General features: G+C 63.9%; 83 protein-coding genes, 1 tRNA gene and 1 pseudogene (1 of these 85 cut by a window edge). 37 read left to right on the top strand and 48 right to left on the bottom strand.

Going from position 1 to position 115,343, the window contains the following annotated elements; genetic code table 11:
• From JEY66_RS41680 to JEY66_RS41670, 3 genes are all read left to right on the top strand, one after another.
• A protein-coding gene (locus JEY66_RS41680) for a response regulator transcription factor (RefSeq protein ID WP_018269422.1) crosses the window boundary here: on the top strand, positions 1-491 show its 3' portion. 142 nt of this gene lie to the left of the window's left edge; 491 of the gene's 633 nt are visible here — the last part of the coding sequence; its start codon lies off the left edge, out of view; it ends in the stop codon at positions 489-491.
• Between the two features lie 182 nt (positions 492-673).
• Entirely contained in the window at positions 674-2,413 is a 1,740-nt protein-coding gene (araD, locus tag JEY66_RS41675) for an L-arabinonate dehydratase (RefSeq protein WP_016845497.1), read from the top strand.
• Positions 2,414-2,525: 112 nt separating this feature from the next.
• Positions 2,526-3,245, top strand: a complete 720-nt coding sequence (locus JEY66_RS41670) for a ribonuclease activity regulator RraA (RefSeq protein WP_016845496.1) — start codon at positions 2,526-2,528, stop codon at positions 3,243-3,245.
• 251 nt (positions 3,246-3,496) lie between these two features.
• Here JEY66_RS41670 and JEY66_RS41665 read toward each other — a convergent pair whose 3' ends face one another.
• The 8 genes from JEY66_RS41665 to JEY66_RS41630 all read right to left on the bottom strand — a co-directional run bounded on the left by JEY66_RS41665 (position 3,497) and on the right by JEY66_RS41630 (position 15,335).
• Complete coding sequence (locus JEY66_RS41665) at positions 3,497-5,605, bottom strand: S9 family peptidase (protein WP_016845495.1); 2,109 nt, start codon at positions 5,603-5,605, stop codon at positions 3,497-3,499.
• 97 nt (positions 5,606-5,702) lie between these two features.
• Entirely contained in the window at positions 5,703-7,424 is a 1,722-nt protein-coding gene (locus JEY66_RS41660) for an ABC transporter permease (protein WP_016845494.1), read from the bottom strand.
• A gap of 125 nt (positions 7,425-7,549) precedes the next feature.
• Complete coding sequence (locus tag JEY66_RS41655) at positions 7,550-8,614, bottom strand: substrate-binding domain-containing protein (protein ID WP_016845493.1); 1,065 nt, start codon at positions 8,612-8,614, stop codon at positions 7,550-7,552.
• Positions 8,615-8,636: 22 nt separating this feature from the next.
• Complete coding sequence (locus tag JEY66_RS41650) at positions 8,637-9,689, bottom strand: ABC transporter ATP-binding protein (RefSeq protein ID WP_240536759.1); 1,053 nt, start codon at positions 9,687-9,689, stop codon at positions 8,637-8,639.
• A 315-nt stretch (positions 9,690-10,004) separates the two neighbouring features.
• Positions 10,005-11,189: a pyridoxal-phosphate-dependent aminotransferase family protein gene (locus JEY66_RS41645; RefSeq protein WP_018269423.1), complete on the bottom strand. Its 1,185-nt coding sequence runs from the start codon at positions 11,187-11,189 to the stop codon at positions 10,005-10,007.
• Between the two features lie 131 nt (positions 11,190-11,320).
• The gene (locus JEY66_RS41640) at positions 11,321-12,154 is read right to left on the bottom strand and encodes an LssY C-terminal domain-containing protein (RefSeq protein WP_016845490.1); all 834 of its coding nucleotides are present in this window, start codon (positions 12,152-12,154) and stop codon (positions 11,321-11,323) included.
• Between the two features lie 184 nt (positions 12,155-12,338).
• The gene (locus tag JEY66_RS41635; protein WP_016845489.1) at positions 12,339-13,064 is read right to left on the bottom strand and encodes a thermonuclease family protein; all 726 of its coding nucleotides are present in this window, start codon (positions 13,062-13,064) and stop codon (positions 12,339-12,341) included.
• Positions 13,065-13,607: 543 nt separating this feature from the next.
• Complete coding sequence (locus JEY66_RS41630) at positions 13,608-15,335, bottom strand: hypothetical protein (protein WP_018269424.1); 1,728 nt, start codon at positions 15,333-15,335, stop codon at positions 13,608-13,610.
• 372 nt (positions 15,336-15,707) lie between these two features.
• Between JEY66_RS41630 and JEY66_RS41625 the strand changes: the two genes are divergently transcribed.
• Entirely contained in the window at positions 15,708-16,559 is an 852-nt protein-coding gene (locus JEY66_RS41625) for a caspase family protein (RefSeq protein WP_018269425.1), read from the top strand.
• A 169-nt stretch (positions 16,560-16,728) separates the two neighbouring features.
• Here the strand turns inward: JEY66_RS41625 and JEY66_RS41620 are convergent, their stop codons facing one another.
• The 6 genes from JEY66_RS41620 to JEY66_RS41595 all read right to left on the bottom strand — a co-directional run bounded on the left by JEY66_RS41620 (position 16,729) and on the right by JEY66_RS41595 (position 25,203).
• Positions 16,729-17,607: an efflux RND transporter periplasmic adaptor subunit gene (locus tag JEY66_RS41620; RefSeq protein ID WP_018269426.1), complete on the bottom strand. Its 879-nt coding sequence runs from the start codon at positions 17,605-17,607 to the stop codon at positions 16,729-16,731.
• 70 nt (positions 17,608-17,677) lie between these two features.
• A complete protein-coding gene (locus tag JEY66_RS41615; RefSeq protein ID WP_162136720.1) occupies positions 17,678-18,583 on the bottom strand; it encodes an alpha/beta fold hydrolase in 906 nt (301 codons plus the stop codon).
• A 954-nt stretch (positions 18,584-19,537) separates the two neighbouring features.
• The gene (locus JEY66_RS41610; RefSeq protein WP_038378389.1) at positions 19,538-19,783 is read right to left on the bottom strand and encodes a hypothetical protein; all 246 of its coding nucleotides are present in this window, start codon (positions 19,781-19,783) and stop codon (positions 19,538-19,540) included.
• A gap of 155 nt (positions 19,784-19,938) precedes the next feature.
• Positions 19,939-20,148, bottom strand: coding sequence for a cold-shock protein (locus JEY66_RS41605; RefSeq protein WP_018269429.1), 210 nt, complete (start codon positions 20,146-20,148; stop codon positions 19,939-19,941).
• Positions 20,149-20,563: 415 nt separating this feature from the next.
• A complete protein-coding gene (locus JEY66_RS41600; RefSeq protein WP_018269430.1) occupies positions 20,564-23,011 on the bottom strand; it encodes an adenylate/guanylate cyclase domain-containing protein in 2,448 nt (815 codons plus the stop codon).
• A gap of 134 nt (positions 23,012-23,145) precedes the next feature.
• Positions 23,146-25,203 (bottom strand): AsmA family protein, encoded by a 2,058-nt coding sequence (locus JEY66_RS41595; protein WP_026192107.1) that lies wholly within the window; start codon positions 25,201-25,203, stop codon positions 23,146-23,148.
• 214 nt (positions 25,204-25,417) lie between these two features.
• On the opposite strand from JEY66_RS41595, the gene JEY66_RS41590 reads away from it, so the two are divergent.
• Entirely contained in the window at positions 25,418-26,092 is a 675-nt protein-coding gene (locus tag JEY66_RS41590) for a Crp/Fnr family transcriptional regulator (protein WP_016845951.1), read from the top strand.
• Positions 26,093-26,338: 246 nt separating this feature from the next.
• On the opposite strand, the gene JEY66_RS41585 is transcribed toward JEY66_RS41590, so the two are convergent.
• Positions 26,339-27,199: an AraC family transcriptional regulator gene (locus JEY66_RS41585; RefSeq protein WP_016845952.1), complete on the bottom strand. Its 861-nt coding sequence runs from the start codon at positions 27,197-27,199 to the stop codon at positions 26,339-26,341.
• Between the two features lie 185 nt (positions 27,200-27,384).
• Here JEY66_RS41585 and JEY66_RS41580 point away from each other — a divergent pair, with 185 nt between their 5' ends.
• From JEY66_RS41580 to JEY66_RS41555, 6 genes are all read left to right on the top strand, one after another.
• On the top strand, positions 27,385-28,962 hold the full coding sequence (locus JEY66_RS41580; protein ID WP_016845953.1) for an ABC transporter substrate-binding protein: 1,578 nt from the start codon (positions 27,385-27,387) through the stop codon (positions 28,960-28,962).
• On the top strand, positions 28,959-29,960 hold the full coding sequence (locus JEY66_RS41575) for an ABC transporter permease (protein ID WP_016845954.1): 1,002 nt from the start codon (positions 28,959-28,961) through the stop codon (positions 29,958-29,960). Before JEY66_RS41580 ends, JEY66_RS41575 begins: the two co-directional genes overlap by 4 nt.
• Positions 29,960-30,793, top strand: a complete 834-nt coding sequence (locus tag JEY66_RS41570; RefSeq protein ID WP_018269431.1) for an ABC transporter permease — start codon at positions 29,960-29,962, stop codon at positions 30,791-30,793. The genes JEY66_RS41575 and JEY66_RS41570 overlap by 1 nt, the downstream gene beginning before the upstream one ends.
• Positions 30,790-32,478 (top strand): dipeptide ABC transporter ATP-binding protein, encoded by a 1,689-nt coding sequence (locus JEY66_RS41565; RefSeq protein WP_018269432.1) that lies wholly within the window; start codon positions 30,790-30,792, stop codon positions 32,476-32,478. Before JEY66_RS41570 ends, JEY66_RS41565 begins: the two co-directional genes overlap by 4 nt.
• Positions 32,475-33,776, top strand: a complete 1,302-nt coding sequence (locus tag JEY66_RS41560; RefSeq protein ID WP_018269433.1) for an ArgE/DapE family deacylase — start codon at positions 32,475-32,477, stop codon at positions 33,774-33,776. The genes JEY66_RS41565 and JEY66_RS41560 overlap by 4 nt, the downstream gene beginning before the upstream one ends.
• A gap of 75 nt (positions 33,777-33,851) precedes the next feature.
• Positions 33,852-34,487: a pyridoxamine 5'-phosphate oxidase family protein gene (locus JEY66_RS41555; protein WP_016845958.1), complete on the top strand. Its 636-nt coding sequence runs from the start codon at positions 33,852-33,854 to the stop codon at positions 34,485-34,487.
• 188 nt (positions 34,488-34,675) lie between these two features.
• Here the strand turns inward: JEY66_RS41555 and JEY66_RS41550 are convergent, their stop codons facing one another.
• The 5 genes from JEY66_RS41550 to JEY66_RS41530 all read right to left on the bottom strand — a co-directional run bounded on the left by JEY66_RS41550 (position 34,676) and on the right by JEY66_RS41530 (position 43,038).
• Positions 34,676-35,965 (bottom strand): IS4 family transposase, encoded by a 1,290-nt coding sequence (locus JEY66_RS41550; RefSeq protein WP_209910253.1) that lies wholly within the window; start codon positions 35,963-35,965, stop codon positions 34,676-34,678.
• A gap of 392 nt (positions 35,966-36,357) precedes the next feature.
• On the bottom strand, positions 36,358-39,510 hold the full coding sequence (locus tag JEY66_RS41545) for an efflux RND transporter permease subunit (protein WP_018269434.1): 3,153 nt from the start codon (positions 39,508-39,510) through the stop codon (positions 36,358-36,360).
• 13 nt (positions 39,511-39,523) lie between these two features.
• Positions 39,524-40,441, bottom strand: coding sequence for an efflux RND transporter periplasmic adaptor subunit (locus tag JEY66_RS41540; RefSeq protein ID WP_018269435.1), 918 nt, complete (start codon positions 40,439-40,441; stop codon positions 39,524-39,526).
• A gap of 245 nt (positions 40,442-40,686) precedes the next feature.
• Positions 40,687-41,337: an OmpA family protein gene (locus tag JEY66_RS41535; RefSeq protein ID WP_016843239.1), complete on the bottom strand. Its 651-nt coding sequence runs from the start codon at positions 41,335-41,337 to the stop codon at positions 40,687-40,689.
• Between the two features lie 141 nt (positions 41,338-41,478).
• Positions 41,479-43,038 carry a caspase family protein gene (locus JEY66_RS41530; protein WP_018269436.1) on the bottom strand — a complete coding sequence of 520 codons (1,560 nt, stop codon included), beginning with the start codon at positions 43,036-43,038 and terminating at the stop codon, positions 41,479-41,481.
• 389 nt (positions 43,039-43,427) lie between these two features.
• On the opposite strand from JEY66_RS41530, the gene JEY66_RS41525 reads away from it, so the two are divergent.
• Both JEY66_RS41525 and JEY66_RS41520 read left to right on the top strand, forming a co-directional pair.
• Positions 43,428-44,234: an N-acyl homoserine lactonase family protein gene (locus JEY66_RS41525; RefSeq protein WP_016843242.1), complete on the top strand. Its 807-nt coding sequence runs from the start codon at positions 43,428-43,430 to the stop codon at positions 44,232-44,234.
• 24 nt (positions 44,235-44,258) lie between these two features.
• Positions 44,259-45,176, top strand: a complete 918-nt coding sequence (locus tag JEY66_RS41520) for an NAD(P)-dependent oxidoreductase (RefSeq protein WP_259171312.1) — start codon at positions 44,259-44,261, stop codon at positions 45,174-45,176.
• 236 nt (positions 45,177-45,412) lie between these two features.
• Here JEY66_RS41520 and JEY66_RS41515 read toward each other — a convergent pair whose 3' ends face one another.
• Positions 45,413-45,973, bottom strand: a complete 561-nt coding sequence (locus JEY66_RS41515) for a MarR family winged helix-turn-helix transcriptional regulator (protein WP_026192109.1) — start codon at positions 45,971-45,973, stop codon at positions 45,413-45,415.
• 168 nt (positions 45,974-46,141) lie between these two features.
• Here JEY66_RS41515 and JEY66_RS41510 point away from each other — a divergent pair, with 168 nt between their 5' ends.
• The 5 genes from JEY66_RS41510 to fahA all read left to right on the top strand — a co-directional run bounded on the left by JEY66_RS41510 (position 46,142) and on the right by fahA (position 51,840).
• Positions 46,142-47,770, top strand: coding sequence for an FAD-dependent oxidoreductase (locus JEY66_RS41510; protein ID WP_016843245.1), 1,629 nt, complete (start codon positions 46,142-46,144; stop codon positions 47,768-47,770).
• Positions 47,771-47,779: 9 nt separating this feature from the next.
• Positions 47,780-48,019, top strand: coding sequence for a DUF2783 domain-containing protein (locus JEY66_RS41505; RefSeq protein WP_016843246.1), 240 nt, complete (start codon positions 47,780-47,782; stop codon positions 48,017-48,019).
• A 34-nt stretch (positions 48,020-48,053) separates the two neighbouring features.
• Entirely contained in the window at positions 48,054-49,007 is a 954-nt protein-coding gene (locus tag JEY66_RS41500; RefSeq protein ID WP_016843247.1) for an MBL fold metallo-hydrolase, read from the top strand.
• Between the two features lie 2 nt (positions 49,008-49,009).
• Positions 49,010-50,356: a homogentisate 1,2-dioxygenase gene (gene hmgA / locus JEY66_RS41495; RefSeq protein WP_016843248.1), complete on the top strand. Its 1,347-nt coding sequence runs from the start codon at positions 49,010-49,012 to the stop codon at positions 50,354-50,356.
• Positions 50,357-50,568: 212 nt separating this feature from the next.
• A complete protein-coding gene (gene fahA / locus JEY66_RS41490) occupies positions 50,569-51,840 on the top strand; it encodes a fumarylacetoacetase (protein ID WP_026192110.1) in 1,272 nt (423 codons plus the stop codon).
• A gap of 154 nt (positions 51,841-51,994) precedes the next feature.
• Here fahA and JEY66_RS41485 read toward each other — a convergent pair whose 3' ends face one another.
• Positions 51,995-52,306: a DUF1272 domain-containing protein gene (locus JEY66_RS41485; RefSeq protein ID WP_016843251.1), complete on the bottom strand. Its 312-nt coding sequence runs from the start codon at positions 52,304-52,306 to the stop codon at positions 51,995-51,997.
• A gap of 81 nt (positions 52,307-52,387) precedes the next feature.
• On the bottom strand, positions 52,388-52,864 hold the full coding sequence (locus JEY66_RS41480; RefSeq protein ID WP_026192111.1) for an Lrp/AsnC family transcriptional regulator: 477 nt from the start codon (positions 52,862-52,864) through the stop codon (positions 52,388-52,390).
• Between the two features lie 123 nt (positions 52,865-52,987).
• Between JEY66_RS41480 and hppD the strand changes: the two genes are divergently transcribed.
• Entirely contained in the window at positions 52,988-54,106 is a 1,119-nt protein-coding gene (gene hppD / locus JEY66_RS41475; protein WP_016843253.1) for a 4-hydroxyphenylpyruvate dioxygenase, read from the top strand.
• A gap of 174 nt (positions 54,107-54,280) precedes the next feature.
• Here hppD and JEY66_RS41470 read toward each other — a convergent pair whose 3' ends face one another.
• The 4 genes from JEY66_RS41470 to JEY66_RS41455 all read right to left on the bottom strand — a co-directional run bounded on the left by JEY66_RS41470 (position 54,281) and on the right by JEY66_RS41455 (position 59,352).
• The gene (locus JEY66_RS41470) at positions 54,281-55,393 is read right to left on the bottom strand and encodes a CaiB/BaiF CoA transferase family protein (protein ID WP_016843254.1); all 1,113 of its coding nucleotides are present in this window, start codon (positions 55,391-55,393) and stop codon (positions 54,281-54,283) included.
• 233 nt (positions 55,394-55,626) lie between these two features.
• Positions 55,627-56,427 carry an FAD binding domain-containing protein gene (locus tag JEY66_RS41465; RefSeq protein ID WP_016843255.1) on the bottom strand — a complete coding sequence of 267 codons (801 nt, stop codon included), beginning with the start codon at positions 56,425-56,427 and terminating at the stop codon, positions 55,627-55,629.
• Between the two features lie 13 nt (positions 56,428-56,440).
• A complete protein-coding gene (locus JEY66_RS41460; protein WP_026192112.1) occupies positions 56,441-58,780 on the bottom strand; it encodes a xanthine dehydrogenase family protein molybdopterin-binding subunit in 2,340 nt (779 codons plus the stop codon).
• A gap of 86 nt (positions 58,781-58,866) precedes the next feature.
• Positions 58,867-59,352, bottom strand: coding sequence for a (2Fe-2S)-binding protein (locus JEY66_RS41455; protein ID WP_026192113.1), 486 nt, complete (start codon positions 59,350-59,352; stop codon positions 58,867-58,869).
• 404 nt (positions 59,353-59,756) lie between these two features.
• On the opposite strand from JEY66_RS41455, the gene JEY66_RS41450 reads away from it, so the two are divergent.
• The 4 genes from JEY66_RS41450 to JEY66_RS41435 all read left to right on the top strand — a co-directional run bounded on the left by JEY66_RS41450 (position 59,757) and on the right by JEY66_RS41435 (position 64,552).
• Positions 59,757-61,472 (top strand): PQQ-dependent methanol/ethanol family dehydrogenase, encoded by a 1,716-nt coding sequence (locus JEY66_RS41450; RefSeq protein ID WP_026192114.1) that lies wholly within the window; start codon positions 59,757-59,759, stop codon positions 61,470-61,472.
• Between the two features lie 27 nt (positions 61,473-61,499).
• Complete coding sequence (locus JEY66_RS41445) at positions 61,500-62,714, top strand: c-type cytochrome (RefSeq protein ID WP_240536757.1); 1,215 nt, start codon at positions 61,500-61,502, stop codon at positions 62,712-62,714.
• A 138-nt stretch (positions 62,715-62,852) separates the two neighbouring features.
• Positions 62,853-63,533: a response regulator gene (locus tag JEY66_RS41440; protein ID WP_016843264.1), complete on the top strand. Its 681-nt coding sequence runs from the start codon at positions 62,853-62,855 to the stop codon at positions 63,531-63,533.
• A gap of 278 nt (positions 63,534-63,811) precedes the next feature.
• Positions 63,812-64,552 (top strand): LuxR C-terminal-related transcriptional regulator, encoded by a 741-nt coding sequence (locus tag JEY66_RS41435; protein ID WP_018269439.1) that lies wholly within the window; start codon positions 63,812-63,814, stop codon positions 64,550-64,552.
• A 203-nt stretch (positions 64,553-64,755) separates the two neighbouring features.
• Here the strand turns inward: JEY66_RS41435 and JEY66_RS41430 are convergent, their stop codons facing one another.
• Together JEY66_RS41430 and JEY66_RS41425 are read right to left on the bottom strand one after the other, a co-directional pair.
• Complete coding sequence (locus JEY66_RS41430; protein WP_018269440.1) at positions 64,756-66,129, bottom strand: ATP-binding response regulator; 1,374 nt, start codon at positions 66,127-66,129, stop codon at positions 64,756-64,758.
• Positions 66,126-67,298 carry an FIST N-terminal domain-containing protein gene (locus JEY66_RS41425; protein ID WP_016847119.1) on the bottom strand — a complete coding sequence of 391 codons (1,173 nt, stop codon included), beginning with the start codon at positions 67,296-67,298 and terminating at the stop codon, positions 66,126-66,128. Before JEY66_RS41425 ends, JEY66_RS41430 begins: the two co-directional genes overlap by 4 nt.
• 463 nt (positions 67,299-67,761) lie before the next feature.
• On the opposite strand from JEY66_RS41425, the gene JEY66_RS41420 reads away from it, so the two are divergent.
• A complete protein-coding gene (locus JEY66_RS41420) occupies positions 67,762-69,795 on the top strand; it encodes a methyl-accepting chemotaxis protein (RefSeq protein WP_018269441.1) in 2,034 nt (677 codons plus the stop codon).
• A 193-nt stretch (positions 69,796-69,988) separates the two neighbouring features.
• On the opposite strand, the gene JEY66_RS41415 is transcribed toward JEY66_RS41420, so the two are convergent.
• The gene (locus tag JEY66_RS41415) at positions 69,989-70,357 is read right to left on the bottom strand and encodes a DUF3175 domain-containing protein (protein ID WP_016847122.1); all 369 of its coding nucleotides are present in this window, start codon (positions 70,355-70,357) and stop codon (positions 69,989-69,991) included.
• Positions 70,358-70,541: 184 nt separating this feature from the next.
• On the opposite strand from JEY66_RS41415, the gene JEY66_RS41410 reads away from it, so the two are divergent.
• The 8 genes from JEY66_RS41410 to JEY66_RS41375 all read left to right on the top strand — a co-directional run bounded on the left by JEY66_RS41410 (position 70,542) and on the right by JEY66_RS41375 (position 80,705).
• Complete coding sequence (locus JEY66_RS41410) at positions 70,542-72,032, top strand: MFS transporter (RefSeq protein ID WP_026192115.1); 1,491 nt, start codon at positions 70,542-70,544, stop codon at positions 72,030-72,032.
• Positions 72,033-72,035: 3 nt separating this feature from the next.
• Entirely contained in the window at positions 72,036-72,869 is an 834-nt protein-coding gene (gene otsB, locus JEY66_RS41405; RefSeq protein WP_016847124.1) for a trehalose-phosphatase, read from the top strand.
• Positions 72,870-73,071: 202 nt separating this feature from the next.
• Positions 73,072-74,526 carry a trehalose-6-phosphate synthase gene (locus tag JEY66_RS41400; RefSeq protein ID WP_026192116.1) on the top strand — a complete coding sequence of 485 codons (1,455 nt, stop codon included), beginning with the start codon at positions 73,072-73,074 and terminating at the stop codon, positions 74,524-74,526.
• Positions 74,527-74,942: 416 nt separating this feature from the next.
• Positions 74,943-75,032, top strand: a tRNA-Ser gene (locus JEY66_RS41395).
• A 414-nt stretch (positions 75,033-75,446) separates the two neighbouring features.
• Entirely contained in the window at positions 75,447-76,451 is a 1,005-nt protein-coding gene (locus JEY66_RS41390) for a TAXI family TRAP transporter solute-binding subunit (RefSeq protein ID WP_016847126.1), read from the top strand.
• A 32-nt stretch (positions 76,452-76,483) separates the two neighbouring features.
• Entirely contained in the window at positions 76,484-77,077 is a 594-nt protein-coding gene (locus JEY66_RS41385) for a hypothetical protein (RefSeq protein WP_240536756.1), read from the top strand.
• A gap of 37 nt (positions 77,078-77,114) precedes the next feature.
• Positions 77,115-77,729, top strand: a complete 615-nt coding sequence (locus tag JEY66_RS41380; RefSeq protein ID WP_016847127.1) for a DsrE family protein — start codon at positions 77,115-77,117, stop codon at positions 77,727-77,729.
• Between the two features lie 123 nt (positions 77,730-77,852).
• On the top strand, positions 77,853-80,705 hold the full coding sequence (locus JEY66_RS41375; RefSeq protein ID WP_018269444.1) for a coiled-coil domain-containing protein: 2,853 nt from the start codon (positions 77,853-77,855) through the stop codon (positions 80,703-80,705).
• A 124-nt stretch (positions 80,706-80,829) separates the two neighbouring features.
• Here JEY66_RS41375 and JEY66_RS41370 read toward each other — a convergent pair whose 3' ends face one another.
• The 3 genes from JEY66_RS41370 to JEY66_RS41360 all read right to left on the bottom strand — a co-directional run bounded on the left by JEY66_RS41370 (position 80,830) and on the right by JEY66_RS41360 (position 86,899).
• The gene (locus tag JEY66_RS41370; protein WP_016847129.1) at positions 80,830-82,257 is read right to left on the bottom strand and encodes an HlyD family type I secretion periplasmic adaptor subunit; all 1,428 of its coding nucleotides are present in this window, start codon (positions 82,255-82,257) and stop codon (positions 80,830-80,832) included.
• Positions 82,244-84,886, bottom strand: a complete 2,643-nt coding sequence (locus JEY66_RS41365; RefSeq protein ID WP_018269445.1) for a type I secretion system permease/ATPase — start codon at positions 84,884-84,886, stop codon at positions 82,244-82,246. The genes JEY66_RS41370 and JEY66_RS41365 overlap by 14 nt, the downstream gene beginning before the upstream one ends.
• Before the next feature lie 576 nt (positions 84,887-85,462).
• The gene (locus tag JEY66_RS41360) at positions 85,463-86,899 is read right to left on the bottom strand and encodes a hypothetical protein (protein ID WP_016847131.1); all 1,437 of its coding nucleotides are present in this window, start codon (positions 86,897-86,899) and stop codon (positions 85,463-85,465) included.
• A gap of 683 nt (positions 86,900-87,582) precedes the next feature.
• Between JEY66_RS41360 and JEY66_RS41355 the strand changes: the two genes are divergently transcribed.
• Positions 87,583-88,320, top strand: a complete 738-nt coding sequence (locus tag JEY66_RS41355) for a class I SAM-dependent methyltransferase (RefSeq protein ID WP_016847132.1) — start codon at positions 87,583-87,585, stop codon at positions 88,318-88,320.
• Positions 88,296-88,518 (top strand): annotated as a pseudogene (locus JEY66_RS41350) (transposase); the annotation flags it as partial. The gene JEY66_RS41355 and the pseudogene JEY66_RS41350, both read left to right, overlap by 25 nt.
• Positions 88,519-88,651: 133 nt before the next feature.
• Here the strand turns inward: JEY66_RS41350 and JEY66_RS41345 are convergent.
• The 5 genes from JEY66_RS41345 to JEY66_RS41325 form a co-directional block, all read right to left on the bottom strand.
• Positions 88,652-89,575 carry a hypothetical protein gene (locus tag JEY66_RS41345; RefSeq protein ID WP_125459104.1) on the bottom strand — a complete coding sequence of 308 codons (924 nt, stop codon included), beginning with the start codon at positions 89,573-89,575 and terminating at the stop codon, positions 88,652-88,654.
• 56 nt (positions 89,576-89,631) lie between these two features.
• Positions 89,632-90,951 (bottom strand): O-antigen ligase family protein, encoded by a 1,320-nt coding sequence (locus tag JEY66_RS41340; protein WP_016847135.1) that lies wholly within the window; start codon positions 90,949-90,951, stop codon positions 89,632-89,634.
• A gap of 87 nt (positions 90,952-91,038) precedes the next feature.
• On the bottom strand, positions 91,039-92,220 hold the full coding sequence (locus JEY66_RS41335) for a glycosyltransferase family 4 protein (RefSeq protein WP_240536754.1): 1,182 nt from the start codon (positions 92,218-92,220) through the stop codon (positions 91,039-91,041).
• A gap of 17 nt (positions 92,221-92,237) precedes the next feature.
• A complete protein-coding gene (locus JEY66_RS41330) occupies positions 92,238-93,371 on the bottom strand; it encodes a radical SAM protein (protein WP_016847138.1) in 1,134 nt (377 codons plus the stop codon).
• A gap of 9 nt (positions 93,372-93,380) precedes the next feature.
• On the bottom strand, positions 93,381-94,601 hold the full coding sequence (locus JEY66_RS41325; protein ID WP_016847139.1) for a glycosyltransferase family 4 protein: 1,221 nt from the start codon (positions 94,599-94,601) through the stop codon (positions 93,381-93,383).
• A gap of 336 nt (positions 94,602-94,937) precedes the next feature.
• On the opposite strand from JEY66_RS41325, the gene JEY66_RS41320 reads away from it, so the two are divergent.
• A complete protein-coding gene (locus JEY66_RS41320; RefSeq protein ID WP_240536753.1) occupies positions 94,938-95,951 on the top strand; it encodes a polysaccharide deacetylase family protein in 1,014 nt (337 codons plus the stop codon).
• Between the two features lie 122 nt (positions 95,952-96,073).
• Here JEY66_RS41320 and JEY66_RS41315 read toward each other — a convergent pair whose 3' ends face one another.
• The 4 genes from JEY66_RS41315 to JEY66_RS41300 all read right to left on the bottom strand — a co-directional run bounded on the left by JEY66_RS41315 (position 96,074) and on the right by JEY66_RS41300 (position 101,705).
• Entirely contained in the window at positions 96,074-97,081 is a 1,008-nt protein-coding gene (locus JEY66_RS41315; RefSeq protein ID WP_240536752.1) for an FkbM family methyltransferase, read from the bottom strand.
• A 17-nt stretch (positions 97,082-97,098) separates the two neighbouring features.
• On the bottom strand, positions 97,099-98,523 hold the full coding sequence (locus tag JEY66_RS41310) for an oligosaccharide flippase family protein (protein WP_016847143.1): 1,425 nt from the start codon (positions 98,521-98,523) through the stop codon (positions 97,099-97,101).
• 388 nt (positions 98,524-98,911) lie between these two features.
• Entirely contained in the window at positions 98,912-100,039 is a 1,128-nt protein-coding gene (locus JEY66_RS41305; protein ID WP_016847144.1) for a GumC family protein, read from the bottom strand.
• A 166-nt stretch (positions 100,040-100,205) separates the two neighbouring features.
• Positions 100,206-101,705: an undecaprenyl-phosphate glucose phosphotransferase gene (locus JEY66_RS41300; protein ID WP_016847145.1), complete on the bottom strand. Its 1,500-nt coding sequence runs from the start codon at positions 101,703-101,705 to the stop codon at positions 100,206-100,208.
• A 180-nt stretch (positions 101,706-101,885) separates the two neighbouring features.
• On the opposite strand from JEY66_RS41300, the gene JEY66_RS41295 reads away from it, so the two are divergent.
• Both JEY66_RS41295 and asnB read left to right on the top strand, forming a co-directional pair.
• Positions 101,886-103,265: a polysaccharide biosynthesis/export family protein gene (locus JEY66_RS41295; RefSeq protein WP_016847146.1), complete on the top strand. Its 1,380-nt coding sequence runs from the start codon at positions 101,886-101,888 to the stop codon at positions 103,263-103,265.
• A 281-nt stretch (positions 103,266-103,546) separates the two neighbouring features.
• Entirely contained in the window at positions 103,547-105,286 is a 1,740-nt protein-coding gene (gene asnB / locus JEY66_RS41290) for an asparagine synthase B (RefSeq protein WP_016847147.1), read from the top strand.
• 196 nt (positions 105,287-105,482) lie between these two features.
• Here the strand turns inward: asnB and JEY66_RS41285 are convergent, their stop codons facing one another.
• The 6 genes from JEY66_RS41285 to JEY66_RS41260 form a co-directional block, all read right to left on the bottom strand.
• Complete coding sequence (locus JEY66_RS41285) at positions 105,483-106,652, bottom strand: acyl-CoA dehydrogenase family protein (RefSeq protein WP_240536750.1); 1,170 nt, start codon at positions 106,650-106,652, stop codon at positions 105,483-105,485.
• A 76-nt stretch (positions 106,653-106,728) separates the two neighbouring features.
• The gene (locus JEY66_RS41280; RefSeq protein ID WP_240536749.1) at positions 106,729-108,750 is read right to left on the bottom strand and encodes a non-ribosomal peptide synthetase; all 2,022 of its coding nucleotides are present in this window, start codon (positions 108,748-108,750) and stop codon (positions 106,729-106,731) included.
• 41 nt (positions 108,751-108,791) lie between these two features.
• Positions 108,792-109,823 (bottom strand): thioesterase domain-containing protein, encoded by a 1,032-nt coding sequence (locus tag JEY66_RS41275; RefSeq protein ID WP_240536748.1) that lies wholly within the window; start codon positions 109,821-109,823, stop codon positions 108,792-108,794.
• A 47-nt stretch (positions 109,824-109,870) separates the two neighbouring features.
• The gene (locus tag JEY66_RS41270; RefSeq protein ID WP_240536747.1) at positions 109,871-110,641 is read right to left on the bottom strand and encodes a 4'-phosphopantetheinyl transferase family protein; all 771 of its coding nucleotides are present in this window, start codon (positions 110,639-110,641) and stop codon (positions 109,871-109,873) included.
• 315 nt (positions 110,642-110,956) lie between these two features.
• A complete protein-coding gene (locus tag JEY66_RS41265; RefSeq protein WP_240536746.1) occupies positions 110,957-112,135 on the bottom strand; it encodes a GNAT family N-acetyltransferase in 1,179 nt (392 codons plus the stop codon).
• A 378-nt stretch (positions 112,136-112,513) separates the two neighbouring features.
• Positions 112,514-115,129 (bottom strand): AMP-binding protein, encoded by a 2,616-nt coding sequence (locus JEY66_RS41260; RefSeq protein WP_026192120.1) that lies wholly within the window; start codon positions 115,127-115,129, stop codon positions 112,514-112,516.
• Positions 115,130-115,343: the final 214 nt, after the last annotated feature.

The raw sequence follows: 115,343 nt of genomic DNA, 5'->3' as shown, positions 1-115,343 counted from the left end.
CGCGCAGCAGGACGCCGGCCTGCATCCTGCTCGACGTGCATATTCCCGGCAAATCCGGCCTCGATATCCTGAGAGAGCTGCATGGCGAGGATTATCCGGCGCCGATCTTCATGATCTCCGGTCAGGGCGACATCGCAATGGCGGTCAGCGCCATCAAGAACGGCGCGCTCGACTTCATCGAGAAGCCGTTCCGCGGCAACGAGATCGTGAGCCGTCTGAATGAGGCGATCGACGCCTATACCAGGCGCCAGGCCGAGACGTCGGCGTCGCGGATCGCCGCGCTGCACTTCCCGGGTCGCGAGCCGCTCACCCGCCGCGAGCGCGAGGTGCTCGAGCAGTTCACCGCGGGCGCCTCCAACAAGGAAGCCGGGCGCCACCTCGGCATCAGTCCGCGCACGATCGAGGATCACCGCGCCAACATCATGAAGAAGCTCGGCGCGCGCAACGCCGCCGATCTGGTCCGCATCGTGATGACGGCGCAGCAAAAATAAGCCAAAGCTGGTTTACGTTCCGATTGCCACATTGCGGAGCCCGTGCGGCGCACGTTTAGCGAACGGCACGTCTGCGCCGGGCGCGGGACGACATGTCTGAAAATCGAGTGTATGCCTGAGGCGGGCAAGCGTGCCGGGATCGCGCGCGTGCGAGCAATGTCGAGACATATGGCGCATCGAAGATGACGAAAAAGAACAAGACCCCGGATCAATTGCGCAGCGCGCGCTGGTTTGCGCCCGATGATCTGCGCGCCTTCGGCCACAGATCGCGCGCGATGCAGATGGGTTACGCGCCGGAGGAGTGGCGCGACCGGCCGGTGATCGCGATCATCAACACCTGGTCGGATGTGCAGCCCTGCCACATGCATTTCAAGAGCCGGGTCGACGACGTCAAGCGCGGCGTGCTGATGGCCGGCGGCTTTCCGCTCGAGCTGCCGGCGCTGTCGCTGTCGGAATCGCTGTTGAAGCCGACCACGATGCTCTACCGCAACATGCTGGCGATGGATGCCGAGGAACTCCTGCGCGGTCATCCGGTCGACGGCGTGGTGCTGATGGGCGGCTGCGACAAGACCACGCCCGGCCTGCTGCTCGGGGCCACCAGCATGAACCTGCCGGCAATCTACCTGCCCGCCGGACCGATGCTGCGCGGCAACTGGAAGGGCCGCACGCTGGGCTCCGGCTCGGACGCCTGGAAATACTGGGACGAGCGCCGTGCCGGCAAGATCTCCGACAAGGACTGGGTCGACATGGAGGCCGGCATCGCCCGCAGCTATGGCACCTGCATGACCATGGGCACGGCCTCGACGATGACCGCGATCGCCGAAGCCATCGGCATGACGCTGCCGGGCGCCTCGTCGATCCCCGCGGCCGACGCCAACCACATCCGCATGAGTTCGGAGGCCGGCCGCCGCATCGTCGAGATGGTGTGGGAGGATCTCACGCCGCAGAAGATCCAGACCCGCAAGGCCTTCGAGAACGCGATCACGGTCGCGATGGCGATGGGCTGCTCGACCAACGCCATCATTCACCTCATCGCGCAGGCGCGTCGCGCCGGCCAGGACATTTCGCTGGACGATTTCGAGAAAGCCAGCCGCAAGGTGCCGGTGATTGCCAATGTGCGGCCGAGCGGCGACCTCTATCTGATGGAGGATTTCTTCTATGCCGGCGGGCTGCCCGGCCTGATGAACCGGATCAGGCAACATTTGCATCTCGACTGCATCACCGTCACCGGCCAGACGCTCGGCGAGAACATCGCAGGCGCCGAGGTGCACAATGACGACGTGATCCGCACGGTCGACAACCCGATCTACAAGGAGGGCGCGCTCGCGGTGTTGAAGGGCAACCTCGCGCCCGCCGGCTGCGTCATCAAGCCAAGCGCCTGCGATCCGCGCTTCCTCAAGCATACTGGACCCGCGCTGGTGTTCGACGACTATCCGTCGATGAAGAAGGCGGTCGATGATCCCGATCTCGACGTCACGGCCGATCACGTGCTGATCCTGCGCAATGCCGGTCCGCAGGGCGGGCCGGGCATGCCGGAATGGGGCATGCTGCCGATCCCGACCAAGCTGGTGAAGCAGGGCGTGCGCGACATGGTGCGGCTGTCGGACGCGCGGATGAGCGGCACCAGCTACGGCGCCTGCATCCTGCACGTGTCGCCGGAATCCTTTATCGGCGGCCCGCTGGCGCTGGTGCGGAACGGCGACCGCATCACGCTCGATGTCGCCGCGCGCACCATCAATCTCGATGTGCCGGAGGCCGAGCTGGCCAGGCGCCGCGCCGAATGGAAGCAGCCCGAGCAGCGTTTCGAGCGCGGCTATGGCTGGATGTTCTCGAAGCACATCAAGCAGGCCAATGAGGGCTGCGACTTCGATTTCCTCGAGACCGGCTTTGGCAAGCCGGTCGGCGAGCCGTCGATTTACTGACCGTCGCTCCGGGCACGCGAAGCGTGAACCCGGAACCCATTTCTCCACAGCGCATGCGGCCCGATGGATTCCGGGCTCGCGCTTCGCGCCCCGGAATGACGAAGGGAGCACCATGTCAAAACTCAGCGACGCCACCCGCAACAAGCTGAAATCCGTCTCCACCGCGACGGTCGCGACCGCGCTGTTCAGGCGCGGCTTCCGCATCCAGATGATCCAGGATGTTCATCCGCTCGGTCCGGATCAGCCGACCATGGTCGGCGAGGCTTTCACGCTGCGCTACATGCCGGCGCGCGAGGACCTCAACAAGATCGAGGTGTTCCGCGATCGCGCGCATCCGCAGCGCAAGGCGATCGAGGATTGCCCCGTGGGCGCGGTGCTGGTGATGGACAGCCGCAAGGATGCGCGCGCGGCGTCGGCCGGCGCGATCCTGGTGACGCGGCTGATGAAGCGCGGCTGCGCCGGCGTCGTCACCGACGGCGGCTTCCGGGATTCGGCCGAGATCGCGCGGCTCGGCTTCCCGGCCTTTCATCATCGCCCGAGCGCGCCGACCAATCTGACGCTGCATCAGGCGATCGAGATCAACGTGCCGATCGGCTGCGGCGACGCGCCGGTGTTTCCCGGCGACGTCATCCTCGGCGACAGCGACGGCGTCATCGTGATCCCGGCGCATCTCGCCGACGAGATCGCCGACGAGACGTTCGAGATGACCGCGTTCGAGGATTTCGTCACCGAGCAGGTCCAGAACGGCCGCGGCATCTTCGGGCTTTATCCTGCGACCGACGAGCAGACGTTGAAGGATTTTGCAGCTTGGCGGAAGGCGAAGGGGCGGTAGCGTCTCACTCTCCGCCGGTCATCCTTGATAAGCGATCGCCATACATTCCGCCGTAGTCGTCGTTGATAGCGACCGCCACGCATTCCGCAGTCGTCCCGGCGAAGGCCGGGACCCATAACCACAGGGAGGAGTTTGGCGAAGATTGGCAGTGCCGTGGGACTGCGACTTCCTTCTCGATGGATCACGCGGTATGGGTCCCGGCCTTCGCCGGGACGACGATGGGGAGGGGGCCGCGCAAGCCAACCGGCACCCTACACCTCCGCCTTGTCAGCGATCCCGACCGCCCACAGCGCGAACGCATAGACGATCGCGACCTCGTCGAGGCGGTTGAAGCGGCCCGAGGCGCCGCCGTGGCCGGCGCCCATGTTGGTGCGCAGCAGCACCGGGCCGCCGCCGCGCATGGTGGCACGCAGCCGCGCGATCCATTTCGCCGGCTCCCAATAGGTGACGCGCGGATCGGTGAGCCCGCCCATCGCCAGGATCGCCGGATAGTCCCTGGCCGCGACATTGTCGTAGGGCGAATAGGACAGGATGGTGCGGAAATCCTTCTCGCTCTCGATCGGGTTGCCCCATTCCGGCCATTCCGGCGGCGTCAGCGGCAGCGTGTCGTCGAGCATGGTGTTGAGCACGTCGACGAACGGCACCTCGGCGACGATGCCGCCGAACAGCTCGCCGGCGCGGTTGGCGCTAGCTCCCATCAGCATGCCGCCCGCCGAGCCGCCATGGCCGACGATGCGTTTTTCACCGGTATATTTCGCCTCGATCAGCGCGTGGCCGGCAGCGGCGAAATCGTCGAACGTGTTGGTCTTCTTCTCGCGCTTGCCGTCGAGATACCAGCCCCAGCCCTTGTCGGCACCGCCGCGGATATGGGCGATCGCATAGACGAAGCCGCGGTCGACCAGCGACAGCCGGTTGGCGGCAAACGATGCCGGCATCGCCATGCCGTAGGAGCCGTAGCCATACAGCAGGAGCGGCGCCTTGCCGTCGCGAACGAAATCCTTGCGATGCAGGATCGAGACCGGCACCTGCGCGCCGTCATGCGAGGTCGCCATGATGCGGGTGGTGACGTAGTCGGCCGGGTTGTGGCCGGACGGAATCTCCTGGCGCTTGCGTAAGCTCCGCGTCCGCGTCGCCATGTCGTAGTCATAGACTTCCGACGGCGTCGTCATCGACGAATAGGCAAAACGCAAGTTGGTGGTGTCGAATTCGTAGCCGCCCATGGTGTCGAGCGAATAGGCCGCCTCGTCGAAGGCGATCGCGTGCTCCTCGCCGCTCCTGAGGTCGCGGATGATGATCGCCGGCAGCGCGTTGGCGCGCTCCAGCCGCACCATGTGGCCGGCATAGAGCTCGACGTCGAGCACATAGACGCCTTCGCGATACGGGATCAGGTCGCGCCAGTTGGCGCGCGCGGGCGCGGCGAGCGGCGCGGTGACGACCTTGAAGTCGATGGCATCGTCGGCATTGGTCAGGATGAACAGCTCGTCGCCGCGGTCGGCGATCGAATATTGCACGCCTTCCTCGCGTGCCGCGACCAGGCGCGGCGGCGCGTCGGGATTGGAAAGATCGATCAGCCGCTGCTCCGAGGTCTCATGGTCGCCGCCCGCGATCACGCAGAAGCGGCCGCTCGCGCTCTCGTGCAGGTGGGTGAACCAGCCGGGATCCTGCTCCTCATAGATCAGGATGTCGTCGGCCTGTTGGGTGCCGAGCTTGTGCCGCCACACCTGCATCGGCCGGTGATTGTCGTCGAGCTTGACGTAGAAGAAGCTCCTGGAATCCGCGGCCCAGACCACGCCGCCGTCGGTTTCCTCGACGAGGTCGTCGAGATCGCCGCCGGTGGCCCAGTCGCGCACCCGGATCGAGAAATATTCGGAGCCCTTGGTGTCGGCGCTCCAGGCATGCAGGCGGTGATCGTTGGAATGTCGGCTGCCGCCGAACTTGAAATAGTTGTGGTTCTTCGCCAGCGCGTCGCCGTCGAGCACGACATGGGCGTCGCCGCCGTCGCGCGGCGTACGACAGTACAGCTCGTGCTGGCCGCCCTCGCGAAACTTGCGGAAATAGGCGAACGGGCCGTCCGGCGACGGCACGCTGGAATCATCCTCCTTGATCCGCCCGCGCATCTCCTTGACCAGCCGCTTCTGCAAGCCGTCGGTGTGGCCGAGCAGGCTCTCGGTGTAGCCGTTCTCGGCTTCGAGATAGGTCCGGATATCGGGATCGAGGATCGAGGGATCGCGCAGCACCTCCTGCCATTTCGGATCCTTGATCCACGCATAATCGTCGGTCACCGTGATGCCGTGGGTGGTGAAGGAATGCGGCCGGCGCGGCGCGACCGGGGGCGATGTTGTGGTGGCGGGTTTGGTCACACGATCCTCATGGTGCGGGGTTCCGCTCTATATCGGGATGAATGTGGCGATTGCCAGATGGCGCACCTATTCGCGTGCCCGCACGCGGCAGAGCGAGCTACCCGTTCCGTAGCCTCGCCCCCGCATTGCCGCCGGACATCGGGATCCGGTTCACCGCCAGCACCACGGCGAAGGTGATCACCAGCATCGCGATGCCGAGCACTGCGATCGCGGCGAGGTCGCCGCCTTCGTTGAGGTCGTAGATCAGGACCGACAGCACCTTGGTCTGCGATGTGAACAGCACGATCGCGGCCGACAGTTCCCGCATCACCCCGATGAAGATGAAGCACCAGGTCGCGATCACGCCGGTGCGCAGCAGCGGCGCGGTGATCTGGCGCAGCGCCTGCAACCGCGTCGCGCCGAGGATGCGGCTCGCCTCCTCGAGCTCGGGATGGATGGTCGAGAACGCCGCCTGCAATTGCTGATAGGCCGAGGGCAGATTGATGGTGAGAAACGCCAGCAGCAGGATCCACAGCGTGCCGTAGAGCACGAAGGGCGGCCGCGTATAGCTCAGGAACAGGCCGACGCCGAGCACGATGCCGGGGACTGCGACCGGCGCGGTGGCGAGGAAGCCGAGCACGCGGTGGCCCGCGATCACCTTTCGCGTTGTGACATAGGCAATGACGAGCGCGAGGATGGTGCCGATCGTCGCGGTCGCGGTGCCGAGGATCACGGTGTTCTTGAGCGCGAGCTGGGTCGACGACAGCTCGGTGAACACGAAGACGATGTTGTGCAGCGTCGCCGTCGACGGCGTCACCAGCGTGGTCGCGTTCGGCGAGAATGCGGCGTTGAGCAGCGCGAGGTAAGGCAGGAACACCGGGTTGAGCAGCACCAGGAGGCAGAAGCCGAGCGCGGCCCAGCGCCAGCCGCGCAATTCGACCCGGCGCGGCGCGCCATATTTGCCGCCGATCACCGAATAGCCGCGGCGGCCGAGCAGCGCCTTCTGGCCCTGCAGCAGCAGGATGGTCAGCACCAGCAGCGGCACCGCGGCGGCCGCCGCGAGCTCGAGCTTCGGCGGATACTGGAACAGGCTCCAGATCTTGGTCGTCATGGTGTGGAAGCCGGCCGGCAGCGCCAGGATCGCCGGCGAGCCGAACAGCGTCATCGCCTGCAGGAACGCGATCAGGGCGCCTGCGACCAGCGCGGGCAGGGCGAGCGGGATCGTCACCCGCCGCGCGGTGGTCCAGGCATTGCCGCCGAGGATCGCGGAGGCATCTTCCAGCTCGCCCGGCATGGTGTCGAGCGCATTGGCCACCAGCACGAACACGAACGGGAACGTGTAGCAGGAGATCACGAAGATGATCCCGGTCATCGAATAGATGTTGAACAGCGCGTCGGCATCCTCGCCGGCGAACAGCCGGTAGAGCTGGTTGAGCAGCCCCGAATTCGGCGCCGCCAGCAGTTCCCAGGCGACCGCGCCGAGAAACGGCGGCGTCACGAACGAGGCCGTCACCAGTGCGCGAATGGTCTGCCGCCCCGGCATGTCGGTGCGCGACACCAGCCAGCTGATCGGCGCCGCGACGATGCAGCAGATCAGCGCCGACGTGGTCGCGATGATCGCGGTCGTCAGCAGCGGATCGAGGAAATCGGGATTGCTGAACAGCGTGACGAAGTTTTGCAGCGTCGGATGCCGGCTCTTGTCGGTGAAGGCGAACACCGCGAGCCACGACAGCGGCAGCAGGATCAAGAGGACGAGCACCGCCGCGAACAGCCACAGGACGGGACGCGTCCAGTCGATGCGGGGGCTTGGGGCCGGGGAGGTGGTGATGGTTGTGGTCATCTTATCCGCGCATCCATTCTATCCCCTCATCCTGAGGAGCGCGGAACGCGCGTCTCGAAGGACGAGGCCACCAGTGGGGCCGCATGGTTCGAGACGGCGCTTCGCACCTCCTCACCATGAGGGTCCTAGACTTTGAACAGCCGCGCATAGCGCGTCTTGATCTCTTCGGTCATCGCTTCCACTCCCGCCGGATCCTCCTTCATCAGCTTGATGTCGGAAAGCTTGCGCCGGCCGGCCTTCGGCTGCACCTGGGCGTGCAGCGAATATTGGCCGGTGAAGTCGACGAAGAACTGTTGGGTCTCGCGGGTGTGCAGCCAGGCCTGGAACAGTCTTGCGGCGTTCGGATGCGGCGCAGCGGCGAAGATGCCCGTGGGACCCGAGATCGTCGGCGTGCCTTCGGTCGGATAGACCGGCTCGACCGGTTGTCCGGCTTCCTTCAAGAGCACGATGCCATATTCATTGCCGTCGGCCATCACGGCGCGCTCGCCGAGCGAGAGCTTTTTCGGCGGATCGGTCGAGGACTGCACCTGCATCACGCGCTGTTTCGCAAGCTTCTCCAGATACGGCCAGCCGAGCTCGCGCACGATCTGGAACGTGGTGGTCATGATCGTGCCGCTATAGGCCGGATGGCCCTTCACCATCTTGCCTACCCACTTGGGATCGAGCAGGTCGGCAAAGCTCTTCGGCGCGTCCTCCGCCTTCACCAGGTTGGTGTTGTAGGCGATCGACGACAGCCACAGCCGCGTCGTCACGGCCATGCCGTCGGGGTCGCGATAGTTGTCGGGAAAATGCTTCGCGACGTCTTCGGGCACGAACGGCATCAGCCAGCCGCTCTTCTTCCAGGGGATGAAATGCGAGGCGTCGGCGCTGTTGACGACGTCGGCGGCGTGGATATTGGAATCGAATTCCTGCGCCACGCGCTGGAACAGCCGCTCCGAGCCGGAGCGCTCGATCTGCACGGTGATGCCGGGATAGGCGGCCTCGAACGCCTTGCCGAGCCTTTCGCCGACCGGCAGGTCCATCGACGAATAGAACACGAGCTTGCCTTCCTTGGTCGCGGCCGCGACGAGATCGGGCGTGATCGCGACCGGCTCGGGTGCGGCGGCGCGTGCCGGTGAAGCGAACACGGTGCCGACCGCAAGCGCCGCAGAGCCTTGCAGGACATCGCGTCTGGAAACCGGCTTCTGCATCGCATCGCTCCGTTGCTTGTTGTTATCGGCTCAGCGCCCGGCAGCGCGCGGGCGGCAAGGTCAGCCAGACCTCGCTGCCCCTCTCGACCGCGGTTTCGGTCGGCGTGGTCACCCGCAGCGATGTGCCGTCAGCGGTTTCCACCATGTAGTCGCGGTTCATGCCGAGATAGACCTGCCGTGTCACGATGGCTTTGAGTGTGTTCTGCTGCGCGATGGGTGCTTGCGTCGAGAGCTGGATCTCATGCTGGCGGATCGCCACCGGCGCGCTCTGGCCGGCCGTCAGCGCGGCGCCGACCACCTCGAGCGTTGCCCCGGCGAACTCCACGTGGTTCGCATCGCGCGCGGTGCCCTTGATCACATTGGCGGCGCCGATGAAGCGCGCGACGAATTCGGATTCCGGCCGCGCATAGATGTCCTCAGGGCTGCCGAGCTGGTCGATCTTGCCGGCATTCATCACCGCGATCAGGTCGGCTGTCGTCATCGCCTCGGACTGGTCGTGGGTGACGTAGACCGTGGTGTAGCGATATTCGTCGTGCAGGCGGCGGATCTCGAACCGCATCTCCTCGCGCAGATTGGCGTCGAGATTGGACAGCGGTTCGTCGAGCAGCAGCGTTTCGGGGCCGACGATCAGCGCGCGCGCCAGCGCGACGCGCTGCTGCTGGCCGCCGGAGAGCTCGCCCGGATAACGCTGTGCCAGCGGTTCCAGTTTGGTGGTCGCCAGGATCGCGGCGAGCTTCTTGGCGATGGTGTCGCGGTCCATTTTGCGCAAGCGCAGGCCGTAGACGATGTTCTCCGCCACCGTCATGTGCGGCCACAGCGCGTAGCTCTGGAAGATCATCGACATGTTGCGCTGCTCGGGCGGCAGCGTGCGCGCCTTCGACGACACCACGCGGTCGCCGACGCGGATCTCGCCATCGGATGGTTCGAGGAACCCGGCGATCAGCCGCAGCGTCGTGGTCTTGCCGCAGCCGGACGGCCCGAGCAGACAGACCAGCTGGCCATGATCGATCGTGAGCGAAACATCATCAACCGCGACAAACGATCCAAACCGCTTGACCAGGCCGCGCAATTCCACCGATGCCAAGCGGTCCCTCCATTTTGTTGTGTCGCAGGGATCCGTGCCCGGCTGTTGCCGGCAGTAAAGCGGAAAATGATGACGACGGAAAGTGTTCGGGCCTTCGCAAAAAGTCGTGGCAGCTCTTCGTTGCGTTATCCCCGACCACTCTTCCGTCATCCTGAGGAGCGCGAAGCGCGTCTCGAAGGATCGACGGCCCGGATCTCTCAGCGTGCTCCAATTCTCTCGCGGCGGCAACTCGACCGTCGATCCTTCGAGACGCCCGCCTTTGGCGGGCTCCTCAGGACGACGGGTTAAAGCCTCGGACCACCTCAGCTACGCCTTCACGTTCTCGCCGAGCCATTGGATGGCGGCGTCGGCGCCGGCCTTGCCGTGCGGGATGTTCAGCGCGGTCAGCGCGACCTCGACGACGGCGAGGGTGCCGAGGATCATCGGGGCGTTGACGTGGCCCATATGCGCGATGCGGAAGGCCTGGCCCTGCAAATCGCCGATGCCGGTGCCGAGCACCACGCCGCATTTCTCCTTGGCGTAGCGCTGGATCGCGGCGGGATCGGCGCCCTTCACGGTCACCGTCGTCACCGTGTTGGAGCGCTCGGCGGGCTCGGCGATGTTGAAGCCGAGCACCTGTCCTTCGCCCCAGACCGCGACCGCGCGGCGCACGGCTTCGCCGAGCAGCCGATGCCGCTCAAAGGCATTCTCCAGGCCTTCGGCGTGCAGCATGTTGATCGCCTCGCGCAGCGCGAACAGCAGATGTACCGGCGCGGTGCCGGCATATTTGCGGTAGTGCTCCGAGCCCTCGCGCTCGGTCCAGTCCCAATAGGGCGTGCGCAGATCGGCTTTCTTGTGGGCGTCCCAGGCGCGGTCGTTGGCGGCGACGAAGCCGAGGCCGGGCGGCGTCATCAGGCCCTTCTGCGAGCCAGACATCGCGACGTCGACATACCATTTGTCCATCTCGAACGGCATGCAGCCGAGCGAGGCCACGGTGTCGACCATGTATAATGCAGGATGGCCGGCGGCCTTGATCGCCTTGCCGATCGCCTCGATGTCGTTATAGGCGCCCGAGGCGGTGTCGACCTGCACCACCAGGATCGCCTTGATCGTGTGCTCCTTGTCGCGCCGCAGCCGCTCCTCGACCTCGGCCGGACGGATCGCGCGGCGCCAGTCGCCCTTCAGCACCTCGACCTCGGCGCCCATCGCGGCCGCGGCCTGGCCCCAGCCGATCGCGAAGCGCCCGCTCTCCAGCACCAGCACCTTGTCGCCGCGCGACAGCACGTTGGAGAGCGTCGCCTCCCAGGCGCCGTGGCCGTTGGAAATGTAGATGTAGGACTTGCCCTGGGTGGCGAACAGCCGTGACAGGTCGCGCAGCAGGCTGTCAGTCAGTTCGACCATCTCGTTGGAGTAGATATCGAGCGCCGGGCGGTGCATTGCCTGCAGCACCTGATCGGGCATCGTGGTGGGCCCGGGGATGGCCAGAAATTCCCGGCCCGCGCGAACGGTCATCGTCCTGTTCCTTTTGGATAAAGCGCGCAAATCATGCGTGTGAGGGGTCAGGTGCGGAGACTATTCCATCGCGGCTTCGATTGCGAGCAGGACGAAGCAATCCAGCGTTTCCAAAACCGCGGGACACGCTGCTACTTGCCGATCGCTTCGACGACCGCGCGCCAGACCTGGTCCTTGAACTCGGTCGCGGCGGGGCTCGGGAGCTGCTCGACGGTGCCGTTGTTCTTGCGGCAGGCCTCGACCAGCCGCAGCACCCAGATTTCGCCGTCGGTGTAATAGGGATCGCCGCCGCCATTGCGGCCGTTGAAGGTCGGGCCGATGCCGGTGACCTGATATTTCGCGGTGACCATGCCGGCGGACTCGAGGTCAGTGGCGAGCAGCGCACGTTCGGCGTCGAGGTCGGCCGCGATGTGGTGCGTCACCGCGCCTGTGTAGTGGCTGACGCCGACGCTGCGGTCGAGCGTCGCAGCGCCCAGCCACACCGGGCGCTTCTCCTCGCCCTGATCGAGCACCTTCCAGAACCGGACATGGTTGCGGCGGTCCGCGCTCGATCCGACCGGCCGCTCGAAGGCGAGATCCTCGCGGCGGTCGAGATAGAACAGGTTGCTCACCGGCGCATCCTTGTAGGGACGATCGAGCAGCACGCTGCCCACGATCTCGATCGAGGATTTCAGCGTCACCGGATCGGCCGGAAACCAGCCGGCCTCGTGCATCGCGCAGACCACGTCCCTCTTGTCGCCGATCAGCCCGACATTCATCGGATCGCCGGGAATGCCCTGCGCGGTGCGCGTCACCATCGGCAGATTGGCGAGGCCCTTCTGATGCTCGTAATGCGTCCACAGCGCCGGCAGCAGCAGATAGGCCGCGATCAGGTAGATCGCCAGGACGAACAGCAACAGGATCTGCGCCTGCCGGAGGCGGCTGCGCCGGCGTGGCTTCTGCTGATTGACCCCGGTATCGGTCATAGCATTCCCTTCACCTCTCCCGCTTGCAGGGGAGGTCGAATCGCATCGAGGATGCGATCCGGGTGGGGGCTATCTCCGGAATATGATTCGTGGCGAGACCCCCACCCCAGCCCTCCCCCGCAAGCAAGCGGGAGAGGGAGCAGACTGCCGTTGCGGCTGCACGTCAATCTCATTCCATCAGGTGTCAGCGCCGGGTCTCGCGGCAGCCCGCGGCCTCGGCCTCCTCGACCGAGCAGAACCAGCGCGTGCCCTTGCTGATCTTCATCTCGATCTTGGCGTACCAGCGGCTGGTCCGCTGGTGAAAGATGCATTCGCCGGAGCGGTTGACGTTGCCCTTGATGGTGCAGTCGGGCGAGGGCGCCACCGGGCCGGAGGCCGAGGCGAGCAGGATCGCGTTGGCGCCGTCCGGCGGCTTCACCGCGCCGAGCACGGTGGTCTTCTTGTTGCGCACCCGCCAGTCCCACGGCGCGATGAAGGCGCCCTGCCACATCCCGGCTTTTGCCTCACGCGCGGCCTTCTCGTCGGCTTCATAGTCATGCGAGGCGCGGGTGTAGGCCAGCGCCCAGCCGCTCGCGACCAGCCATTTCTGGATGTCCTCGCCGTCGACCTCGCAGCGCGCGATGGTGCGGCCGCGGCGATCGACCGAGCGGGCGTGGCAGGTCCAGCTCTTGCTGCCGGCATGCTTGATCAGCTCGTCGCGCGCCGCGACGCCGCAGGTCCAGCGCTCGCCCTTGGTGTTGAGGCAGAGCTGGTCGGTCGATGGCGCGTCGACGCCTGCGAGGCGGATGCGGACGCTGCCGATCATGAGCTGGTCGCCGTCACGGATCTTCGGCACGCCGGTGATGTCGGCGGCGACAGCGAGCGTCGGCAGCGAGAGCAGCAGGCCCGCGGTGAGCAGCGTCTTGAACATCGGCGTTCCCGGCCAGGTTCTTGTCGTTCAAATGGCTTTTGGCGTGCAGAGGTCAGTGCCCAACGATTGTGCGGGCAATTGGGCAACCGTGCCAGTGCTGTTGCGTTTCCGCCAGTTTCAACTTCGCGTCATCCGGCTCCGCGATGTCATCCTCCCCTGGAGGGGTCGAGACGAGCGAAGCTCGCTCTGGGATCGGTTCGCATGAAGCGTAGCGCGATGCGGACCGAGGTGGGGTGACAGTCTCTCCATAGAAGCGGTGCCCGTGTGGAGGCATCACCCCACCCCGTATCGCATCTTGCTTCGCGCGATGCGATACGACCCTCCCCCTCCAGGCAGGGCTATCGCATATGGGAGGAAATGGATTTGTCCGCACCGTCATGGCCGGGCTTGTCCCGGCCATCCACGTCTTTCTTCACCTGGAAACAAAGACGTGGATGCCCGGGACAAGCCCGGGCATGACGAGTTGGTGGAGCGACCGAGCTTATATGCGATAGCCCTCCCCCTCCAGGGGAGGGTGAACAAGGCGACTTCGCTCCATCCATCCTACACTGCGGCCATTCGCTTCCTCGCCAGCGCCAGGGCCATCAGCACGAAGGCCGAGGTCACCTCCGGCCCGCCGACCAGGATGCGGGTCGGCGTCTTCATCTTGTTCCACTCATAGGCCCGGTAGGGCCCCTTGCGGCCGCCCTCGCCGAGGCCCTGCACGATGCAGTGCAGCGCCGGCGTGAAGGTCGAGACCTCGGCGCCGAGATGCGCCAGCGCCATCAGCGCCAGCGCGGCGTCGAACGGGTTCATCTCGTGGGCGATCAGCTCGTGCGTGACATAGCCGAGCACGCGGGCGCGGATCAGCGCGAACACGTTGCCGGGATCGATGATGCGCTGCGCCGCCAGCGGCAGCGCGACGAAGGCGGCATAGCAGCGGCCGAAATAGGCCGAATAGAGCTCGGGCAGATAATAGATGTGCGAGCGCGGGTTTTTGAACGCGCCGCTTTCGACCAGATGTTTCTGGAAGGCGATGATGCGATGCACCGTCTCCAGCCGCTGCGGCGTCTCGATGATCTGCCAGCGGGCGAGGTTGCGGAACGAGACCTCGAGGATGTCGAGGTTCAGCGTCGGATCGAGGTCGTTGCCATAGGGCCGCTCGCCGGCGAGATTGTCGATCCAGGTGACGACGCCGCCATCGTAGTCAAGGTGATCGTTGAGCGGCACGGTGACACGCGGCTCGTTGGCGCCCGATCGCACCTGGTAGCCGCGGTAGAAGTCGAGCAGCGGCTGCTGCAGGATCGGATCGTCGGAGCCGGCCTGGGTCGCGGCCGAGAACGAGCACGCCGTGGTGTCGCAGTCCGGCACATAGATGCCGAAGCCGAGATCCTGCTTGATCTGGGCGAAGAAACGCGAGAAGCGCGGATGCCGGCCCGGCGCCAGCGCGGTGATGACCTTCACCGTCGAGCCGTCATGCGACGGCACCTCCTCGGCGCTGGTCTTCAGGCAAAAGTCCACCATGTCGGCGATCGCGCGCCGCGCGGTAACAGCTTCATCCGGCGCGGCAAGCCCGGTCTCGACGAAGCCGAGCAGCGCCTCGGTGAAGAAGGCGTCGTAATAGGCCGAGCGGTGGCGGATCTGCACCGGCTCCCACATCGGCTCGGCGATGCCGCGCCAGGCCGGGTTGATCAGCGCGCGCGCCGGCGAATGCGCGATGAAGATCCGCGCCAGATTGAACAGCAGGGTCGAGTTCTTGTAGCCGCGCGCGTTCAGCCCGGTCAGCGCCATCAGCAGTTCGCGCCCGCCGACGTCGGGGTCGCCGATCAAATTGAAGGCAGCATAGGTCGGGATGAAGCCGTTCCTGCCGAAGGAGCGCAGGAGATGCGCGCCGGTCAGGCGGATCACGCGGTCGATCTCGGCGATCTCCGGCGGGCGACCCGGTGCCGACGCGGCGGGCGGGGCCGGGTGGTGCACGCCGATACCGTCCATCAGTGCTGCGACGGGCGTGCCGATCGCGGCCCAGTCCGGCGCCGCGACGTCGCGCGCCGCGGTGAGCGCCGCACGCAGGCCGGCGAGGCGGTCGGGATCGTTGAGCGCGGGCAGGCCGGTGCGGCGGAGCAGCGCGCGCAGCGGCGGGTTGCCGAGCGCGGTCCGGTAGAATTTTCCGAGATGGGCATCGCCGCCGCGATAGGCCTGCAGCACGGGGTCGCAGACGTCGTACAGCGACGGGCCGTCCTTCCTGACGGTCAGCGACTGGCACACCGCGCCTGCGATCTCGTGAAGGCCCAAGAAGCTCAAAGAATCCCCTTTCCCGAGGAACCGGTTAACGCCGCCGCCCGACGGTGTTTCCAGTCGCTCTGCCCCAAACTCGCAAGCCTTTGGAAAGCTACATGAATCTCTACAAAACACAAATGTGACTGAGGTCACGTAACGGGATTTTAACGGCGTCAATGGCCTCTGCCGGGCGGCGGCATGCGGCAATTCAGGTTGCCCCGGGCGGCCGTCCGGGTTAAAGGAGCGTTTGTTGCAGCGCCGCAAATTGAGTTCAATTCAACGGCACACACAGCTCAACCCCATTAAACCTGAACGTCTTTGACGCGACTAACTGGCGCGATCTTCGCTTGAGCGCCATCGGGATAAGAATTGGGACTTAGGAACGCTATGGACCTTAGGCAGCTTCGCATTTCCCGCCGCACCATCGCCGTCTGCGTGGCGGTGGCCGGCACGGTGTCGCTGGCGATTGGCGCCCATGCCGCGCTCAACAAGCGCACCCTCGATGTCGCCAAGGGTGGCGACAAGGTCGTCGCCACCGAGCTGACCGGCAGCATTCCGACCGGCACCTCCCGCCTCGCGCTGATCATCGGCAACGGCCATTACCCGGACGCCGCAGCGCCGCTGGCCCAGCCGATCAACGATGCCCGCACCCTGTCGACGGCGCTGCGCCGCGAGGGCTTTGACGTCGACGTGGTCGAGGATGCGACCAAGGACGACATGTTCCGCGCGGTCGAGCGCATGAAGGCGAAAATTCGCCCCGACACCGTCGTGATGCTGTTCTTCGGCGGCTACGGTGTGCAGGTCGGCCGCGAGAGCTACATGATCCCGGTCGACGCCACGATCTGGAAGGAAGCCGACGTCAAGCGCACCGGCGTCAGCGTCGAGTCCGTGCTCGATGCGATGAAGGAGCGCGGCGCCAAGGCCAAGCTCGTCGTGCTCGATGCCTCGCGCCGCAATCCCTATGAGCGCCGCTTCCGCGCGTTCTCGCACGGTCTCGCGCCGATCAGCCCGCCGGAGAACACCATCGTGCTGAGCTCGGCGACGCCGGGCAAGGTCGCCGACGACAGCAAGGCGCCGAACAGCGTGCTGGTCTCCGAGCTGCTCAACAACCTCAACGCCCAGGCCGGCGCCGAAAGCGCGTTCAACAAGACCCGCGTCGCCATCTCGCGCGCCAGCGAAGGCGAGCAGGTGCCGAGCGTGTCCTCGTCGCTGCTGGAAGACATCAAGCTCGGCGGCTGAGGCACGCCGTCTCCTCAATGTCGTCCTGGCGAAAGCCAGGACCCATAACCACGACCGGTTATTGTGGCTCCGCGCTGTGGCCCCAGCGCAATCCTATTCGCGCATTCGTGGTTATGGGTCCCGGGTCGCGCTTCGCTTGCCCGGGACGACACTGTGGATGTAGCGCCGCCTACTTCGCATCCGCGCTCGCACCCACCGGCCGCACCGGATCGCCCTCGCGCAGCAGCGCGCCGGCGCGGGCGACGACGATGTCGCCTTCCTGGATGCCGTCGCGGATCTCGACCTGTCCCGCCGACATCAATCCGGTCTCGACCCGCCGCGTCTCGACGCGGCCGCCGCGCACCACCTGCACCACGGTGCCCGCGGTGGAATACAGGATTGCGGTCAGCGGCACCGCGACGCCGCAGCTCTGTCCGGTCTTGATCTGGGCGCGGCCGGACGAATTCACCAGCAGCCGCTTGTTCGCGCCGATGCCGATGAAGACCTGGCCGAGCTGGCTGTTCGGCTCGACCGTCGGCGCGATCCGCCGCACCTTGCCGTCGAGATCGCCGGCGCCGAGGATCTTGAGCTGCGCCGTCTGCTCGGTCTTCAGCTTGGCGATGTCGCGGGTCGGCACCATGCCGACCAGATCGTACTCGCTCTTGGCGATGATCGAGAACAGCGCGTCCTTGCCCGATGCCGGGCTGCCTATGATCGCCGACGACGCCGAGATCGTGCCCGCCACCGGCGCCGTGACGTTGACCGAGTTGGTGCCGTCGGTCAGCTTCGCCAGCACCTGGCCGGCGGTGACGGTGTCGCCGGGATCGGCCATCACCTCCGCCACCTTCAAGCCGAAACGGTCGGGCCGGATCTGCTGCTCGTCGCGTGGCAGCACGATGCCGGAGACCTCGACGATATTGCCGAAGCAGAACTTTGCGGCCTTCAGCACCGTCACCGCCGCGCCCTTCGGCACAGCGTCGGCCTCGCCCGCGGCAAGCGCGGGAGAGGTCGCGAGCACGAGCAGCGCGGAGGCGGTGAGGGCTGAGGCGCGCGTGCGAGGCAAAATCATCGGCAAACTATTCCCAAAATGCAGCGCGTTTTCGAGCGAAGTGGGCACCGGTTCGTGTGAAGAAAACGCGTCAACCAAGACTCCTCCTGAATACCAGATGCCGCCTGGCCGAGCCAGCCGGCTGCGCCGCGTCGGCCGGCCCCGCATCCGCCGTCAGCTCCAGCTTCGCCAGCTCCAAATTCGCCAGCTTCTGGGCGCGCCAGATGTGCCGCAGGATCTCCGGGTTGACCCGATCGGCATGCGTCACCGGCAGCATGTGGCCGGCGGCCGGCAGATGCCGCAGCTCGGCGTCATCGATCAGCGCGGCGAGTTTTGCGACAATGCGCTGCGTCACATAGGGCGACAGCCCGCCCGACATCAGCAGCGTCGGCACCTTCAAGGCACGCGCGGCTTCCGCCACCCCGGCAAGATCGAGCGCGGCGTTGAAATCGCAAGGCAGCTTGTCGGCCTGCTCGATCATCCGCAGCCGCCCGCTCGGCGAGAACTGTTCGCGCGGCCCGGAGCCGGCCCAGAACGCGGTGAACGCCTCGACCGCCTCCAGCACGGCGCCGTCGACAATATCCTTTGAGACGACCTGCGCGATCCGCGCGAAGCGGTCGTACAGCCGCGCATCGGCGGGCGTATCGCGAAGCAACGTCGGAAGCACCGGCTCGATCAGCGTCAGGCTGCGAACGTGCTGCGCATAAGGCGAGGCGGTCGCCAGCCGAAACGCGATCGCCCCGCCATAGGAATGCCCGATCAGATGGATCGGCCCGTCGGCCTTGGCGAGCCAGGGCTCGAGCCGCGCGATCTCGCCATCCAGCGTCCGCGGCCAGTCGCGCCCGCAGGCGGCAACGCCATAGCCGGAAATATCCGGCGCCATGAACCGGTCGCCGCCGAGCCCGGCCGCAAGCTTGGTCCATTGCCGTCCCGACCCCAGCGAGCAATGCAGCGCCACCACCGACGCCGCCGCGAGCGTCCCATCCAAACCCGTCATCAAACCCATCCTGCTTGTTCTTGTTGTCACAGGGCGCGCGTGCGAACGCGCCCGTCATGACGCGAGCGAGGTGGGGGATGGGTTATTCCTGGGGAGGCGCGGGAGGGCGGGATCGTGATTGGGGAGGCAACCAGATTCACTGGATGGTGATTTAAGGTTCGCGAAATTTCGCGGACATGAAAGCAAGCGCGGCTGTTGCCCCCAACTCACCTGTACAACTTCCCCCGTCCCGTCCGGCAAGAGGGGCGTATCGCGATCGTCACGAACGTGCGGCGGGATGCGGTGGACGCTGGCGGTGCGCGCGACGACGCGCGCTGATCGGCGGACGGCGAAGTCGTGTGGTTCTGGTGCCCCAGTGGCAGGTGCCTCGAGACACGAATGCGTTTTGCGAAGACGGTGACAAGAAAGCCCGGTCTCGCCGGGAAGAGCACGAATTAAGCCCTGACCCATTGCGCAGGGAAGGCCGGGTGTTTCGGCTTCACCTGTGGTCCTACCTCCCTGATTTTTGCTGCACGGGACCCATGGGTGCAATCGGCGCCCGGCCTTCCCTTCGCCCTCTCACGATCATTGAAGGTGAGCTGATCGCTTCCCTCGGGCGCAACGCGCCGCGAGAGCGCGAGCGCGTCCCTTCGGCTGTTTAACAATGTTGATCGGGGACTAACGCGGCTCCGTCACCCTGAGGAGCGCGCTCTTGCGCGTGTCTCGAAGGGTCGACGGCCCGGCTGGTGGCCGTGCATCCTTCGAAGCTCGCTGTGCTCGCACCTCCAGCGACAAAGGCGAAGCCTTTGCGCGGGGATGACGGAATTGCCATTGCGAGCAGCGATAGCGACGCGGCAATCCATGGTTCTGTGCATGCTGAAGCATGGATTGCGTCGCTTCGCTCGCAATGACGGGGGATGGAAGGCGGCTCATCGGCTGTAGCTGCAATCAAAACAGCTTCGCCACAGCGCAGCGTCAGCGCACGATGCGCTTGACCCGCTTGATAGTGCGCTTGGCGGCGGGCGCCGCCGCATCGGCTTCGGTCGCCGCTTCGGCCTCGCGTGCTTCGCGGAGCGCGCGGAGGCGTTCCATGTTCTTACGGATCGCGAGGGCGTCGCGCTCGACCTCGGCCATGGCGCGCGCGCCTTCCTCGGCCGCCAGTCGCTGGCGGTCGGCTCGCGCAAGGCTTTCGGGTGATGGGTCGGGCTTTCTCGCGGTCATCGGCATCCTCTCAAGATACGCAAAAACCCGCCCAATCCGATGCGGACCGGGCGGGTCGCGACGTCATTCCAGTACATCCGTGGAATGACGCGGGCACGATCCCTTGTGGCAAACGCGAAACGCGTTTGCGCGAAGATCATGCCCAGGCAAGAGCTTCAGACGATCTGAAGGTTCTCGGCGCTGGTCTTGCCGCGCATCTTGTCGGTCTTCAGCTCGAACGAAACCTTCTGGCCTTCAGCCAGGCCGGACAAACCGGCGCGCTCGACGGCGCTGATGTGAACGAACACATCCTTGCTGCCATCGCTCGGCTCGATGAAACCAAAGCCCTTCTGGCCGTTGAACCACTTCACAGTACCTGTCGGCATTCTCTTCTCCAAAACGCGCATATGCGCAGGCGTTGCGCAGGATTGCGCACCATCGATTGAACTCACGATGTCTTTGGAGGAGGGCCGTTCTGACCATTCAACAAGGCACAACGGCTAATCGAATGTTGCAAATATACACACTTTCCGCGCGAATGCAAGGTTTGGCGGTAGCGGGTTCCCGCTGGGAGACGGGGCGGACGGTCTCTCCTCCGCAATCAGGCTAGTCCTGCAGCGATGCTCTCAAGTCGTCACCCCCGCGCAAAGGCTTCGCCTTTGTCGCTGGAGGTGCGAGCGGAGCGAGCCTCGAAGGGTCAACGATCACCAGTCGGGCCGTGCATCCTTCGAGGCTCGCCGAAGAGGTTCGCACCTCAGGATGACGGGTTTGTCCTAGCACCCGGCGACGTGCGTGCGTCGTTCATTCCGCCGCCGCCTCCGCTGACGGCTCGCCCTTCCAGCGCAAAATCTCCGCGGCCAGGATGGGATGATTGAATCCCTTCAGCACGAGGTCGTCGATGGCGCGGCCTTCGACGTAGGCTTCGACCATGCCGTAGACGCGGCGGCTCACCACGATCTGGCCGGCCTTGGCCTCGCCGCACAGGCGGGAGGCGAGGTTGGTGACGCTGCCGATCGCGGCATATTCCAGCCGCTGCTCGAAGCCGACCTGGCCGAGCGTGGCATAGCCGAGCGCGATGCCGATGCCGAAGCCGAGGCTATGGCCGCGGTTGCGCCACTTCTCGGTCAGCGGGCCGACCGTGTCGCGCATCTCGACCGCCATCTTCACGGCGCGCGCGGTGTGGTCGGCGAGCTGGATCGGCGCGTTGAACAAGATCATCACGCCGTCGCCGGCATATTTGTCGAGCGTGCCTTCATACTTGAAGATCAGCTTGCCGAGCGCGGCATGATACTCGCGCAGCACGTTCATCGCCTCTTCCGGCTCGGTCGCCTCGGTGAAGGCGGTGAAGCCGCGCAGGTCGCAGAACACCACGGTGACCTCGCGGCGGTGGCTGTCGAGCAGGCCCTCGGGATTGTCGGACGAGGCGATCAGCTGCGCCACCTGCGGCGCCAGGAAGCGCTCGAGCCTTCGGATGCGCTCGATCTCGCCGAGCTGGGTCTCGACCCGCTGCTCCAGCGACTTGTTCCAGTCCTTGAGCGCTTCGGTCTGCTCGCGCAGCTTGTCGGCCTGCTCGCGCACGGTGGCGTTGGCCTCTTCCAGCGCGTGGCTCTTCTGGTCGACCTCGGTGAACAGCCGCGCGTTGCGCATCGCCAGCACCGCCTGGTGCGCAAAGGTCTTCATCAGGCCGATCAGGCTCGCCGGGAAATCGCCGGCCGCCTTGCGCAGCACCACCAGCGCGCCGAGCACGCCTTGCTGGTCGACCAGCGGCACGACAAGCACGGAGCGGAAGCCGGCGCCGGCCACGACATCGCGCAGCGGATGATCGGGCGGATAATCGGTACTTGCCGCGAGATCGGCGAACGCCAGCGGCTCACCCTTCGCGGCGGCCTCGCCGAGCGGGCTGTTCGCCGCATCGATCGCGCGATGACGGCCATCGGCCTTGCCGTCGATGCCGATCGCTTGCGTCAGGTTGAAGCTGCGCTGCGCGGCGTCATAGCCATAGATCAGCACGGCGTCGGCATGGGTGATCTCGAGCGCGCGGGCGCCGACCGTCGGCAGCACGGCGGCAAGATCGAGCGAGGACGCCACCGCGCGGCCGACCTCCTCCAGCACCTTCAGCTCGTTGATCGATTGCGCGAGGTCGCGGGTGCGCTCCGTCACCTTGGCCTCGAGGTCGGAATAGGTCTCGGCCAGCTGGCTGGCCATGCTGTTGAACTGGCCGGCGAGCTCCTCCAGCTCATCCGATGTCTTCACCTCGATGCGATGGCCGAAATCGCCGGCGCCTAACCGCCGCGCGCCGGTGCGCAGCGCCGTGATCGGCTCCAGCATGCGCCGCGCCAGGATCGTGCCGGCGATGATCGCGACCACGAGGCCGAGCGCGATCAAGAGCGCGATGCGCACCAGCTGGTCGCGGATCGGCGACAGCGCCTGCGCGGTCGGCTGCTCATAGAACACGTGCCAGCCGAGGTTCGGCGCGGCCGTTGCTGTCGTCAGCACCGCGCTGCCGTCGACATCCTTGCCGGAGGCGATCGGCCTGCCGCCCGGCGACAGCACGGCGGCGACCTGCGGCAGCGCGGCGAGGTCCTTGCCGACCTCGGGGCCCTTCGACGAGCTCGCCAGCACGCGGCCCTTGCCGTCGACGACATAGGCATGAGCGAGGCGGCCGACCTGGGAATCGCCGAAATAGTCATTGAGGAAGCGCAGGTCGATCTCGGCCAAGGTGACGCCGGCATTGAAGCCGGAATGCTGCTCGCCGATCGACATGAAGGGCCGCCCGTCGCGAAAATACGCCGGTGCGTAGGCGGTGCCGCGGGCGATGGTCTCGGTGAATCTGGTATCGCGGGAGAAGTCGGCGTTGGAATTGACGGTGGTGGTCTGGCGCGACAGCCGCAGCAGCTCGCGGCCCTGGCCGCTGATCAGGGTGAGCTGGCTCACCGCCGGCACCTGGCCGAGCAATTGCGCGTAGTCGGCGCGGCGCAGCTCGATCGTGTTGGAGGAGGCGCGGGTCACCCAGGAGATCTGGCGCTCGAGGTCGGAGATCGCCTGCTCGATGCGCTTGGCGGTGGCATCCGCCTTCTCGCTCATCGCGTCCGTCAGCGTGCCCTTGATGCCGCGGTAGCTGATCCAGGTCTCGAGCGCGCCGTTGACCGCGAGCACGAACACGACGAGGCCGACCAGCGCGAGGACATATTTGGCGAACAGGCCGCCGCGCAGGAACCAGTTCTTGCCCTCGTCCGTAGCCGCGTTCATCCAGCCTCGTCCGCCCCTCGCATCAATCGGGTGCGCCGCATGATCCGCCGCTGTTTAGCACGGATCGGCGAAGCGGGGCGGCCGCTCGGGCCGCATGGTTAGCCCTTCATATCGGCGGGGGAGATCCGGGAATATCAGCGATTGAACAGCTGACGCAGCACGTCCTTCATCGCCGGACTGTCGTGCGGCTCGGCGGTCTCGCCGGGCGGAGGGGGCGGCGGCGGAGCCGGATCGGCGCCCGGCGGCGCGTCCGCCTCGGGCTTGGCCAGGCTGCGGCTCGGCCGCGATGCGTTGCCCTGGTTGAGGGTGGAAAGGCCCTGCTGCAGCAAATTGCCGATGGTGTCGCCAAGCTGCCCGCCGAGCGGGTTGCTCTGGCCGGTGGCGCCGCCCGGTGGCTGACTTGTGCCGGGCTGCGCGCCGCCCTGCACGCCGTTGAGGAGATTGGTCAGCCCGTTGAGGCCTTCACTCAACCCCTGGCCGTTCGCCCCGAACAGGCCCTTGCCCATCTCCTTGAGCTTGGCATAGGCCGCCTGCGGATTGTCGAGGATGCCCTGCATCTCCGGATAGATCCGCGGCGATACCCAGGGCCCCTCGAGCATCACGGGGATTCCGAGGCCGACCGGATTGCCGGCGCGGCCCTGGCCTTCGGTGGTCATCACGAGCTGCGGCTCGACGCGGAACCCGATCTGGCGGGTGTTGAGGTCGATGGTGCCGACCCCGGTCATCTTCACCAGCGGGCCGATCAGATTGAGGTCGGTGGTGACGGCCTGCCCCTTGTCGACCTTGAACGACGCCGAGAGCTGGCTGAGATCGGTCGACAGCTCCTGGCTCGCCTGCCAGCCCGACAAGGTGCTAGTGGTGAGGCTCCGGATCATCTGCGCCACGTTGAGGCCGAGGATCTTGCCGTCCTGGAACACGACGAAGGCGGTGCCGGCGAGATTGCCGACGATGGCGCGCTCGCTGCCGCCTTGCGAGGTCAGCGCGATCTTGGCCTGCATCCTGCCGTCGAGCTTGTCGAACTCGGCGAGGCTCCTCAGCATCGGCAGCGCGCGCGCCCCGGCGAGGTCGAGCCGCAGCGCGTAGGTTGGCGTGGCGCCTCGCGCATCGATGGTGACGTCGCCATTGGCGGTGCCCTCATAGGCGCCGAGATTGGCGAGCCGGCCCTTCAGCACGCCGCTGTCGATGGACGCATCGATCGCCGCCTGCGCAAAGCGGCCGTCGCCGATCACAAGCTCTGTCGCCGAGATGCGCGCCTGCGCGTCGACATAGTTGAGCCCGGCAAGGTCGATCGACGCGTTGCTCCAGATATTGGTGCCGAGCGGCTGCGTGGAGCCGGACTGGCCCGGCGGCATCGCGATCGCAATGCGCTGGAAGTCGAGGTCGAGCTTCACCAGCGGCTTGTTGCTGGCGAAATCGACCGAGGCCCAGCCGGTGAAGCCGCCATCGCCGAGCGTGCCGGACACGCCGTTGAACATCACCACCGTGCCGTTCAACCGCGCGTCCGCATTCGCCTTGATCGCCGCGGGCAACAGGCCGGGCGCATCGATGCTGAATTCGGCCGGCACGCTCTGACGCTCCAGCGGCGCTTGCGGCGCGGTCGCGCGGATCTCGAACCTCAGCGGCTTGTCGCCGGCCTGTGCGTCACCCGTCACGACGATCTTGCGGTCGTCGCCGATCGTCGCGTCCGCGTTGAGCGTCTCGATCCGGTTCTCGACCCGGTCGCGCACATTGGAGAAGACAATGGTTCCGCCGCTGATGCTGACATGCCGGATCGTGATGCCGCTGGCATCGGAGGCGGAGGATTTCGCCGGCGGATTGTGGTCGCGGGTGCGCTCGCGCTGCAGCGGCAGGTTGATCACCGGCTTGACGATCGCGAGGTCGGTGATGTCGGGCTGGCCCGACCACAGGCTCGACAGCGTCATCTCGGCCTCGACGCTGCTGGCCGCGAACCGGTTGTTGACGTCGCGCCCCCGCGGGTCCTGCAGCACGACGTCGCTCAGCGTCAGATTGACCCTCGGCCAGAGGCCGATCTTGGCGCCGCCATTGATGGTGAGCTTGTAGCCGGTCTCGCGCTCGACCCGATCGGTGATCGCAGATGTGAGGAACGAGGACGGGATCCCGACCGCTGCGACCAGCGCGATGATCACGATCACGGCAGCGATGGCGGCCCCGGCGAATTTCAGTGCTCTCATGTCGTTGTTCCAGGCCGGGCAAGCGGAGTTCCGCCGCAGAAAGACACGGCCGATCACACGAGTTTATCCCGCAAACGGGATCTCGCTCCAATGACCGGAAAAATAATCCGTTACCGCATGAACTTATGTGACCTCTCACACACTCTAATGAGGGTGATTTTTGCTAACCGGGCATCAGGGGATCGCTCGGATGGATTTGGAAGGCAGCAGTACAATGAGCAAACAGGCCGAATTTGCGGTCATTCTGAAGATGAATCCCATGTTCGCCGATCTCGGTGCGGACGAATTGCAGCGGCTTTCCGGCCTCTGCCACACCCAGCAGCTCGCGACCGGCGAGGTGCTGTTCCAGAAAGGCGATCCCGGCGATGCCCTGTTTGGGGTCCGCCGCGGCCAGATCCGGATCGAGACCGGTGCCTCCGACGGCAGCCGGCTCACACTGAACTTCATGGGATCCGGCGACCTGTTCGGCGAGGTCGCCGTGCTCGACGGTCAGGACCGCACCGCGGATGCGACCGCGGGCGAGCCCAGCGAATTATTCGTGCTGCGGCGGCAGGATTTCCTCGGCTTCCTCGAGCGCGAGCCGAAGGTTGCGGTCAGGCTGATCGAATTGCTGTGCCAGCGCATCCGCTGGCAGAGCGAGCGGATGGAAGAATCCGTGCTGCAGCCATTGCCGGTCCGCCTCGCACGGCGGCTATGCGCGCTGGCCGAGGATTTCGGTTCCGAGGTGCACATCTCGCAGGAACAGCTCGGCATCTTCGTCGGCGCCGCGCGCGAAAGCGTCAACCGGCAGCTGCAGACCTGGCGCAGGGACGGCATCGTCGACCTGCAGCGCGGCCGGATCATGCTGCACAACATGACCAAGCTGACCGCGGTTGCGCGCAACGACTGAAGCGGACCGCATGCAACGCGCGCGCGAAGGTGAGATTTTCTCGCGCGCTTTGCCTGCGAATGTTGACGCACTCCTGCCTAAAAGACGTGCTTGCATGATGAGGCCGGTACCGCTTTCATCCGGCCGCCGGTCCTTGGGGTGACACCCAGCCTTGCTGGCCTCACGCCATCCACCTGCAAACCCCTGCGGTCTCTCCCGTTGACCGCAGGGGTTTTGCGTTCCGGCAGATGCGTGACGCGAATTCGCCTACCGCATCACCACTTCGGGATCGGCCCAGCGCAGATACTGGCGCGGCGCGGCGCCGAGCTCGCGCTTGAACATCGCGGCGAAGGCGCTCGGGCTTTCATAGCCGACGTCGAGCGCAACGCAGGTGACGGCCTCGCCGGCGCCGAGTCGCGCCAGCGCTTCGAGCAGCCGCACCCGCTGGCGCCAGGCCGCAAAACTCTGGCCGGTCTCGCGCCGGAACAGACGCGTCAACGTCCGCCGGCTGAGCTGGCAGCGATCGGCCCATTCGTCGAGCGTGAGATCGGAACTCGGATCGACCAGCACGGCCTCGCAGATCGCGGCGAGCCGCGGATCGGGCGGCACCTGCACATGCAGCGACACTTCCGGCATCCTGCCGATCTCGTCGAGCAGGAAATCGACCAGCCGGCCGTCGCGTCCTTCCGGATCGTAACGGGTTGGCATGTGCACCGCTTCTTCCATCAACGCTTCGACCAGCGCGGAGACCCTGATCAGGCGGCATGTCGCCGGAGCATTCCTGATGCGGTCAGGCGTGACATAGATGGTCTGGATCTCGACCTCGCCCCAGGCCCGCGACTGGTGCGCGACGCCGGCCGGAATCCACAGACCGTGGCCGGGCGGCACGACGAAATGGCCGCGCTCGGTCATCATCGAGGTGACGCCCGCGGTCTGCAGGATGAATTGATCGCGTCGGTGCGCGTGTCGTGCGCTGGTGCTCTCGTTCGGATAGGAGGCCGCCATCGCCGCGAGCGGCCGTTCGACCTGTTGCAGTTGTCCGGCATAGTGCGCGGCGGCTGCGGGACCCGATTGCTTGCGGCAGACGCGCAAGCCGGTGGTGTCATTTCGTCGCGCTGCGACTTTCAAGTGTCGTGAGCTCCTGATCGATCGTCGTTTTCGCAGGGTGCTCATGCATCTTCCGGGCCACTTGGCCCGATCGCGATGGTTGTTGTCCCTCTTCAGGTAGCGCGGGATATGGCGTTTGGCAACAATGCCTCACCCCGCGGCATTCGCCGAAATCGAATGTGAGAGCGCGGAGACGGAGAGGTCCGATGAACAGACGCGAATTCACCAAGGCAATGCTGGCCTGCGGTGCAGCCATCCCGTTCGGCATCACGCGGGCGGCGGGCCAGTCCCGCGGTGGAACGCTCAACATCATCATCCAGCCCGAGCCGCCGGTTCTGGTGACCGCGCTGAACCAGCAGCAGCCGACCTTGACGCTCGGCGGCAAGATTTACGAAGGCCTGCTGAAATACGGCGCCGATCTCAAGCCGATGCCTGGCATGGCGCAATCGTGGGAGGTCTCGCCCGACGGCCTGACCTATACGTTCAAGCTGTTTCCGGGCATCACCTTCCACGACGGCAAGCCGATGACCTCGGAGGACGTGGTCTTCAGCTGCATGAAGCTGCTGGTGGAGACGCACCCGCGCGCACGGCAAAACTTCGCCCGCGTGGCGTCGGCGGAGGCGCCCGATCCGCTCACCGTCGTGTTCAAATTGAAGCAGCCGTTCGCGCCCTTCATCGGCTGCTTCGATTGCACGTCCGCCCCGATCGTGCCCAAGCACATCTATGACGGCACCGACTACCGCAAGAATCCGGAGAACGACAAGGCGATCGGCACCGGCCCCTTCAAGCTGAAGGAGTGGGTGCGCGGCTCGCATGTTCATCTCGTCCGCCACGACGGCTACTATCAGAAGGACCAGCCCTATCTTGACGAGATCGTCTACCGCGTGATTCCGGATGCGGCCTCGCGCGCGCTGGCGCTCGAGAACGGCACGGTGCAGCTCGTGCAATGGTCCGACGTCGAATTCTATGACGTCCAGCGCTTCAAGGCGCAGAAGAATCTCGAATTCACCACCAAGGGCTACGAGTATTTCGCGCCGCATCAGTGGCTCGAAATGAACAACCGCATCGCGCCGATGAACGACAAGCGGTTCCGGCAGGCGGTGATGCACCTGATCGATCGCGAGGCGTTCAGCAAGCGGGTCTATTTCGGCAACGCCAAGGTGGCGACCGGACCGATCTCGTCGAAGACGCGGTTCTACGATCCGAACGTGAAGCGCTACGAGTTTTCGGTCGACAAGGCCAAGGCCCTGCTCGACGACATGGGATTGAAGCCTGGCGCCAACGGCAAGCGCGCCGAGATCAAGTATATCGTGCCGCCCTATGGCGAGTCCTATCAGCGGGCCGGCGAATTCTTCCGCCAGAGTTTTGCGCGGGTCGGCATCGATCTCGTGCTTGTCGGCACCGACATGGCCGGATGGGCCGAGAAGGTCGGCAACTGGGATTATGAGATGACCCAGAATCTGCTCTACCAGCTCGGCGATCCCGCGCTGGGCGTCGCCCGCACCTATATTTCGTCGAACATCAAGAAGGGCATCCTGTTCTCCAACACGCAGGGCTATTCGAATCCCGAGGTCGACAAACTGTTCGACGAGGCAGCGGTGACGCTCGATGAAGCCAAGCGCCAGGAGCTCTACAGCAAGGTGCAGCAGATCCTGGTCGAGGATGTGCCGGTGGCCTGGACGCTCGAGATCGAATATCCCATCATCTACGACAAGGCGTTCAAGAACATCGTGACGACGGGCATCGGCTCGCACGAAACCTTCGGGTCGGTCTACAAATCGTGACCCGGCTCGGCAGCGCCGCGGCGATCGGACTTCAGGCGGTCAGCCGCATCGCCCAGCTCGTCGCCGTGATCCTCGTCATCGCGACGTTCAACTTCGTGCTGGTGCGGGCCGCGCCCGGCGATCCGGCCCAGGTCATGGCCGGGCAATCCGGCGCGTCCGATCCAAAACTGCTCGACGACCTGCGCAAGGAATATGGCCTCGACAAGCCGTATTTCGTGCAGCTCGTGAGCCACCTCGGCCGTGTCGTCAGGCTCGACCTCGGCTATTCCTACCGCCAGCGCCGCCCGGTCGTCGATCTCATCCTCGAGCGGCTTCCGGCGACGCTTCTCTTGACCGTGACGGCCTTTTGCCTCGCGCTCCTGATCGGCACCGCGCTCGGCGCGCTGGCCGGGCTCGCGGCGGGCAGCGTGCTCGACACGGTGTTCACCGTGCTCTCGCTCGTGCTCTACGCGACGCCGGTGTTCTGGCTCGGCCTGATGCTCGTGCTGGTGTTCTCGGTGACGCTCGGCTGGCTGCCGCCGTTCGGCTACGAGACCATCAACGTCCAGCTCTCGCCGGTCGAGCATGCGCTTGACATCATGAAACACATGATCATGCCGGTCACGTCGCTGGCGGCGATCTATCTGGCGATCTATGCGCGGCTGATGCGATCCTCGATCATCGAGGTCGCGCAGCAGGATTTCATCAAGACCGCGCGCGCCAAGGGCCTGTCCGGAACGCGCATCGTGGTCGGCCATATGCTGCGCAACGCGCTGGTGCCGGTCGCCACCGTCGCCGGCATGCAGGCCGGCGCGCTGGTCGGCGGCGCCGTGGTAATCGAGACCGTGTTTGCCTGGCCGGGCCTCGGCCGCCTGACCTTCGAGGCACTGCTGCAGCGCGACTATCCGGTCCTGCTCGGCATCTTCCTGATCCTCTCGATCGTCGTGATCGCGCTCAACCTGCTTACCGACCTGGTCTACCGGCTGATCGATCCCCGCATGACCACGGGGGCGGCGTGATGGACACGGTGCGCGCCTTCCTGCGTCATCCGAGCGGAATGATCGGCCTCGTCCTGCTGCTCGTCGTCGTTGTCGTGGCGATCATCGCGCCGATCGCATTTCCGGTCTCGCCCTGGGAGATGGTCGGCGCGCCGTTCACGCCGCCCGGCGAGGACGGATTATGGCTCGGCGGCGATACGCTCGGCCGCGACGTCGCCGCCGGGGTCGCCTATGGCGCGCGCGTCTCGCTCCTGATCGGCATCGCCTCGGCGCTCGCGGCGATGGCGATCGGCGTCGTGATCGGCGCGATCTCCGGCTATTTCGGCGGCAAGATCGATCTGGTGCTGATGCGGATGACGGAATTGTTCCAGACCATTCCGGCCTTCGTGCTGGCCATCCTGCTGGTCGCGACCTTCAATCCGTCGCTGCTGACGATCATCCTGACCATCGGCGCGGTGAGCTGGCCGCCGCTGGCGCGGCTCACGCGCGCCGAATTCCTCCGTCTGCGGCACCGCGAATTCGTCGAGGCCGCGCTGTGCCAGGGTGAACGCACCTGGCGCATCGTGCTCGGCCATATCCTGCCGAACGCGATCTCGCCGATCCTGGTGGTGACGTCGCTGACGGTTGCCACCGCGATCCTGCTGGAAAGCGCGCTGTCCTTCATGGGGCTCGGCGATCCCAATCTGATGTCGTGGGGCTTCATGATCGGCGCGGGCCGCACCGTGATCCGGAATGCGTGGTGGATGAGCGTGTTTCCCGGCCTCGCCATCCTCGTCACCGTGCTGGCGATCAACCTGTTCGGCGAGGGACTGTCTGACGTCCTCAACCCGCGCGTTTCGAGGCGCCGGTCATGAGCGAAGCCATGCAGTCCGGCGCGCCTGTTCTTGCCGTCGAGGGCCTGTCGATCGCGCTCCCCAAGGGGGGCGACCGGCCCTTCGCGGTCGAGAATGTGTCGTTTGAAATCAGGCCAAACGAGGTGGTTTGCCTGGTCGGCGAATCCGGCTCCGGCAAGTCGATGATCGCGCATGCGGTGCTGTCGCTGTTGCCGCGGGGCGTCGACATCGCGTCCGGCGCCGTGACGGTCGCAGGGCAGGATCCGTCGAAGCTCGACGGCCGCGCCCTCCGCAAGCTGCGCGGCGGCAACGCCGCGATGATCTTTCAGGAGCCGTTGTCCTCGCTCAATCCGCTGAAGCGCGTCGGCAGGCAGATCGAGGAGATGATCCTGGCGCACCAGCGGCCTGCGCCCTCGGTGACCGAAGTCCGCGAGCGGGTGCTGACGCTGCTGACCCAGGTCGGGCTGCCGAATCCGCAGCTGCTGGAAAAGAGCTACCCGTTCGAGCTTTCCGGCGGCCAGCGCCAGCGCGTGATGATCGCGATGGCGATGGCCAACCGCCCCGCGCTCCTGATCGCGGACGAGCCGACCACCGCGCTCGATGTCACGACCCAGCGCCAGATCCTGCGCCTGATCGACGATCTCCGGCGCGAGCGCGGCATGGGCGTGCTGCTGATCACCCATGATTTCGGCGTCGTCGCCGACGTTGCCGACCGCGTCGTGGTGCTGCGCCATGGCAAGGTGGTCGAGCAGGGCACAGCCAGCGAGGTGCTTCGCAATCCGCAGGCCGCCTACACGCGCGAATTGATCGACGCGGTGCCGAAGGCGCGCCTCGCCGACATTCACGAGGCCATCGTGCGCCCCGAGCCGTTGCTTGAGGTCATCGGCCTGCAAAAGACCTTTCGGGTCAAGCGCGGCTGGCTGCAGCCGCCACGTGAGGTGATCGCCGCTGATGGCGTCTCGCTGACGCTGCACGAGGGTGAGACGCTTGCGGTGGTCGGCGAATCCGGCTCCGGCAAGTCGACGCTCGGGCGCATGATCATGCGGCTGACCGAACCTGACGCCGGCGCCATCCGCTTTGGCGGCGCGGATCTTCGGCAACTGCGCGGCGAGGCGTTGCGCCAGGCGCGGCGCCAGCTCCAGATCGTGTTCCAGGATCCGTTTGCCAGTCTCGATCCGCGCCAGAAGGTCGGCGATGCCATCGCGCGCGGCCCGATGGCCTATGGCGCGTCGCGGGCCGAGGCGATGGCGCAGGCGAACAAGCTCCTGGTGCGGGTCGGCCTGTCCGAGACCGCCGCCGATCGCTACCCGCACGAATTCTCGGGCGGCCAGCGCCAGCGCATCTGCATCGCGCGGGCGCTGGCGCTGAAGCCGCGGGTTCTGATCGCCGACGAGGCGGTGTCGGCGCTGGACGTCTCGGTGCAGGCCCAGGTGCTGGCGCTGCTCGCCGAGTTGCGCCAGGAGATGCGGCTTGCGATGATCTTCATCACGCACGATTTGCGGATTGCCGCCGAGATCGCCGACCGCGTCATCGTCCTGCAGAAGGGGCGTATCGTCGAGGAAGGCACCACCGCCGACGTGTTCACCGCGCCGCGCCAGGCCTACACTCGCGATCTGCTCGACGCGATTCCCGGGCGCGATTTCTTCGATCAGCCGGGCTTTGCGGCCGCGGCCGATGCACGTCCCACAGCAAGGATCAATTCATGACCGACAGCCGTTCAGTCCCCCTTCCGGCCGGCGCGCGCGAGCGCATCGAGGCGGCTGTCGACGCCGCCTTCGAGCAGCAGATCGCGACCACGATCGCCTTCTCGTCGATTCCCAGCACGCGCGGCCAGGAAGGTCCGTGCCAGGACATGTTCGCGAAGCTGCTGCGCGAGCGGGGCTATGAGGTCGACGACTGGGTCGTCAATCAGGACGAGCTGAAGACGCTGCCCGGCTACGGGCCGGTCGAGACCGATTTCTCCCGCGCGCGGACCGTCGTCGGCACCTATCGGCCGGCGCGCGAGGAGGGACGTTCGCTGATCCTTCAGGGGCATTGCGACGTGGTGCCGGTCGGGCCGCTCGACATGTGGGAGCGGCCGCCGTTCCAGCCGGTGGTCGAGGACGGCTGGCTCTATGGCCGCGGCACCGGCGACATGAAGTCGGGCACCATTGCCGCGCTCTACGCGCTCGATGCGGTGAAGGCCGCGGGCTTTGCGCCGAAGGGCCGCATCCATCTGCAATCCGTGATCGAGGAGGAGAGCACCGGTCTCGGCGCGCTCTCGACCCTGCAGCGCGGCTACCGTGCCGATGCCTGCCTGCTGCCGGAGCCGACCGAGGAACGGTTGATGCGCGCCCAGGTCGGCGTGATCTGGTTTCGCCTCAGGGTTCGCGGAATCCCGGTCCATGTCGCGCGCGCCGGCACCGGCTCCAACGCCATCCGCGCCGCTTATCATCTGATCGGCCATCTCGACGCGCTGGAGGCGGAGTGGAACGAGCGTGCCAAGTCGCATCGCTACTTCGGCGCGGTGCATCACCCGCTCAACTTCAATCCCGGCATCATCAAGGGCGGCGATTGGGCCTCCAGCGTGCCGGCGTGGTGCGACGTCGATTGCCGGATCGGCATCCTGCCGGGGTGGAAAATCGCCGACTGCCAGGCCGAGATCGTCGAGTGCGTGACCAAGGCCGCCCGGGCCCATCCGTTCCTCGCCAACAATCCGCCGGAGATCGTCTGGTCCGGCTTCCTGTCGCCGGGCTACGAGGCCACCGAGGTGCAGGAGAGCGAGGCCGTCCTCGGCTCGGTCTACGAGCATGTGTTCGGGCGCGAGCTGACGGATTTTCCCTCGACCGCGCTGACGGATGCGCGCTTCTATGGCCTGGACTATGGCGTTCCCGCATTCTGCTTCGGCGCCAGGATGGAGAACGCGCACGGCTTCAATGAACGGGTCCAGCTCGATTCGCTGAAAAAGGTCACCAAGGCCTACGCCCTCTTCGTCGCGAGCTGGTGCGGGATCGATAGAGCATGATCCGGAAAAGTGCGAAGCGGTTTTCCGACAAGATCATGCTCAACGAATTGAGACAAACCAAACGGGAGGTTCGCTATGGGTGACCAGAATGCAGGCGGCAAGCCGCCGGTCAAATCGCAGGAGGATCTTCGTGCGCATTTCGGGCAATTGAGCCCGCTCGCCGAGAAAAAGGTGCTCTACCATCTCGACAGGTTCTGCCGCGACTTCATCGCGCTGTCGCCGTTCCTTGTCATCGCCTCCAGCGACGGCAAGGGGCATGCCGACGCCAGCCCGCGCGGCGATGCACCGGGCTTCGTTTCCGTGCTCGACGACAAGACGCTGCTGATCCCGGATCGGCGCGGCAACAACCGGGTCGATACGTTCGGCAATATCATCGCTTCGCCCGGGATCGGGCTGATCTTCATGGTGCCCGGCATCAACGAGACGCTGCGCGTCAACGGGCGCGCCGAAATCTCGCAGGAGCCGGACCTGTTGACGCCGCTGACGGTGCAGAACGTCACGCCGATCATCGGCCTCAAGGTGCATGTCGACGAGACCTACTTCCACTGCGGCAAGGCGCTGATGCGCTCGAAGCTCTGGAATCCCGCCGCGCAAGTTGAGCGCCACAGCTTTCCGACGCTCGGCCGGATCATCGCCGAACAGACCACCGCGATCGAGGTCGAGGTCGCCGAGAAGGCGATGGAAGAGGCCTATCGGACGCGGCTGTATTAGAACTTGAGATCACCCGCATGCGCAGGCGATGACACCGCCTGGTGTGACGCCTTGAATCGATATCCTTCCTCACCGTCGTCCCTGCGAAAGCAGGGACCCATAACCACGACCGCCGATTGCTGGACGATGCTGAAACAACGAGTCCCTTTAACGAGGTCTGCCGCGGAGTATGGGTCCCTGCTTTCGCACTAGGGCATGCACATATCTCTGAGGCTCCATCCTGCTGCGACGGCCAGGAAGTATTCGAGGCCATTTTTGAAGGTGATGGGGCCTGGAGGTTTAGACGACGGGTAGCCGTCCCAACCGCCAAGGCGGCCGATGATCCAGGCTGCCCAGGTGAGGCTGTCGGGCGGATGTGGGTTTTTCAGTCGCTTGCTCCTGGCCTCGAGTTTCCGGTTGAGGGCGGCAAGCGCGTTGATCTCGTTGTCGTTGAAGGCAACGCGAATGGGCTGCTGACCGCCATCGCGCGCTTGCAGAAGCTGGATGGTGATGACGGCTGCCTTGGCGGCGATAGCGACCAGTTTGAGGAGACGATCGGCGGTTCCGATCTGGCTGTCTTCGAGCTTGAGGCCTTGCGTCTTCAGGACGCGGAAGAACTGCTCGATGATCCAGCGCTGCTTGTACCATTCGACGATACGCCAGGCGTCGTCGACGGTGGCGATCTCGTGAGAGGTGATCAGACGCCAGTGCAGCGGCTCTGCGCCGGGCCCGGCATTGATCTCGCACACGTCGACCACCGCCAGCGGCAAGCTTTTCGGCAAATGGCGCAGGAACTTGCTCTGCGGGCGGGCAAGCTCGATTGCGCCAAAGCGGAGTTCGAGATGGGCCTGACGTGCCGGTCGCGCCGCGCGCGCAGGCAGTTGGATCGCCCTCCGATCCACCACAGGCATGGCGTCGGTGGCCTCATACAGGCCGGTGCGGTCGGCAAGCTTGCGATCATGCATGCTGCGCGCGATGACATGGAAGTGCTGCTCGGCCGAGCTGGCATAAAGGGCAAAGATATCGCTCTCGCGATCACCGAGGACCGTCACCGTTCCGGCAGCGGTGAGCAGCGGCTTGGCCGCAATGGCGGTGGATATCCAGCGTTGCGATTCCTTGTCAGACAAGTCACGTGCGTCATGCGTCGTGGTGCGACGCCCCTGGCGCGTCCATACCTGCCCACTCAAAAGTCCAAGACAGCTGCCATCGTCGGCATCCACGGCCAGCAGCGGATGCAGCAGCACGCCGTGGTTATTGCCCTTGCCGATTTCGCCGAGCCCGCGCCGGCGTTGCGGCGTGGTGTTGAAGTGGATCTCGCTGGTGTCCTGGATCGCCAGCACATGGCGGCCCTCTACCGCGGCAACCGTGCTGTCGCCCCAGCTTTCGATGATCCGCTCCGCCGTCACCTTGTCGTGGCCGAGAAAGCGGTTGAACCGCACCTCCAGCGCACGATCACCCCTGGAAAGCCGCCGCAGGCAGACCGTCTTGCCCGCAACCATGCGTTCGACGAGCGCCGCCCCCCTTTATCGAGACGACGATCCCCGAACCGTCCTAACGTCCAGTCAATCCGTAACAACACCCGACACCCCCGTCCAACCTGGAGCGTCGCAATAGAAATCACACGGATCGCCGATTCTGGAATCCCCTGTCTCCATCCCGAGTCAATCCGCCGCACCAAATACGTGCATGCTCTAGTGCGAAAGCAGGGACGACGTGTTGGAGGACACACCATGATTTCGGAATAATGGAAAAATATCGCTGATTTGCCCGACGTGTCAAGTCGCCGTGTCGAATGCCGGCCGCCGTCGGCTCCTTTGCATGGGGTTGTTTTCGATATTTTGGAGTACGTCATCTCGTACGGGTCGCACCGCTGACGCGGCGCGGCCTCAGCTCATTCCGCGGCGGGCGAGATCATGTTTGGCGGACCGGGCGGCCGCTTGGTCTCGTCAGTCTGCTTCTCGTTCGGCGTCAGCTCGTGGTCGGCATGCGAGACCACGAACCGTTTGCCGAAGCGCCAGATCAGGCTGCCGATGTCGTCCATCACCATGAACATCGCCGGCACGAACACCAGCGACAGCGCGGTCGAGAAGATCAGGCCGCCGATCACCGCGAGCGCCATCGGCGAGCGGAATTCGCCGCCGGCGCCGAACGCGAGCGCTGACGGCGTCATGCCGGCGGCCATCGCGATCGTGGTCATTACGATCGGGCGGGCGCGCTTCATGCCGGCATCGATCATGGCTTCCTCGCGCGCCTTGCCGTCGCGGATCGCCTCGACCGCGAATTCCACCAGCATGATGGCGTTCTTGGTGACGATGCCCATCAGCATCAGGATGCCGATCCACACCGGCGTGGTGAGCTGCTTGCCGGTCAGCAGCAGCGCGCCGATCGCGCCGCCGATCGAGAGCGGCAGCGAGAACAGGATGGTGATCGGCTGCAGGAAGGTGCCGAACAGCAGCACCAGCACCGCATAGACCATCATCAGGCCGGCCGTGATCGCGGTGGCGAAGCCGTCGGACAGCTCGGCGAGGCTCTCGGCGTCGCCGGACGGGCTGACCTTCACGCCCTTCGGCAGGCTCTTCATGACCGGCAGGTCGTAGATCAGCTTGGTGGCGTCGCCGAGCGCGGCATTGCCGACGAGGTCGGCGGCGACAGTGGCCTGCCGCTCGCGGTCATAGCGGTTGATGCTGGTCGGGCCCTGGTCGAGCTGGATGTCGGCGACGACGGAGAGCGGCACGCCGCCGCGTTCGCCGCGCTGGCCGAGCGGCACCCGCAGCTGCTCCAGCATCTGCAGGTCGCTGCGCGCATTGTCCTCGAGCTGGACGCGGATCGGCACCTGGCGGTCGCCGGCGTCGAACTTCGCCAGCGCCGGACCGACGTCGCCGATGGTGGCGACGCGGATGGTCTGCGACAGGCTCTCGGTCGAGACGCCGAGCCGGGCCGCGAGCTCGGCGCGCGGGCGGATGCGCAGCTCGGGCCGGTCGAGCGCGGTCTCCGAGATCACGTTGGCGATGATCGGAATCCGCTTCATCTGCGTCGCCAGTTCGCTGGCGACGTTGTTGACGATGTTGCTGTCGGTGCCGGTGACGACCAGCGAGATCGCGCGCAAGCCGTTCTCGTCGAGGAACCAGAACCTGATATCCGGGACGTTATCGAGCTCCTTGCCGATCGACAGTTCGAGCTCGCGCTGGGTGATCTTGCGGTCGGCCTTCGGCGTGTAGTTGATGATCAGCGAGGCGCGGCGCACCTCCTGGAGGCCCGGCGGCACCCGGCCGCCGTCGACGAACACGCTTCGTACCTCGGGCCGCTTGCGCAGCCGCGCCACGATCTCCTCGGTGACCTTCTCGGTGTAAGCGAGCTGCGAGCCGGGCGGCAGCTCCATCGCGAGCAGCGAGCGCGCCGTGTCCTGCGCCGGCAGGAAGCCCTGCGGCAGCAGCGTGATGCTCCAGATCGACGCGGCGAAGATCGCAAAGCCGATCAGCACGGTGACGAAGTAATGCTTCACCGACCAGGTGACGAGGCTGTGATAGCCGCGCAGGATCGGGCCGGGCGGCGGATCGTCGTGGTCATGATGCTTGAGGAAATAGGCGGCCAGCATCGGCGTCACGAAGCGTGCGGCGAGCAGCGAGAAGAACACCTGCACCGACACGGTGATGCCGAACTGCTTGAAGAACTGCCCGGCAATGCCGGACATGAAGCTCGCCGGCGCGAAGATCGCGATGATGGTGAGCGAGATCGCGATCACCGCAAGGCCGATCTCGTCGGCGGCTTCGAGGGCGGCACGATAGGGCGTCTTGCCCATCCGCATGTGGCGGACGATGTTCTCGATCTCGACGATGGCATCGTCGACCAGGATGCCGGTCGAGAGCGTGATGGCGAGGAAGGAGACGAGGTTGAGCGAGAAGCCGAGCAGGTCCATCGCCCAGAATGCCGGGAAGATCGACAGCGGCAGCGAGACCGCCGCGATGATCGTGGCGCGGATGTCGCGCAGGAACAGCAGCACGATGATCACGGCGAGGATCGCGCCCTCGAACAAGGTCGAGATCGCGGCCTCGTAATTGCCCTTGGTGAACTCGACCGAGGTGTCGATCAGCTTGAGGTCGACGTCGGGATAGGCCACCTTCAGCGCGTCGATCCGCTTCTGCACCGCGGCCGCGACGACGACGTCGCTGGCGCCCTTGGAGCGCTTGATGCCGAGCGCGACCACCGGCTCGCCGTTGAAGCGGGCGAAGGTGCGGCGGTCGGCGATGGTGTCGGTGACGGTGCCGAGATCGTCGAGACGGATCTCGCCGCCGCCGAACAGCGGGATCATGGTGCTGGCGAGCTCGTTCAGCGTCTTGGCGCCGGCCAGCGTCCGGATCGCCTGGTCGTTCTTGCCGATCTCGGCGCGGCCGCCGGCGACGTCGACATTGGTGCCGCGCAGGATCTGGCTGACATTGACCGCGGTGAGCCCCACCGCCTGCAGCTTGTCGGGATCGAGCGAGACCAGGATCTCGCGCTCGACACCGCCGATGCGCTCGACCTGGGCGACGCCGCGCACGCCCTGCAGCGCGCGCTTGACCACGTCGTCGACGAAATAGGACAGCTGCTCCGGCGTCTTGCCGGGCGAGATCGCGGCATAGGTCACGATCGGCAGGCCGATCACGTCGACGCGCTGGATCAACGGCTCGGTGACGTTCTGCGGCAGGTTGGCGCGCACGCGCGTCACCGCGTCCTTGACGTCGTTGAGCGCGCGGTCGGTGTTGGTCTCCAGCGCGAACTGGATCGTGGTCACCGACAGGCCGTCGGTGATCGAGGAGGAGATGTGGCGCACGCCCTCGACGCCGGAGACGCCGTCTTCGATGGTCTTGGTGACCTGCGATTCAAGTTCCGACGGCGCGGCGCCGAATTGCGAGACCGCGACCGAGATCACCGGAATGTCGGCGCTCGGCAGCCGCGTCACCGCGAGCTTGGTGAAGGAGACCCAGCCCAGCACGAGCAGGATGATCGAGAAGACGATCGAGGGAAGCGGGTTCCGGATCGACCATGCGGAGATGTTCAAAGCCATTAGCGTGCCTGAATTACCGTGATCGCGTGCGATCGAGTTCGTCGGCGAACATGGTCTTGATCTGGTCGCCGTCATGCAGCGAGGTGCCAGCGTCGGCCACGACGATTTCGCCGACGTCGAGGCCTTCAAGGATTTCGGTCGAGGTATCGGAGGTCAGCCCGACGCGCACCCTGCGGGTCTCGACGGTGTTGCCCTTCACGACCTGCAGGGTCAGGCGGTCGATCGCGGTGCGCGGCACCGCGACCCCGCAGGAGCGCTTGGCGTCGATATTGGCGCGCGCGAACATGCCGACCTTCAGCGTCGGATTGTTGTTGATGGTGATGCGGACGTGGCCGAGCTGGGTGGTGCGGTCGATCTGCGGCGAGATCTGGCGGACCTTGCCGACCATGTCGGGCGCATCGTCGCGGCTGATCCGCACATTGGCGCCGGGATTGAGCTTCAGGAGCTGGAAGCCCGGCACTTCGGCGTCGAGCTCGATTTCGTTGTTGATGGAGATCTTGAACATCGGCGGCGCCTGCGGCGAGGCCGGCGCGCCGGGCGCGGTGCGCACTTCGGTGACGAGGCCGGCCGCCGGCGCCCGCAGCACGAGCGGCTTGGCATTGGCCTGTGCGGCCTGCTGCGGCGGCGGGGTCAGCCTTGCTAGTTCCTGGTTCTCGGTGACCGTGTCACCCTCGCGGACCAGCACGTCGGTGACCTTGGAGCCGTCCTGGTCGACATTCACCTGCGCCTCGCGGCGCGGTACGATGAAGCCGGTGACGCGGACCATGTCGGAGAAGCACGCATTGGTCGACTTCGTCACCACGACCAGCGCCTGGCCCGGCGTCTCCTTCTCCTCCGGATGGGAGCGGTGCTCGAACGTGTAATAGGCGATCGCGAGGGCGAGGAAAAACACCGTGCCGAGCGCAGGCTTGAGGTATTGGGAAAAATTCATCGCCTGATCAATCCAGAGCTTGGCGCATCACGGGTGTTGGTCGAAGTCTCATCACGCTCGCTATCGTACTGCTTGGGCATTCGGAAGGCCGGTGCCATTGTTCCGGATCATGCCCTGACGTCATGTGAGGCGGGTCACCTGTGGGCCGCTTTGGGTCTCGGCCCAACGGCATTGGCCCAAAAGCAATGCGCCCCGCCGGGGTGCGGGGCGCATTGTATCCTCAAAAACACAGTCCGCCACGCCCATCACTTGGCGGCGGTGGCCTTGTTTTCCACGTTCACGACCTGCACGCGCCGGTTCACCTCCGCCATCGGGTGGCTCGGGTCCTTCAGCTTGCTCTTGCCATAGCCGACGGTGACGAGATCGGTGCCGTTGATGCCGTATTTGTCGACGAGATAGCGCTTGATGGCATCGGCACGGCGCTCCGAGAGACCCTGGTTGTAGTCCTCGCCGCCCGCGGCGTCGGTGTGGCCGGCGACCACGAAGGTCGAGCCCTTCAGGTCCTGATTGGTCAAGGCGCGGCCGAGCGCCTGCACCGACGGCAGCGACTTGGCGCTGATGTCGGCGGAGTTGTAGTCGAAGTTGATCTCGAGATCGATCTTGGGCTTGTCCTGGACGATGGTCGCGATTTCCTCGCGTTCCGCCGAGGACAGCGAGCGGGTGGCGCGGCCGCGGACGCTCTGCACGAATTTGGCCTGGTCGGCATTCAGCTCGGGCGAGGTGGCCTGCGGGCCGGCCGAAAGGCCGCGGGTCAGCGGCTGCTTCTCGGGCGTCAGTGCCTTGATGATCTGATCATCGGTGACGTCGCCGGCGCAGGCGACGGCCATACCGAACGACAGCGCGGCGCCAACGGTCATGAATGAAACGATCGCGGCCTTTGCCGACGGCTTGAACATTTCGGTCCCTCCTGCGCAAGCTGGCGCGGTTCCAGGCAACTATTCACATCGATCGCCGGCGTTGCTGCCCGGCACGCACCCTCCGATTAGTCGCGCAATTCCATCCGCGGTTCGAGCCGCGGGCAGGTCTTCGTCGATCTGTCACTGCACGCCGTAGTCGGCGAATTCCTTGACGATGTTCGGGTCCATCGCCTTGGCGTTGGCGATGTCGAGATCGCCCTCCGCGACCGCGCCGTTGCGCTGCTTGGCGAGCCCGCGTCCGTACAGCGACGAGGTCAGCCGCGGGTTGATCTTCAGCGCGGCGTCGAAATCGGCGATCGCGTTCTTGTTCTGCCCGCCCTTCAGGTTCATCAGCCCGCGGCTGTCGAGTGCATCGACGAAGTTCGGACGCAGCCGCAGCGCCTCGTTGCAGTCCTTCAGCGCCGCCTGCAGGTCGCCGATCACGGTGCGGACCCAGCAGCGGTTGTTATAGGCCTCGACGTCCTTCGGGTTCAGCCGTAGCGAATTGGTGAAGTCCTTCACCGCAAGGTCGTAGGCCCCCTTGCTGGCATAGACCTGGCCACGGCGATACAGCGCCGCTGCGTCGTCGGGATTCTTGTCCAGCTTTTCGCTCAGGCTCTTGATCGTCGGATCATCGGCGAGCACTGGCGAATTGCTCGGCGCCGGCGTGGGCTGGATCACCACCGGCGGGGGAGCGGCGGGCGGCGGCAAGGCGATCTCGGGCGCCTTTGGCTGGGGTGGCGGTGCGGTCGGCGCTGCCGCAACCGGAGGCGTCGGCGGCGCTGGTGGTGGTGTCGGCGCTGTTGCCGTTGGTGGCGTCGGGGTTGCCGCGGGCGGTGTCGGCGTTGCTGCGGGCGGAGCCGGCGGAGGGGCGACCGGCGGTGCCGCTGCCACCTCGGGTGACGGCGACGCGGCGGGTGCCGGCGCAGCGTTCGACGGCCCGGCCGTGCCGGACGGAATGAACGAGAAATCCTCGGCCAGTGATGACGAGATCCACGGCACCTGTTCTTGCCGCGAGGCCCGGGTGACGCCGACGCGGGTGCGGTTCAGCGTTTCCTCGGCCATCAGGTCGGGGGTGCGGATCTCCTTCAGGAGTTCCCGCACGAACAGGCTGTGATCGCTGCCATTGTCGGAGACAACGGACGACAGCGCGGCCGAATACATCACCAATGTGCCGTTCGGCGCGATCACCGGGGCGAGCCCTGCCGAAAAGCTGCGGAAGCGCCGCTCGAACGGGTTGCGCCGCGAGGCGTCGATCAAGGCGATCTTCACCCCGGCGCCACGGCTGTTGATTTCGCCGAGCACGGTCTCGAGGCTGAAGCCGTCGCGGCGCACGTCGGCCTCGGCCCAGATCTGCGCATCGATCGGGATCATGTAGCTCTGCCGGTTCGACTGGATGCCGTAACCGGAGAAGAAGATCAGGGCGACCGAGCCCGGCTTGATCTTGCCGTAGAGGCGGTCGAAGGCGCGGCGCATGCCGTCGCCGGTCAGGTTCTCCCCGACCTCGACGGTGAAGCCATCGCGCTTGAGCTCTTCGGCGACATCACGTGCGTCGTTGGCCGGCTCCTTCAGCGGTGCATCGGCATCGGGATATTTGGCGTTGCCGATAACCAGCGCGAAACGGTCGCCGGCGGCGAAGGACAAAGTGGGCGCCGCGATTGAAAAAATCAGCGTGGCGAGCAAGGCAAGGCGGATTTTCATAATCGCAGCAAATCCAGATCGCGGCATTCCAATGAAACGGCGCCGCTTCCAGCCTGCGCCTCGGGAACCTTACTCTAGCGAAAATCCATTATCAAACCACGGCCAAACCCCCGTCAACGGCTCGCGGCAGCATCGTTTGTCGCGGTGATCCTGGTGAGACCGCAGTGCAACAGCACACGGTCATGGCGGCCATCGCCGTCACGGCATGGTGCTGGCTCCTGTGAGCCGATAATGTGCTTGCACTCACAACGGCTGTCGCCACCCTGTCATGCGCTCATCACGCGCCGCGCGGTTTGACCTTTGCGCGAGGCGATGGCTTTGTGTTCAGGACGGCAGGCCATGCAAAGACAAGCCGTTCAAGACAGGCCTTGCAAACAAGAGCGAAACCGATGGGAAACGCCTACGAGATCTACGCCCTGCGCTATGCGACGATGTCGCCGCGCACGCCCCACCTCAACTTCCTGGTGCCCGATCCGCACGATACCACCGCGCAAGACCTGGATTATTTCGTCTGGCTGATCCGTGGCCATGGCCGTGACATCCTGGTCGACACCGGCTTCAACGCCGAGGAGGCCAAGGCGCGCGCCCGCAAGCTGACGCTCAACCCGGTCGATGCGCTGGCCGGTTTCGGCGTCAGTGCCGATAGCATCAAGGACGTCGTCGTCACCCATCTGCACTACGACCATGCCGGCAATCTGGATCGCTTCCCGAACGCCAAATTCCATCTGCAGGAACGTGAGATGAGCTACGCGACCGGCCGCTGCATGTGCAACGGCATGCTGCGGCATCCGTTCTCCATCGAACACGTCACGCAGATGGTGCGCCACGTCTATGGCGAGCGCGTCACCTTCCACTCCGGCGACGGCGAGATCGCGCCCGGCGTCACCGTGCATCGCGTCGGCGGCCATTCCGACGGCCTGCAGGTGGTGCGCATCGAGACCGCGCGCGGCCCGGTCGTGCTGGCGTCCGACGCCGCGCATTATTATGCGAACCTGCACAAGCGTAGCCCGTTCCCGATCGTCTACAATGTCGGCGACATGGCGCAAGGCTGGGAGACCGTCGAGCGACTGGCCGGTCATCCCGATCGCTTCATTCCCGGTCACGACCCGATCGTCAGCGAGATCTATCCGCGCGCCAGCGACAAGGTCGATGCGTTCGCGCTGCATCTGGCGCCGTCGCGATCGTTCGCGAAATAGCTTCGCCGATTCGGCGAGGCGCGTCTGCAACACGTCAAGAAACGTCAAAGAAGAAGCGACATGACTGACAATAAACCTCTCGGGTTCATCGGCCTCGGCGTGATGGGTGAGCCGATTTGCCGCAACCTGGTCAAGAAGAGCGGCAAGCGCGTTGTCGTGTTCGACCTCTCGGCCGAACCGCTGCAGCGGTTGCGCGCCGACGGTGCCGAGGTTGCGGCGTCGGTCGCCGACGTCATCAAGCAGAGCGACGTGCTGTTCCTCTGCTTGCCGAGCGCCAGGCACGTGCGCGCGGTGTTCGAAGGCGACGGCATCTTGAAGAACACGAGAAGCGGCCAGATCGTGGTCGATCTCGGCACGTCTTCAGTCAGCCAGACCCGCGATTTCGCGGCGCAGTTGCAGGCCAAGGGCGCGGCGTGGGTCGACGCGCCGATCGCGCGCACGCGGCAGGCGGCGCAGGACGGCACGCTCAGCGTGATGGTCGGCGCGGTGCCCGCGCTCTATGCCGCGATCGAGCCCTTGATCCGCTGCTTTGCCACCGACGTCACCAATTGCGGCGACGTCGGCGCCGGGCAGGTGACCAAGATTCTCAACAACATGGTGCTGTTCGAGACCGTGAATGCGCTGGCCGAGGCCGTCGCGGTGGCGAAGCACAATGGCGTCGATCCAAAACTGCTGCTGGAGACCTTGTCGAAGGGCTCGGCCGACAGCTTTGCGCTGCGCAACCACGGCATGAAGGCGATCGTGCCCGGCGTGTTTCCCGAGCGCGCATTCTCGACCGAATATGCGCTGAAGGATCTGTCCTACGCGCTGGAACTCGCCGCCGATGCCGGCATCAAGATCCGCGGCGCGGAACTGATCGGCACGGTGCTGCAGGAAGCGATCGACAAGGGATCGAAGGACAATTACTTCCCTGTTATCGCCAAGCATATCGATCGGGCATAGCTCGCCCGTCGTCATTCCGGGGCTCGCGAAGCGCACGCCCCGGAATGACGGAGAGATCAAGCTGCGTAGGGCGAGGCGCGATGCCAACCCCGGCGTCGTCCTGACGAAAGCCAGGACCCATAACCACAAATGTCTTTTGTTGGGCTCGCTGCGACGACGAGTCCCGTTCACAACACCGGCCGCGGCGTATGGGTCCTGGCTTTCGCCAGGACGACAGCGGAGTGTGTGGCCGTGGCCTAATACGCGTCCTTGGCGTCGGCCTCTTCGCTGGTCTGCACCAGTTCGAGGCTGCTCTCGACCTTGCCGAGCAGGCGGCCGAGGTCGCGACGTTCCTGCGCGGAGAGGCAGGACAGGATCTCCTGTTCCTTGCGCAGCAGGCGCGGGATCAGCTCCTCGTAGAGCGCCTGGCCCGCTTTGGTCAGTCGCAGGCGGAATTCGCGGCGGTCGTCGGCGTTCTCGACGCGCTCGACGATCTCGCGCTCCATCAGCGCCGACACCGCGCGGCTGATGGTGGATTTATGGGTGCGTGTGCAGTGCGCGATGTATTGCGCGCTGCAGGGATCGCTGCGGAAGCCGAGCGTTGCGAGCACGCGCCACTCCGGAATGTCGAGGCCGTAGCGCGTTTGATACTCGCTCGACAGCGCCGAGGACACCTCGGCCGCCACCCGGTTCAGACGGAACGGCATGAAGTGGAAGAGATCGAGGCGCTTCTTCGTCGGTGCGGCGTTGTCGCGCTCATCCGCTTCCACGGCGCTGCGCGGCCGGACTGGAGGCTGGCTTGCTGAGGTCCTTGCCAAAAATCCCTCCAATTTGAGTTGACGGCGGCCGCGGCTAGGAGTTTAAGATAGTTGCAGATGAGACTAATTTAGCAAGGTCGCGCCCGGCTCGCAAGCTCGCCGTCGTAGGCCGGTCACATAAGACGCAGCCAAAGGCTGTCGGCACAAGGGAACACCCAGGGTCACGCAATGGCACACGCCAACACGGCACAGGCCAAAACCCAGTTCGGCTATCGCCGTCATCCCGACCAGGACCGCTCGGGCGCCAATGTCGCGGAGCATCCGGTCGTCGTGGTCGGCGCCGGGCCGGTCGGACTGTCGCTCGCGATCGACCTCGCGCAGCGCGGCCAGCGCGTGGTGCTGCTCGACGACGCCGACCGGATCGGCGAGGGCTCGCGCGCGATCTGCTTCTCGAAGCGCTCGCTGGAGTTCTGGGATCGCCTCGGCGTCGGTGACCGCATGGTCGAGAAGGGCGTGGTGTGGAGCGTCGGCAAGATCTTCCACGGCGCCTCGCAGCTTTACCAGTTCAATTTGCTTCCGGAGGAAGGCCACAAGCGGCCTGCCTTCATCAACCTGCAGCAGTTCTACGCCGAGGCGTATCTGGTCGACCGGGTCGGGCAACTGCCTGAAATCGACCTGCGCTGGCGCAACAAGGTGATCGCGCTGGAGAGCCGCAACGATGGCGTTGCGCTGACCATCGCAACTCCGGACGGCTCCTATCAGGTGCGCGCCTCCTTTGTCGTCGCCTGCGACGGCGCCCGCTCGTCGCTGCGGCAGATGGTCGGCGCGGAGTTTGCAGGCCAGGTGTTCGAGGACCAGTTCCTGATCGCCGACGTGAAGATGACGGCGGCGTTCCCGACCGAGCGCTGGTTCTGGTTCGATCCGCCGTTCCATGCCGGGCGCTCGGCGCTGCTGCACAAGCAGCCGGACGATATCTGGCGGATCGACCTGCAGCTCAACCCGGATGCCGATCCGGTGGCCGAGAAGCAGCCGGAGAACGTCCGGCCGCGGATCGAGCGCATGCTCGGCCACGACAAGTTCGAGTTCGAATGGATCTCGCTCTATAAGTTCCAGTGCCGCCGGATGGCCAAATTCATCCACGGCCGGGTGATCTTTGCCGGTGATTCCGCCCATCAGGTCTCGCCGTTCGGCGCGCGCGGCGCCAATTCCGGGCTCGAGGACGCCGAGAATCTGGCGTGGAAGCTCGACCGTGTGCTGCGCCGGCTGTCGCCGGAGGGCTTGCTGGAGAGCTATCACATCGAGCGCAGCGCGGCGGCGGATGAGAATATCCGCGAGTCGACCCGTTCGACCGACTTCATGGCGCCGGTGACGAAACAGGAAGCGCGGCTGCGCCAAGCCGTGCTGTCGCTCGCCAAGGACACCGAGTTCGGCAAGCGCATGGTCAATGGCGGGCGGCTCTCGGTGCCGTCGGTCTACGACACGCCGCTGTCGAGCGAAGATCGCGACGATTGGCGCGGCGGCCCGCGGCCGGGCGCCTCGATGCCGGATGCGCCGGTGACGGAGCAGGGCGGCGGTTCCACCTACCTGACCGACGTTTTCATCAAGCAGGGAACGCGTTTCACGCTGCTGGAGTTTGGCAATGGCGCGGTTGCCGATGTGCCGGACGGCGTCGGCAGCATCCGGGTCGGCGGCGAGGGTGGGCTGGTCGACGCGCAGGGCCTTGTCGGCAAGCGCTACGACGCCGAGCCCGGCACCGCCTATCTGCTGCGGCCGGACGGTTATGTCGCGGCACGCTTCCGCAACGCGGCGCGGCCCGCGCTCGATGCGGCGCTGGCGCGCGCAGCCGGCCTGAACTGAGGAGCAGTCATGGCGCTGTCGACCAGTTCGAACTTCGCAAAGCCCGATGACGCCTTTCGCGCCATCGTCGAGGCCCATCGCGGCCTCACCGAGGCGCAGAGCGCCGATCTCGATGCCGCGCTGGTTCTGGTGCTCGCCAACCATATCGGCGATCTCGACGTGCTGCGCGAGGCGATCGCGCTGGCGAAGCGGCGGATGCTGGACGCCAGCCAGCAGCAACAACAGCAACAGCAACAGCAACAGCAATAGCAATAGCACTGAGCAAACGGACAGGATTGAACTGATGGCCAAAGGTTTCGCATCGACCACGGATCTCGCGGAGAAGAAGGTCACCTTCTCCGAGATCGGCACCGATCTCTATGCCTTCACCGCCGAGGGCGATCCCAACACCGCCGTGATCGTCGGCGACGACGGCTGCCTGGTGTTCGACGCGCAGGCGACGCCGGCGATGGCCAACAAGGTGATCGAGCGGGTCAAGACCGTCACCGACAAGCCGATCAAGTATGTCGTGCTGTCGCATTATCATGCGGTGCGCGTGCTCGGCGCCTCCGCCTATCACGCGCAGGGCATCGTGGCCTCGCAGGAAACCTATCGCCTGATCGAGGAGCGCGGCCAGCAGGATTGGGATTCCGAATATGGCCGCTTCCCGCGCCTGTTCCAGGATGCGGCGAGCATCCCCGGCCTGACCTGGCCGACGCTGACCTTCGAAGGCGAGATGTCGATCTATCTCGGCAAGCGCGAGGTGCGGCTGATGCAGCTCGGCGCCGGCCATACCTCGGGCGACATCGTCGCTTGGGTGCCGGATGCCGAGGTGATGTTCTCCGGCGATCTGATCGAATATCACTCGGCCTGCTATTGCGGCGATGCGCATTTGCGCGAATGGCCGACGACCTTGAACGAGATCCGCGCCTTCAATCCGAAGGCGATCGCGCCGGGCCGCGGCGATGCGCTGAAGGGCCTCGCCACCGGGCGCGATGCGATCGCGATGACCCGCGATTTCGTCACCACGCTCTACGGCGCCGCCGAATCGTCCGTCGCCAAGGGCCGCAGCCTGAAGGAATCGATGGCGGCGACGCGCGAGGTGATGGATCCGAAGTTCTCGAGTTTTGCGATCTACGAACACTGCCTGCCGTTCAACGTTTCGCGCGCCTATGACGAGGCGTCCGGGATCGACGATCCCGTGATCTGGACCGACAAGCGCGACCAGGAAATGTGGGCCGCCCTGCAAGGAGGATAGCGATGAACATCAATACCTCGCCTGATCAGATCGTGCGCAGCTCGGGGCAAGTCACCCCGGGCTACATGTCCGGCTTCGGCAACAGCTTCGAGACCGAGGCCTTGCCCGGCGCGCTGCCGATGGGGCGCAATTCGCCGCAGCGCTGCGCCTACGGGCTTTATGCCGAGCAATTGTCCGGCTCGCCGTTCACGGCGCCGCGCGGCACCAATGAGCGCTCCTGGCTGTACCGCATCCGCCCGTCGGTGCGGCATTCCGGCCGCTTCGCCAAGGCAGATAGCGGGTTGTGGCGCACCGCGCCGTGCCACGAATACGACATGCCGATCGCACAGCTGCGCTGGGACCCCGCGCCGATCCCGAAGCAGGACATGACCTTCCTGCAGGGCGTGCAGACCATGACCACGGCGGGTGATGCCAACACCCAGGCCGGCATGGCGGCACACATCTATCTCATCACCAAATCGATGGTCGATCAGCATTTCTACAATGCCGATGGCGAGATGATGTTCGTGCTGCAGCAGGGCAATCTGCGCTTCGTCACCGAGTTCGGCCGCATCGACGCCGAGCCGGGCGAGATCGTCGTGATCCCGCGCGGCGTGAAATTCCGCGTCGAAATTCCCGGCGGCCCGGCGCGCGGCTATCTCTGCGAGAACTACGGCGGCGCGTTCACGTTGCCGGAGCGCGGCCCGATCGGCGCCAACTGCCTGGCCAATTCGCGCGACTTCCTGACGCCGGTGGCTGCTTACGAGGACCAGGACACGCCGACCGAGCTCTACGTCAAGTGGGGCGGCTCGCTGTTCAAGACCACGCTGCCGCATTCGCCGATCGACGTGGTTGCCTGGCACGGCAATTACGCGCCCTACAAATACGACTTGCGTACCTTCTCGCCGGTCGGCGCGATCGCCTTCGATCATCCCGATCCCTCGATCTTCACGGTGCTGACCTCGCCGTCGGAGACCGCGGGCACCGCGAACATCGACTTCGTGATCTTCCCGGAGCGCTGGATGGTGGCCGACAACACCTTCCGTCCGCCGTGGTACCACATGAACATCATGTCGGAGTTCATGGGCTTGATCTACGGTGTCTACGACGCCAAGCCGCAGGGCTTTGTGCCCGGCGGCATCAGCTTGCACAATTGCATGCTGCCGCACGGCCCCGACCGCGAAGCCTTCGAGCACGCCAGCAACAGCGAGCTGAAGCCGGTGAAGCTGACCGGCACGATGGCCTTCATGTTCGAGACCCGATTTCCGCAGCGCGTGACGCAGCACGCCGCGACCTCGTCGACGCTGCAGGACGATTACTCGGATTGCTGGAAGGGCCTCGAGAAGAAGTTCGACCCGAACAAGCCGTAATACAACTCCACCCTCCCCTGGAGGGGGAGGGTCGGTTCGCATGCAGCGAAGCGGAATGCGAAACGGGGTGGGGTGATCTCTCAATACGGGCGGTGTGTTCGCGGATAGACCGTCACCCCACCCCGCCGCTCATTTCATTCGCGTCGACCCTCCCCCTCCAGGGGAGGGTGAAGAAGATCAGCTGTTGCACCAGATTGCACATCGGAACCACCATGCCCCACCCCAACGACCCATCCCTCCGCTCCTTCATCGACGTCGCACCCACCTCCGACTTCCCGATCCAGAACCTGCCTTACGGTGTGTTCTCGTCGAAGGATGGCCTTGCCCCGCGCGTCGGCGTTGCGATCGGCGATTATGTGCTCGACCTCTGGGAGCTCGAGCAGGACTCGCGGCTCGATGTCGGGCCGCTCGGCGTGTTCTCGCAGCCATCGCTCAACGCCTTCATGGCGCTCGGGCCGAAAGTGTGGTCGGCGACGCGGGCACGGATCAGCGAGCTGTTGCGCTCCGATCATCCGGAGCTGCGCGACAACAGGGAATTGCGGGCGCGGGCGCTGGTCCCGATGGCCGACGTGAAGCTGCACATGCCGTTCGCCGTCTCCGGCTACACCGATTTCTATTCGTCGAAGGAGCACGCCACCAATGTCGGCGTCATGTTCCGCGGCAAGGACAATGCGCTGCAGCCGAACTGGCTGCATATGCCGATCGGCTACAATGGTCGCGCCTCGACTGTCGTCGTGTCGGGCACCAAGGTGCGGCGTCCGCGCGGCCAGCTGAAGCCGCCGACCGCGGAGGTGCCGAGCTTCGGGTCTTGCAAGCGGCTCGACTTCGAGCTCGAGATGGGCGTGGTGGTTGGCCAGGCCTCGCCGATGGGTGCGATGCTGACCGAGAAGCAGGCCGAGGAGATGATCTTCGGCTTCGTCATCCTCAACGACTGGAGCGCGCGCGACATCCAGCAGTGGGAATACGTGCCGCTCGGCCCGTTCCAGGCCAAGGCGTTCGCGACCTCGATCAGCCCTTGGGTGGTGACGCGCGAGGCGCTGGAGCCGTTCCGCATGCAAGGCCCGGCGCAGCAGCCCGAGCCGCTCGCGTACCTGAAGCAGACCCAGCCGAACAATTACGACATGCAGCTCGACGTCGCGCTGCGTGCCGGTGCGATGAACGAGGCGAAGACGATCTGCAGCACCAACTTCAAATACATGTACTGGTCGTCGGTGCAGCAGCTCGTGCACCATGCCTCCAGCGGCTGCGCGATGAATGTCGGCGATCTCTTAGGGAGCGGCACGATCTCCGGCCCCGAAAAGCATCAGCGCGGCAGTCTGCTCGAAATCAGCTGGAACGGCACCGAGCCGGTCGAGCTCGCCAGCGGCGTCACGCGCTCGTTCCTGGAGGACGGCGATTCGCTCGTCATGCGCGGCTGGTGCCAGGGCGACGGCTATCGCGTCGGGTTCGGCGAGGTCGAAGGCACCATCGTCGCGGCGGAGTAGCTCGCGTTGCTTCACCTCCCCTTGAAAAGGGGAGGTCGGTTTGCGCAGCAAACCGGGTGGGGATCTGCTCTCACCATGCGCGCCGGCGCCCCGCGGCTGACCCCCATCCCGCCTTCCCCCTTTCAGGGGGAAGGAGCCCGACGTCGTGCGAACCTCACCGCTCCTCCGGCCGGATATCTCTCAGCCGCGCCGTATTCGCCGCGACGTCCTCGAGGCTGTATTTCAGATGCACCCGCTTGTCCGACGGCGGCTGGTTCACGGTGCAGACGCCCGGCCGCCACGGCCTGGCGGGACGGATCGGCCGCGGCGCAAAACCGCCGCCGCAGTTCGGGCAGACATTGCCGAGCCTGGTCTCGGCGCAGTCCGCACAGAACGTGCATTCATAGGAGCAAATCCGCGCGTCGGTTGCGCTGGGTGGCAGGTCCTTGTCGCAATATTCGCAGTTCGGTCGCAGCTGCAGCGCCATGGTTCGTCTCTCTCGCCGTTGTCGGAATGATTGCAAGCCAAGCCACAAAAGCGAATGGCGGATTTCCCTCGATTTACGCCATCAGCTCTGCAACGCCTTCAGCGGCAGCTTCGTGCTCTCCTTCAGACGGTCGAGCACGATCGACGAGCGCACGTGGGCCACGCTCTGGTGCGGCATCAGCACGTTGTTGACGATGTCGGACAGGCTCTTGAGGTCGCGCAGCATCACCTTGAGCACATAGTCGGCATCCCCGGTCAGTGCGTAGGCCTCCTGGATATCGTCGACGCGGTTGACCAGCTCGCGAAACCGCTTGGCGTTGTCGGGCGAGTGGGTCGCAAGCGTGATGTGGATGAAGGCGATCAGGCCGAAGCCGAGCGCCTCGCCGGCGAGCTCGGCGTGGTAGCCAGCGATGAGCTTCTCCTCCTCCAGCCGCATCCGCCGCCGCGAGCATTGCGATGCCGACAGCCCGACGAAGTCGGCCAGCTGCTGGTTGGTCAGCCGGCCATCGTCCTGCAGCGCGGCGAGCATTTTCAGGTCGAAGGCATCGACGTCAGGCATGCGCGGAATGTCCATTTCATGCACGGATCGTGCGCGAGAATAGCAAAAAGGGACCCATTTTGCACGCACGTTGCGCAGCAGGTGACGGAAACTGATCTCCAGACAAATCAGGGAGTTACCGCCATGGGTCCGTTTCCGCACGATGCGCCGCCGGCCGAGATCAGCACTGAGAACCCGATGGGCACCGACGGCTTCGAATTCGTCGAATATGCCCATCCGAATCCTGGCGAGCTGCACGCCCTGTTCAAGCTGATGGGCTTTGTCGCGGTCGCCAGCCACCGCACCAAGGCCATCACGGTCTATCGTCAGGGCGACATCAACTATCTCGTCAATGAGGAGCCGGGTAGTCACGGCTTCGACTTCGTCGCCGCGCACGGCCCCTGCGCGCCGTCGATGGCGTTCCGCGTGGTCGACGCCAGGCACGCCTATGAGCGTGCGATCGCGCTCGGTGCGGAGCCGGCGGATGTCTCGCCCGCGGCGAAGACGCTCGATGTGCCCGCGATCAAGGGCATCGGCGGCAGCCTGCTCTATTTCGTCGACCGCTACGGCGCCAAGGGTTCGGCCTATGATGCCGAGTTCGAACGGCTCGGCGCGGCCAACCCGCGCCCCGCGGGCTCGGGCCTGTATTACATCGATCACCTCACCCACAACGTCCATCGCGGCCGGATGGATGTCTGGACCGGCTTCTATGCCAAGCTGTTCAACTTCCGCCAGATCCGCTTCTTCGACATCGAAGGCCGCGCGTCCGGCCTGTTCTCCCGCGCGCTGACCAGCCCGGACGGCAAGATCCGGATCCCGATCAACGAGGACGCCGGCGATTCCGGTCAGATCGAGGAATATCTCAACGTCTATCGCGGCGAGGGCATCCAGCACATCGCCTGCGGCGCGCGCGATATCCACGCGACGGTCGAGAGGTTGCGCGCCGATGGCCTGCCGTTCATGCCGTCGCCGCCCGACACTTATTTCGAGCGGATCGACGTCCGCCTGCCGCAGCATGGCGAGGACGTCGCGCGGCTCAAGACCAACGGCATCCTGATCGACGGCGAGGGCGTGGTCGAGGGCGGCCAGACCAAGGTGCTGCTGCAGATCTTCTCGGCGAACGCGATCGGGCCGATCTTCTTCGAATTCATCCAGCGCAAGGGCGACGACGGTTTTGGCGAAGGCAACTTCAAGGCGCTGTTCGAATCGATCGAGGAAGACCAGATCCGCCGCGGCGTGCTGAAGGTCGATCACGCGGCGTGAGCGCGTCGTAACGCTGCACTAGCGCAAAACCAACAGATGTCGTCCCGGCGAAAGCCGGGACCCATACCGCGGAATCTATCGAGTGTGTTGGTTCGTAGTCCCGCGGAACGATCGTGCGCTACAACGACGTTCCGGGGTTATGGGTCCCGGCTTTCGCCGGGACGACACCGAGATTTATTTCGTCGCTTTCCACTCGGCCGTCACGTCCCCGATGCTCGCCAGCTCCGGCTCGCGGATTGCCGATGGCGTACGCGAGAAGCGCGGCGCGGGGGCGGGCTGGGTGACGCCGTGGCGTTCGACGAACACCTGGCGCGCCGCCATGTGCGGATGCTTGGGCGCTTCCTCCATGGTCAGGATCGGCGCGAAGCAGATGTCGGTGCCTTCCATGATCGCGCACCAGTCCGCGCGTGATTTGCTCTTGAACACCCGGGTCAGCTTCTCCTTCAGCGCCGGCCAGGCCTTGCGGTCCATCTGCGCGTCGAAATCGGCGTCGGTCAGGTCGGCATGCTTGCGCAGCAGCGCGTAGAACTGCGGCTCGATCGAGCCGATCGAGATGAAGTTGCCGCAGGAGCATTCATAGACGCCGTAGAAATGCGCGCCGCCGTCCAGGAAATTCTGGTCGCGGCCGCCGCTCCAGCGGCCCTGCGCGGCCATGTCGTAGAACATCGACATCAGCGAGGCCGCGCCGTCGCACATCGCGGTATCGACCACCTGGCCCTTGCCGGACTTCTGCGCTTCCAGCAGCGCGGCGAGCACGCCGACCACGAGGTAGAGCGCGCCGCCGCCGAAATCGCCGACCAGGTTGAGCGGCGGTACCGGCTTCTCCTTGGTTCCGATCGCAGCCAGCGCGCCGGTGATCGAGATGTAGTTGATGTCGTGGCCGGCGGCATTCGCCAGCGGGCCTTCCTGGCCCCAGCCGGTCATGCGGCCATAGACAAGTTTTGGATTGCGCGCGAGCACCACGTCCGGGCCGAGGCCGAGGCGCTCCATCACGCCGGGACGAAAGCCCTCGATCAGCGCGTCGGCATGGCCGAGCAGGTCGAGCGCTTCGGCAACCGCCGCCTTGTTCTTGAGATCGAGCTCGATGACCTTGCGGCCGCGGGTTGCGACCGCCTTCAGATTCTTGCCCGCGCCGATCCGGTCGAGGGTGATGACCTCGGCGCCCATGTCGGCGAGCAGCATGCAGGCGAAAGGGCCGGGGCCGATGCCGGCGAATTCGACGATGCGGAAGCCGGCGAGCGGGCCCGAGGTGCGAGCGGCGGTCTGGGAGGCGGGTTTATCGAGCACGTTGTCATTCCGTTGGTTGCGGGGCGCGAGGCGGCTGAGATGTCACGGCTGGCTTGGTGCCGAACTTCATGCGTTCTCCCAGCCGTCCGTGGGACGGTATTTTTAATTAGCTGATTAGCTAAATTGTCTCGCCTAATGCGGAATGTGGCAAGCGTCTTTTGTCCTGTGCCGCCGGTAAAAACGCGAACGGCGCGCATCGCTGCGCGCCGTTCCGGACTTGTGTTTAGGCGCTATCAGCCAGCAGCGGTCACCGCGCGTTGCCCCATCACCTTGATCAGGTTCGCGCGATAGTCTGCCGACCCGTGGATGTCGGCGAGCAGGCCGCTCGCCGGGATCGTCACGCTGTCGAGCGCCGAGGCAGCCCAGTTCGCCTTCAGCGCCTGCTCGATCGGCGCAACCCGCATGACGCCGCTCTGCGACGCGCCGGTCGCGGCGACGCGGACGTCACCCGACTTGGTCTTGGCGACGAACACGCCGGTCAGCGCGAAGCGCGAGGCCGGGTTCGGAAACTTCGCATAGCCCGACTTGGCCGGAACGGGGAACGACACCGCGGTGATGATCTCGCCATCCTCGAGTGCCGTCGAGAACAGGCCCTTGAAGAAGTCCTCCGCCGCGATTGATCGCTTGTTGGTCTTGACCGTCGCGCCAAGCGCCAGCACCGCCGCCGGATAGTCCGCCGCCGGGTCGTTGTTGGCGAGTGAACCGCCGATCGTGCCGCGATAGCGCACGGCGGGATCGCCGATCTCCGACGCCAGATTGGCGAGCGCGGGGATCGCCTTCTTGACCGCATCGCTTTGCGCCACATCGTAATGCGGCGTAGCGGCCTTGATGGTGACGGTGTCGCCCGAAACCTCGATGCCGATCATCTCCTGCACCTTGGAGAGGTCGATCACGTCGGAAGGTGCGGCGAGGCGCTGCTTCATCACGGGAAGCAGGGTTTGACCGCCGGCGAGGAATTTTGATTCCGCGCCTTTGGCGAAGGTTGCGGCGGCGTCGGCGACCGAGGAAGCGCGGTGATAATTGGTCTCGTACATGGCTCTTCCTCCCTCAACCGTGAATGGCGTGCCAGACGCGATCGGGCGTCGCCGGCATTTCCAGCTTGTTGTTGCTGATGGCGTCCGTGATCGCGTTGATCACGGCAGCAGAGGCGCCGATCGCGCCGGCTTCGCCGCAGCCCTTGACGCCGAGCGGGTTGCCCGGACACAGCGTCGTGGTGTGGGAGAGCTGGAACGACGGCAGGTCGTCGGCGCGCGGCATGGTGTAATCCATGAAGGACGCGGTCACGAGCTGACCGGTGTCGTCATAGATCGCGCCTTCGAGCAGTGCCTGGCCGATGCCCTGCGCGAGGCCGCCATGGACCTGGCCCTCGACGATCATCGGGTTGATCAGCCGGCCGAAATCGTCCGCTGCCACGAAGTTGACGAAGGAGGTCTTGCCGGTGCCCGGATCGACCTCGAGCTCGCAGATATAGGCGCCGGCCGGGAAGGTGAAGTTGGTCGGGTCGTAGAACGCCGTCTCCTTCAGGCCGGGCTCCATGCCATCAGGCAGGTTGTGCGCGGTGTAGGCGGCGAGCGCGACCATCGGCAGCGCGATCGACTTGTCGGTGCCGGTGACCTTGAACTCGCCGTTCTCGATCACGATGTCGCTCTCGGATGCCTCGAGCGCATGCGCCGCGATCTTCTTGGCCTTGGCCTCGACCTTCTCCATCGCCTTCACGATCGCCGTACCGCCGACCGCGAGCGAGCGCGAGCCGTAGGTGCCCATGCCGAACTGCACCTTGTCGGTGTCGCCATGGACGATCGAGACCTGGCTGATCGGCACGCCGAGCCGCTCTGCGATGATCTGGCAGAACGTCGTTTCGTGGCCCTGGCCGTGGCTGTGCGAACCGGTGAGCACCTCGATGGTGCCGACCGGGTTGACGCGGATCTCAGCCGACTCCCACAGGCCGACGCCGGCGCCGAGACTGCCGACCGCCTTTGACGGCGCGATGCCGCAGGCCTCGATGTAGCAGGAGATGCCGATGCCGCGCAGCTTGCCGTCGGCCTTGGCCTTGGCCTTGCGGGCCGGGAAGCCGGCATAGTCGATCGCCTTCATCGCGGCATCGATCGAGGCGTGGAAGTCGCCGATGTCATACGCCATGATCACAGGCGTCTGATACGGGAACTGGGTGATGAAGTTCTTCTTGCGCAGCTCGGTCGGATCGACCTTCAACTGCCGCGCCGCCGTCTCCATCATGCGCTCGATCAGATAGCTCGCCTCGGGGCGGCCGGCGCCGCGGTAGGCGTCGACCGGCGTGGTGTTGGTGTAGACGCCGATCACCTCGGCATAGATCGCCGGAATCACGTACTGGCCCGACAACAGCGTCGCGTAGAGATAGGTCGGCACCGCCGAGGAGAACAGCGACATATAGGCGCCGAAATTGGCGTGGGTCTTCACCCGCAGGCCAAGGATCTTGTTGTCCTTGTCGAACGCCATCTCCGCCTTCGAGACATGGTCGCGGCCATGCGCGTCGGTGAGGAAGGCTTCGGAGCGGTCACCGGTCCACTTCACCGGGCGACCCACCTTCTTCGAGGCCCACAGCGCCACCATCTCTTCGGGATAGATGTAGATCTTGGAGCCGAAGCCGCCGCCGACGTCGGGCGCGATCACGCGCAGCTTGTGCTCGGGCGCGATGTTGTAGAACGCCGACAGCACGAGGCGGGCGACGTGCGGGTTCTGCGATGTCGTGTAGAGCGTGTAGTGCTCTTCGGCCTGGTCGTAATGCGCGACCGCTGCGCGCGGCTCCATCGCGTTCGGCACCAGGCGGTTATTGGTGAGGTCGAGCGTCACCACATTGGCGGCCTTGCTGAACGCATCCTTGACCGCGGCCTCGTCGCCGAGATGCCAGTCATACACGATGTTGCCGGGGGCTTCGGGATGAAGCTGCGGCGCGCCCGGCTTGATCGCGGCCTTGATGTCGGCCGCTGCGGGAAGCTCTTCGTAATCGACGACGACGGCTTCGGCGGCGTCCCTGGCCTGGTTCTTGGTCTCGGCGATCACGACCGCGACCGCCTGTCCGACAAAGCGCACGGTCTCCGGCGCCATCGCCGGCCACGCGCCCATTTTCATTGGTGAGCCGTCCTTCGAGGTGATGGCCCAGCCGCAAATCAAATTGCCGACCTTGTCGTCGACGATCTGCTGTCCCGTCAGCACCGCGATCACGCCGGGCATCTTCATGGCCTCGGCGGAATCGATGCCCTTGACCTTGGCATGGGCATGTGGGCTGCGGATGAAGTGGGCGTAGCTCATGCCGACCATTTTGACGTCGTCGACGTAACGTCCTTGTCCGGTGATGAACCGGCGATCTTCCTTGCGCACGACACGTGCGCCAATTCCTTCAACACCCATTGTCTAGTCCTCCCGACCGGAGATTCGATTTGCCCGCCGTTTCCATCGAGACCGGCGGTGGTGAGCTTGATCGTGTGCGGTGCGCGCTATTCGGCGGCCTGCGCAACCTTCATGCGCGCGGCAGCGTCGAGCACCGCCTTGATGATGTTGTGGTACCCGGTGCAGCGGCAGATGTTGCCTTCGAGCTCGTGGCGAACCGTTTCCTCGTCGAGCTTGCCGCCATGGCGGTGCACGATGTCGACCGCGGACATGATCATGCCGGGGGTGCAATAGCCGCACTGCAGGCCGTGATTGTCGCGGAACGCCGCCTGCATCGGGTGCAGCTCGTCGCCCTTGGCGAGGCCTTCGATCGTGGTGACGTTGCAGCCCGCGGCCTGGCCGGCCAGCATGGTGCAGGATTTGACCGCCCGTCCATCGACATGGACGACGCAGGCGCCGCATTGGCTGGTATCGCAGCCGACATGGGTGCCTGTGAGGTTAAGGTTTTCGCGCAAGAGGTGCACGAGGAGGGTTCGGTCCTCAACGTCGACCGAGACCGCCTTGCCGTTTACCGTCAGTTTGACTGTAGACACGCGTTTCTCCCAATAGCTTCGTTATGGGCCCAGTAGACCACGCTTCATGTGGGTCGTAACCGCGATCAAAGTCGTAGTCGCGGCCCTGTCATGAAGGCGCCGGGCAGTACCTCTAATCCTAGCAGGCAGCCGTTGAATGGGCAATTTGCAAGCTGCCGGCGGCGCACTCCGGCGCGACGAAAATGCCCGGCGGCGCAAGCGGTTTTCGGCAATCCGCTGCAGCCTGCGGTACGCAAAAATCGTCGCCGCGATCGCTACTACCTTCCGCCTATAACGACGCAAAGGCGTTGCTGTCATTTTCATCGCCGACGCAGCGGCAGAAGATCGCTGGTTCATGAAATTCGGTAGCGATCCGCGCGCGCGATGCATCCATCGCGGCAACAAAACCATATTGGAGGAAGCCAATGAAGCTGAGGAGCGGGATTTTCTTTGCCGGCGTGTCGCTGGTCGCCATGGTGCTGGCAGGCGTTGGCGCGTCGAAAGCGAATGATTCCGTCGTGAAGGCGGCGTCCGATCCCAACGGATGGGCGATCGCCGGCCACGACTACGGCAATACGCGCTTCAGCCCGTTGAAGCAGATCAACTCGGAGAACGCCGGCAAGCTGCAGCTGGTCTACTCGCTGTCGCTGGCTTCGCTCCGCTCCAACGAGTCGTCGCCGGTCGTGATCGGCAAGAACCTGTATGTGTCGACCTCTTGGGGCCCCAAATACGTCTATGCGATCGATGCCGCGACCGGCGCCCGCAAATGGACCTGGCAGCCCGATATTCCGGATGACGTGCTTCAATACGCCTGCTGCGACGTCAACAATCGCGGCGTGTCCTATGCCGACGGCAAGATCTTCGTCGGCCGGCTCGACGGCAAGCTGACCGCGCTCGACGCCGAGACCGGCAAGGAGCTCTGGACTTCGACGGTGGTCGACTACAAGCAGGGCTCGGTCATTACCTCGCCGCCGCTCGTCGTCCGCGACAAGGTCATTACCGGCTTCGGCGGCGGTGAATATGGCGTCCGGGGCGCGTTGCAGGCGTTTTCGCTCAAGGACGGCAAGCTGCTCTGGCAGACCTACACGGTGCCGGCACCGGGCGAGCCCGGCAGCGACACCTGGAAGGGCGACACCGGGCTGCATGGCGGCGGCGCCGCCTGGCTGGTCGGCTCCTACGATGCCAAGTCCGACACCGTCTACTGGGGTACCAGCAATCCGGGGCCGTGGAATACCGCGGTGCGCTCCACCGGCGACGGCAATTTCGGCAAGCTGACCAACCTCTACACGGCCTCGACGCTGGCGATCGATCCCAACACCGGCAAGATCAAGTGGCACATCCAGGGCACGCCGGCCGACGCCTGGGATTATGACGGTGTCAACGAGCTGCTGCTCGCCGACCTCAAGATCAAGGGCACCGAGACGCCCGTGCTGATGAAGGCGGACCGCAACGGCTTCTTCTTCGTGGCCAACCGCGAGACCGGCAAAATGATCTCCGCGGAGAAATACGTCTTCGCCAACTGGGCCAAGAAGTGGGACATCAACACGATGCGGGCGGAAGAGGATCCGGACAAGCGTCCGGGCCCGGGCCATCCCGCCAAGGACATCTGCCCGAACCTGATCGGCGGCAAGAACTGGCAGCCGATGTCGTTCAATCCGCAGACCGGCCTCGTCTACATCCCGAGCAACAATGTCTGCATGGACTGGTCGGTCTCCGACGTGAACTACAAGCGCGGCGTGTTCTATCTCGGCGCCGAGTTCCCGACCAAGCCGGGTCCCGGCGGCTTCCTCGGCGAGCTCGTGGCCTGGGATCCGATCGCCAACAAGAAGGTGTGGAGCATCAAGGAAGACCTGCCCTTCAATGGCGGCACGCTGACGACCGGCGGCAATCTGGTGTTCTCCGGCAATCTGCACGGCGACTTCCGCGCCATCGATGCCAAGAACGGCAAGGTGCTGTGGAGCAAGAACCTCGGCAGCGGCATCGGTGCAGGTCCCGTGACCTATTCGGTCGACGGCAAGCAGTATGTCGCGATCGTGGTCGGACGCACCGCGGCGCTGCCGGCCTTCCTCGGTGACATCGGCAAGAAGATGGTCGCCGCGGCGCCCGAAGGCGGCTCGCTGTTCGTGTTCGCCCTGCAGTAAACGATCGCCCAGGAGGCAGCATTGTCCGTGTCTTGCATCGCCCGAAACGAACTGCGCACCCCCTCGCGCAACACGCGGTTGGAACATGCAATCCGGACCGTGCTGCTCTCCGCGCTGCTTCTGGTGCCGGCCCTGGCGGCCGGCGCCGACGAGACAAGACCGCCGCTGCGGCTCTGCGCCGACCCCACCAACCTGCCGTTCTCGAGTGACGACCCGGGCAAGCCCGGCCTCTATCTCGAGATCGGCCAGGCGGTGGCGCAAAAGCTCGGCCGGACGGTGAGCACCAATTGGTACAAGTCCTATTTCGGCAAGCGCACCGTGCGGGAGACGCTGCTCAGCAAGCAGTGCGACGCCATGGTCGGCCTGCCTTTGATCGACGATTTCATGGGCCCGGCGGTGATCTTCTCGAAGCCGATCGCCCATGAAGGCTATGCACTGGTCGGTGGCAAGGATCGCAAGCTTGCCGGCATCGACGACCTCAGGGGATTGCGGGTTGCGGTGCAATATCAATCGACCCCGCAGAACCTGCTCGCGCTGCGCGACGACATCCAGAAGGTGACCGTGCTCAGCCCGGAGGAGGGCATGACGGCGCTCGAACAGGGCAAGGTCGACATCGCCTTCATCTGGGCGCCGGTGGCCGGCTGGCTCAACAAGACCAGCTACGGCGACAAATATCAGATCGTGCCGACCGAGGGCGACGGCCTGCTCTGGGCGACCGCGATCGGTTTCGCCAAGGCGTCCGGTGCGCTGCGCGATGAAGTCGACGGCGTGCTGCCGGGGCTGCAGGCGGAGATTTCCGCCCTGTTTGCCAAATATGGCGTGCCGAACGGCGCACCGGTGAAGTTCGGCGAGGCCGACCGGGCGACGACGTCGTCCGTCGGCGCCAGCGAGCCCGTCACGGTCGGGCAGGCGGCCGCGGCCGAAAAGCCGATTCAGACCGCCGCGACCGCAGGCGATGCCAAAGGGGACGCCAAGGGGGATGCCACCGCCGGGCGGGAAGTCTTCAACGGAACCTGCGCGCATTGCCACGGCCCGGACGCGGTGCAGGCCGAGCGAAAGATCGATCTCAGGCTGCTCAAGAAGCGCTATGCTGACGACATGGAATCGACATTCTGGAAGACGGTCCATGACGGGCGGCCGGCCAAGGGCATGCCGGCCTGGAAGGACGTCTTCAACGACGACGAGCTCAGAAACGTATATGTCTATCTGCAGAGCGTGCAGGATACCGGCGAATCGAACTAGAAGCTGCGATTCGCAATTGGAGCGTTTTCGAGCGAAGTGGCCACCGGTTCGCGTGAAGCAAACGCGTCAAGTCGAGAATCGAGAGCCCCGTTCCGATTCCATCGGAACGGAAACGGCTCGAGCAGGGCGAGGGTCCTCATGATGGGGTTCCTGATCATCGACGATCACCCCCTGTTCGGGGAGGCGCTTGGCAACGCCATTCGCATCTCGCATCCCGATGCCCGGATCTATGAGGCCACCTCGATCAAGGGGGCGCTTGGCATCCTCGCCAGCGAGCCGAATATCGACCTGGCGCTGCTCGACCTGCTGCTGCCCGACGTGGTCGGCTTCTCCGGCTTCCAGAAGATCAGGGATCGCTATCCGCGGCTGCCGATCGCGATCGTCTCGAGCGAGGAGGACAAGCACACCATCCGCGAGGCGCTCGAGATGGGCGCGGTCGGCTATCTGCCGAAGTCGACCTCGCTCGGCGAGCTCTCGCAGGCGATCGCGCGCGTGCTGAGCGGGTCGGTCTCGGCGCCGCGGGATTTCGTCGCGGTCGGCGCGCTGGAACAGTCCGAGACGGCGCGGACGCTGCGCGAACGGATTCAGAAGCTGACGCCGCAGCAAATTCGCGTACTTCATCTGATTATCCGCGGCCTGCAGAACCGCGAGATCGCCGCCGAGCTCAAGCTCGCGGAATCCACCGTGAAGGCACATGTGACCGAGATCCTGCGCAAGCTGAAGCTGTTCAGCCGCAACAAGGCGATCATCGAGCTTGGCAAGATTCCGCTTCCGGTCCCGGAGGCCTGTTCGGGCGCAAAGGCGGAGAAGGCGCCCTAGTGTGCTGAATGCGAAGTTCGTGTGATTTCGCGGCAGCCACTTTCACGAACTTCGCATTCATAAAGCACACTAGAATCATAAGTTTGCTAGTGTCCTTATCGAATCCGAAGTTCGCTCCGAAGGTGCGGCAAATGATGCGAACTTCGGATTCGGGACACTAGCCGTGCTGCACTGCGAGGCGGGCGCATTGGAAATCCTGCCTATAGGCTGCCACCCGGCTTTGAGATAACGTCGTGCGCATTGGCTGTCATGAGCATCCGAGGGAGGACGGCGCAGCATTGACCACGACCGCGCCCCTGGCGGACGAGCCGCCGCTCGGCAGGGCGGGTGCGCCTCGACTGCTGATCGTCGAGGATCACCCGCTGTTCCGTGCCGCCCTGATCGGCGTGATCGGGGCCGAGTTTCCCGACGCCGAGGTACTGCAGGCGACGTCGATCGACGGTGCGCTGGACGTGATCGCCGCGCGCGACGGCCTTGATTTGATCCTGCTCGATCTGTCGATGCCCGGGACCACGGGCCTGCTCGGCGCCTACCGGGTGCGTGCCGCCGCGCCGCGCAGCGCGCTCGTGATCGTGTCGGCGCATGACGATCCCCGGATCGTCGGCGGCGCGATCTCGCTCGGCATTTCCGGCTACATCCCGAAGTCGACGCCGAAGCTCGAGCTGGCGCGGCTGTTGCGCGGCATCCTCGAAGGCGCGGTGTGCCTGCCGACGCGCTTCCGCGATACCGCCACCGCGCGGAAGGCCCAGGCCGAGACGCGCGAGCTGGTGCAGCAGCTCGGCCAGTTCACCGCGCAGCAGCTTCGCGTGCTCGACATGATCTGCCGCGGCCTGCAGAACAAGCACATCGCCTATGAGCTCGATATCTCGGTCACCACCGTGAAGGTGCATGTCTCGGAGATCCTGCGCAAGCTCGGCGTGCGCAGCCGGACCGAGGCCATCATCGCACTGTCGAAGCTCGACTTCGGCAAGCACGACCACGCGCCGGTGACGGCCTCGCCGTCGTCGCATGGCGACTAAAGCGCGATGAGCTTAGGTTGAATCACCATCGCGCTTTAGCTCCTTGTTTGAGCATGATCTTTTCGGAAAACCGCTTCGCACTTTTCCGGATCATGCTTTAGAGCCTTTATCCGTTCCGATGGAATCGGAACGGGGCTCTAAGTTCTTGTCTGACGCGTTTTCTTCACGCGAACCGGTATCCACTTCGCTCGAAAACGCTTTGATCATAACCGCGCGCCCGACTGCTCCGCCGCCAGCAGGAACGACAGCAGCGAGCGCATCTCGGCGGGCTTGATCGGCTTCTTCAACAGCTCATGGCCGAAGGCAGATACGTCGGAGGCGGCCTTGGCCGAGTAGTCGGCGGTCACGATGATCGCCGGCACCTTGGCGTTGATCGCGCCGCGGATGACATCGACGGCCTGAATTCCGGTCTCGCCATTGTCGAGGTGCAGATCGGCGATGATGGCGTCGGGAATGCCATCCAGCGCGTGGATGCGCTCGAGCGCCTCGGTCTTGGAGATCGTCACCGCGACGTCGCAGCCCCATTTTTCCAGCAAATGGGCGAGACCCTCGGCGCTCGAGAGGTCGTTCTCGATCAGCAGGATCTTGGCGCCCTCCATGCCGCCATAGCGATAGTCGACGCTAGCCTGCTCGCGCACCGGGATCGCAACCGGATCAAGCGTGCGGGGCACGGTGACCGAGAACACTGAGCCCTTGCCGGCGCGCGAGCTCAGCCTGATGTCATGGCCGAGCAGGTCGGCAAACCGGCGCACGATCGAAAGACCAAGCCCGATGCCGGCCTTGTCGCCGGCGCTGGTCTCGCCGCGCTGAAACTCGACGAAGATGGCTTCGCGCTGCGCTTCCGGAATGCCCGGCCCGGTGTCGTGCACCTCGATGCAGATGTCATCGCCCCTGGCCCGGCATCCCATCAGCACGCTGCCGCGCTGGGTGTAGCGCAGCGCATTGGCGACAAGGTTTTGCAGGATCCGCCGCAGCATCAGCGGATCGGAGCGAACCACCGCGGACGACGGCATGATCCGGAAGCCGAGATTGCGCTTGGCGGCGGTCGCGACAAATTCCTGCTCCAGCGGCTCGAATAGCGAGGCGATCGCGACCGGTCCGAATTCCGGCCTGAGCACGCCCGCATCGAGCTTGGAGATGTCGAGCAGCGTCCGCAGCATGTCCTCGAGCGTCGCCAGCGAACGGTCGATCTGGTCGGTCAGCGCGACGTTCTTGGACCCGGTTGCCATCTCGGTCAGCGCGGACAGCGTCAGCCGCGCCGCATTCAGCGGCTGCAACAGATCGTGCGTGACCGAGACCAGCACCGATGATTTCAGCGAGCTCGCCGCCTCGGCCTGCTGCTTGGCCTGCAGCAGGCGACCATTGGTTTTCTCCAGCGATTGCAGCGCCTGCTTGAGCTGCTGGGTGCGGTCGCGCACCTGCTGGTCCAGCGCAATGGCTGTTTCAAACAGAGAAAAGGCGTTGAGCTGCTGATCGGTCGAGCGTTCGACGCGCGACATCAGCGCCGCGTTGATCTTGCGCAGCTTCTCGGCCTCGCGTTCGAGCGCCGCAATTCGCGTGGTCCTGGTATCCGTCATTGCGGCGCGAGTGCCCGCTTGCCGATGGCGATGCCGGTCAGCGTCTGGTTGACATGCATGGAGCGATACTGCTCGCCATAGGTCTGAAAGCCAATCACTTTGTTGCGGCGATAGAGCTCGGACATCTCCCGCGACAGCTGGCGCTGCTCGACGTCGAGCCGGCGTAGCACGCATTCGAAACCGATGAACATCGAGACCTCACCGAGATCCTCGGTCAGCTCCTTGAGCAGGCGGCTCGTCACGTCGATCGGGTCGCGCTCGCGCGCCACCGTCAGCACCATGCCCTCGTCGATGGCGCAGAAGAATTGCAGCGATCCGTCCGGGTTGGTGCGCTGGATCGATCGCGCGTAATAGGCGCCGCCGACGCGAACCAGCACGGGGTGCGCGGCGAAGGAGAACAATTCGAGCTTGCTTTCGCTGAGGCCGACGGCACGGGAATATTCCAGCGCGGCCGGCTCGGCATTCAATTCCTTGACGATGCGGTGCTCGATGTCGGCCTCGGTCACCACCATCTTGGTCGAGGTCGGTTCGAAGTGGTCGCACTTGAACAGGCGGAACGGCAGCCGGGTCCGGATCAGGATCAGGACGGCGGCATCGGTAAAGGCCTCGCCGCCATGAAAGACCCACGATTTCTCGAAGCGCAGGCCGTCGCCCGCGGAGCCGCCGACCACCGGGATATCGCCGAGCGATGCATAGATCGCCGACATGATGGTCTCCTCACGCTGGCACATGCCGTCGATGAAGAGCAGCCCGAAGGAATCGTGGGTGTGATCGCAATGCTCGGTGCGTTGCGCGAATTCGTTCTGCAGTTCGGTGCACATCGAGCGGCCGTGGTCGACCCGAAATGTCGTAAGGTCGAACAGCGGACGGGCCGCGATGACGAAATCGGCCGCGTTGAAGCCCATCGCGACGACGCTGTCCTCGTCCCAACCGCTGGGCGACAATTCGCCGGCCGTGGTGCAGCCGAAGATCGGAACGTCGGGCATCCGGCTGGACAGTTCGGCAATGAATGTCTGCGGCTCGTAGAACGGCGACACGAACACCACGAGCATCGCGAGATCGGCCGCCGCCAATTGGCGCGCGATCTCGTCGGCTGCCTCCCGCGGCCCGTCGGTCTTTGCCTGCACCACGACAATACTGTCGGCGGCGCTACCGTTCTGCTTCGCCAAAGGCGCTCTCCCTGACCAGAATTTTTTGCTTTTCTTGGCGCGGGCGGTTGAACCCGCGCGGGTCGTGAGGGCATCCGGACCATGGCGCGATGGCCCGCGTTCCGGCTTGCCCGTGGCTTTCAGGTCGTGAGGGGAAATGCCATTGGCCGGGCTATTGCGCCGGCAGCTACGCTCGCCGCAAGCGCCAATGGCGCCGGTCGACGCGATGACATGGGACACCTCCCGATGTGTTCTCCTGGCCCGGGCAGGGCCAAGTTTGATCGGTTCTAAACTATCGGGCCGGACCCCCGCGTCAATCACCTTACCCACCCGCCTAGCCCGACCAAGGTAGTATCGCGCCGGGCCAGGCGGCCGCTGCCCATTTACCGGGCCTTATCGATTCTGCCTTAGTTTTGCGCTCCGGGGTCTGGGGCGGGTTGCTGCCGGACCCCGCGTGGTTTTCAGAATGAAGACGGGGGTTGGAATGCCGGGGCTGAAGCGATCGTTGTCGATCAGGATCCCAACCCTCAGATTTCGCGCCAAGATCATGCTCGGCTTTGCCGTCACGCTGGCGCTGTCGGCAGCCACCATGGGCTTTGCCTATATGGGCTTCGAGCGGGTCTCCGCCGGCGTCGGCTCCTATCGCCAGAGCGTCGCGGAAGCCGATCTGGCCCGCAACATCGATCGCGAATTGATCTCCTACCGTTCGCTGGCGCGCTACTTCGTCGCGACCGGCAAGGAGGACGACGCCAAGGCCGCGCTCGCCGCCGAGGCCAGCCTGAAGGACGCCATCATGGCGTCGATGAAGGGCACCACCAATCCGGCCCGGCTCGAGCAGATCACCAAGCTGGAGCGCGAATTCCGTGCCTTCACCAAGATCTTCGCCGAGATCGTTCGCATCAAGAACGACAGCGCACAGACCGCGCAGAACAAGCTGACCCGCAGCGCGACCTCGATGCGCTACAAGCTCGACGATCTGCCGAGCAATGCCGATGATTCCGAGCTGCAGTCGATCCAGTTCGGCGCCAAGAAGGTGGCCGACCAGCTCCAGTCGATCACCGGGGCCGTCAATACCTTCGTCGTCAACGGCGACAAGACGGTCGCCTCGAGCGCGCTCGCCCGGCTGAAATTCGCCGACAATCTGGTGAAGGCGATCACCTCGAATAACGAGCGGATCACCCAGAGCGTGAAGGACATTACCGCGCTGCTCGAAGAGTACCGCGAGGCGCTCGCCAAGCTGATCGCGAATGCGAAGTCGATCGACGAGCTGACCGTCGAGATGACGGAGTCTGCGGCCGCCATCAGCCAGGGCGCGGCGGCGATGAAGTCCGATCTGCTCGGCGACCAGAAGCGGCTTGAAAACGAATCGCACACCATGATCGGCGAGACCGAGCAGCTGATCTTGATGCTGGCCGCGGGCAGCTTCGTGCTCGGGCTGGTCTGGGCGTTCCTGCTGGGCAAGGGCATTTCGCGACCGATCGCGGCGATGTGTGCGGCGATGCGCGAGCTCGCGGCGGGCAATTTCGACGTCGTGCTGCCGGGCCTCGGCCGCCGCGACGAACTCGGCGAGATGGCCGGCGCCGTAGAGGAGTTCAAGGTCCAGGCGATCGCCAAGGCCGAACGCGATGCCGCGACCCAGGAAGCGCAGAACAAGGCGAGTGCGACCGCGCGGCGCAATGAGCTGATTCGTTTTGCCGACGAATTCGAATCCGCCGTCGGCTCGATCGTCTCCAACGTGTCGGCCTCCGCCGTGCAGCTCGAATCCGCGGCCGGTACGCTGACCCGGACGGCGGAGACCACGCAGAACCTGTCGAGCCAGGTCGCCGGCGCCTCCGAGGAGGCCTCCAGCAACATGCAATCGGTCGCCTCCGCGACCGAGGAATTGTCGGCGTCGGTCGACGAGATCGGTCGTCGCGCCAAGGAGTCGAGCCAGATCGCCGATTCCGCCGTGCGTCAGGCCGAGCAGACTGATGCCCGGATCGGTAAGCTCTCGCGCGCCGCGCAGGAGATCGGTGACGTCGTCAAGCTGATCACCGCGATCGCCGAGCAGACCAATCTGCTGGCGCTGAACGCCACCATCGAGGCCGCGCGCGCCGGCGACGCCGGCCGCGGCTTCGCGGTGGTTGCCGCCGAGGTGAAGTCGCTGGCGAGCCAGACCGCCAGGGCCACCGACGAGATCTCCACCCATATCTCGGGCATGCAGGCGGCGACGCAGGAATCGGTCGCCGCGATCAAGGAGATCGGCGGCACCATCGGGCAGATCTCCGGGATCGCGACCAACATCGCAAGCTCGGTCGAGCAGCAGAGCGCGGCAACGCAGGAGATCGCGCGCAGCGTGCAGAACGTCGCGCAGGGCACGCAGGAAGCGGCCTCCAGCGTCACCCAGGTCAATCGCGGCGCCACCGAGACCGGAGCTGCCTCCGAGGAGGTGCTGAACTCGGCCCGCTCGCTGTCGGTCGAGAGCTCGCGGCTGCGCGAAGAGCTCGACCGCTTCATGGCGAATATCCGCGCGGCGTAAGGCGCGCGCGGGTCCATCAATTATCGTCGTCCTGGCGAAAGCCAGGACCCATAACCACCACTCACCATTGTTTTAAGTGCAACTTGCCGCGTGCCCTTTTCGTGGGCTGCGGCGTATGGGTCCTGGCTTTCGCCAGGACGACGAATTAATCGCCTGCGCCGGGACGACGCTGTTGGTTGGCGGGATGATGCGACTAATCCCGTCCGAACTGGTGCTTCAACTCGACCTTGGCGCGCTCCAGCCGCGACCGCTCGGTCTTCGGCAGCGTCTTGCCGGCGCGGTTGATATAGAAAGTCAGCATCGACAGCGCGGAACGATAGGCGCCGCCCTTGCGGCGCGCGCTGTGCTCGGCGGATTGCTTCAGCGATGATGCGATCTTCTTCGCGCTGGTCTGCTTGAACACGCCGGGCTCGAGGTCGAGCGCGTTGCTTTCTTTCGTCACCCGCTGCGACCAGCGCTTCGCCGTCGTCTTGCTTGCGCCACGCCTGCGACGCGTCGTGCTCGCGGACCGTGCCGGTGATTTCCTTGCCGTCTTGCGCGTTGCTTTCTTGTGTGCGGCCATCGATGCCTCCGTATCTTTTGAGCCGAGAACAGCTCGCCGCGATCGCGGTTCCTATGCCGCATTGCGGGAACCCTTGCCGGCCTGCGGCGTTGACGTCGCGTGGCGGGCACTCCGTTTGCCGCAATTCCGGGTGAGTGAACCTTGGAACAGATCGTTCCGGGGTTTTTCTCATTGGTCGATTCTGATGACAGTGCAGCCGACACAATTGAGTTCCGCGACGACGCAACAGGCCGTGGCTCCGGTCACGCCGGACGATGACCGCATCATCGAGACCTCGATCCCGGTCCGGCTCGACAATCTCAGCTGGAGCCGCTTTCACACCCGCGTCGTGCTGGCGCTCGGCATCACCTGGATCCTCGACGGGCTGGAAGTGACGCTCGCGGGTGCATTGTCGGGCGCGCTGAAGGACAGCCCGACGATGAGCTTCTCCAACGCCGATGTCGGTCTTGCCAGCAGCGCCTATCTCGCCGGCGCCGTGCTCGGCGCGCTCGGCTTCGGCTGGCTTACCGACCGGATCGGGCGCAAGAAGCTGTTCTTCATCACGCTCGCGCTTTATCTGTCGGCGACTGCCGCGACCGCGCTGTCGTGGAATGTCGCGAGCTACGCGCTGTTTCGCTTTCTCACCGGTGCCGGCATCGGCGGCGAATACACCGCGATCAATTCGACCATCCAGGAACTGGTGCCGGCGCGCTATCGCGGCTGGACCGATCTCGTCATCAACGGCAGCTTCTGGATCGGTGCGGCGATCGGTGCGCTGAGCGCCATCATCCTGCTCGATCCCGCGTTCCTTGCACCCGATCACGGCTGGCGGATCGCCTATTTCACCGGCGCGGTGCTCGGCCTCGTCGTGCTGCTGATGCGGATGTGGATTCCGGAGAGCCCGCGCTGGCTGATGATTCACGGGCGTCCCGAGGAGGCCCACAAGATCGTGGCCGACATCGAGACCTCCGTGCTTGGTCATGAGCAGCCGAGCGCAGACTTTGAGAAGATCAGGCTCCGGATGCGCGATCACACGCCGCTGCGCGAGGTCGCGGTGACGCTGTTCTCCACCTACCGGCAGCGCTCGCTGGTCGGGCTCACGCTGATGGCCGCGCAGGCGTTCTTCTACAATGCGATCTTCTTCACCTTCGCATTGATCCTGACCGACTTCTTCGGCGTCGCCGCCAGCAATGTCGGCTGGTACATCCTCCCCTTCGCCGCCGGCAACTTCCTCGGGCCGCTGCTGCTCGGCCGCCTGTTCGATACGCTCGGCCGCCGCACCATGATCGCGCTGACCTATGGCGTCTCGGGGGTGCTGCTCGCGCTGTCCGGCTATCTGTTCTCGATCGGCGTGCTCAGCGCGCAGACCCAGACCATCGCCTGGATGGTGATCTTCTTCTTTGCCTCGCCGGCCGCGAGCGCCGCCTATCTCACCGTCAGCGAGACGTTTCCGCTGGAGGTCCGCGCGCTCGCGATCGCCGCCTTCTATGCGATCGGCACCGGCATCGGCGGCGTGATCGGGCCGGCGTTGTTCGGCGTGCTGATCGACACCGGATCGCGCAACAGCGTCTTCGCCGGCTACCTCTTGGGGTCGGCGCTCATGATGGTCGCCGCGGTGGTCGCATGGCGCTATGCCGTCGCGGCCGAGCGGAAATCGCTCGAATCTGTCGCGCGGCCACTGGCATTTGTGGAGTAGACTATGACGAAGCATGAATTGGCCGAAATGCCCCTGGATGATAACATCGCCCCTGACGTCAAGACAGACAGCGTGCCGAGGCCGGCGGCGCTGATTCCGCCGCTCCGCCAGGCCGCGGTGCTGCTTGACATCGACGGCACCCTGCTCGATTTCGCGCCGACGCCGCGCGAGGTCTGGGTGCCGCCGGAACTGTCGACCACCCTGAGAGAGCTGCATGAGCGCACACACGGCGCGCTGGCGCTGGTTAGCGGCCGCTCCCTCAACGACATCGACCTGATCTTCGCGCCGGAAGTGTTTTCTGCGATCGGCGGCCACGGCGCCGAGATGCGGCTGCAGCCGGACAGCGAGGCGGTCGCCGCACACGCGCCGCCGCTCGACAAGGAGTTGAAGCGCCGTCTTGCCGCGATCGCAAAGCTCAGCCCCGGCATTCTGCTCGAGGACAAGGGCTATTCGCTGGCGCTGCACTATCGGCTGGCGCCGCAGGCGGAGAGGGCGATCTATGAAGCGGTGTCGCTGATCCGCGCCGAGCTGCCGAATGCGCCGATCGAGGTGCTGCCGGGCAAGAGCGTCTGCGAGATCAAGCATTCCGGCTTCACCAAGGCGACGGGCGTGCTCGAGTTGATGACGCATGAGCCGTTCAAGGGACGGCGTCCGTTCTTCATCGGCGACGACGTCACCGACGAGACCGTGTTCGCGATCATGCCTGATTTCGACGGTCTCGCGTTCTCCGTCGGCCGTCGCGCAACCGGCGTTGCCGGACATTTCGACGGACCGAGCGATGTGCGCGAATTCCTCGCGCATCTGCTCGATGTTGATAGGGACGTCAGCCTGTCCTAATCGCAGCGCATTCATCGCAGCCGAATCGAATACGGTGCTTTTGCGTCGTGGCGTCAACCTCGCGCGCAATTTTCTTTTCGCGAGTTCCCGCGAGTTCCGTGCGTGTTCGCCAGAATTTGGTTTCAATTGGGAGATTCCTTGATCAGGAACCATCTTGATGAATGGTTGTTAATACGCGAGTTGACCAACAGGAGGGGACCTGGTGAACCTCGTCGTCGTATCGAACCGCGTCTCGCGCGGAAAACCCAATGAACCCATGACGGGGGGGCTGGCAGCGGCATTATTGCCGGTGGTGGAAAAGACAGGGGCAATATGGGTTGGTTCCAGTGGACGCGTCCGCGACGGGAACCTGAAGGAACCCTTCGCAGAGGTCGAAGCGCTCGGGGCGGGCGCATTGGCGATGCTCGATCTGCCGGCCGCGCACTATGGCGGCTACTACGAAGGCTTTGCCAATTCGGCGCTGTGGCCCGCGATGCATTCGCGCGCCGATCTGATTCGCGCGTCCCGCGAGGACTACGCGAGCTATCGCGAAGTCAACGCGTTCATGGCGCGCGCGTTGCTGCGCTTCCGCAAGCCGGATTCCGTGTTCTGGGTCCAGGACTATCATTTCCTCGCGCTCGGCGCCGAACTGCGCGATCTCGGCGTCACGCAGCCGATCGGCTTCTTCCTGCACACGCCATGGCCGGCGCGCGCGGTGATCGCGGGCGTGCCCAATCATCGCGAGCTGATCGAGGCGATGCTGTCCTATGACCTGATCGGCTTCCAGACCGATGAGGACTGCGAGAACTTCCTGAGCTACGTGCAGCACGATCTCGACTTCGAGCTGCGCGACGGCGTGATCAATTCGTCGTTCGGCCGCACCCGCGCCGCGGTGTTTCCGATCGGCATCGATCCCGGCAAGTTCGCGCAGCAGGCGACCAAGGCGATGACGCATCCCGACGTGACGCGGCTGCGGCGCAGCCTCAATGGCGAGAAGCTCGCGATCGGCGTCGACCGGCTCGACTATTCCAAGGGCCTCGTCAACCGCATCAAGGCGTTCGACAAGATGTGGACGCTGCATCCGAACCTGAAGCGTTCGGTGTCGCTGCTGCAGATCGCAACGCCCTCGCGCGGCGCGATCGAAGCCTACGGCAATCTGCAGAGCGAGGTGGCGAAGCTCGTCACCGACGTCAACGGCGTGCATGGCGAGGTCGACTGGACGCCGATCCGCTACCTCAACAAGGGCTTTGGCCAGGGCGTGCTCGCAGGCCTTTACCGTACCGCGCAGGTCGGCGTCGTGACGCCGCTGCAGGACGGCATGAACCTGGTCGCCAAGGAATATGTCGCCGCGCAAAACCCGGCGGACCCCGGTGTGCTGGTGCTGTCGAAATTCGCCGGTGCGGCGAACGAGCTCGACGCCGCGCTGCTGGTCAATCCGCACGACATCGACGGCATGGCGCGCACTTTGGCGACGGCGCTCGCGATGCCGCTGACCGAGCGGCGGATGCGCTGGGAAGCGATGATGGAGAAGCTCAACAGCGGCACCATCCAGCAATGGTTCGCCGATTTCATCGAGGCGCTGCAGGATACGCACCACAGTGCGGGAAACGCGGCGCTGCCCGAGCCACCAACCCTGTGGCCGCGCCGCACGGCGGATTTTGCCGCGCGATATCACTGAGCGAGCATGACGATGCAGGATGGGTGCGTTAGTTCACCCATCCGCCGTTCTGTCGCGCCTGCGAAAGCAGGGACGACACTGAGTGTGTTGGGCGGCCAGTGGTCATCACTTCGCGTTCTCGCGACAGCGAGAAACGCGCATCCGTTCTTCCAAGAGCGATGCGGCCCAATAGATTCCGGGCTCGCCTGCGGCGAGCCTCCGGACGAAGAGGCGGGCTGACCGGATGCATCCATTGATTTGCGCCGGTCCCTGACCGACCACCGGCCAAAATCGCGCGGGGCAGCGTGCAAGGCGACGGGGCGCAGCTGCCATATCTATAAATTTACCCAATGTTTTCAATATGTTGTGGAAATTTCACGCTCCCGGCCCGCGCTCCCTTGCAAAATCCGCCTCAGCCCTTCAAGAGAGGGCCTCCCGGAGAGATGGCCGAGTGGCTTAAGGCGCACGCTTGGAAAGCGTGTGTGCGGGAAACCGTACCGTGGGTTCGAATCCCACTCTCTCCGCCATTCTTAAGGATCCCTGCACGCCAAACGACGATTGCGCCCGCTTGCGTTTGGCAAGTTGTGCTGAATGCACGCCAATGGCCAGGGCAACAACAGAAGCCGTTCATGAGACCTGGTCGGGGCGGAATTGCCGCACCCGAAACCGCCGGTCGTCGGCAGAACGGCAACAACGCGGCAAAGCGCCATTGCCGATGCCCGCCGAATTTCAGCCCGCGATAGAGCCGTACGAGACGTCGATCCCTCGCTGCTGCGGCGTGGGGGCAGGCACACTGGATAATCCGGAAGGGGTAGCGGGCTCCCCCATGCGGAGAAATGGCGCGCGCCGACGAACTGCATGAAACTACGACAAAATGACCGATCGGCGAGGGCGGAGACCCCATGGGACAGACCGCAAAAAGTGACTGGCGCCCATTGGGCATGCTGGCGCTGTTGATTCCGCTGCTCACGACCGTTCCGCTGTCCAACGTGGATGCACAGGCGCAACCTGCTGCATCGCGTCAATTACGACGCGAGCCACCGCCGCAAAAGCCGCAGGTGACGATGAATGCCTGGACGGTCGGCCTCGCCGGGGGCCTGCTCGAGGGCGCGCCCATTCGTCTCGCGGCCGAAATCGCCCGCGTCGTAGACGATGGCGACAAGCTGCATGTGTTGCCGGTCGTGACGCGCGGGCCGACGGAGAATGTGAACTCACTGCTGTATCTGCGCGGCATCGATGCCGCCATCATCAATTCCGACGTGCTCGAGGAATACAGGAGCCAGGTGCCGGATATCCAGCAACGGCTGGCTTTCGTGCTGAACCTGTTTCCGTCCGAACTGCATATCTTCGTTCGTCCCGAGATCCAAAGCCTGAGCGATCTCGCCGGCAAGAAGGTGAACTTCAATAATCTGGGTACTGCGGCGGCCTATTCGGGGCCGCTGATCTTCAGCCGTCTTGGCGTCGATGTGGAAAAAACCTTCATTCCTCATCAGGTCGCGCTCGAGCAGATGCGCAAGGGCGAGATGGCCGCGGTCGTTTTCATCACCTCCAAGCCGGTGGATGCTTTCGTACGCGCCCGCTGGGAGCCCGGGTTTAAGTTCCTGCCTGTTCCCTATGACAAGAGGTTCGAAGACTTTTATCTTCCCGCCTCGCTCGAGGCCACGGAATATCCCAATCTCATCAAGCAGGGCGAGCGCGTCACGACAATTGCAGTGCCGACCGCTCTGGTGGCCTTCAACTTTCCGGCCAAGTCGAACCGCTATGAGCGCCTAGCGCGCTTCGTGGAGTATCTGTTCTCGCGGATCGACAAGCTGCAGCAGCCGGGCTTCGACCAAAAGTGGAAGACGATCAATCTCGCCGCAACCGTTCCCGGCCTGACGCGCTTCCCCGCAGCGCAGGCGTGGCTCGATCGCGAGCCGCGCGCCACCGCAAATCCATCGCAATGAGACGCGCGGCGACCTGCGCGGTGGCTGGAGTCTTGCTCGCAAGCGGCATTGCCTCGGCGCAGGCGGCAGGACTTCGTCAGATCGCTCAGCTTCGCGATTGCTCCGCCAAGGAGAACTCCAAACGACCGGAGTGCTCCGACAAGACGCCGCGGGCGTCCGCGCTGCCCCAGGCGAACCAGGCTAGCAGCTGGGTCGTCAGCCTGACGACTTCACCCCTCGACTATTCACCGGTCGCTACCGCCACGACGTCATCGCGCGACGGTGCCGGCGAAAGCGGAATGACGCTTTCGATTCGCTGCCATGGCGGGCGGAGCGAGCTGATCGTCGCCGGATCCCGCGTGTCCGGTCGCGGCGATGGATATGCGATGTCCTACCGTATCAACGACGGTCCGCCGCAACAGGTCGCGGCGGCCGTGCCTGTGTCCGGGACCGGCGTTGCGTTCGGTGGCGACGTGATTCGCTTGCTGCAGTCCCTTCCGGACGGCGGAGGTCTCAATATTCACCTCGCACCCCGTACCGGACCGGCGCTGGATGCGGTGTTCCCGTTGAGCGGGATGGATGTGGTGCGCGCGAAGATCACCGCTGCCTGCAGGTGGCCACAACCGACCGCAAAACCCAACGGATAGAGATTTGAATGACGTGTCTTTAACAGGAGAGGCATCAATGCGTGTGTTTCAGCAAATTGCGAAGGTAACCATCATCGGAGCCGCAACGGTGCTGCTGTCCGCTTCATACGCTGCGGCGGAGCAAGGCGGCGGACGGTATTGGACGCCGACAACAACGAATCCCACTGCGGACTATCGGCACGTTTCAGAAAAGGTCCAAAGGGTTCATGTCTCGCGCAAGGCGACCACCCACAAGAGGGAACGATCTCCTCTCAACGCCAACGCCCGGCTTCCATCCAACACCAAGTCGCACAACCTGATCCTGCAGGTGAACACGAACGATCCCGCAGCCATGAATCTCGCGCTCAACAACGCAGTCAATGTTGCGCAATACTACAAGGATCTCGGCGAGAAGGTGAAGATCGAGGTGGTCACCTTCGGGCCCGGCCTGCACATGCTGCGCGACGACACGTCGCCGGTGAAAGCCCGTCTCGAGGAAATGGCGCTGAGCACGCCGGAGGTCTCGTTCAAGGCCTGCGGCAATACCCAGGAAAAAATGCACAAGGCCGAGAACAAGGACATCCCGATCGTTCGCCAGGCGGAGGTGGTGAAGTCAGGCGTCGTACGCGTGATGGAACTGCAGGAGAAGGGCTGGTCCTATGTGAAGCCGTGATCCGCGGCCTAACCCGAAAGGGGTGGGTGGGGTCCTCCATGCGGGCTGTAGGCTTCGCGCCGCGGTACGGCGCATAATACCGCACCTCAACAGATCGTGTCGCCACGCGACAGGTGATTGCGGATGGGTCCGGTGATCCTCAAGGACAAAGCAGTTGCCGGCTGCGACATCGCAGATTCGTCGCGCCGGCTGCTGCCCAGGGCGGGACGGTCCGCGCTGTCGTGGACGACTGCCGCCATGCTCGCAATGGCGTGCGCGCCGGAAACACGGGCTTCCCCGGATCCGGCCCGCCCTTCGACGCAACCGCAGCATTCGGCGGCTGCCCGCAGTCTCGGTTTCATCGAAGTGGCCAAGAACGGCGCTCCCGAAGCCTTGCCGCCGGGTCGAGGCGGCAACGGCAGACCGGTGCAGGTTGTCCAAGCGACAGTCAATGACCCGGGCGAGGTTTCGAAACGGGAATACAACTGGGCGGAGTCGCTCTCCTGCGAACTGACGAATGCCAGACGTGACATCGAGTTGCTGCAACGTCTCGAGCAGGAGCGCTACCGGGCCGAGTCGCTGGAGCAGAGTCTCGCGGCGGCGCGCCGCGATATCGAGGCCCGGGCCGCGTTGACGGACAAAGCGGCCGAGGAGAAGCAAGCCGCGCTGGGCGGCGCGGAGCTGCTGACCTCCCTGCAAGAGACGCGTGAGCGGGCGGAGCGCCTGGAGCGGGATCTGGCGGCCGCGCGGCGCGATGTCGAAACCCAGACCGTGCTGGCGACAAAGGCGGGTGAGGAAGCGTCTCGGCTGAAAGCAGCGGCGGAAGGCGGCGTGGCCGATCTGCAACGGGAGCGCGAGCGGTCCGCGCGGCTCGATCAGGATCTCGAGGCATCGCGCCGCAACGTCGAGACTCAGACTGCGCTGGCGGCAAAGGCAGGCGAGGAGGTTTCCCGGCTGAAGGAAAGCGGCGCTACGGAGCTGCAGTCGTCCCTGCAAAGGGAGCGCGAGCGGAGCGCGCAGCTGGAGCAGGATTTGGCGGCAGCGCGGCGCGATGTCGAGACCCAGATGGCGTTGGCGACAACGACAAAGCAAGAGGCTCTGCGGCAGAAGCAGGCAGCGGACGTCGGAGCTGCCGAGCTCAGGCAATCACGCGAACGAGCCGAGGCGCTGGCGCAAGACCTCTCCCTGTCGCGCAGCTCGATCTATGCATATGAAGCCCAAGCCCGCAAATCCGGAGACGAAGCGACGGAGCTCAGGCAGGCGGTTGCAAGCTGCACGGCTTCGGCCAGCAAGTTCACACCCGACGAAGAAGAGCGGTTCGCGCGGCTGGAGCGGGATCTTGCGGCTGCCCGCAGCAATGTCGCGACCCAGGCCGCGCTCGCGACCAAAGCAGGCGAGGAGGTTTCCCGACTGAAACAGCAAAGCGAGAGCGGCGCGGCCGAGTCGCAGAGCTCCCTGCAAAAGGAACGAGAACGGTCCGCAAGGCTGGAGCAGGATCTCGCGGTCGCGCGGCGTGATGTCGAGGCCCAGACCGCGCTGGCGGCAAAAGCGGCCGAGGAAGCCCTGCGGCAGAAGCGGACGGTGGAGGCCGGGGCCGCCGAGCTGCGGGAATCGCGCGCGAAGGCCGACGCGCTGGCACAGGAGCTTTCCCAGACGCGAAGCACGAGCTACGCCTTCGAGGCGCAGGCCCGCAAAGCCGGTGAAGAAGCGGCGGAGTTCAGGCGGGCGGCTGAGAGCGGCGCAGCTTCGGTTCACAAATCGACGCCGGACGAACGTGAGCGACTGGTGCGGCTGGAGCAGGATCTTGCGGCTGCCCGCAGCGATGTCGAGACGCAGACCGCGCTGGCGGCGAAAGCAGGCGAAGAAACCGCCCGACTGAAGCGGGAAAGGGAAAGCGGTGCGGCGGAGTTGCAGAACTCACTGCAAGCGGCGCGGGCTGATCGGCTCGAGCAGGATCTTGCGGCCGCGCGGCGTGATGTCGCGACCAAGACGGCCCTGGTGACGAAAGCAGACGAGGAAGCGTCCCGGCTGAAGGCGGCGGAAAAGAGCGGTGCGGCCGATCTGCAAAAGGAGCGCGAGCGGTCCGCCCGGCTGGAGCAGGATCTTGCGGCAGCGCGACGTGATATCGAGAGCAAGGCCGTGCTCGTGACCGAAGCGGGCAAAGAAGCGTCCCGGCTGAAGGCGGCGGAAAAGAGCGGTGCGGCCGATCTGCAAAAGGAGCGCGAGCGGTCCGCCCGGCTGGAGCAGGATCTTGCGGCAGCGCGACGTGATATCGAGAGCAAGGCCGTGCTCGTGACCGAAGCGGGCAAAGAAACGTCCCGGCTGAAGGCGGTGGAGAAGAGCGGTGCGGCCGACCTGCAAAAGGAGCGCGAGCGGTCCGCGCGGCTGGAGCAGAATCTTGCGGCAGCGCATCGCGACAGCGAGACCCAGACGGCGCGGGCGGCAAAGGCAAGCGAGGAAACCTTGCTGCAGAAGCAGGCAGCCGAAGCCAGCGCTGCCGAATTGAGGCAATTGCGCGCCAGGATCGACGTGCAGGCACCGCACCTCCCGTTGTCGCGAAGCGCCATCCATGCGTATGAGGCCGAGGATCGCAAGGCGCACGGCGCGGCGTTGACGACCGGTGCGACCGCGCGGGACAAGTCCATCGGAGTGACCACCAATCCAACCGCCGAACAGACACGAGCGGCGCCTGCTCGCGCGGTTGCGCAGCCTGCTCCCGAGCAGGCTGCGGAAGCGGGAGGGTTGGTTGCGCGGGCGAGCTCCTTGCTGCGTCAGGGCGACATAGGCGCGGCGCGGCTTGTCCTCGAGCGCGCCGTGGAAATGGGCAGCGCCCAGGCGAGCTTTGCGCTCGCAGAAACCTACGATCCCCTGATTCTTGCGAAATGGGGGACTTACGGCACGCGCGGTGACGAGCGCAGGGCACAAGACCTCTATGCCAAGGCCAACGCCGCGGGAATCCAGGAGGCGAAATCGCGCCTGGAGGCGCTGCGCCGATAGCGCATATGCCAATCCACCGGCAATTTCACCGCGATCGTCTGAACGACTGGCACCAACGCGATCAGCTTCGTTCTGAAGCGAGTGGCGCGTCGCTCGGCTGCAATGTCCGGCGACGCGCTTCGCTTTACCGTTCGCGCAGGGCCTCCTGCCGGTACCGTGCCAGCGGCGAAAGCAGGTAGCTGATGATCCTGCGCGTGCCGGTCTTGATTTCGACCGTCACCGCCATGCCCGGCCCGAGCTTGACGAGCTTGTCCTCGATTTGCATGTGCGTCCGGTCGAGCGAAACGCGCGCGGCATATTCCAGCTCCTGACCTTTAGGCTCGCTGCTGCTCTGCGCCGCGCCCAGTGTCCGGTCATTGGGGCCGCCCTGTTGCTTGTCGCGGGTGATGGCATCCGTCGACACGCTGAGCACGTCGCCATGCAGCAGCCCGTACCGGGTGAAGTTGAACGTATCGACCTTGATCTCCGCCTTCTGGCCGGGATGAACGAAGCCGATGTCGCGGTTCGAGAGCATGGCCTCGATCTCAAGCTGGCTCTCGCTCGGGACCACGACGGCCAGCGCCTGAGCTGGCGTCACCACGCCGCCCACCGTATGAACCGCAAGCTGCTGCACGACGCCGTCGACCGGTGCGGTCAGGCTCTGCAGCTTCGTTCGCCGATCCGCCTTGACCACCTCCTGGGCAGCGCTCGCAGCCTTCTGCTCGGCCTTCGCAAGAGCATCATAGGTCGCGCGGCGATACTCCGCGGCAGTCTTGTCCTTGGTCTCCTTCAGCAGCGCGATCGCCGCATCGGCTTCGCGCAGCCGGCTCTGCTGCAGGACGAGGTCCTGCTGCATGGCGACCAGCTCCTGATATTCGGAGAGATAGACGACCTTCGACGCCAATGCCTTCTCGACGAGACCCTTGCGGATGTCGACGCGCTCCTTCAGGACCGGGATCGTGGCCTCCAGCTTGTCGACGCTCGCCGATGTGGTCGCCCGTTCCGCCTCCTTCTGCCCCTGCTGGCGCTCGATTTCGGAAAGCTTTGCGCTCTGTTCGGCGCGCTGGCTGATCAGGAACTGGCGATGCATCTCGATTTCGTTCGCACTTGCGTTTTGCGGCGGTCGGAAGGCCGCGAGCGGGTCTGCGGCCAGCGCGGCGCGCAGCCGCGCGACGTCCAGCTCGGCTGCAAGCAGATCGCTCTTCTGGCGCTCCTGGTCGGCCTCCGTCATTGTCGGGTCCAGCTCGATCAGGACGTCGCCGGCCTTGACGCTCTGGCCGTCGCGGACGCGGATGGCGCGGACCACACCCGTCTCGAACGGCTGGATCAGCTTGGTGCGCCCGCCCGGCACGATCTTGCCGGTCGCGCTGGCGACGATATCGACGCTGCCGAGCGTCGCCCACAACAGCGCGATGCAGAACGCGGCGATGATGCAGGCCCCGATCGCGCGCCCGATCGGCGATGGCGGCGATTCGGCGATCTCGAGCGCCGCCGGCAGAAAGGCGATTTCGTGCTCGCGGCGGCGAGGTTCGCGTCTCGGGAACGCGACGACATTGCGGCTAGCGGACGTCATGGATACCGGCCTGCAGATAATGGAGGTTGGCGTAACGGCCGTTGGTGCGGATCAGCTCGTCATGGCTGCCGTCCTCGACGATGCGGCCATGCTCGAGGGTGATGATCCGGCTTGCATTGCGCACCGTCGACAGCCGGTGGGCGATGACGAACACGGTCCGGCCGGCGGAAATCCGCCTCATGTTCTGTTGGATCGCGCGCTCGCTTTCGTAGTCCAGCGCGCTGGTCGCCTCGTCCAGGATCAGGATGCGTGGATCGGTGATGAGTGCACGCGCGATTGCGATTCGCTGGCGCTGCCCGCCGGACAGGCTGCTGCCGCGCTCGCCCACGACGGTGTCGTAACCCTCCGGCAGTTCGAGGATGAAGTCGTGGGCGCCGGCTAGCTCCGCCGCTTCGATGACGCGCTCCATCGGCATCGCCGGATCGGCCAGCGCGATGTTGTCGCGGACCGTGCAGTTGAACAGTACGTTCTCCTGCAGCACGACACCGATCTGGCGCCGCAGCCAGCTCAGATCGACCATCGCGAGATCGACGCCGTCGACCAGCACGCGGCCGCTCTCCGGGACATAGAGACGCTGGATCAGCTTGGTGATGGTGCTCTTGCCCGAGCCCGATGAACCCACGATGCCGATGACCTGGCCTGGCTCGACGCTGAACGACACGTCGTGCAGCACCTCGGGGCCGTCGATGCGGTAGCGGAAGGTCGCGTGCTCGAATGTGACCTGGCCGCGGATCGGCGGCAGCGCTGCGCGGGCCGGCGTGAAGCTCGGCTCGGGAATGGTGTTGAGGATGTCGCCGAGACGATCAATCGACAGGCGGGCTTGATGGAAGTCCTGCCAGATCTGTGCGAGCCGCAGAACCGGCGCGCTGACGCGCGCGGCCAGCATGTTGAACGCGACGAGCTCGCCGACAGTCAGGTCCCCGCTGACCACCAGGCGGGCGCCGAAGTAGAGGGTCGCGGCGATGACCAGCTTGTTGATCATCTGGACCGCCTGGCTCGCCGTGTTGTTCAGGCTGAGCACGCGGAAGCTTGCGGACACATAGCCGGCGAGCTGCTCCTCCCAGCGGCGTTGCATCTGCGGCTCGACCGCCATGGCCTTCAGCGTCTCGATGCCGGTGACGCTCTCGACCAGGAAGGCCTGGTTCTCGGAGCCGCGATTGAATTTCTCGTCGAGGCGCCGACGGAACAGCGGCGCGGCTCCCGCGGAGATGCCGATGTAGAGCGGGAAGGACGCCAGCACGATCCACGTCAACGTCGTCGAGTAATAGAACATCACCGCAAGGAAGACGACGGTGAACAGCAGATCGATCACCAGCGTGAGCGCCGAGCTGGTCAGGAACTGGCGGATGTTCTCGAGCTCGCGGACGCGCGCCACCGAATCGCCGACGCGGCGGGTCTGGAAATAGGCGATCGGCAGCGCCAGCAGATGGCGGAACAGCCTGGCGCCGAGCTCGACGTCGATACGGTTTGTCGTATGCGCGAACTGATAGACGCGCAGCGTCTCGAGGATGGCCTCGAACACGGTCAGTACGACAAGCCCGACGACCAGCACATCGAGCGTGCTCATGCTTCGATGCACGAGCACCTTGTCGATCACCACCTGGAAGAACAGCGGCGAGACAACGGCGAAGATCTGAAGGAAGAACGACGCCGCCAGCACCTCGCCGAGCAGGCGACGATACTTTTGCATGGCGCCGACGAACCAGGAGATATCGAAGCGCCGCGCAAGATCGGTCAGGCTGGCGCGCCGGGCCATCAGGATGATGCCGCCGTCCCAGATGGCCTCGAGTTGGGCCTGGGTGATTGTTTCGGGGCGCGGAGACAGCGGGCGCTGAACGAGAAGCTTGTCGTCGATAACCTTGCCGAGGATCAGGAAGCTGCCGTCGCGCAGCAGCGCAATTCCCGGCAGCGGGGTGACGGCAAGCCTGTTCCAGCTCGTCCTCTGCACCTTTGCCTTGAGCCCGAAATCCTTGGCACAGCGCAGGATTTCAGTAACGCCGAGGCGCGCTGCGCCGATCCGGTGGCGAATTTGGCCGGGGTCGGCAGCGATGCCATGGCAACGCAGCAAGATCGCGAGCGCAATGAGCCCGGATTCATCGTCATGTTCGGATTCGGCGCCGGGGGCCGGGGATTCGGTGTTTGCCGGATGGTCTGCGGCATCGTCGCGAGGCCCGCGCATCAGGATGCCAGGTCTCATCGCCAAGAAGCTCTTCGTGAGGCCGTCACGGGCACGCATCAGGCCCTCGCCGGCGCGGTGCATCAGGCCGGCGCCCAGGTCAAACGAGCGCGTGCGGATGTCGGCAAATGCATGACGTGCGCGCTGCGCGAGGCTCTGTGATCCAGCACAGATCAAACCGCCATCCCAGATCGCTTCGAATTCCGCGCGCGTCATCCGGCTCGGATGCGGCGAGGTCGGGTGCAGCACAAGCGCCACCTGGTCGTCGATCTTGCCCAGCAGCAGAAATCCGCCGTCACGCAGCGAGGCGATTCCGGGCAGCTGGGTACCCGCAAGGCGGGTCCAATCCATTGTCCGCGAACGGACTTTGACTCCGAATTCGCGCGCGCAGCGAAGCATCGCGCGAATGCCGATCTCGTCGCTCCCGCAACGATCGCGGAGCTGGTCCGGCACAGTATTCACGCCATGGAGGCGCAGGAACAGAGCTAGCGCGCGAAGCCCTAGATCTGCGGCGGGGGCATTTCCGTTCTGGATCGCCATTCTTACTCAACCCTTCGCGGCTACCCGGCCGCGTTTGTGTTCCTTCTCATGCACTTCCAGGGACTGGGAATTCCAATGCCGCGCATCGACAGAGCATGTGACATGCCGCTTGCTCGCAGCCAAAAGGCGCAAGCAACATCAAAGCACTAGGGCCTCGAACCGCGAGGGGATTTCAAAGCAGTGGGATTTTAGACCTGCCCCCCGACTGCTGAACCGGTTCGTTAATGCGCAAAAATGGCGAAAAAAGTTTCAAATCTTGATTTTTGCACCGGTAAATTGCGCGCAAATTTGCCGCATACCCGAACCCGTTGCGCCAGCAGGCGTTTTGATCGCTCGGAAACAGATGCGAGCGATGAAGCCAACCGAGATCAAGGCCCGCGCGTGACAGTCCCTTCACGGTTACCGTCCGCGATCGACCGCCCGTTTCCAATTCCCAACACGTCGATGGTACTGCACCCGGGCGCAGAGCCCCCGGGTGCAGCAGCCGGATCAACCTTGAGGTTTGCTCAAGAACGAGTTGTGCGTCCAGCCGGTCCCATTCGACATGGCCGCTGCGATCTGACCAGCGTCGACCCGACCGGAGCTACCGGCCAGATACTGGTTCAGCAGCGCAAAGCCCTGGCTTGCCTGGGACGCTCGCGTGCCTTGATCGCCCCAACCGGTCGTCTGCGATGCTGCGTTCGCCAGGGTGCTGGTGTCCGCGCCCATCTGCTGCTGCAACTGCGCAAAACCGTGGTTTGCCAAGCTCCCGCTGTTTCCGCCAGTCCAGCTGGACGGCCGGGGATCCGTCACGCGGATCGTCTGCGGATCCGACGACATCACAGCGCCGGTGGTCGGATCCATAGCGCTCGCGGTCAGCGTGAGGTTCGCGACCGGATGAGCATTGCCCTTGTAGTACGATGTCAGCGTCAATCCGCTGTCGACCTGCGCGGAAGTCAGGGTGATGTTGTTGCCCCTGAGCGTCGTGCCATCGCCGGTCGTGATCGTCTCGTATCGCGGCAGTCCCATGATGTTCAGGGTGAGGTTATCGTTGGGGTCGGTCGTTGTAACAGTCGTCCCCAGGTCCACCTGACCGCCTCTGCCGGCCACCCAGAGCGACTTGTCCGCGACGTCGAGCACCGGTGCGGTCACGCTTGGAGTCGTGGGGGTTGTCGGCGTCGTGGGGTCGGTCGGCGTCGTCGGCTGCGACGGTACCGTCGGATCGGTCGGCGTCGTCGGTGTCGTGGGCGTCGTCGGCGAAGAGGTGCCCTTCAGCGGAGGCGGCAGATCGCCCTGCAACTGCGCAGACGTCATCGAGGTGAAGTAAAGGGTCTTGTAGTTCGTCGTCAGTGCGACCCAATCGCTCATCCCGGCACCGGGATTGTTGGAGAAACCGTCGACGTATGGGGCTGTCGGGGTCGACCACCAATCAGCTCCCAGATCGGCAACGAGATGCTCGTTCGGATCAGTGGTCCTCATATCGGCCTGGACGTAGACGCCATCGACCGATCCGGCGGAATAGCTGCCGCGTGAGCCCGGCCAGAAATGGTCGTTGTATCCACTGAGGGGCGCAGCGCCCATCGCGCTGCCGTCCGCCTGCCTTGTCACGCTCCAGGAAGTGTTCGTGTTTCCGGAAAAGTCGGCGAGAAACTGAGATCCGGCGATCGGGTCCGTCGCCTGATCTTGCACGAGAACCCAGCCGCCAGTTTTCAGATGCACCCACGTCTGGAAGTTCGCGATCTGAACGTTGGCCGGATTGGAATCGTTGCTTGCCCCGGATTCGGGGTAAACCTGTCCCCATCCCGTGACGGAGGTGAAATTAGAGGGCGGGGTGCTGCCTGTATGGCCGGTGCTTCCGCCGTACCAGGAATAGCTTGTGGGGACGCCAAGCGGAAACCCTTCGCTGTTACCAGGCGTGTTTTGATAGATGACATCGGTCAGCGCCACTTTAGTTCTCCATTGCAGACCAAATTTAAGGACGAGGAATTCCGCTGCCGCGCATCAGAGATGTGCGACACATTGCATGCTCGCGACGTCAGTCGCGAACAGATTCCGATTCCAAAGAATTGCAGCCTCGAACCGCGAGGAGATTTCAAGCAGTGGGATTTTTGGAAGTTGCCCCCCCGACTGCTGGGTCGGTGGGTTAATAATCAAAAATGGCAAAAAAACTCTCAAAGTGTGATTTATACACACGTATATCGGCCCAATCCCTTGTTTCCGGCGCGCCCATGTTGCAAGCGCCGGATGCTTGCCGATTCAAGCGCGGATTAAGTTCTGCGCTCCGGGGTAACCCGCAAGGATTATTGCGACGACCTCAAGATCAAGAACACACTTGCCGGTGGAGACGGATCGGTTCTCTTGAATGGCGGCTCGTGGGTTGACGAATCTGAAGCCCGACTATTTGGCCATCCAGCGGCGCCGGAAGGACACGCGGCCGTCTGCTCACCCGATCGCGCACTACGAATTCGAACGCAGGCTCTCGGATCGGCTGCGGTTCGCTGGCCGCGGCGAGCGCTCCCGTCGCCATCACGTGACCGCACGGCACTTCAGGTGCCGGTTCGCAAGAGCTGGTTGCAACTCTGGCGTCCCGATCGGTCGTCCAGGTCGCCATTCAATTGAGGGAGAGAACGATGGCTGTCGTCAGAGGGGCAGGGCTCGCGTCCGACGATCTCTATACTGGGGAAGGTTATGCCGAAGCCCATCCGGGCTGGCATGACGAGGATGCCGGAACCAAGGCCGCGAAGATCGCCAGGATCGTGCGTGCCAACAACATCACCTGCCGGACGATCGTCGACGTCGGTTGCGGAGTGGGAGGCGTTCTGAACGCCCTGCTTGAGCACGACGTCTTCCGTGACTCAACCGCCGTTGGCTACGATATCGCTCCCTATGCCATCACTGCCGCCAAACCGCGCGAACGGGACAATTTGCGCTTCCACTGCGGAGACTTCTCGCAAACCAGCGGAAGCTACGATCTTCTATTGTGCATCGATGTTTTCGAGCACATCGATGACTATATGGGCTTTCTGCGAAGGCTCAGAGGGCGTTCGAAATACTATGTGTTTCATATCCCCCTCGACCTTAATGTCCTCAGCGTTCTGCGCGATCAGCCCCTTCAGAAACGTAAGGAGGTTGGTCACCTGCATTACTTTGATCAGGCAACAGCTCTGGCGACACTGCGCGACACCGGCTTTGAGATCATTGACAGTCAGTACACCAGGCTCGAAGATTTCCTCCATCTCCATCCCGAATTGCGAACCACGAAAACCCTCCTCGTTAACGCCGGGCGGCGCATTGTCCGGACTGTTGCCGGAGAGGACCTGTCTGTGCGCTTGCTCGGCGGGGCATCACTGATGGTTCTCGCCAGCTAGAACGCGGGGTATCGGCGGCGCAAGCCGCCCGACACCTGAGAGGTTCATGAGAATGTTTTGCGAAGATGAGTGAAGGAGTTCGGCCCCGCTCCTGTGCAGGCCTTTGCCGGGTCACGGCCAGATGAAGCCCGAGCAGCAGCGGAAATCGCGCGGCTCAGGCGTGAGGTCAACAAGCTCAGGGCTGAACGGGATATTCTGGATTTCCATCGCCATCGTGACCGCTCCTGAACCGCCCCCTCAAATCTTGACGCCGCGCATGCGATGATCCTTGGCGAGCGCCCCGCGCGCCTGGTGCCCGAGCGGATCTATCGAGCACTGAAGCACTGTTCAGCTATCTCAAGGGCGGCGGCTCGGCTTGCAGTTGCGATTTGGTCATGGTCGTGAAGAAGAAGTACTGGTACGTCGTCGTCAACTTGACCCAGGTGCCCATGCCGATGCCGGGATTATTTACAAACACTCCATCTACGTAGAGGTACGGAGCTGAGGTGTTTCTCCACCAGTCAGCTCCAAAGTTTGCGATCAGATTTGCACTTGCATCATCGGTGCGTAGCTGTGCCAGCGAGAACACCCCGTCGACTGTTCCGGGAGCATACGATCCTCTCGGCTCAATCCAGAAATGATTATTATAGCCGGATGCTGGCGAGTCCATTCTTACGCTTCCGTCAGACTCAACAACGAGACTCATTTCCGAAGAGGAGTTGTTGGAGAAGTCTGCCACGAAACGCCGGCCACCGATGGAATTCGTGGCTTGATCTTGTACAAGTTGCCAACCGCCACTCGTCAAGTGCACATAGACGCGATAGTCCTTCAAATAGACGTTGGCGGCAACGTTCGAAACGCCGACTTGCGGATATATCTGTCCCCAACCCGTCAGTGAAGAGAAGTCGGAAGGAGAAACAACGTTCCCGGTGGCGGCGCGGCCACCTGCATACCACGAGAAATAGGTCCTGACTCCGTATGGATATATTCCGTTGTCATATCCGGAAGTTTGCGAAACCACACAATCGATCGACAAGGACGTGCAGATGGGTTTGAGCGCCGGAGACTTGCGTAGTTGCACCTGCAGCACTGGATTGCGATGACACATTTCCCGCTGCGTCACGTGCGATGCAGATTCGATCTCTAACAGGAGATTGCCGTTGTCGCTGCATCGTCCGTACTGGGATGGAGGGGCTATCGTCGCGGCGCTCGCCAATGAGACGAGGGCGCCGAGTAACATGAGAGCCGTGAGCGGAATGGCAAGATGCTCGTTCATGGGAGGTGCTCATAACCAATATCGGCCGATGATGCCAACAGCGGCCATGTTGCTGTTCAGATAGTTTCTCGGCTCGCCGATGCTTCAATCCGCGAACCAGCAGTCATCGAGATGTGCGAGTAGCGCGATCCTGGCTCACGTTCGGTGACGGCTTCAGGTTGAGCCAGCACCACAAACATGCTGACGATCAAGTGCGAAAACGCCACCGTTTCCCTGTCGAAGCTCGCATCGAACGATGCGACCAGCGTCACGCCGGCAAACATCGCAAGCCACAAGTGCAGGATTCCAATTTCTGCTGACCGCTTTCCATATAAAGAAACGAGCCGCCGCCGGTCCGACATCGCGGCCAGCGGAAGACTGAACCAAAACACGGCAAAGGTGATCAGGCCGACCACGCCCGACTCGAAGAATATTTCCACGAACTGACTGTGCGCCAAAAGAAGAAACGGGCTATAGAACCCCACTTGACCGGGGCCATATCCGGTCCACGCTCGTTCCAATCCAAGTGTGGACAGATAGTACCAGTGGTGAATGCGCCAATGGACCGAGGTCGGCGCGGTGCGCCAGTCCCACACCGCATATTCGCCGTTCATGATGTATTCCGGAACGCTGCTCAGGTCCGAGAACAACTCTCCAAATGGAGATGCCCACATGAGGATCGCGAATGCTGCCGCGAACACCGGAAGGAGAGCAGGCCGCTGGACAAAAAAGTATACGCTGAGGGTCACTCCGAGCAGCGCGACACCGGTCCTTGAAGCGGAAAGGACCAGGGCAACAACAAACAGGGAGTACGCCGCGAGGTGAAGGTGCTGAATGGGAAGCCGCATTTTCCGGCGCGACAGCTCGCAAACGAAAAAGGTCAGCACGATCTCCAGGCTGTAGGGTACGGGGTGCGAAGAAAGACCCGCCACCCGCTTAAACTTGTCGTATTGGGTGACAAGCTCTGCATGACCGGTCAGGTATTGACCTAGTCCGACGGCGGAAATGATGAACAGCAGCGACATATAAACGCGATGGACGTTGAGGCAAAAACTTGGATGTCGATAAAGGGACGAAAGCAATGCCACGAACATGATCAGTTGCAGATACCTGAAGATCTCGTACCAGGCGGAATATTGGTCGATTATCTTGCCGGCTCCAGCGCTGACGGTAAGTGACAGTCCGCAAGCGGCAATAAAGATGGACAAGCAGATCAACAGTGTGAAAACTCGTCTGTGTATCCTGACGTCCCGCATGTGCCAGATCGCCACAGCACCGATCCCGAGGACGGTGATCGATAGGATCATGGAAAAACTCGTCCCGGACAGACGGTCGAGGCCGTTGGAGATCGATCGAAAGAACGTATAGATAAGAAAATACAGCAGGAGTGTATTCATCTTGAACGTCGCTTTGGTTCGATCGGTTTGAGGCTCAACTGCGGGACGGGCACGGCGCGTTGGCCGGCACGCCGCGTGCGCAGCTCGCTAGGCGGTGCTGGGCGGCGCGGTCCGGGACCGCGCATGGGGACCGCCTCGACGAGGCTCGATTGCCCTGCGATAGCATCCGAGAGTGCGCTCTGCGATAGAGCGCCAGTCTTCCCGTTCAGCCAACCAGTTGCGTGTCTTCTCGCGCAGTTCCAACGGCCACGGACTGCGTGCAAACGATGCCAGGCGATCCGCGAGCGCTGATACATCTCCCACATGAAAATAGTGCGCGTCATTCAATCCGATCTCCAGGTGAGCAGGAATATCACTGGCCACCACCGGCAAACCGAAGCTCAGAGCTTCCAGCAGCGCGATCGGCAAACCTTCGTGCGAGGATGGCAAAACGAAAATGCCCGCGTGGGCGTATAGCTCCCGCAATGCGAGGCCGCACTGGAAGCCAGCCATGATCACCCCGGCGGTCGCCCCGGCGCGCGCCGCAAGCATTTCGGTATAGGCGTCTGGATGCTCGGAGGCGCCGACGAACACGAGCTTCCATCCGGTGAGCCTGGCATCGGCAAAGGCCTGAATCAGGTCGGTGTGCCGCTTCTCCGGCACCAGCCGGCCCACCATCAACACATATCGTCCGGGCGTCAGCCCAAGCTTCTCCAGTACCGAAGTGCTTTTCGGCACGTCAGGCAAGGTGACGCCGTTTGGAATGAGGTCCGAATTCAGGCCGTACTTATCCCGCACCAGCTTTCGGATGGTCTGGGAGATGACGATGCGGCCGTCGGAGAATCGCATTCCCCAGGCCTCGCCGGCGCGCAGGGCCATCCTGGCCAATCGGCCCCACTTCTCCCGTTCGTAATCCGGGCCGTGGTGCGTCACCACAACATGCAGTCCCAGCAAGCGCGCGAGTGGCGCCATCAGGGCCGGTCCGATGGCCTGGATGTGCAACACGTCCGGCCGCTGCCATGCGGCGACAAGCACTCCGAGGAACGAATGGACGATTGTCTCGAGACCGGAGGTCTTCGGGCACCATACCCGATGGTAACGTACACCGTGCCACTCGTCGCCGCGATCAGGCGGCATATACGAGGAGCGAACGATCACCTCGACATCGCAGCCCAGTTCCTTGAGATGAGGGCACAGATGCTCTGCGTGAACTTCCACTCCTCCCTGTACATTGGGAAATCCACGCAAGCCAAGCATGATCACCCGCAGTACCAGATGATCCGCACTCACTGCACCCTCCCGTCAAATTAGTTGTTCATGAATTCCTTGAGCGGATATCGCGCGTCGACCGTTTCTCTCCCGCGCACCAATCGTGCCTTTTGCTTTTCGTTGAGGAATGACGTTCGTTGGACACGCGGAGTAGGCGCGACGTTGGAATAATCGATGTATTGATCGAAGCAGATCGCCCGACCGAGCTCGACCTTCAGCTTGTTCTTCAGCACCCAGATGAGCGGTCCCATCTTCGGTGCTTGCGGAACCAGCGTTGAACGCATTGCCGTGCGCGCGGTCGTCACCATCCAGCAGTTTTGTTGGCAAGCGTGAACCTTGGCGACGGAGTTCTTGGCCGCGTCGCTCGCCATGATCTCGCTCCAGGACTGGCGCGCCAAATTGCCCAGCGGCAGGTCTGAGCGCACATTGCAGGCCCACACATCGGACCAGGGGTCGATGAATGCGAAATCGGTGCCCGCGCTGCAGCGTATCAACCGCGGGTGGCCGAGGATCTTTTCAATCAAGCCCAGATTCAGGTAGGCGCGAAACCAGTTCTTCGGCTTGTTGCTCTTGAGCATCGCAGTGATAAGCCCTTCCACTTGGCGGGCCACCGCGACGCGCTCGTAGAAATAATTGTCGTTCTTGTAGAACTGCCACGCGTTGTGCAGCGTCGAGGTCGCAAGTTCGAACCCCATCGAACGCGCCAGTTCATAGGTTCGAACCAGCTGAGCCACATTCTCGTCCTGGATGACGAAGGCAAATCCCAGATCTTGCCCGCCGGCCTCCTGCAGCATGCGAAGCCCGGCTACCTTCGTGGCATAGCCGTCCTTCTCGCCGCGGATGCAGTCGCTGGTGGTCGCGTCACCCTCGAGGCTGAAACGAACCTTGATCTTCGGGTGCTTCTTGATGATGGGGAGGAGACGTTCGGGATGCAGGCCGTTCGAGCTGATCTCTATGATTCGGGCCTTGGGGTGGAGCAGGTCCACCATGTCGGCGAGATCCTTCCGCAGAGTCGGTTCTCCGCCGGAGATATTGAGATTATCGAACCCCGCAGGAAGCTTCGCCAGGGTCTCGAGCGTGACCTCTTCCTTTGGATCAGTCGGATTCTTCCAGATGTAACACATCTGGCATCTCGAGTTGCAACGAAACGTGGAGATGATGGTGAGGTCCATTTGCAATCCTCAATGCGATGAATGCCGCTCGCTCACCAGTGACCGGTAGACGGCCATCAGCTCGGTGTTATGCTTCTCGAGAGAGAAGTCCGCTTCGACGCGGCTTCTTCCTGCCGCTCCCATGCCTGCACGGCGTGCGGCGTCGCTCATCAGGCAATCGAGGTGACGTCGAAGCTCGTCCGTATTGCCGGGCTCAAACAAAAGCCCCGTCACGCGATCGTCCACGAGCTCCGGAATGCCGCCGACGCGGGTCGCTATGACCGCCTTGCCATAGGCCATCGCTTCCAGCACCGACATCGGGCAGTTCTCGCACCACTCCGAAGGCACAACCACCACGGAAGCCTCGGCGATCGTCTCGTTTAAAGTTTCGCCGGATAGCTGGCCCGCGAAACGCACGTTCCGGGTGAATTGCGCCTTCAAATTATCTGCCAGCGGGCCGGAGCCTGCGATGACGAGAGGCCACCGGCAGTCCGCCGCTTCGTGGGCGCGCAACAGCGTCTCGGCACCTTTTCCCGGCGCGAGCCGGCCGCAATAGAGCACGTATCCCTTGTCCCGATCGCTCGCCGAAATGCCGGTGACATCCACGCCATTGTAGAGCACCTGTACCCGGTCCGCTGCGAACCGAGGCAACACCGACTCCCGCATGAACTGGCTCGGCGCGAGGAAGCGATCGACCTTCTCGTAGCTGCCAAACCAGCGCTGAATGACCGCTTCCATGTAAAGCGTGGCGCTCTGTGCGATCGAGCCGTCAGCGCAGCGGTGCATCAGCACGTGATGGAAATCGCCGGCGAGACACGACGAACACAATTGGTCCTCTCGCATCCGGGTGTGCACCGGGCACACCGGCTTCGAATCGTGCAGTGTCAGCACGACCGGAATCCCGCGCGACTTGGCGACGCCGACAATCGACGGGGTCAGCTGGTGATAGATGTTGTGGCAATGCATCAAGTCCGGTCGAGTCTCCTCGATCAGGGATGCGAGTTTGCTGACGGCTTCGCGCGAGTGAATCAGTGCGAGCGCGCTCTTGATCTTGGCGAGATGGCCCCCGGTCCGGTATTCCTGGCGAGACACGAAGTGATTTGCATAGCGGGATTCGATGTTCCGCTCGTGCTGCATCGCGAAGTCAATGACGTCTGCCCCGCTGCTCGTCAGGAACATTCTTTCCTGAAGCAGCACTGCCTCTGCGCCACCGTTGTTGAACAGAAACTTGTTGGCGAGCAGTACTTTCATTAAGGCCCTCGACACGCACATCACAAAGGCCGGCATCACCAGTGGCCGGTGCACTCTTTGTTCGACGAAAAGCTACCGTGAAAGCGGTTCGATGCAGGCGGCGCATTCAGAGTGGCGGCGATGAAATCTGGGGTACCCAGTAGTGAGTACCGGCGCCGTAGTTGCCAGAGCGACGCGGTTTGTCGATAAATGGAGGGCTGTTTCCCATCGGAAACATTGCTGCGTTCACGACGGTGATTTGAGGATGAGCATCTGCAGATCGCGCGCGCAATCAAATGAGCACCGAAGCCGCCTGGTCGGCTTGCGCGCAATCAGCCTGTCCGGCGGTGGCTTCGCGTGAAGCGACTTCTCAGCCGAACCATATTCCACGCGGCTAGCTGGGCGGGATTTGCGCCTGCCTTGCGCAGGGCATTTGCCGGCAGGGCCGCCATCCTGATGTTCCATGAGATTCAGCAGGACTGGCGCTCGGAGCTGAAGACCGGCGCACCGCCTGACTTCCTTGAATACTGTCTGAAGTGGCTGCGCCAGCAAGGATGGGAGATTGTCAGTCTCGATGCATGTCTCGAGCGGCTGGCGGCGGATCCTGAGCCCCGCCGCTATGCGGTGCTTACCTTCGACGACGGCTACAAGGATAACGTCACGACTGCATTGCCAATCCTTGAGCGAAATAGCGCGCCCTTCACCGTATATGTTCCAACGGGCGCGGTTAAGCGGACGATGCAGCCGTGGTGGCTGGGCTTGCGCGACCTGTTCCGCTCGAGAGACAGTCTTGCGATCGACGCAATGAACCTGCGATTCAGCTGTCGCGATTTTGACGAGAAAGCATCGGCCCTGGAGAAGGTGAGCAACTGGGTCCACGAAGACTACCAACGAGTCGGAATGCTCGCCCCTACGTTCAGCAAGGCTGATCTGTCGCTGGAGGCCTTGAACGACACCTATTTCATCAATGAGCGCGAGCTTCAGGTCCTGGCACGACACCCCCTGGCTTCGATTGGCGGACACACGGAATCACATCCAGCACTCGCGTACCTGAATGCAGCTTCAGCGCGCGCCGAAATGGTGGATAACCGCGCCTATCTCGAGGGACTGCTTCAGCGTCCGGTTCGGCACGTTGCTTTTCCCTACGGCAACTCCAGGGCATGCGGTTCTCGAGAACAACATCTCGCGGCGGAGGTCGGTTTTTCGACTGCAGTCACAACTCGGCATGGACACATATCGGATCGCAAGCCGCATCTTTTTGGGCTTCCCCGCATCGCGGTCGGAGGTCCATCCGACGGGAGAATTCCGTTCGAAGGGCGAATGAATGGCGTCCAGTCAGCGGTCCAGATGCTGTTCGGTCGCGGCAATTGATATCGTGCATTCTGATTGCGTCGAAGAGCCGAGTGCACGCGAATTCTGGCTCCGGCACGAGAAGCGGGTTGAGCAACCGGCGATCTCGTGCGCCAGGATCGGCCTCCGACAGCGCGACCCGATCATGCCTGACTGGCGATTCCTGAAATCCAGCGGTGGAAGCCGGATCCGGGCGGGCAAGTTGCGAAATTGTAGCCGATTTTGGGGTTCACCTTCAGGCGATCCAGTGTGGCGAGGTCTTCGACCTTCGTGACCGACCCGTCCGCAGCAAGAGCAAACACTGGAAGTCCGAGTGCCTCGAACACATACCTCGTGGTCGCGTGGTTGCGATCCTGGCCATGATCTTCGTAGATGATCAGCGTGTCGCGCTTCAGAACCTGCCGAGCACCCTTCAGGGCCGCAACCTCCTGACCTTCGACGTCGAGCTTGACGACGAGCCGGTCGCTGTCGGTCAGCTGCTGGTCCCTCGCCAGCGCATCGATCGTTATCGACATGACGGGTTCGGTGTGCGACGGACGGCTGCTCTGCGACGTTACGATGTGCCGGGCCGAATGAGGTCCGTCGTCGGAGAAGAACAGGCTGCGCCCGTCGTACTCGAACAATGCCCTTCGGCAGATCTCGAAGCGATGATCATTCGCGTCGCGGTTCTGCTCGAGAATTGCAAGCGTCTCCCGTGAAGCCTCGACGGCAATCGCGCGCTTGCGACCCAGCATTTCCGACGTGACGAGAACGGACCAGTATCCGATGTTCGCACCGCAATCGAAGAACGTATAGTCGATATCCTTCAGCCGCAGCAGAAGCGTCGCTATGTCCGGCTCGTAGGTCATGCCGGGCTGGCCGATGAAGAACGCATTCCAGTAGACGTCGTTCAGCTCGAAGTACAAGCGGCTACCGTCGGCGAAATGGACGCATGACAGCTGGGAATGCAGCAGCGGCTTGACCGCCCGCATGGCAAGTCCCATACCGCGCCCGGTACTCCGCGCAACAACGGTGTGCAGAAGCCTCACCAGCCCCATGGAAAGCCGGCTTCCTGACACCTCGTAATCGAATGTAGACCGGCCCATCAGGTACCGCCTCCCGCGCGTAAGTCCGATTGCAGCAGTCGCGTCCTCGGATGACAGCGAACGCATTCAACTATCTCCCCAATTCATGTACGTGTGTCCCGACTGCCGCGAACAGGCTGCAGGTCAAGAATGGTGCCGCTGGCTTCTGGCCGTATCGCCTCGCTATGCGGTTCGGATGTGCCTCGGCTCGTTGTGCGCCTGACCAACGCGCGGAGTGCCGTGGTGGCGGTGATATCGATCCCTTCCGCCGAATAAATGTAGGCCGCAGTCCATACCCTGGTTGCGATGCCCGCGCAGGAGCCGGCAACCGCTGCTCCTATCGTCCCGAAGGTCCAGGTCGCGCCGATCATGGCCAGGATCCCCGCCACCCAGGTGATCACCACGATGTGCATCGCGGCCCGCTGATGGCCCGTCATGTTCAGGGCGATGGGGCCGATCCCGAAATATGTCGACACCAGCATGCCGATTGCCAGGACCATCAGGACGCTGTAGGCGCGGGTGAAAGTCTCTCCGAACGCCATCAGCGCGAGGTCGCCGCCAAGCGCCAACGTCGCAACGCAGCCGAGGACGGCGACAAACGCACCCAATGACGCTCCCGACGTGATGCGCGTGATTTCCGCATGACGATTCTCGTCGAACAGACGTGCGATGAGGGGCGCCGCGGGGATACAGAAGGTCGCCAGGAAGAAATCAAGAAGAAGCGCGATCCGGCTGGCAGCGTAGTAATATCCGGCGGCTTCCGGGCCGACCATGACCGAGATGACGACGAGATCGACCGTGCCGCCCATGATACTGGTGACGCTGGTTACCCAGAACGGTCCCGAAGTGGAAAGGACCTCGCCAAGCCGGTCATTCGATCGCCTCACCGCCATTGTGAAAACCTTACATCCTTCCGCGAGATGCCGTAGGTAGATGTTCTGAGCGGCGATCAGCACGACCAGGATTGCAGTCGCGATCAGCAGAACGTCTTGCGCCGGCAGCGGATGGCCATACGTCGTGAAGAGAACGGCGCCCAGCAATATGATGAGAAACCGCCACAACACATCCTTCGACACGAGTGCGAGATTGACGGAGCCGAGCGTGCGCCCTAGCGAGCTCTGCATTTCGATCAAGGACAACGGCAATATCAGAAGCACGCTCGTGGCATATTGCCAGCTTCCGAATATTCCGTTGCGGCCGTGAGCGGCGACGAACGGAAGGAGGGCGATTACGGTCACCGCAACGCTGCCCAGACATGCCACACGAAGCCGCTTCGCGACGATCGCGCCGATCTCCGGGTAGTTCTTCCGGGCGGCGATGCTTGGTATTTCCCGCAACACGCGAAATTGCTGACCGACGAGGCCGACCGTGGAGGCGACGAGCGCGAACGTCATCAATGACATGAGCGCACCGTATTCCTCGATGTTCATCATCCGAGCAAAACTTACGCCGAAGAGAAAGGAGACGACGGCGCCCGAGCATCGGTATGCCAACGCCAGCCATGACTGCCGGAAGACATTGCTGAACATGGTCGCCGGTCCGCCGGGCGCTCGGGTAAAGCTCGTCATTGCTCAAGCCAACGTTGGTGGACGCCACGACGCGCCCAGTAATTGTGATCGAGCTCTTGCCCGGAATTCCCGGTTCGGCGCACCTCGTGGGCGGAGGAGCGGACTGCGCGGAGGCTGAGCGTTCAAAGGTTACTCATTGTCAAATCGGCACATTGTCGCAGGGGCGAATATAACCCTACGGCTGCGGAGAGCGTTCGGCCCTTCTGGATTACCCACTCCGGCGGCCGCACGAGGAAGATGCTGCCTTCATCGCGATGAAGGTGGTTCGTCGACGAGCACTGTTCGACGGTGATTTACGGGGCGTTTCAATCGGGCTCGCGATATCGCGATCGGGAACCAATTCATGCGACTATAAGTCAGGATTGGCCTCCTTGTACGTGTGCTGCTTCTCGACCTTGAACGAACCATCGAAATGGGGCTTGACGCCGCTCGCCTTGAGCCCCTGGACGACTGCAGTTCCTCCGGGTGCGGTGGCTGCAGATCTGCGCGCGGGCGCGCGTTCCCGGTCCGACCTGTCGCGCAGCAATCCTATTCCGATCCCCAGAAGCAGGCCGCCGAGAATCGCTGATCCGAGTATCAAGCGGGCGTTTGGCGAACTGGCGGTGTAGGGGTGAGATACCCCGGTGAGGAGACGAGCCTCGAACACCGGCGCGGATTGCTGCTGCATGGCGTCCATGTAACGCAACATCCGGAGGAAATTGTCATACGTTCTGGTGGCGGCGTCCGCCGTGGCTTCCAGTTCGCGGAGTTCGTCTTGCGCCGTTGCGGTCGACTGCGAGGAGGGTGGATTTGCTTCGGCGGAGTTCGCGGGAGCCGCGATGCCATTCCTGGCCCTGTTGTAATCCGCTACCGCCTTTTTGGCAGCCGACGCCTGGCTGCTCAATTCGTTGACACGTTCCTTAACCCATTTCTCGTTTTGCAGACCCCATTTGTATTTCGCGTCCATTTGCGTCGTGATGTAGGTCTCTACGATGGTGTCCAGGACCTGCGCGGCCCGATCGGGGTCGGCGGAGCTGAAGGCGAGATCGACTATGTAGGTGAGACCGGCGCGCTTCACCGAGAGCTTGCGCGCGAATGCTTCCATCGCATCACGCGTGACGACGTCCGTGTCCTGTCTGCTCCAGCCGAGCAGCCGTGATGTCGACCTGCTGAGGTGGTGCAGGGCGCCGCCGGAGAACTCCCGATCCCCCGCCAAGCCGAGCTTCGCGATCGCCGCGCGAGCGACGCTCTCGGACCTCAGGATTGCGACCTGACTGTCGACGGCGGTCGTTGCCGACGCCGTGTCGTTGGAAGAAGCCGTCTTGGCGTCGACGATGAGTTGCGCGGTTGCCGTAAACGTCGGAACTGCGACAACGAGATAGAGCAAGCCGGCGCCAAACATCAAGAGACACGTCAGCAGGATGATCGAGAGGCGGCGGCGCAAGAAGGCGAGACCCTCCGCCACGAATTCGGCCGGCGAACCGAATTCAGGCGGCATCGTGTCCTGAGGTGCCGAATTGTCAGTTCTGTGAGTTTGCAGCATTGTCTCGAACCTGCAGTTACTGGTGGCCTACCGAAGCCTCCGCCGATCAAACGGGAACGGGATCGATTGCAATGCCCTTGCGGTCTTGCTGCACGGAGTGCACGCAGCAATCGACATCGCGTTAAAAGGCATTCCAATAGACCTTTCTGGAGAAGAGGGTCATGACGATGATCTTGAGATCGAGAAGGAACGACCAATTGTCGATGTAATACAGGTCGTGCTCGACACGCCGTTGCATCTTCTCCAAGGTGTCGGTTTCGCCGCGATAGCCGTTGACCTGTGCCCAACCGGTAATGCCGGGCTTGACGTTGTGGCGGCGGGAGAATGACGAAATCAGCCGGGCGAAGCTCTCGTTCTGCGAGGTCGCGTGCGGACGAGGCCCGACGAGTGACATATCGCCGACCAGCACGTTGAAGAGCTGTGGAAGCTCATCGATATTGGTGTGGCGCATGAAGCGTCCCAACCGGGTCACGCGTGGATCGTGCCTGGTCACCTGCTTGAAATTGTCGCCCTCCTCCGTCACGGTCATCGATCTGAATTTCAGCACGCGAATAGTCTCGTTGTTGTAGCCGTGCCGGGTCTGACGAAATAGCACCGGCCCGGGGGAATCGAGCTTGATTGCGAGTGGGAGGATGACGAAGAGGGGACTGATTATGACAAGTCCGACAATCGCGGCCGCGATGTCGAAGGCTCGTTTGACTGCCCGGTGGAACGTCGTCAGGGGAGATTGGAAGATGCGCATCGTCACCATGTTGCCGAACTGCGTGATGCGCGACACGGCCATGAGGTCGATTGCACCGACCGGGACGACGTGAACGTCAACCGGGAGCTCTGACAGGGCGCCGGCGAGCGCGAGGGCAGCCGGAACATCCGACTCCGAAGTCAGAATGACGATGTCATCCGCTCGCAGGGGCCGGCACTCTGCGATCAGTTCGCGGACATGGGATAGCACTTCGACCACCTTGGAGTGCCCCGGCGCTGAAGAGCCGGTGCGAAAGGTCGGCAAATCGAACGAACGAATGGTCCGGATTCCGGTGGCGCTTACTCGTCCGGAAAAATTCAAGCAGTGGCTCGGTTCACCTATGAGGATGACGCGCCTGGCGTCGATCAGTCCGGATGCGATGGCAGGTTGCAGCAACGAGAAGCATATTGCCCGCGCGAAGAGCACCATGACGATGACGCTGGCTGCCTGGGCCATCACGGTCGCGCGCGAGTAGCCGTCCGAGATCTTGAGAAGAAATATCGTTGAGATGAAGAAGGAGAATACGAAGAAGACGGCGCTGACGCCACTCCACAGGAAGGTGTGCCGGGGCTGCGTCTGGATCCGCGAATACTGCCGCAGCCCAACGGATACGAGCAGCTGCAACGTGGCAATCAGAAGGGATTCCAGGATGTATTTGGGAGTGTCCGGATAGTCGAGCTGAAGGACCAGTCGATAATAGAGGACGGCAGCGGCAAAAGCCCCAACAGCTACGAGGAGGAACTCGGCGCCTGCCGCCAATACCAGCAAGGCGGCCAATCGATTCTTGCCAACGTCAGCCGCAATTGCCTTGCGGTCAGGGATCGAATGCGCCGAACGCTCGGTAGGAGCCGGCGAATTGGTGAAAAACGCATAACTCACCGGTTACTCCCAAGCAGTCCGTCAAGCAATCCGTCCCCCTGACAAAAACAATAGCATTCGGGTCAGGAGGCGGATTGGCAATAAATGGGTAGCCGGGAGTAACTACGATGGTCAGTTGAGCCGAGGCGCTGCGGGTTTAGATTGTCGATCAATCAGTGAGACCGAGCCATCGAGCACGCCATGCCGAATGCCAAGCTGCGTAATTTCTTCCATCTTGACAACCGTCACGGTCAACCAGGCCGTTGCGTCAGATGGGGCCTGGTGGCTGTTGGCCTGACGATTTCCGCTCAGGCGAAAGCCGAATATCGCGTGAGCGTCGGAGATGTTCTGGAGGTCGCGGTGGCCGGCGTGCCGGAGCTGCGGCAGCGCGCTCCGGTCCAGGTCGATGGCAATATCTCGTTGCCGCTGGTCGGGATGGTCCCGGTCGCCGGCCTGCCGTTGCAGGAGATTCGGGCCAAAGTCGGAGCCGCACTGACGAGCAAGGTCTTTCGACAGCGGACCGTGGACGGCCGCGAGGTCGTGGTCGTGATCGATGCAGATCAGGTCACGGCGATCGTGGCCGAGTACAGGCCTGTTTACGTCAACGGGGACGTGTCGAAGCCGGGCGAGTACCCTTATCGTCCGGCGAGCACCGCGCGCCAGCTCATCGCCATGGCGGGGGGCTACGACATCATGCATATCAGGATGAATAACCCGTATCTCGAGTCAGCCGACCTGAGAAGCGAGTATGGATCGCTCTGGACAGAGCTCGCCAAGGAACAGGCGCGCATGTGGCGCATCAAGAGCGAACTCGGGGAAGGGACGCAGATCAATCCAAGCGCTTCTCTTGCCGACGTGCCGATAGCCCGGTCGGCGGTTTCGGAAATCGTCAATGCGGAAGCCGAATATCTGAAGACGAAGCAGAGCGACTATCAGCAGGAAAAGGCGTACTTGCAGCGCAGCGTGCGGCAGGGAGACGACGAGGTCCGCGTGCTGTCGGAGCAGCAGAAGAAAGATGAAGAGGGACTTCAGTCCGACGTCGAGGACCTTCAGAAAGCGACCGACCTGTTCGGCAAGGGATCGTTGATCAGTCCTCGCGTGACGGATGCCCGTCGCGCGGTTCTGCTGTCGGCGACCCGGAGGCTGCAGACATCTGCGCAATTGCTCCAGGTCAAGAAATTGCAGGACGAGTACGCCAGACGGTTGGCAAAGCTCGACGATCAGCGGAAGCTTGATCTGTTCCGTGAGCTGCAAGAGACCAGCTTAAAGCTCAATCAGATTCGCGAGAAACTGCAGAGCGTCGGCGAGAAGCTTCAGTACACTTCGATGGTTCGATCGCAGCTCGCACGAGGCGCCGGCAGCAAGCCGGATATTGCTATTATCAGAAAGAGCGAGAAAGGACCGGAACGGATTGTCGTGAACGAGGACGCCGAGTTGCAGCCGGGCGACACCATCGAGGTCTCGCTGCGATACCAGGATGGTCCCGACGCGTCACCCCGAAAGCTGAGCAGTGCAAACGCCCCGGTCGTGATAGGCCGGACTGAGGTGACCGCGGCAGACTCGCGGCGCGACAGCAGGTGACGAAACCGGAAGCGGTCGGCACAGCAAGCGAGGCGGGGAATTTGCGCTCCTTTCGATCGGATGAAGGGGCCGGTCAGCCCGCATCAGGGGCTACCTGGAATTGGAAGACACGAGCAGCCACGGAGTTTGAAGCCGCTCATCCGCATATTTTATGGCCTATCCGACGGTGGCGCCGCTTAGGCAAGGGTAATTCTGCTTGATCTGAACCTTGAATATTTTGTGACCTTGACCGTTCTCGATCCGCTCTTCCGCTTCTCTGCGATCTAGAACTCACAGAAGGGTTGACCTCCTTGTGCGGCTTCGTTGGCATCTTTGGATTTAAGGAATCGATCGAGACGGTGCGCAGCCGGGCGCTCGAGATGGCCAAGACGGTCAGGCACCGCGGGCCGGACTGGAGCGGCATTTACTCCGGCGAGGGCGCAGTGCTCGCGCACGAGCGCCTTTCCATCGTCGACGTGGAGCACGGCGCTCAACCCCTTCTCGACGTGACCACGGGTCGGGCTTTGGCCGTGAACGGGGAGATCTACAATCATGTCGCTTTGCGCGAGGCACTGAAGCTGCCGCACGCATGGAAAACGAAGTCCGATTGCGAAATTATCCTGTATCTCTACGACGAGTACGGCCCCGCCGTGTGCAATATGCTGAGTGGAATCTTTGCGTTTGCCCTGTTCGATGAGCGCAGTGGCGATTTCTTCGTCGCCCGAGACCACATCGGCATCGTTCCGCTTTACATCGGATGGGGTAGCGACGGCACGACTTACGTCGCGAGCGAAATGAAAGCTCTCGATGGCGTATGCGAGACGATCCGGGAGTTTCCTCCGGGACATCATTACAGCGGCAAGGCCGGAAAGTTCGTCAAGTGGTATGATCCGCAGTGGGCGCATACTCTTCCAACGAGGAAGGTGTCCCTGCAGGAGCTCCGAACGTCGCTCGAAGCTGCGGTCAAGCAGCAAATGATGTGCGATGTGCCTTACGGGGTGCTTATTTCCGGTGGGCTCGACTCTTCGCTTATCGCCGCGCTCGCGGCGCGCCACCGCTTCAAGCGGATCGAGTCGGGAGAAACCGAAGAAGCATGGTGGCCGAGACTGCACTCGTTCTCCGTCGGCCTGGAAAACTCACCTGACATGAAGCATGCGCGAGACGTGGCGGCGCACATCGGCACGGTCCATCATGAGATTGTCTTTACCGTGCAGGAAGGGTTGGACGCATTGCCGGACGTGATCCGGCACCTGGAGACCTTTGACGTCACCACCATTCGTGCCGGTACGCCGATGTATCTCATGGCGCGGAAGATCAAATCAATGGGCATCAAAATGGTGTTGTCCGGAGAAGGCGCTGACGAGGTCTTTGGCGGCTATCTCTACTTCCACATGGCGCCATCAGCAGAAGAATTCCATCAGGAGACTGTTCGAAAGATCTTTGCGCTCAGCAAGTATGATTGCTGCCGCGCGAACAAGGCAATGGCGGCCTGGGGGGTCGAAGCCCGCGTGCCCTTCCTGGACAAGGAATTCCTGGACTACGCAATGTCGATAAACCCCGCCGAGAAAATGTGCCCTGGCGAGAAAATCGAGAAGGGCATATTGCGGGAAGCATTTACCGATCTGTTGCCGCAAGCGATCCTGTGGCGTCAGAAGGAGCAGTTTTCCGACGGGGTAGGGTATAGCTGGATTGAGAGCTTGAAACATCAAGCCGAGAATAAAGTCTCGGATCAGATGCTCGCCGCGGCGAGCAAGCGCTTTCCGCAGCAAACGCCGACGTCCAAGGAAGGATATTTCTACAGGACCATCTTTGATAGCATCTTCAACAACCCGACAGCCTGCCTAACTGTGCCCGTCGGTCCTTCGATCGCATGCTCCACGCCGACCGCGTTTCTCTGGTCTCAGCAATTTGCGAGCATGAATGACCCGTCCGGAAGGGCCGTGAAAGGGATCCACGTTCAGGCCATTGATCATGTTCAATCAGTTGGAAACCTCGGCAGCTCGAAGGCCCCGTCGAGCGAACGGGTCGCAGCGGCGGAGTGAAATCCTCCCTCAAGCGGATCTCGGATGCCACAGAGCGTCGGCCGGTGTTCGGCGGCAATGACGCCAGCCGGGTTTTGTGGGTGAATCCGGCGCGCCGTAGGCTGCGTCGGTCGCCGCGCCCCCCGCCGCCCGAAGAGCCGGCACTCAGCCGTCCTGCAACCAATGCCAGAGCGACGTCCTCGACGCCGCATCAGGATCATGACATCGACGCGACCACCTCGAGCATCACCTCCGTCGCGCCGCCGGCGATGGAGAGGACGCGCGCGTCACGCGCTACGCGCTCGATCGCGCTCTCGCGCATGACACCCATGGCGCCGTGGAACTGCACGCACGCATACGCGACCTCGTTGACGAGTTCGCCGCAGATGGCTTTCAACATCGAGGTCTCGCGCAGGCAATCGTCGTCGGCCGCCATGCGCCAAGCGGTGGCATAGAGAAACTGACGGCTTGCCTCCAGTCTCGCGGAGAGCATCGCGAGACGTTGACGGATCGCCTGCATGTCCCAAAGAACGCCCCCAAATGCGCGGCGGGTCTTCACGTAGGTGACGGTCATATCGATCGCTGCCTCGGCCATCCCTATCGACATGGCGGCGAGGACAAGGCGCTCGTTCTGCAAGTTGCGCATGATTGAATAGAAGCCTTGTCCCTCCGCACCGAGCACGTTCTCGGTGGGGACGCGGCAACCGTCGAAGACAAGTTCCGCCGTGTCGGAGGAGCGCCAGCCGAGCTTGTCCAGCTCGCGCGCGACGCTGAAGCCTGGCGTCCCCTTCTCGACGAGGAACATCGTGATCCCGTTGGTTCCTGCCGCGGGATCCGTCTTGGCCGCGACGCAGTAGAGATCCGCGTGGACGCCGTTCGTGATGTAGAGCTTCGTGCCGTCGAGCACGTAGGAATCGCCATCTCGGACCGCGCGCGTGCGGATGGCTTTCACGTCCGAGCCCGCATCCGGCTCCGTGATGGCGACCGCGGTGATCGCCTCGCCGCTGACAATGCCCGGCATCCAGCGGGCCCGCTGGGCTTTGGTCCCGTCGTGAAAGACATACAAGGAAGCCATGTCGGCATGGACGAGCATCGCGTCGGCGACGCCGCCATAGGTCGAGCGCCCGAGCTCCTCGGCGAAGACCGTTGACGCGACGGAGTCCATTTCGGCGCCACCATACTCGGCCGGGTAGCGGATGCCGAAGAAACCGAGTGCGCCCATGCGGCGCAGGATCGAACGGGGAATGAACCCGTTCTCTTCCCATTGATCCGCGCAGGGCTTGATTTCCTCCTTGACGAACCGGCGGACCTGGTCCCGTAACAGCTCATACTCCGCCGCCATCCAGGGCAGCTCCGGCTCTCGCGCCGACATCCAGGCTTTGTCCATCGTCTTCATCCGATCTGCTATGAGCTGACTCAAAGGCTCCTGTCCCGATGCCTAGGACCGGGCGGAGGCCCTCCGGCTAGAGTTCGACCTCCTCTCTCGGTCCCTCCGAGAGGGAAGGGGTATTGGAATCGGCCACCCAGCGCATTCCGTCGATGACTTCCGCCAGTTCGGCCAGTGTCGGGCGCTCGAAGAGGTTGCGAAGCTGCACGTCGACGCCGAAGATCTTTCGCATGCGCGACACCGCCCGCACCACCAGGAGCGACTCCCCGCCCAGGTCGAAGAAGTTGTCGTGGCGTCCGACCGACTCGAGTTTCAGGAGTTGGCACCATAGCGCGGCCAGCGTCTTCTCGGTCTCGGTGGAGGGAGCGGCGAAGACTTGCGCCGGCTGGATGTTTTCCGCTGTCGGCTCGGGAAGCGACGAGCGGTCGATCTTGCCGTTGGACGTAAGCGGCATCCGCTCGAGGTGAACGTAGTGCGTCGGAATCATGGACTCCAGGAGTTCTTCGGCGAGGTGCGCGCGCAGGTCCGCCACGGTCGGAGGTTTCGACGAGACATAGTAGGCCACAAGCCGTGCGATGCTGTCTTCGGTCGTCGACGGTTCGAGATGGCCGTTTTGGGCCGCTTTCCGTGTCGCTGCTTTCGTCATCGAGGTGGTGACGGCGACGACGGCGCATTCCTGAACGTCCGGGTGCTTGAGCAGCCGTGCTTCGATCTCGCCCAGCTCGATACGGGTGCCACCGACCTTCACCTGATGATCGGCGCGACCGAGAAATTCCAGGCGTCCTTCCGAGTTCCAGCGGGCGAGATCGCCCGTCTTGTAGAGCCGCAGCTTCGAGCGCCCATCTCGGGGATCGGCGACCGTGCGGAAGCGTTCGTCGGTCAGATCAGGGCGATTGAAATAACCTCTCGCGAGACCGTCGCCGGCAATGAACATCTCACCGATGATCCCGGGGCCGGTGGGCTGATATTCCTTGCTGAGGACGTAGATTCCCGCATTCGCGGCCGGAACGCCGATCGGCACCGATGCGGATTGATCCCGCTCGGTGTCGAACCGGTGAATCATGCAGCCCACCGTGGCTTCGGTTGGTCCATACTCGTTGTAGATCTCGATAGGATGGGGAATGGCGTTGGTGATATCGCGAGCCAGCGCGGCCTTGAAGTCCTCACCGCCCACGATGAACTTGCGCAGTCTTGTGGTCTCGAGATCTCGGTCGCGGATCATCGCGAGATGCGCCGGCGTCAGCTTGATGATGTCAACTGCATTGTCGTCGATCACCTTGAGCACGACCATGCTCTGCACTCCGGGATCACCAAGATAGACCACGATGCGGCCGCCGGTGATGAGGGGCGTAAAGAGCGTTGTGACGGTCAGGTCAAATGCGAGGGATGAGAAAAGCGGCCATGCGAGACTTTCGCCGGAACTGTACACCTGGGCGGCCCACCAGATGTAGTTCACCAGGCTCCGGTGCTCGATCTCGACGCCCTTGGGCGTGCCGGTCGAGCCGGAGGTGAAGATGATATAGGCGGCGCCGTCCGGCGTGGCTGCGGACGGCCGGGCCGAGGCCGGCTGATTCAAGATCGAATCCAAATTGGCGTCGAGCACGAAAATGTCAGCAAGGTTCGGGGGAATGCCGGAACGCAGGCGCGACTGAGTGATCGCCACGGGCGCCCGCCCGTCGGTCCCGTTGGAAATGTCCTGCAGGATCGTTGCGATACGCCCCTTCGGCGTTGCCGCATCCACCGGCACATAGGCTGCGCCGGACTTCAGGACGCCCAGGATCGCAACGACGACTTCAATGGAGTGCTCCATGAAAACAACGGCAATCCGACCCGGGCCCACGCCGGTCGAGCTCAAATGCGCGGCCATCTGGTTGGAGCGTTCGTCGAGCTGCCGGTAGGTCAGCGTGGCATTGCCAAAGCGGATCGCTTCGGCGTCGGGACTGCGCGTCGCCTGGTCGCGAAAGAGATCGATGATCGTCCTGTCCGACGGATAGCGTGCTGCCGTGGCGTTGTAATCGACAACCAGCGCCTGATGATCGGAATCCTTCAGCAGAGGAAGCGCTACGCCCTCCGGCGCGATAGGCAGAACTTCGTTCATGAAATACGCTCCCATCGGGAAAACCAAAAAATCAAATTACGTCAATCGTTCTGCTTTTGGGTTGCCTGGCGATAGAGGTCTGCGATGGCAGGTGCGTCAGGTTCCATCAGCATCGAGGCTTCGTTGCAGTCATCGGGCCCGAAGTAGAATTCGGCATGCGGCACTACTCGGAGCCATCGATGTGGCGCGGCGCCCGATCGCAGCCAGGCTTTGTTGGGAAGGATTATGCAGACCCGACCCGAATACGGAGTTGGAGTGTACCGCTGAAAGGCCGCGATCGCCGTGGATTTGAGCAGAGCCCTGCTCGCCAACACCGGATCTGTCGCGACAGGCTCTTTGCTCCCGCGAACGAGGGCGTGGAAATGTTCGCGGAGGCGGCTGCCGAAATATCGGAGACGGGCGCTGAATGTCGGCAGCTTCGCCGTCGCATGCAGGAACGATTCCGCCTTAGCCCTGGCAACGAAATACAGCCGGCGCGGCCATTCCCCATAGGTGGTGGGGTGAAGAGGACCAAAGAGCGCAACGCATGCGACCTCCGATTTGCGCTGTCCCAGGATTTGCGCCAGTTCGAAAGCTGTTGAAGCGCCGGAGCAGTAGCCGGCGATGATGTACGGACCGGCCGGCTGATATTCGACGATCTGGCGGGCGAAGTACTCGGCGATATCTTCGACGCGGTCCATCGGCTCGCTCTGCCCATCGAAGCCAGGCGGTTGGAGTGCGTAGAACGGTTGATCGCCGCCCAGGTTCTTCGAGAGGTCCAGGAATGAGGACGGTGCCCCGACATGACCGGGCACAGCGTAAATGGGCGTGCGTGTTCCGCGAGACTGCAACGGAACGATTGCAGGCGGTTGCGTGGTCGCGGCCGTGGCCATGTTCAGAAACGCGATGATCTCGCCCCTCCGCCCCTGCAACTGATCGCGAAGCTCCGCCGTCAGCGCGCCGGCCGGGGCGTTGCAGCGCAGCCGGTCGCCCTCGACCCAGACCTTGATGTCCTTGACCGCGAGGTCTGCGAGCAGCTCCGAAAACTGCATCACCTGCGCTGACATCGGGCTTTTCATGGATGAAGCTGACATTTCCTGTTCCGTGCGCCATCGCGGTATCTTCGACTCCGGATGACAGTTCATTTCCGGACGACCACGCTCCCAACATATCCAGGTTGCGGTACGAAGCTTCTGACAGCCCAATCCTTTTCATCCCAGGACATGGGCTGTCCCAGGCCGCACCCCAGCGCCTTGGAGACAGCCTCCAGCCGGGTCCAGCGCTGGAGGAAGCCTTCCAGCCGGTCTTCCGGATCGAGGGCGGCGTAGGACTCGTACTCGGAGGTGGAAAGACAGAACGCTGCGATCTCGTCCGCTTCGGGCACCGGGAGAATTGCCTCGATGTCCACCCCGACCTCTTGCCTGATCGAGAGGGCGATGACCGCGACTTCTCCGGATCGTGAGACGCTGAAGCGCAAGTCGCGGACGGGCATGCGGCGGGAGAGGTGGGGTTTGCCCAGCCGTCCATATTCCAGCTCGATCTCCGAAGGCGCAATGTCCAGTCTGGAAGCGAGGACCTGGCGCAGCTGCCCGCGGCTAACGACAAAGCGGCGGCGGTCTCGCTCCAGTCTCAATCCCTCGACGCGCCGATGTTCCGCTTCGTTGAGGCAAACGCTTAGCTCCCGGATGACGTCGTGCTCCACATGGAGCACGAATGCCAGGACCTCCAAACCATCATGCTCGAGGACCGGCGTGATGATCCCGGGCCTCAGCTCAACTGCTTTGTCCAAAAAGCTCAAAGGGGTGGCGCCGGCTCCGCGAGCCCCGCGTTCAAGCTTGCGATAGCCTGGCCCGTCAAAGGAACGACTATTTTCCCACGCGCTCTGTTCACAGGCACCTATGCGAAAAGCCATCACAACTTGCTTTCTATTGGCCTCGATCCGGATTGCCGCCGGTAGATTCCGAACGGGTCTTGCGATGGGCATTCGAGCGGACTGCTGCTTGAAATTTTAATCGCGCACCGCCATGGCTCAATGGACCATCGTAATTACCCATTTTTTGCCAGTTTCCATCCAGCGGAAGCGGGGGAATATTCCTAGGGGAATTGGACCGCCAAACGGTCAATGGATGCAGTCCAGGCGTCAGCGCCTGCCCCGGCCGGCAGCCAAAAAGGCGCAGCACCGACATGGCCACATCGCCAACCCAGACATCGGTTTTCGCCAAAGAGCTCAAACCGATCGACCAGGAACTAGCCCCCCGAGTACGGAATACAGAGCCGCGGTCTTTTTTGGAACATTCGTAGCAATGGTTCGGAGCATCCGCTTGGCGCTGCGGAGCTTGGCCTCGATATGGCGCTCCGGACTGTCTTTGCCGACAGCGATCCACGTCATGGCTTGCTCCCGATTGGCCAGATGGGACTTGTGCCCGCCGCCACCGGCCAGGAAGTCGTAGCCGCTTTCCCCGCGTGCAATGCTGTCCTCAATCGCCAGCACATGGCTGACGAGCCCGGGCTTGAGCCGGCTGTCGCTCTCATAGAGAAAGCCACTCTGGTAGTTCAGGACACGGCCGTCGTGCACGAAATTGTACACGACCCCGATTGTCTCGTTCCCAACCATCGTCCGCGAGATGCGAACGGCCCCCGTGGGGACGCCGCGCGCAATGAGCTCCTCGTGAAACGGACGGAAGCCGGGATTGGCGAAGGCTCCCCTGCGTCCCCATCGCGACCGATGAAAGTCGCTCAGCAGATCGAACGCGGCGAGGGCCTCCGCAGTCGTTTCCATGATCCGAAGTTCAAGGGGGCCGCGTTCGGCATACAACCGCATGGCACGGCTCACGGCCTGGCGCGTACTGCGGCCCAATGTGGCGCGATAGTCCCCCCCTCGCTGGCGGACTGGGGCAAAATCAACCCACAATGCCGCATCAGCCTGTTTCACCTCGGTCACGAGCCCAGCCCGGCCGGCGGCGCGACTGGCAGTCGCCTCAAGGTCCGGATCAATCCCGGAGAGCACCAACTGATCCGAGCGGTGCAGGCGGGACGTCAACGCATTGAGGCCTGCCGACATGATGGCATCGGATTGCTCTGCAAGAATACCGTTGTATTCGATGAACAATCGGTCGAAACGAGTATCTCCCGTTTCATTGAGCAGCCAGCGCGTCCGGGCATGCGGCCCGAGACTCCACGCTCTCCGCCGGCAAATAATCGCCAGGCCAACGATCTTGCCTGATGACCGGGCCACGAGGACGTGTGGTCGCGCGCCATCCGGGATATGCCGTAGCCAGGTGCCGATCCAGAGCCAGGACAAGAAGAACGAGTGAGTCACTCGCGCTTCGAGCTCCTTCCATGAGGTTTCAAGCCACGCAATGCTCTCCAGGGCATCCAGGCTGACATCGGTAACCGTCTCAGGCATGCTTTCCCGTTCCAACGCCAGAGGACCGAACGCGCGCCGCGGCGGGAAGACCGGAGGACCGAGCTGCAATGTTTGCGCAAGATCCGATGATGGGTGGCTGGTCACACACAGGCATCCCTCTGACGGACACGTCGTGGTTGGGCGTCTCCGACCATTGTCTCGGCGGAGGCCGATAACGCGAACTATATCCGGAATTCGATCGAGGTGCGGACCCTTCCTGAGTACCCACGCTAGCCTCTTGTGCCGGCGGAGCAACTGTGCCGAGGTGGAGCTGTGATCGACCGGGCTCAAGGCTGGCGCAGCGCGCTCCAGCCTTCGGCGGCCGACGGCCTTGATCCTCCGCAAGCTCAGGGCCCGCCATGGCTGACGTCCGGTTTCTCACGTGGCGCTCGCTCCCGAGGCGAGTTTTTCAAATCTCCGCCGCAGGTGATCCACGAGCAGTTCCGCACCGATCAACAGGCAGCCGGGATGTCCGCCAGGCACCTGGACCAATTCCAGTTGAGAGCTGAGATGCCGCCACGCTCGGCCATCGTGGTCGGCCGCGTAAAAGGCCACAGGGATCTCGAGCGGTGCCGGACAATACCGCGCCATTGCGATTGAATGAGCGTCCCACAACGGCGCGGGAATCTCGACCTTGGCGCTCGCAGTCTGTCCGTTCGCCGGGAGCTTCAGGTATCGCTCCAGTCTCACCATTTGCTCGAAGGTCCAACGCAAGAGATAAGGCGAAACCAGCGGCTTCAGCAGCCCCAGGATCGCCCGTGGCATTGGACGGGCACTGACAGTCGGCGGGTCCACCATCGTAACCAAATCAACCGTGTGGCCGGCTGCCACCAGTTGGCGGGCCACTTCGAACGCCACCATGGCGCCATTGCACTTGCCGCCCAGGAGAAAGGGACCGCGCGCTTGCCTTGCCAGGATGAACGGCAGGCGATCGGCGGCCATCGCCTCGATCGAGATCGGAATCGGCTCCCCATGAAGACCGTGGGGATTGATCGAAATGATCGGATAATCCGGCCCCAGAAGCTCTACCAGCCGCCGCACACTCGCGTGGCCGCTGACAAGGTCGCCGTTGAAAAAGTACAGCGGAGACCGCGTGCCAGGCGCATGGGGCTGGAAGAACGGCGTCGCCCAAATGTCCGTTGGTGCGGAAACCCTTGCGGCAAATTGCCGGATGGTTTCTGCCCCGAACATGATGGTTTCCGGCACGGGATAGCCGACGAGCCGCTCGACCTCGATCAACATCTCCATCGCGAGAAGCGAGTCTCCGCCGCTGGCGAAAAAATCATCGTCAACAGTCACGACCTCGTTCTTCAGCAGCCTGCGCCAGAGGGTCAGCAACTCGGCTTCCAGATTCAACGGCCCGTTCGCGACGGGCGCCGGCATCGGCGCCTGGTGACCCCGTCGCCGGTCGGCCAACTCGCGCAGATGTCGCCGCTGTACCTTTCCCGTCACCCCCTTGGGCAGATGGTCGAGCGTCAGAATGCGTCTCGGAATCTTGAACGAGGCCAGCTCGCGTTGCAGGAACAGGCGAAGCTCCGCAGCGGTCGGCCGCGCGCCGCGATGAGGGACGATGGCGACTGCGACGTCCTCGCCCAGGCGTGGATGTGAGATCGCGAAAGCCGCAGCTTCGGCGATCGCCGAATGTCGCAATAGCGCGGCTTCGATCTCGGCCGGAGAAATCTTCTCACCGCCGCGATTGATCAATTCGCTCAGGCGGCCGTGCAGCGAAAGGAAGCCGTCTTCGTCGAGGCTGCCGATATCGCCGGTGCGAAACCAGCCCTTCGTGAAAGCGGCCTGGTTGAGCTCCGGCGCATCGAGATAGCCCGACGTCACGGTCGGTCCACGAATCCAGATCTCTCCGTGCTCGCCGGCTGCCAGGAGATGTCCATCTTCACCGACGACGACCACGGTATCGGGCCAGGGTCTCCCGCAGGTGCCCTGCCTGTTCGGACCCGGCGGCAGCTGGTTGGCGGCGATCTGCGCCGCCTCGCTGGAGCCGTAATGCTCCAGCACCGGCACGCCCAGAGCGTGTTGCAGGCCGTCCTGCACGGTCCTCGGCAGCGGCGCGCCGCCTGACATCGCGAACCGCAGGGTATGCGCAGCCCGTGCATTCTCGAGGCTCTGCGCCTTGTCCAGCACCGTGGCGTGAAGCGTAGGGCCTGCCGAGTACCAGGTCGGCCGCAGGACATCGAACCACTCATCGAGTGCGACGATGGCACTGTTCGCCGGGATGGCAATGCTGCCTCCTGTCAGCAACGGCGTGAAGACCGTCACTTTCAGCCCATGAGAATAATAGGGGGGCGACACGCTCAGGCATCGGTCCCGGGACGTGAGGCCGAACCAGGCCTGAAGGCGTTCGGCCGCCGCCAGCATATTGTCATGACTGAACGGAATGAGCTTGGGCTGCGCGGTCGTGCCCGACGTCTGCAGGATGAAGGCGGGGGAGTGCGGCTCCGGCTCGGCGTCGATGGCAGGGGAGGCGGAAACTTGCACGGCGATCTCGAGCCCAAGCTGCCCCTGTCCGACCGGGGCGGCTTCTATAATGGCAAGCGTTCTGCGGGCTGCGGCCTGGCGAGCTTCAGGGGCACTGCCCTGCAGCACAACGAGGGCGCTCAGGTTCAGCATGTCGAGACGCTGCTCGATTTCAGGCTGGGAGAGGCGTGGGTCGAGGGGCACCGCTGTGGTACAGCAGGCGACTGCCACGATAGCGAGAGCCGCTTCCGGGCCGTTCGGCATCAAGACCCCGATCCGGGCATTGCAGTCGAAACCGGCCAAGCGCAGCCGCCGGCGGAATGCGTTCAACTGGCGTTCAAGACCGCTGTATGTCAGAGGCTCGAAAGCGCTCGAGACGATCGCCGGCTGGTTCGGAAACCGACTGGCAGTTCGACCGATGACCTGGCCTATTGTGAATCGGGCTTCCGACTCCCCACGGTCGCGCGCGCAGACGGTCTCGGAACACGTGGTGGCGGCAGGCGTTTCGTTGTCCAGAAGCATTCCGTCCTACCTTGAACAACGCAAGTCGGCTCGCACAACCATAGCGCGCCGCTCCCGAAGATGCCTTGCTGTACAGCAAGTGAAGGCAGCAATTAGGGATTAGCCAAGAGTCGGTGCGTCATCCTGCCATCCTGCCGATTGCGGGCATTGGTGGGTGGTGACGTCACGAGGCAGCGGCGCTACTTGAGCTTGGCGATGAGAGCAGTTGTCTAGC

The sequence above is a fragment of the Bradyrhizobium elkanii USDA 76 genome (assembly GCF_023278185.1).
GTDB lineage: Bacteria > Pseudomonadota > Alphaproteobacteria > Rhizobiales > Xanthobacteraceae > Bradyrhizobium > Bradyrhizobium elkanii.
Note: the sequence above shows the minus strand (reverse complement) of the source record. Positions and strands in the feature narration are given on the sequence as shown.

Coding starts and splice junctions, on each gene's coding strand:
- araD (WP_016845497.1), top strand. CDS start 674: ATGACGAAAAAGAACAAGACCCCGGATCAATTGCGCAGCGCGCGCTGG.
- JEY66_RS41670 (WP_016845496.1), top strand. CDS start 2,526: ATGTCAAAACTCAGCGACGCCACCCGCAACAAGCTGAAATCCGTCTCC.
- JEY66_RS41660 (WP_016845494.1), bottom strand. CDS start 7,424: ATGACCACAACCATCACCACCTCCCCGGCCCCAAGCCCCCGCATCGAC.
- JEY66_RS41655 (WP_016845493.1), bottom strand. CDS start 8,614: ATGCAGAAGCCGGTTTCCAGACGCGATGTCCTGCAAGGCTCTGCGGCG.
- JEY66_RS41645 (WP_018269423.1), bottom strand. CDS start 11,189: ATGACCGTTCGCGCGGGCCGGGAATTTCTGGCCATCCCCGGGCCCACC.
- JEY66_RS41640 (WP_016845490.1), bottom strand. CDS start 12,154: ATGACCGATACCGGGGTCAATCAGCAGAAGCCACGCCGGCGCAGCCGC.
- JEY66_RS41635 (WP_016845489.1), bottom strand. CDS start 13,064: ATGTTCAAGACGCTGCTCACCGCGGGCCTGCTGCTCTCGCTGCCGACG.
- JEY66_RS41625 (WP_018269425.1), top strand. CDS start 15,708: ATGGACCTTAGGCAGCTTCGCATTTCCCGCCGCACCATCGCCGTCTGC.
- JEY66_RS41620 (WP_018269426.1), bottom strand. CDS start 17,607: ATGATTTTGCCTCGCACGCGCGCCTCAGCCCTCACCGCCTCCGCGCTG.
- JEY66_RS41615 (WP_162136720.1), bottom strand. CDS start 18,583: ATGACGGGTTTGGATGGGACGCTCGCGGCGGCGTCGGTGGTGGCGCTG.
- JEY66_RS41610 (WP_038378389.1), bottom strand. CDS start 19,783: ATGACCGCGAGAAAGCCCGACCCATCACCCGAAAGCCTTGCGCGAGCC.
- JEY66_RS41605 (WP_018269429.1), bottom strand. CDS start 20,148: ATGCCGACAGGTACTGTGAAGTGGTTCAACGGCCAGAAGGGCTTTGGT.
- JEY66_RS41600 (WP_018269430.1), bottom strand. CDS start 23,011: ATGAACGCGGCTACGGACGAGGGCAAGAACTGGTTCCTGCGCGGCGGC.
- JEY66_RS41595 (WP_026192107.1), bottom strand. CDS start 25,203: ATGAGAGCACTGAAATTCGCCGGGGCCGCCATCGCTGCCGTGATCGTG.
- JEY66_RS41590 (WP_016845951.1), top strand. CDS start 25,418: ATGAGCAAACAGGCCGAATTTGCGGTCATTCTGAAGATGAATCCCATG.
- JEY66_RS41580 (WP_016845953.1), top strand. CDS start 27,385: ATGAACAGACGCGAATTCACCAAGGCAATGCTGGCCTGCGGTGCAGCC.
- JEY66_RS41570 (WP_018269431.1), top strand. CDS start 29,960: ATGGACACGGTGCGCGCCTTCCTGCGTCATCCGAGCGGAATGATCGGC.
- JEY66_RS41565 (WP_018269432.1), top strand. CDS start 30,790: ATGAGCGAAGCCATGCAGTCCGGCGCGCCTGTTCTTGCCGTCGAGGGC.
- JEY66_RS41560 (WP_018269433.1), top strand. CDS start 32,475: ATGACCGACAGCCGTTCAGTCCCCCTTCCGGCCGGCGCGCGCGAGCGC.
- JEY66_RS41555 (WP_016845958.1), top strand. CDS start 33,852: ATGGGTGACCAGAATGCAGGCGGCAAGCCGCCGGTCAAATCGCAGGAG.
- JEY66_RS41550 (WP_209910253.1), bottom strand. CDS start 35,965: ATGGTTGCGGGCAAGACGGTCTGCCTGCGGCGGCTTTCCAGGGGTGAT.
- JEY66_RS41545 (WP_018269434.1), bottom strand. CDS start 39,510: ATGGCTTTGAACATCTCCGCATGGTCGATCCGGAACCCGCTTCCCTCG.
- JEY66_RS41540 (WP_018269435.1), bottom strand. CDS start 40,441: ATGAATTTTTCCCAATACCTCAAGCCTGCGCTCGGCACGGTGTTTTTC.
- JEY66_RS41535 (WP_016843239.1), bottom strand. CDS start 41,337: ATGTTCAAGCCGTCGGCAAAGGCCGCGATCGTTTCATTCATGACCGTT.
- JEY66_RS41530 (WP_018269436.1), bottom strand. CDS start 43,038: ATGAAAATCCGCCTTGCCTTGCTCGCCACGCTGATTTTTTCAATCGCG.
- JEY66_RS41525 (WP_016843242.1), top strand. CDS start 43,428: ATGGGAAACGCCTACGAGATCTACGCCCTGCGCTATGCGACGATGTCG.
- JEY66_RS41510 (WP_016843245.1), top strand. CDS start 46,142: ATGGCACACGCCAACACGGCACAGGCCAAAACCCAGTTCGGCTATCGC.
- JEY66_RS41505 (WP_016843246.1), top strand. CDS start 47,780: ATGGCGCTGTCGACCAGTTCGAACTTCGCAAAGCCCGATGACGCCTTT.
- JEY66_RS41500 (WP_016843247.1), top strand. CDS start 48,054: ATGGCCAAAGGTTTCGCATCGACCACGGATCTCGCGGAGAAGAAGGTC.
- hmgA (WP_016843248.1), top strand. CDS start 49,010: ATGAACATCAATACCTCGCCTGATCAGATCGTGCGCAGCTCGGGGCAA.
- fahA (WP_026192110.1), top strand. CDS start 50,569: ATGCCCCACCCCAACGACCCATCCCTCCGCTCCTTCATCGACGTCGCA.
- JEY66_RS41485 (WP_016843251.1), bottom strand. CDS start 52,306: ATGGCGCTGCAGCTGCGACCGAACTGCGAATATTGCGACAAGGACCTG.
- JEY66_RS41480 (WP_026192111.1), bottom strand. CDS start 52,864: ATGCCTGACGTCGATGCCTTCGACCTGAAAATGCTCGCCGCGCTGCAG.
- hppD (WP_016843253.1), top strand. CDS start 52,988: ATGGGTCCGTTTCCGCACGATGCGCCGCCGGCCGAGATCAGCACTGAG.
- JEY66_RS41465 (WP_016843255.1), bottom strand. CDS start 56,427: ATGTACGAGACCAATTATCACCGCGCTTCCTCGGTCGCCGACGCCGCC.
- JEY66_RS41460 (WP_026192112.1), bottom strand. CDS start 58,780: ATGGGTGTTGAAGGAATTGGCGCACGTGTCGTGCGCAAGGAAGATCGC.
- JEY66_RS41450 (WP_026192114.1), top strand. CDS start 59,757: ATGAAGCTGAGGAGCGGGATTTTCTTTGCCGGCGTGTCGCTGGTCGCC.
- JEY66_RS41440 (WP_016843264.1), top strand. CDS start 62,853: ATGATGGGGTTCCTGATCATCGACGATCACCCCCTGTTCGGGGAGGCG.
- JEY66_RS41430 (WP_018269440.1), bottom strand. CDS start 66,129: ATGACGGATACCAGGACCACGCGAATTGCGGCGCTCGAACGCGAGGCC.
- JEY66_RS41420 (WP_018269441.1), top strand. CDS start 67,762: ATGCCGGGGCTGAAGCGATCGTTGTCGATCAGGATCCCAACCCTCAGA.
- JEY66_RS41415 (WP_016847122.1), bottom strand. CDS start 70,357: ATGGCCGCACACAAGAAAGCAACGCGCAAGACGGCAAGGAAATCACCG.
- JEY66_RS41410 (WP_026192115.1), top strand. CDS start 70,542: ATGACAGTGCAGCCGACACAATTGAGTTCCGCGACGACGCAACAGGCC.
- otsB (WP_016847124.1), top strand. CDS start 72,036: ATGACGAAGCATGAATTGGCCGAAATGCCCCTGGATGATAACATCGCC.
- JEY66_RS41390 (WP_016847126.1), top strand. CDS start 75,447: ATGCTGGCGCTGTTGATTCCGCTGCTCACGACCGTTCCGCTGTCCAAC.
- JEY66_RS41380 (WP_016847127.1), top strand. CDS start 77,115: ATGCGTGTGTTTCAGCAAATTGCGAAGGTAACCATCATCGGAGCCGCA.
- JEY66_RS41375 (WP_018269444.1), top strand. CDS start 77,853: ATGGGTCCGGTGATCCTCAAGGACAAAGCAGTTGCCGGCTGCGACATC.
- JEY66_RS41370 (WP_016847129.1), bottom strand. CDS start 82,257: ATGACGTCCGCTAGCCGCAATGTCGTCGCGTTCCCGAGACGCGAACCT.
- JEY66_RS41355 (WP_016847132.1), top strand. CDS start 87,583: ATGGCTGTCGTCAGAGGGGCAGGGCTCGCGTCCGACGATCTCTATACT.
- JEY66_RS41345 (WP_125459104.1), bottom strand. CDS start 89,575: ATGAACGAGCATCTTGCCATTCCGCTCACGGCTCTCATGTTACTCGGC.
- JEY66_RS41340 (WP_016847135.1), bottom strand. CDS start 90,951: ATGAATACACTCCTGCTGTATTTTCTTATCTATACGTTCTTTCGATCG.
- JEY66_RS41330 (WP_016847138.1), bottom strand. CDS start 93,371: ATGGACCTCACCATCATCTCCACGTTTCGTTGCAACTCGAGATGCCAG.
- JEY66_RS41325 (WP_016847139.1), bottom strand. CDS start 94,601: ATGAAAGTACTGCTCGCCAACAAGTTTCTGTTCAACAACGGTGGCGCA.
- JEY66_RS41315 (WP_240536752.1), bottom strand. CDS start 97,081: ATGCGTTCGCTGTCATCCGAGGACGCGACTGCTGCAATCGGACTTACG.
- JEY66_RS41310 (WP_016847143.1), bottom strand. CDS start 98,523: ATGTTCAGCAATGTCTTCCGGCAGTCATGGCTGGCGTTGGCATACCGA.
- JEY66_RS41305 (WP_016847144.1), bottom strand. CDS start 100,039: ATGCCGCCTGAATTCGGTTCGCCGGCCGAATTCGTGGCGGAGGGTCTC.
- JEY66_RS41295 (WP_016847146.1), top strand. CDS start 101,886: ATGCCGAATGCCAAGCTGCGTAATTTCTTCCATCTTGACAACCGTCAC.
- JEY66_RS41285 (WP_240536750.1), bottom strand. CDS start 106,652: ATGGACAAAGCCTGGATGTCGGCGCGAGAGCCGGAGCTGCCCTGGATG.
- JEY66_RS41280 (WP_240536749.1), bottom strand. CDS start 108,750: ATGAACGAAGTTCTGCCTATCGCGCCGGAGGGCGTAGCGCTTCCTCTG.
- JEY66_RS41275 (WP_240536748.1), bottom strand. CDS start 109,823: ATGTCAGCTTCATCCATGAAAAGCCCGATGTCAGCGCAGGTGATGCAG.
- JEY66_RS41270 (WP_240536747.1), bottom strand. CDS start 110,641: ATGGCTTTTCGCATAGGTGCCTGTGAACAGAGCGCGTGGGAAAATAGT.
- JEY66_RS41265 (WP_240536746.1), bottom strand. CDS start 112,135: ATGCCTGAGACGGTTACCGATGTCAGCCTGGATGCCCTGGAGAGCATT.
- JEY66_RS41260 (WP_026192120.1), bottom strand. CDS start 115,129: ATGCTTCTGGACAACGAAACGCCTGCCGCCACCACGTGTTCCGAGACC.